This is a genomic window from Actinomadura chokoriensis (genome assembly GCF_039529475.1).
Taxonomy (GTDB): domain Bacteria; phylum Actinomycetota; class Actinomycetes; order Streptosporangiales; family Streptosporangiaceae; genus Spirillospora; species Spirillospora bangladeshensis.
Map to the genome: position 1 here is coordinate 54,738 of NZ_BAAAMW010000013.1, position 114,064 is coordinate 168,801.

105 protein-coding genes (2 of these 105 only partly in view) are annotated in these 114,064 nt (G+C 72.2%); 50 read left to right on the forward strand and 55 right to left on the reverse strand.

The window, feature by feature from the left end; genetic code table 11:
- Positions 1 to 256, reverse strand: the 5' end (the start) of a protein-coding gene (gene dnaG, locus ABFX46_RS25955) for a DNA primase (protein ID WP_346045978.1). The gene continues 1,718 nt to the left of window position 1, outside the view; the window shows 256 of its 1,974 coding nt (coding positions 1-256); it begins with the start codon at positions 254 to 256; the stop codon falls past the left edge of the window.
- Positions 257 to 486: 230 nt separating this feature from the next.
- On the opposite strand from dnaG, the gene ABFX46_RS25960 reads away from it, so the two are divergent.
- Positions 487 to 1,761 carry an ABC transporter ATP-binding protein gene (locus tag ABFX46_RS25960; protein ID WP_346045979.1) on the forward strand — a complete coding sequence of 425 codons (1,275 nt, stop codon included), beginning with the start codon at positions 487 to 489 and terminating at the stop codon, positions 1,759 to 1,761.
- Between the two features lie 48 nt (positions 1,762 to 1,809).
- On the opposite strand, the gene ABFX46_RS25965 is transcribed toward ABFX46_RS25960, so the two are convergent.
- Positions 1,810 to 2,193, reverse strand: a complete 384-nt coding sequence (locus tag ABFX46_RS25965; protein WP_346045980.1) for a MerR family transcriptional regulator — start codon at positions 2,191 to 2,193, stop codon at positions 1,810 to 1,812.
- Positions 2,194 to 2,318: 125 nt separating this feature from the next.
- Here ABFX46_RS25965 and ABFX46_RS25970 point away from each other — a divergent pair, with 125 nt between their 5' ends.
- Entirely contained in the window at positions 2,319 to 3,188 is an 870-nt protein-coding gene (locus ABFX46_RS25970) for an LLM class F420-dependent oxidoreductase (protein ID WP_346045981.1), read from the forward strand.
- Positions 3,189 to 3,195: 7 nt separating this feature from the next.
- On the opposite strand, the gene ABFX46_RS25975 is transcribed toward ABFX46_RS25970, so the two are convergent.
- From ABFX46_RS25975 to ppdK, 5 genes are all read right to left on the reverse strand, one after another.
- Positions 3,196 to 3,657, reverse strand: a complete 462-nt coding sequence (locus ABFX46_RS25975; protein ID WP_163060364.1) for a GtrA family protein — start codon at positions 3,655 to 3,657, stop codon at positions 3,196 to 3,198.
- A 126-nt stretch (positions 3,658 to 3,783) separates the two neighbouring features.
- Entirely contained in the window at positions 3,784 to 5,010 is a 1,227-nt protein-coding gene (locus ABFX46_RS25980; protein ID WP_346045982.1) for an NAD(P)/FAD-dependent oxidoreductase, read from the reverse strand.
- A 121-nt stretch (positions 5,011 to 5,131) separates the two neighbouring features.
- Positions 5,132 to 6,406, reverse strand: coding sequence for a deoxyguanosinetriphosphate triphosphohydrolase (locus ABFX46_RS25985; RefSeq protein WP_346045983.1), 1,275 nt, complete (start codon positions 6,404 to 6,406; stop codon positions 5,132 to 5,134).
- Positions 6,407 to 6,454: 48 nt separating this feature from the next.
- Entirely contained in the window at positions 6,455 to 7,240 is a 786-nt protein-coding gene (locus ABFX46_RS25990; protein ID WP_346045984.1) for a YdcF family protein, read from the reverse strand.
- Between the two features lie 128 nt (positions 7,241 to 7,368).
- Positions 7,369 to 10,068 carry a pyruvate, phosphate dikinase gene (ppdK, locus tag ABFX46_RS25995; protein ID WP_346045985.1) on the reverse strand — a complete coding sequence of 900 codons (2,700 nt, stop codon included), beginning with the start codon at positions 10,066 to 10,068 and terminating at the stop codon, positions 7,369 to 7,371.
- A 318-nt stretch (positions 10,069 to 10,386) separates the two neighbouring features.
- Between ppdK and ABFX46_RS26000 the strand changes: the two genes are divergently transcribed.
- From ABFX46_RS26000 to ABFX46_RS26030, 7 genes are all read left to right on the forward strand, one after another.
- Positions 10,387 to 12,273 (forward strand): glycoside hydrolase family 15 protein, encoded by a 1,887-nt coding sequence (locus tag ABFX46_RS26000; RefSeq protein WP_346045987.1) that lies wholly within the window; start codon positions 10,387 to 10,389, stop codon positions 12,271 to 12,273.
- A gap of 144 nt (positions 12,274 to 12,417) precedes the next feature.
- A complete protein-coding gene (locus tag ABFX46_RS26005; RefSeq protein ID WP_346046193.1) occupies positions 12,418 to 13,545 on the forward strand; it encodes a DUF4190 domain-containing protein in 1,128 nt (375 codons plus the stop codon).
- Complete coding sequence (locus tag ABFX46_RS26010) at positions 13,542 to 14,690, forward strand: DUF4190 domain-containing protein (RefSeq protein ID WP_346045989.1); 1,149 nt, start codon at positions 13,542 to 13,544, stop codon at positions 14,688 to 14,690. Before ABFX46_RS26005 ends, ABFX46_RS26010 begins: the two co-directional genes overlap by 4 nt.
- On the forward strand, positions 14,687 to 15,787 hold the full coding sequence (locus ABFX46_RS26015) for a septum formation family protein (protein WP_346045991.1): 1,101 nt from the start codon (positions 14,687 to 14,689) through the stop codon (positions 15,785 to 15,787). The genes ABFX46_RS26010 and ABFX46_RS26015 overlap by 4 nt, the downstream gene beginning before the upstream one ends.
- 133 nt (positions 15,788 to 15,920) lie before the next feature.
- Positions 15,921 to 16,922 (forward strand): DUF4190 domain-containing protein, encoded by a 1,002-nt coding sequence (locus tag ABFX46_RS26020; RefSeq protein ID WP_346045993.1) that lies wholly within the window; start codon positions 15,921 to 15,923, stop codon positions 16,920 to 16,922.
- Positions 16,923 to 17,055: 133 nt separating this feature from the next.
- Complete coding sequence (locus ABFX46_RS26025; RefSeq protein WP_346045995.1) at positions 17,056 to 17,298, forward strand: DUF4190 domain-containing protein; 243 nt, start codon at positions 17,056 to 17,058, stop codon at positions 17,296 to 17,298.
- The gene (locus tag ABFX46_RS26030; protein WP_346045997.1) at positions 17,295 to 18,050 is read left to right on the forward strand and encodes a septum formation family protein; all 756 of its coding nucleotides are present in this window, start codon (positions 17,295 to 17,297) and stop codon (positions 18,048 to 18,050) included. The genes ABFX46_RS26025 and ABFX46_RS26030 overlap by 4 nt, the downstream gene beginning before the upstream one ends.
- Before the next feature lie 44 nt (positions 18,051 to 18,094).
- On the opposite strand, the gene secD is transcribed toward ABFX46_RS26030, so the two are convergent.
- The gene (gene secD, locus ABFX46_RS26035) at positions 18,095 to 20,365 is read right to left on the reverse strand and encodes a protein translocase subunit SecD (protein ID WP_346045999.1); all 2,271 of its coding nucleotides are present in this window, start codon (positions 20,363 to 20,365) and stop codon (positions 18,095 to 18,097) included.
- A 33-nt stretch (positions 20,366 to 20,398) separates the two neighbouring features.
- Entirely contained in the window at positions 20,399 to 20,941 is a 543-nt protein-coding gene (locus ABFX46_RS26040) for a hypothetical protein (protein ID WP_346046000.1), read from the reverse strand.
- A 290-nt stretch (positions 20,942 to 21,231) separates the two neighbouring features.
- On the opposite strand from ABFX46_RS26040, the gene ABFX46_RS26045 reads away from it, so the two are divergent.
- Positions 21,232 to 21,906: a hypothetical protein gene (locus ABFX46_RS26045; protein WP_346046002.1), complete on the forward strand. Its 675-nt coding sequence runs from the start codon at positions 21,232 to 21,234 to the stop codon at positions 21,904 to 21,906.
- Between the two features lie 103 nt (positions 21,907 to 22,009).
- Here the strand turns inward: ABFX46_RS26045 and ABFX46_RS26050 are convergent, their stop codons facing one another.
- From ABFX46_RS26050 to ABFX46_RS26060, 3 genes are all read right to left on the reverse strand, one after another.
- A complete protein-coding gene (locus ABFX46_RS26050; protein ID WP_346046004.1) occupies positions 22,010 to 23,398 on the reverse strand; it encodes a glycine--tRNA ligase in 1,389 nt (462 codons plus the stop codon).
- A 172-nt stretch (positions 23,399 to 23,570) separates the two neighbouring features.
- On the reverse strand, positions 23,571 to 24,857 hold the full coding sequence (locus ABFX46_RS26055) for a DUF1906 domain-containing protein (RefSeq protein WP_346046005.1): 1,287 nt from the start codon (positions 24,855 to 24,857) through the stop codon (positions 23,571 to 23,573).
- Between the two features lie 201 nt (positions 24,858 to 25,058).
- A complete protein-coding gene (locus ABFX46_RS26060; protein WP_346046007.1) occupies positions 25,059 to 25,343 on the reverse strand; it encodes an antibiotic biosynthesis monooxygenase family protein in 285 nt (94 codons plus the stop codon).
- A 28-nt stretch (positions 25,344 to 25,371) separates the two neighbouring features.
- On the opposite strand from ABFX46_RS26060, the gene ABFX46_RS26065 reads away from it, so the two are divergent.
- The 7 genes from ABFX46_RS26065 to ABFX46_RS26095 all read left to right on the forward strand — a co-directional run bounded on the left by ABFX46_RS26065 (position 25,372) and on the right by ABFX46_RS26095 (position 31,025).
- On the forward strand, positions 25,372 to 25,680 hold the full coding sequence (locus ABFX46_RS26065) for a DUF6703 family protein (RefSeq protein ID WP_346046009.1): 309 nt from the start codon (positions 25,372 to 25,374) through the stop codon (positions 25,678 to 25,680).
- Positions 25,681 to 25,713: 33 nt separating this feature from the next.
- Entirely contained in the window at positions 25,714 to 26,664 is a 951-nt protein-coding gene (locus ABFX46_RS26070) for a metal ABC transporter substrate-binding protein (protein WP_346046011.1), read from the forward strand.
- 65 nt (positions 26,665 to 26,729) lie between these two features.
- Positions 26,730 to 27,416 (forward strand): metal ABC transporter ATP-binding protein, encoded by a 687-nt coding sequence (locus ABFX46_RS26075; protein WP_346046195.1) that lies wholly within the window; start codon positions 26,730 to 26,732, stop codon positions 27,414 to 27,416.
- Entirely contained in the window at positions 27,413 to 28,324 is a 912-nt protein-coding gene (locus tag ABFX46_RS26080) for a metal ABC transporter permease (protein ID WP_346046013.1), read from the forward strand. Before ABFX46_RS26075 ends, ABFX46_RS26080 begins: the two co-directional genes overlap by 4 nt.
- Positions 28,321 to 28,707 carry a Fur family transcriptional regulator gene (locus tag ABFX46_RS26085; RefSeq protein ID WP_131942399.1) on the forward strand — a complete coding sequence of 129 codons (387 nt, stop codon included), beginning with the start codon at positions 28,321 to 28,323 and terminating at the stop codon, positions 28,705 to 28,707. The genes ABFX46_RS26080 and ABFX46_RS26085 overlap by 4 nt, the downstream gene beginning before the upstream one ends.
- Positions 28,708 to 28,886: 179 nt before the next feature.
- On the forward strand, positions 28,887 to 30,500 hold the full coding sequence (locus tag ABFX46_RS26090; protein ID WP_346046015.1) for a M4 family metallopeptidase: 1,614 nt from the start codon (positions 28,887 to 28,889) through the stop codon (positions 30,498 to 30,500).
- Between the two features lie 99 nt (positions 30,501 to 30,599).
- Entirely contained in the window at positions 30,600 to 31,025 is a 426-nt protein-coding gene (locus tag ABFX46_RS26095) for an OsmC family protein (protein ID WP_067631786.1), read from the forward strand.
- Positions 31,026 to 31,175: 150 nt separating this feature from the next.
- Here ABFX46_RS26095 and ABFX46_RS26100 read toward each other — a convergent pair whose 3' ends face one another.
- Positions 31,176 to 31,982 carry an isoprenyl transferase gene (locus tag ABFX46_RS26100; RefSeq protein WP_346046017.1) on the reverse strand — a complete coding sequence of 269 codons (807 nt, stop codon included), beginning with the start codon at positions 31,980 to 31,982 and terminating at the stop codon, positions 31,176 to 31,178.
- On the reverse strand, positions 31,979 to 32,755 hold the full coding sequence (recO, locus tag ABFX46_RS26105) for a DNA repair protein RecO (protein ID WP_346046019.1): 777 nt from the start codon (positions 32,753 to 32,755) through the stop codon (positions 31,979 to 31,981). The genes ABFX46_RS26100 and recO overlap by 4 nt, the downstream gene beginning before the upstream one ends.
- Positions 32,756 to 32,939: 184 nt before the next feature.
- Between recO and ABFX46_RS26110 the strand changes: the two genes are divergently transcribed.
- The gene (locus ABFX46_RS26110) at positions 32,940 to 33,980 is read left to right on the forward strand and encodes a M4 family metallopeptidase (protein ID WP_346046020.1); all 1,041 of its coding nucleotides are present in this window, start codon (positions 32,940 to 32,942) and stop codon (positions 33,978 to 33,980) included.
- A 4-nt stretch (positions 33,981 to 33,984) separates the two neighbouring features.
- Entirely contained in the window at positions 33,985 to 34,239 is a 255-nt protein-coding gene (locus ABFX46_RS26115; protein WP_239066762.1) for a protealysin inhibitor emfourin, read from the forward strand.
- 54 nt (positions 34,240 to 34,293) lie between these two features.
- Here the strand turns inward: ABFX46_RS26115 and ABFX46_RS26120 are convergent, their stop codons facing one another.
- The 4 genes from ABFX46_RS26120 to ABFX46_RS26135 form a co-directional block, all read right to left on the reverse strand.
- Complete coding sequence (locus tag ABFX46_RS26120) at positions 34,294 to 35,487, reverse strand: erythromycin esterase family protein (RefSeq protein ID WP_346046022.1); 1,194 nt, start codon at positions 35,485 to 35,487, stop codon at positions 34,294 to 34,296.
- A gap of 361 nt (positions 35,488 to 35,848) precedes the next feature.
- Positions 35,849 to 37,561, reverse strand: a complete 1,713-nt coding sequence (leuA, locus tag ABFX46_RS26125; RefSeq protein WP_346046023.1) for a 2-isopropylmalate synthase — start codon at positions 37,559 to 37,561, stop codon at positions 35,849 to 35,851.
- Positions 37,562 to 37,804: 243 nt separating this feature from the next.
- Positions 37,805 to 38,566 carry a dimethylargininase gene (gene ddaH / locus ABFX46_RS26130; protein WP_346046024.1) on the reverse strand — a complete coding sequence of 254 codons (762 nt, stop codon included), beginning with the start codon at positions 38,564 to 38,566 and terminating at the stop codon, positions 37,805 to 37,807.
- Position 38,567: 1 nt separating this feature from the next.
- Complete coding sequence (locus ABFX46_RS26135; RefSeq protein ID WP_346046026.1) at positions 38,568 to 39,179, reverse strand: hypothetical protein; 612 nt, start codon at positions 39,177 to 39,179, stop codon at positions 38,568 to 38,570.
- 100 nt (positions 39,180 to 39,279) lie between these two features.
- On the opposite strand from ABFX46_RS26135, the gene ABFX46_RS26140 reads away from it, so the two are divergent.
- Entirely contained in the window at positions 39,280 to 40,104 is an 825-nt protein-coding gene (locus ABFX46_RS26140; RefSeq protein WP_346046027.1) for a hypothetical protein, read from the forward strand.
- Here the strand turns inward: ABFX46_RS26140 and era are convergent.
- From era to ABFX46_RS26155, 3 genes are read right to left on the reverse strand one after another with little or no spacing between them, the layout of a single operon-like run.
- Positions 40,095 to 41,018, reverse strand: coding sequence for a GTPase Era (gene era, locus ABFX46_RS26145; protein ID WP_346046029.1), 924 nt, complete (start codon positions 41,016 to 41,018; stop codon positions 40,095 to 40,097). The two genes, ABFX46_RS26140 and era, sit on opposite strands and share 10 nt — an antisense overlap.
- Before the next feature lie 44 nt (positions 41,019 to 41,062).
- Positions 41,063 to 44,392, reverse strand: a complete 3,330-nt coding sequence (locus tag ABFX46_RS26150) for an ATP-binding protein (protein WP_346046031.1) — start codon at positions 44,390 to 44,392, stop codon at positions 41,063 to 41,065.
- A 51-nt stretch (positions 44,393 to 44,443) separates the two neighbouring features.
- Positions 44,444 to 46,573, reverse strand: a complete 2,130-nt coding sequence (locus tag ABFX46_RS26155) for an MMPL family transporter (RefSeq protein WP_346046032.1) — start codon at positions 46,571 to 46,573, stop codon at positions 44,444 to 44,446.
- A 98-nt stretch (positions 46,574 to 46,671) separates the two neighbouring features.
- Here ABFX46_RS26155 and ABFX46_RS26160 point away from each other — a divergent pair, with 98 nt between their 5' ends.
- Positions 46,672 to 47,007: a cytidine/deoxycytidylate deaminase family protein gene (locus tag ABFX46_RS26160; RefSeq protein ID WP_346046034.1), complete on the forward strand. Its 336-nt coding sequence runs from the start codon at positions 46,672 to 46,674 to the stop codon at positions 47,005 to 47,007.
- Position 47,008: 1 nt separating this feature from the next.
- On the opposite strand, the gene ABFX46_RS26165 is transcribed toward ABFX46_RS26160, so the two are convergent.
- The 4 genes from ABFX46_RS26165 to ABFX46_RS26180 form a co-directional block, all read right to left on the reverse strand.
- The gene (locus tag ABFX46_RS26165; protein WP_346046036.1) at positions 47,009 to 48,340 is read right to left on the reverse strand and encodes a hemolysin family protein; all 1,332 of its coding nucleotides are present in this window, start codon (positions 48,338 to 48,340) and stop codon (positions 47,009 to 47,011) included.
- Complete coding sequence (gene ybeY, locus ABFX46_RS26170) at positions 48,340 to 48,816, reverse strand: rRNA maturation RNase YbeY (protein ID WP_346046037.1); 477 nt, start codon at positions 48,814 to 48,816, stop codon at positions 48,340 to 48,342. Before ybeY ends, ABFX46_RS26165 begins: the two co-directional genes overlap by 1 nt.
- Positions 48,816 to 49,877, reverse strand: a complete 1,062-nt coding sequence (locus ABFX46_RS26175) for a PhoH family protein (RefSeq protein WP_346046038.1) — start codon at positions 49,875 to 49,877, stop codon at positions 48,816 to 48,818. Before ABFX46_RS26175 ends, ybeY begins: the two co-directional genes overlap by 1 nt.
- A 157-nt stretch (positions 49,878 to 50,034) precedes the next feature.
- A complete protein-coding gene (locus ABFX46_RS26180; protein WP_346046040.1) occupies positions 50,035 to 50,379 on the reverse strand; it encodes a histidine triad nucleotide-binding protein in 345 nt (114 codons plus the stop codon).
- Between the two features lie 346 nt (positions 50,380 to 50,725).
- On the opposite strand from ABFX46_RS26180, the gene ABFX46_RS26185 reads away from it, so the two are divergent.
- Both ABFX46_RS26185 and ABFX46_RS26190 read left to right on the forward strand, forming a co-directional pair.
- Positions 50,726 to 51,268 carry a SigE family RNA polymerase sigma factor gene (locus ABFX46_RS26185; protein ID WP_243714652.1) on the forward strand — a complete coding sequence of 181 codons (543 nt, stop codon included), beginning with the start codon at positions 50,726 to 50,728 and terminating at the stop codon, positions 51,266 to 51,268.
- A complete protein-coding gene (locus ABFX46_RS26190; RefSeq protein ID WP_346046041.1) occupies positions 51,265 to 51,954 on the forward strand; it encodes a hypothetical protein in 690 nt (229 codons plus the stop codon). The genes ABFX46_RS26185 and ABFX46_RS26190 overlap by 4 nt, the downstream gene beginning before the upstream one ends.
- 6 nt (positions 51,955 to 51,960) lie before the next feature.
- Here ABFX46_RS26190 and ABFX46_RS26195 read toward each other — a convergent pair whose 3' ends face one another.
- The 3 genes from ABFX46_RS26195 to hrcA all read right to left on the reverse strand — a co-directional run bounded on the left by ABFX46_RS26195 (position 51,961) and on the right by hrcA (position 54,916).
- Entirely contained in the window at positions 51,961 to 52,692 is a 732-nt protein-coding gene (locus tag ABFX46_RS26195; RefSeq protein WP_346046043.1) for a 16S rRNA (uracil(1498)-N(3))-methyltransferase, read from the reverse strand.
- Between the two features lie 71 nt (positions 52,693 to 52,763).
- Complete coding sequence (gene dnaJ, locus ABFX46_RS26200) at positions 52,764 to 53,900, reverse strand: molecular chaperone DnaJ (RefSeq protein ID WP_163057594.1); 1,137 nt, start codon at positions 53,898 to 53,900, stop codon at positions 52,764 to 52,766.
- A 2-nt stretch (positions 53,901 to 53,902) separates the two neighbouring features.
- The gene (gene hrcA / locus ABFX46_RS26205; protein ID WP_163057596.1) at positions 53,903 to 54,916 is read right to left on the reverse strand and encodes a heat-inducible transcriptional repressor HrcA; all 1,014 of its coding nucleotides are present in this window, start codon (positions 54,914 to 54,916) and stop codon (positions 53,903 to 53,905) included.
- Positions 54,917 to 55,121: 205 nt separating this feature from the next.
- On the opposite strand from hrcA, the gene ABFX46_RS26210 reads away from it, so the two are divergent.
- Positions 55,122 to 55,934, forward strand: a complete 813-nt coding sequence (locus ABFX46_RS26210) for a DUF3097 domain-containing protein (protein WP_338071248.1) — start codon at positions 55,122 to 55,124, stop codon at positions 55,932 to 55,934.
- Here ABFX46_RS26210 and hemW read toward each other — a convergent pair.
- Positions 55,931 to 57,139 carry a radical SAM family heme chaperone HemW gene (gene hemW, locus ABFX46_RS26215; protein WP_346046045.1) on the reverse strand — a complete coding sequence of 403 codons (1,209 nt, stop codon included), beginning with the start codon at positions 57,137 to 57,139 and terminating at the stop codon, positions 55,931 to 55,933. The genes ABFX46_RS26210 and hemW overlap by 4 nt on opposite strands.
- Positions 57,140 to 57,199: 60 nt before the next feature.
- Complete coding sequence (locus ABFX46_RS26220; RefSeq protein ID WP_163057567.1) at positions 57,200 to 57,640, reverse strand: antitoxin YezG family protein; 441 nt, start codon at positions 57,638 to 57,640, stop codon at positions 57,200 to 57,202.
- Between the two features lie 161 nt (positions 57,641 to 57,801).
- On the opposite strand from ABFX46_RS26220, the gene ABFX46_RS26225 reads away from it, so the two are divergent.
- From ABFX46_RS26225 to ABFX46_RS26235, 3 genes are all read left to right on the forward strand, one after another.
- Positions 57,802 to 58,698, forward strand: a complete 897-nt coding sequence (locus tag ABFX46_RS26225) for a hypothetical protein (RefSeq protein ID WP_163057598.1) — start codon at positions 57,802 to 57,804, stop codon at positions 58,696 to 58,698.
- Positions 58,699 to 58,773: 75 nt separating this feature from the next.
- Positions 58,774 to 60,171: a hypothetical protein gene (locus ABFX46_RS26230; protein WP_346046047.1), complete on the forward strand. Its 1,398-nt coding sequence runs from the start codon at positions 58,774 to 58,776 to the stop codon at positions 60,169 to 60,171.
- Between the two features lie 152 nt (positions 60,172 to 60,323).
- Positions 60,324 to 60,860, forward strand: coding sequence for a DUF4870 domain-containing protein (locus tag ABFX46_RS26235; protein ID WP_346046049.1), 537 nt, complete (start codon positions 60,324 to 60,326; stop codon positions 60,858 to 60,860).
- A 15-nt stretch (positions 60,861 to 60,875) separates the two neighbouring features.
- Here the strand turns inward: ABFX46_RS26235 and lepA are convergent, their stop codons facing one another.
- Positions 60,876 to 62,753: a translation elongation factor 4 gene (lepA, locus tag ABFX46_RS26240; protein ID WP_346046050.1), complete on the reverse strand. Its 1,878-nt coding sequence runs from the start codon at positions 62,751 to 62,753 to the stop codon at positions 60,876 to 60,878.
- 206 nt (positions 62,754 to 62,959) lie between these two features.
- Here lepA and rpsT point away from each other — a divergent pair, with 206 nt between their 5' ends.
- Together rpsT and ABFX46_RS26250 are read left to right on the forward strand one after the other, a co-directional pair.
- On the forward strand, positions 62,960 to 63,229 hold the full coding sequence (rpsT, locus tag ABFX46_RS26245; RefSeq protein ID WP_163057575.1) for a 30S ribosomal protein S20: 270 nt from the start codon (positions 62,960 to 62,962) through the stop codon (positions 63,227 to 63,229).
- Positions 63,230 to 63,290: 61 nt separating this feature from the next.
- The gene (locus tag ABFX46_RS26250) at positions 63,291 to 63,827 is read left to right on the forward strand and encodes an RNA 2'-phosphotransferase (RefSeq protein WP_346046052.1); all 537 of its coding nucleotides are present in this window, start codon (positions 63,291 to 63,293) and stop codon (positions 63,825 to 63,827) included.
- On the opposite strand, the gene ABFX46_RS26255 is transcribed toward ABFX46_RS26250, so the two are convergent.
- A complete protein-coding gene (locus ABFX46_RS26255) occupies positions 63,769 to 64,296 on the reverse strand; it encodes a hypothetical protein (RefSeq protein WP_346046054.1) in 528 nt (175 codons plus the stop codon). The genes ABFX46_RS26250 and ABFX46_RS26255 overlap by 59 nt on opposite strands.
- Positions 64,297 to 64,365: 69 nt before the next feature.
- Between ABFX46_RS26255 and ABFX46_RS26260 the strand changes: the two genes are divergently transcribed.
- Both ABFX46_RS26260 and ABFX46_RS26265 read left to right on the forward strand, forming a co-directional pair.
- Positions 64,366 to 65,286 carry a LysR family transcriptional regulator gene (locus ABFX46_RS26260; protein WP_346046055.1) on the forward strand — a complete coding sequence of 307 codons (921 nt, stop codon included), beginning with the start codon at positions 64,366 to 64,368 and terminating at the stop codon, positions 65,284 to 65,286.
- Positions 65,226 to 65,639, forward strand: coding sequence for an SRPBCC family protein (locus ABFX46_RS26265; RefSeq protein ID WP_346046057.1), 414 nt, complete (start codon positions 65,226 to 65,228; stop codon positions 65,637 to 65,639). The genes ABFX46_RS26260 and ABFX46_RS26265 overlap by 61 nt, the downstream gene beginning before the upstream one ends.
- Before the next feature lie 130 nt (positions 65,640 to 65,769).
- On the opposite strand, the gene ABFX46_RS26270 is transcribed toward ABFX46_RS26265, so the two are convergent.
- The 8 genes from ABFX46_RS26270 to hflX all read right to left on the reverse strand — a co-directional run bounded on the left by ABFX46_RS26270 (position 65,770) and on the right by hflX (position 78,124).
- Positions 65,770 to 66,738, reverse strand: a complete 969-nt coding sequence (locus ABFX46_RS26270; protein ID WP_346046059.1) for a DUF5954 family protein — start codon at positions 66,736 to 66,738, stop codon at positions 65,770 to 65,772.
- Between the two features lie 121 nt (positions 66,739 to 66,859).
- Positions 66,860 to 67,813 (reverse strand): DNA polymerase III subunit delta, encoded by a 954-nt coding sequence (gene holA, locus ABFX46_RS26275; RefSeq protein WP_346046061.1) that lies wholly within the window; start codon positions 67,811 to 67,813, stop codon positions 66,860 to 66,862.
- Positions 67,814 to 68,155: 342 nt separating this feature from the next.
- Entirely contained in the window at positions 68,156 to 70,201 is a 2,046-nt protein-coding gene (locus tag ABFX46_RS26280; RefSeq protein ID WP_346046063.1) for a ComEC/Rec2 family competence protein, read from the reverse strand.
- 833 nt (positions 70,202 to 71,034) lie between these two features.
- Positions 71,035 to 71,724 (reverse strand): ComEA family DNA-binding protein, encoded by a 690-nt coding sequence (locus ABFX46_RS26285; RefSeq protein WP_346046065.1) that lies wholly within the window; start codon positions 71,722 to 71,724, stop codon positions 71,035 to 71,037.
- A gap of 118 nt (positions 71,725 to 71,842) precedes the next feature.
- Positions 71,843 to 73,888 (reverse strand): hypothetical protein, encoded by a 2,046-nt coding sequence (locus ABFX46_RS26290; protein ID WP_346046066.1) that lies wholly within the window; start codon positions 73,886 to 73,888, stop codon positions 71,843 to 71,845.
- 245 nt (positions 73,889 to 74,133) lie between these two features.
- The gene (locus ABFX46_RS26295; RefSeq protein WP_346046068.1) at positions 74,134 to 74,979 is read right to left on the reverse strand and encodes a DegV family protein; all 846 of its coding nucleotides are present in this window, start codon (positions 74,977 to 74,979) and stop codon (positions 74,134 to 74,136) included.
- A gap of 33 nt (positions 74,980 to 75,012) precedes the next feature.
- On the reverse strand, positions 75,013 to 76,227 hold the full coding sequence (gene hutI / locus ABFX46_RS26300) for an imidazolonepropionase (RefSeq protein WP_131939124.1): 1,215 nt from the start codon (positions 76,225 to 76,227) through the stop codon (positions 75,013 to 75,015).
- A 451-nt stretch (positions 76,228 to 76,678) separates the two neighbouring features.
- Positions 76,679 to 78,124, reverse strand: coding sequence for a GTPase HflX (hflX, locus tag ABFX46_RS26305; protein WP_428831312.1), 1,446 nt, complete (start codon positions 78,122 to 78,124; stop codon positions 76,679 to 76,681).
- A gap of 222 nt (positions 78,125 to 78,346) precedes the next feature.
- Here hflX and aceB point away from each other — a divergent pair, with 222 nt between their 5' ends.
- The 5 genes from aceB to ABFX46_RS26330 all read left to right on the forward strand — a co-directional run bounded on the left by aceB (position 78,347) and on the right by ABFX46_RS26330 (position 84,876).
- Positions 78,347 to 79,954: a malate synthase A gene (gene aceB / locus ABFX46_RS26310; RefSeq protein WP_346046071.1), complete on the forward strand. Its 1,608-nt coding sequence runs from the start codon at positions 78,347 to 78,349 to the stop codon at positions 79,952 to 79,954.
- A gap of 133 nt (positions 79,955 to 80,087) precedes the next feature.
- Positions 80,088 to 81,536: an FAD-linked oxidase C-terminal domain-containing protein gene (locus ABFX46_RS26315; RefSeq protein WP_346046073.1), complete on the forward strand. Its 1,449-nt coding sequence runs from the start codon at positions 80,088 to 80,090 to the stop codon at positions 81,534 to 81,536.
- Complete coding sequence (locus ABFX46_RS26320; protein WP_346046075.1) at positions 81,536 to 82,732, forward strand: FAD-binding oxidoreductase; 1,197 nt, start codon at positions 81,536 to 81,538, stop codon at positions 82,730 to 82,732. The genes ABFX46_RS26315 and ABFX46_RS26320 overlap by 1 nt, the downstream gene beginning before the upstream one ends.
- Positions 82,732 to 84,018 carry a (Fe-S)-binding protein gene (locus ABFX46_RS26325; RefSeq protein ID WP_346046076.1) on the forward strand — a complete coding sequence of 429 codons (1,287 nt, stop codon included), beginning with the start codon at positions 82,732 to 82,734 and terminating at the stop codon, positions 84,016 to 84,018. The genes ABFX46_RS26320 and ABFX46_RS26325 overlap by 1 nt, the downstream gene beginning before the upstream one ends.
- A 138-nt stretch (positions 84,019 to 84,156) precedes the next feature.
- Positions 84,157 to 84,876 carry a hypothetical protein gene (locus ABFX46_RS26330; protein WP_346046078.1) on the forward strand — a complete coding sequence of 240 codons (720 nt, stop codon included), beginning with the start codon at positions 84,157 to 84,159 and terminating at the stop codon, positions 84,874 to 84,876.
- Positions 84,877 to 85,023: 147 nt separating this feature from the next.
- Here the strand turns inward: ABFX46_RS26330 and ABFX46_RS26335 are convergent, their stop codons facing one another.
- The 6 genes from ABFX46_RS26335 to ABFX46_RS26360 form a co-directional block, all read right to left on the reverse strand.
- Positions 85,024 to 86,739, reverse strand: a complete 1,716-nt coding sequence (locus ABFX46_RS26335; protein WP_346046079.1) for an ABC transporter family substrate-binding protein — start codon at positions 86,737 to 86,739, stop codon at positions 85,024 to 85,026.
- Positions 86,736 to 88,463 (reverse strand): dipeptide ABC transporter ATP-binding protein, encoded by a 1,728-nt coding sequence (locus ABFX46_RS26340; protein WP_346046080.1) that lies wholly within the window; start codon positions 88,461 to 88,463, stop codon positions 86,736 to 86,738. Before ABFX46_RS26340 ends, ABFX46_RS26335 begins: the two co-directional genes overlap by 4 nt.
- Entirely contained in the window at positions 88,463 to 89,257 is a 795-nt protein-coding gene (locus ABFX46_RS26345; RefSeq protein ID WP_346046081.1) for an ABC transporter permease, read from the reverse strand. Before ABFX46_RS26345 ends, ABFX46_RS26340 begins: the two co-directional genes overlap by 1 nt.
- On the reverse strand, positions 89,254 to 90,243 hold the full coding sequence (locus ABFX46_RS26350) for an ABC transporter permease (RefSeq protein ID WP_346046082.1): 990 nt from the start codon (positions 90,241 to 90,243) through the stop codon (positions 89,254 to 89,256). The genes ABFX46_RS26345 and ABFX46_RS26350 overlap by 4 nt, the downstream gene beginning before the upstream one ends.
- A gap of 104 nt (positions 90,244 to 90,347) precedes the next feature.
- Positions 90,348 to 90,686 carry a hypothetical protein gene (locus tag ABFX46_RS26355; protein WP_346046083.1) on the reverse strand — a complete coding sequence of 113 codons (339 nt, stop codon included), beginning with the start codon at positions 90,684 to 90,686 and terminating at the stop codon, positions 90,348 to 90,350.
- Positions 90,687 to 90,706: 20 nt separating this feature from the next.
- Positions 90,707 to 91,069 (reverse strand): ATP-binding protein, encoded by a 363-nt coding sequence (locus tag ABFX46_RS26360; RefSeq protein ID WP_346046085.1) that lies wholly within the window; start codon positions 91,067 to 91,069, stop codon positions 90,707 to 90,709.
- A 173-nt stretch (positions 91,070 to 91,242) separates the two neighbouring features.
- On the opposite strand from ABFX46_RS26360, the gene ABFX46_RS26365 reads away from it, so the two are divergent.
- The 4 genes from ABFX46_RS26365 (at position 91,243) to ABFX46_RS26380 (ending at position 92,751) form a co-directional block, all read left to right on the forward strand.
- Complete coding sequence (locus tag ABFX46_RS26365; protein WP_346046086.1) at positions 91,243 to 92,052, forward strand: helix-turn-helix domain-containing protein; 810 nt, start codon at positions 91,243 to 91,245, stop codon at positions 92,050 to 92,052.
- Positions 92,043 to 92,228, forward strand: coding sequence for a DUF397 domain-containing protein (locus tag ABFX46_RS26370; protein WP_346046087.1), 186 nt, complete (start codon positions 92,043 to 92,045; stop codon positions 92,226 to 92,228). The genes ABFX46_RS26365 and ABFX46_RS26370 overlap by 10 nt, the downstream gene beginning before the upstream one ends.
- A 51-nt stretch (positions 92,229 to 92,279) precedes the next feature.
- Positions 92,280 to 92,471: a DUF397 domain-containing protein gene (locus ABFX46_RS26375; protein WP_346046089.1), complete on the forward strand. Its 192-nt coding sequence runs from the start codon at positions 92,280 to 92,282 to the stop codon at positions 92,469 to 92,471.
- Positions 92,472 to 92,565: 94 nt separating this feature from the next.
- Positions 92,566 to 92,751 carry a DUF397 domain-containing protein gene (locus ABFX46_RS26380; RefSeq protein WP_346046090.1) on the forward strand — a complete coding sequence of 62 codons (186 nt, stop codon included), beginning with the start codon at positions 92,566 to 92,568 and terminating at the stop codon, positions 92,749 to 92,751.
- A gap of 97 nt (positions 92,752 to 92,848) precedes the next feature.
- Here ABFX46_RS26380 and ABFX46_RS43575 read toward each other — a convergent pair whose 3' ends face one another.
- Together ABFX46_RS43575 and ABFX46_RS43580 are read right to left on the reverse strand one after the other, a co-directional pair.
- Entirely contained in the window at positions 92,849 to 93,145 is a 297-nt protein-coding gene (locus ABFX46_RS43575; protein WP_428831314.1) for an SbtR family transcriptional regulator, read from the reverse strand.
- Positions 93,121 to 93,345: a TetR/AcrR family transcriptional regulator gene (locus ABFX46_RS43580; RefSeq protein WP_428831313.1), complete on the reverse strand. Its 225-nt coding sequence runs from the start codon at positions 93,343 to 93,345 to the stop codon at positions 93,121 to 93,123. Before ABFX46_RS43580 ends, ABFX46_RS43575 begins: the two co-directional genes overlap by 25 nt.
- On the opposite strand from ABFX46_RS43580, the gene ABFX46_RS26385 reads away from it, so the two are divergent.
- Both ABFX46_RS26385 and ABFX46_RS26390 read left to right on the forward strand, forming a co-directional pair.
- Positions 93,254 to 93,478 (forward strand): hypothetical protein, encoded by a 225-nt coding sequence (locus ABFX46_RS26385; RefSeq protein ID WP_346046092.1) that lies wholly within the window; start codon positions 93,254 to 93,256, stop codon positions 93,476 to 93,478. The genes ABFX46_RS43580 and ABFX46_RS26385 overlap by 92 nt on opposite strands.
- Before the next feature lie 226 nt (positions 93,479 to 93,704).
- On the forward strand, positions 93,705 to 95,672 hold the full coding sequence (locus tag ABFX46_RS26390; protein WP_346046094.1) for a sensor histidine kinase: 1,968 nt from the start codon (positions 93,705 to 93,707) through the stop codon (positions 95,670 to 95,672).
- Positions 95,673 to 95,923: 251 nt separating this feature from the next.
- On the opposite strand, the gene dapF is transcribed toward ABFX46_RS26390, so the two are convergent.
- Both dapF and miaA read right to left on the reverse strand, forming a co-directional pair.
- Positions 95,924 to 96,724, reverse strand: coding sequence for a diaminopimelate epimerase (dapF, locus tag ABFX46_RS26395; RefSeq protein ID WP_346046096.1), 801 nt, complete (start codon positions 96,722 to 96,724; stop codon positions 95,924 to 95,926).
- Between the two features lie 32 nt (positions 96,725 to 96,756).
- Positions 96,757 to 97,668 carry a tRNA (adenosine(37)-N6)-dimethylallyltransferase MiaA gene (gene miaA, locus ABFX46_RS26400; RefSeq protein WP_346046199.1) on the reverse strand — a complete coding sequence of 304 codons (912 nt, stop codon included), beginning with the start codon at positions 97,666 to 97,668 and terminating at the stop codon, positions 96,757 to 96,759.
- 126 nt (positions 97,669 to 97,794) lie between these two features.
- On the opposite strand from miaA, the gene ABFX46_RS26405 reads away from it, so the two are divergent.
- The gene (locus ABFX46_RS26405) at positions 97,795 to 98,073 is read left to right on the forward strand and encodes an antitoxin (protein WP_346046098.1); all 279 of its coding nucleotides are present in this window, start codon (positions 97,795 to 97,797) and stop codon (positions 98,071 to 98,073) included.
- Here ABFX46_RS26405 and ABFX46_RS26410 read toward each other — a convergent pair.
- Together ABFX46_RS26410 and miaB are read right to left on the reverse strand one after the other, a co-directional pair.
- Positions 98,070 to 98,783: a class III extradiol ring-cleavage dioxygenase family protein gene (locus ABFX46_RS26410; RefSeq protein ID WP_346046100.1), complete on the reverse strand. Its 714-nt coding sequence runs from the start codon at positions 98,781 to 98,783 to the stop codon at positions 98,070 to 98,072. The two genes, ABFX46_RS26405 and ABFX46_RS26410, sit on opposite strands and share 4 nt — an antisense overlap.
- Positions 98,784 to 98,823: 40 nt before the next feature.
- Positions 98,824 to 100,344, reverse strand: a complete 1,521-nt coding sequence (gene miaB / locus ABFX46_RS26415; protein WP_346046102.1) for a tRNA (N6-isopentenyl adenosine(37)-C2)-methylthiotransferase MiaB — start codon at positions 100,342 to 100,344, stop codon at positions 98,824 to 98,826.
- A 316-nt stretch (positions 100,345 to 100,660) separates the two neighbouring features.
- Here miaB and ABFX46_RS26420 point away from each other — a divergent pair, with 316 nt between their 5' ends.
- The 5 genes from ABFX46_RS26420 (at position 100,661) to ABFX46_RS26440 (ending at position 106,416) form a co-directional block, all read left to right on the forward strand.
- The gene (locus ABFX46_RS26420) at positions 100,661 to 101,383 is read left to right on the forward strand and encodes an amino acid ABC transporter ATP-binding protein (RefSeq protein ID WP_346046201.1); all 723 of its coding nucleotides are present in this window, start codon (positions 100,661 to 100,663) and stop codon (positions 101,381 to 101,383) included.
- A 39-nt stretch (positions 101,384 to 101,422) separates the two neighbouring features.
- Positions 101,423 to 102,292: a glutamate ABC transporter substrate-binding protein gene (locus tag ABFX46_RS26425; protein ID WP_346046104.1), complete on the forward strand. Its 870-nt coding sequence runs from the start codon at positions 101,423 to 101,425 to the stop codon at positions 102,290 to 102,292.
- Positions 102,293 to 102,455: 163 nt separating this feature from the next.
- Complete coding sequence (locus ABFX46_RS26430) at positions 102,456 to 103,139, forward strand: amino acid ABC transporter permease (protein ID WP_346046106.1); 684 nt, start codon at positions 102,456 to 102,458, stop codon at positions 103,137 to 103,139.
- 73 nt (positions 103,140 to 103,212) lie between these two features.
- A complete protein-coding gene (locus tag ABFX46_RS26435) occupies positions 103,213 to 104,205 on the forward strand; it encodes an amino acid ABC transporter permease (protein WP_346046108.1) in 993 nt (330 codons plus the stop codon).
- A gap of 180 nt (positions 104,206 to 104,385) precedes the next feature.
- Positions 104,386 to 106,416 carry a S9 family peptidase gene (locus ABFX46_RS26440; RefSeq protein ID WP_346046110.1) on the forward strand — a complete coding sequence of 677 codons (2,031 nt, stop codon included), beginning with the start codon at positions 104,386 to 104,388 and terminating at the stop codon, positions 106,414 to 106,416.
- A gap of 2 nt (positions 106,417 to 106,418) precedes the next feature.
- Here ABFX46_RS26440 and ABFX46_RS26445 read toward each other — a convergent pair whose 3' ends face one another.
- The 3 genes from ABFX46_RS26445 to ABFX46_RS26455 form a co-directional block, all read right to left on the reverse strand.
- The gene (locus ABFX46_RS26445; protein ID WP_346046112.1) at positions 106,419 to 107,666 is read right to left on the reverse strand and encodes a glycerophosphodiester phosphodiesterase family protein; all 1,248 of its coding nucleotides are present in this window, start codon (positions 107,664 to 107,666) and stop codon (positions 106,419 to 106,421) included.
- Positions 107,667 to 107,762: 96 nt separating this feature from the next.
- A complete protein-coding gene (gene rny / locus ABFX46_RS26450) occupies positions 107,763 to 109,322 on the reverse strand; it encodes a ribonuclease Y (protein ID WP_428831315.1) in 1,560 nt (519 codons plus the stop codon).
- A gap of 285 nt (positions 109,323 to 109,607) precedes the next feature.
- Entirely contained in the window at positions 109,608 to 112,298 is a 2,691-nt protein-coding gene (locus ABFX46_RS26455) for an AMP-binding protein (protein ID WP_346046115.1), read from the reverse strand.
- 67 nt (positions 112,299 to 112,365) lie between these two features.
- Between ABFX46_RS26455 and ABFX46_RS26460 the strand changes: the two genes are divergently transcribed.
- Positions 112,366 to 113,379 carry an iron ABC transporter substrate-binding protein gene (locus ABFX46_RS26460; protein WP_346046117.1) on the forward strand — a complete coding sequence of 338 codons (1,014 nt, stop codon included), beginning with the start codon at positions 112,366 to 112,368 and terminating at the stop codon, positions 113,377 to 113,379.
- A 4-nt stretch (positions 113,380 to 113,383) separates the two neighbouring features.
- Positions 113,384 to 114,064: the 5' portion of an ABC transporter permease gene (locus tag ABFX46_RS26465; protein WP_346046119.1), read on the forward strand. Its footprint extends 831 nt past the window's final position; only the first 681 of its 1,512 coding nucleotides appear in the window; its start codon is at positions 113,384 to 113,386; its stop codon lies beyond the right edge, outside the window.

Consider the following 114,064-nt stretch of genomic DNA (forward strand, 5'->3'; position numbering starts at 1 on the left):
CCTCGGAGAACGACAGGTGCTCGATCTCCTGGACGAACTTGATGACGTCGCCGCCCGCCTCGCAGCCGAAGCAGAAGTACAGCCCGCGCGAGGGCGTCACGTTGAACGACGGCGACTTCTCGTCGTGGAACGGGCACAGGCCCTTCAGGTTGCCTCCGCCCGCGCTGCGGAGCTGCAGGTACTCGCCGATCACGGCGTCGATGGACGCCCGCTCACGGACGAGCGCGATGTCCTCGTTGCGTATCCTGCCTGCCACGACCAAGGAGTCTACGGCGGGGGCGTGACATCCGGCGCGTCCCCACCCGAACCGGCCCCGGAGACATCCTCCGGTTTGTCGTGATCCTCCTATTCCTGGCCGGAATGCCGTGGTCACTGGCCGGACTCGGCCGGATCCGCCCCCGGTAAGCGCGGTTTTACTCTGGACAACTCGGACTGTCGCGCGATGTGATGACTGACCGAGATTTTGCTCTCACCCAGGCGGACGCGATGACGGATGTTGTGCTCGACGGCGTCGACAAGGTGTATCCGGGCGGGCATGTCGCCGTCCGGAAGGTCCGCCTGCGCATCAACGACGGCGAGCTGTTCGTCCTGCTCGGGCCGTCCGGCTGCGGCAAGTCCACGATCCTGCGCATGATCGCCGGGCTGGAGGAGATCACCTCCGGCGACCTGTGGCTGAACGGGAGCGTGGCCAACGACCTGCCGCCCCGCGACCGGAACGTCGCGATGGTGTTCCAGGAGGGCGCGCTCTACCCGCACCGCACGGTCAAGGGCAACATGATGTTCCCCCTGGAGGTGTCCGGCGACGACCGGGCGGAGGCCAGCGCGAAGGTCGTCGAGCTGGCCCGCGCGCTCGGCCTGAACACGATGATCGACCGGCTGCCGCGCACGCTGTCGGGCGGCCAGCGGCAGCGCGCCGCGATCGGCCGGGCGCTGATCCGGGAGCCGTCGCTGTTCCTGATGGACGAGCCGCTGTCCAGCCTGGACGCGGGGCTGCGCGCCGAGCTGCGGGTCGAGATCGCCGCGCTGGTCCGCTCCACCGGCACCACCACCGTGTACGTCACGCACGACCAGGTCGAGGCCATGACGATGGCCGACCGGATGGCGGTGCTGCGGGACGGCGTCCTGGAGGACGTCGGCACCCCCGAGCAGATCTACGAGGACCCGGGCACCGTGTTCGTGGCCGCGTTCCTCAGCTCGCCGCCGATCAACCTGATGCAGGCCACCCTGTGGGCCATCGAGGGCGAGGGGCTGCTGATCGACTTCGGGCCGCAGCGGCTGCTGGTCCCCTGGGACGACCCCCGGGCGTCGGCGCTGATCAGCCACCACGGCCAGACGGTGATCGTCGGCATCCGGCCGGACACCCTCGTGCCGATCTCGCCGGGCGTCCCGGCGCCGCACGGGTCCGTGCTGTCCGGGCAGGTCCGGGCGCTGGAGTTCCACGGGCACGAGTGGCTCGCCTACGCCGCGGCGGGCATCCCCACGGTCGACGCGGCCGAGGTGGGGCGGCCGCCGCAGGCGCCGTCCCACGAGGCCGAGCGCCCCGGATGGCGCGACCGGGTGCGGGAGATGATGGGCCGGACGCCGCCCGAGGAGGCGGCCCCGGAGGAGCACTCGGGCCACCACCGCCGCTCCGACCTGGTGTTCCGCATCGCGCCCGGCGACCGCCCCAACCGGGGCGACCACGTGGCGCTGACCGTCGACCTCGGCCGCGTGCTGTTCTTCGGCGCCGACGGCCGCCGCGTCACGCCCGTCCAGCGCTAGTCACGGGACGGTCCCGCGCAGCGACCGGGCCTGGGGGCGGGCGCTCGCTCAGGCGGGCGCGGGGGCGGCCTCGCAGGCCGCCTCCCGGTACAGGTCGATCTTCCGCTTGATGTGCCGCTGCTGCGCGCGGAGCGCGGCGATCTGCTCCTCGACCCGGCGGTCGTGCTCCCGCAGCAGGTCGAAGCGCTCCTGGAAGGTCTCGGTGCCGCCGCGGGCCAGCTCGGAGAAGCGCAGCATCTCCGCGATCGGCATCCCGGTGACGCGCAGGCAGCGCAGCATGCCGAGCCACGCCAGGTCGTCGTCGCTGAACACGCGCCGCCCGGACGCGTTGCGCGCGATGCCCGACAGCAGCCCGATCTTCTCGTAGTAACGCAGCGTGTCGATGCTGAACCCGCTTTTCTCGGCGGTCTCGGACGGGGAGTAGGAACTCACGTCCTCCAGGATCGCACCTGGAGCGCGCTCCAGGTCAACGTCCGCGCGGCGGGGCGGCTTGACCTGGAGCGCGCTCCAGATCGCAGAGTGGAGGGGACGGCGAACGACGAGCAACAGGGACTGCCATGCGCATCGGACTCCAGGTTCCGAGCTTCACCTTCCCCGGCGGACCGGAGCAGATCGCCCCGGTGTTCGGCCGGATGGCCCGCGAGGCCGACCAGGGCGGGCTGCACTCGCTCTGGGTGATGGACCACTTCTTCCAGATCCGCGGGGTCGGCCCTTCGGAGGAGCCGATGCTGGAGGGCTACTCGGCGCTCGCCTACGCGGCGGCGCTGACGGAGCGGATCACCCTCGGCACGATGGTCACCGGCGTGACCTACCGGCACCCCGGCATCCTGGTCAAGACCGTGACCACGCTGGACGTCCTGTCGGGCGGGCGCGCGTGGCTCGGCATCGGCGCGGCGTGGAACGAGGAGGAGTCGCGCGGCCTCGGCGTCCGGTTCCCGCCGACCGCCGAGCGGTTCGAGCGGCTGGAGGAGACGCTGCGGATCGCGGACCGGATGTGGAAGGGCGACGAATCGCCGTTCGAGGGCGAGCACTACGCGCTGGAGCGGCCGCTGAACTCGCCGCCCGCGCTGCGCGGCCCGCACCCGCCGATCCTGATCGGCGGCGGCGGGGAGAAGAAGACGCTCCGGTTCGTGGCGAAGTACGCCGACGCCTGCAACCTCTTCGACGGCGACGAGCTGCCGCGCAAGCTGGACGTCCTGCGGGAGCACTGCGAGCGCGAGGGGCGCGACTACGGCGAGATCGAGAAGACGTCCCTGAGCCTCTTCACCGGCACGCCGTCCGTGGACGAGGCCGTCGACAGGGTCGGGCGGCTCGCCGAGCGCGGCATCGACCACGCGATCTTCTCCCAGGGCACCGGGCAGGACCTCGCCGGCATCCTGTCCGAGGCGCTCGCCCAGACCGGGGATCTCGTCCCGGCCGGGCGCTGAGCGCCGCTCACGCCGCGGCCGGGGTGAACACCCACTTCTTGTAGGACCAGTAGCGGAAGGCCGAGCCGAGGCCGACGCCGGCGAGCAGGCCGAGGTTGTAGGCGATCCCGCCGTGCAGGCCGAGGGTGTAGTAGGTGAAGCCGGTGCACAGCACCTGGATGAGCAGCCCGACGCCGTTCAGCGCGAAGAAGATCGCGACTTCCCGGCCGGAGCCGTCGCTGTCGCGGTGCCGGAACGTCCAGTGCCGGTTGAGCAGGTAGGACGTCAGCGTCGACACGATGGTCGGGACGACCACGCTGGTGACCGGGCTGCCGCCGAGCCACGCGCGCATCAGGTTGGCGCCGAAGATCATGATGAGCGTGCCGACGCACCCCACGAAGCCGAAGCTCAGCAGTTCGCGGAGGAATGTCCGGTACGCCGGGGCGGATGAGACCGTTTCGACCGGTCTCGACCGCTGCACAGTACTCACTCGCCCAGACCTTACCTGAGTAGGACATATGCGAAAGTCACTACCCGGCTAAAAGATCAGTGGCGCCGGACGTGCCCATGCCCGATGGAACGTCCGATCGGGACATTCCATTTCCTTCAGGTTCATTCAGGCGAGGTCGGCCAGCGGCACCTTCGGGTCGGCGAGGCGGGCGGCGTCCACGGTGCGGCCGGAGCGGATCAGCGCCTGGACGTCCCCCGTGACGTCCCACACGTTGACGTTCATCCCGGCGACGACCCGGCCGCCCGACAGCCAGAACGCGATGAACTCCCGCGCCTCGCGGTCGCCCCGGTAGACGACCTCGTCGTACTCCCCCGGCGACGCGACGCCCGACATCTCCATGCCGAGGTCGTACTGGTCGCTGAAGAAGTACGGGATCCGGTCGTAGACGACCTCCCGACCGAGCATGGCGCGGGCGGCGGCGGGCCCGCCGTTCAGCGCGTTCGCCCAGTGCTCCACGCGGATCCGGCGTCCGAGCAGCGGGTTGAAGGCGTTGGCGACGTCGCCGGCGGCGAAGATGTCGGGATCGGACGTGCGCAGCGACTGGTCGACGAGCACGCCGTCGGAGACCTCCAGCCCGGCCTCCTCCGCGAGCCGGGTGTTGGGCCGCACCCCGATGCCGACGATCACGACGTCCGCGGGGACCTCGGCGCCGCCGGAGGTGACGACCGCCGACACCTGCCCGGCGCCCCAGAACCCGGCGACGCCGTCGTCCATCCGCAGGATGACGCCGTGCTCGCGGTGCAGGTCGGCGAACACGCCGCCGAGCTCGGGCCCCATGGCGGCGTGCAGCGGCGTCGGCTCCGGGTCGATGAGCGTCACCTCGTTGCCGTGGGAGCGGGCGGCGGCGGCCGTCTCCAGCCCGATCCAGCCCGCGCCCGCGATCACGACGCGCCGCCCGCCGTGCGCGAGCGCCTGCTTCAGCGCCGCCGAGTCGGCCATCGTGCGCAGGTAGTGGATGCCCTGCAGCTTGGAACCGGGCACCTCCAGGCGGCGCGGGGACGCGCCGGTCGCCAGCAGCAGCCTGTCGTAGGAGACCGGCTCCTTCGTGGACAGGCGCACCTCGTGCGCCCGCCGGTCGATCGAGGCCACGGACATGCCGAGCCGCAGCTCCACGTTGTGCCCGTCGTACCAGTCGGGCTCGTGGACGTGCGCCTTCTCGCGGGGCTCCTTGCCCAGGAGGAAGCCCTTGGACAGCGGCGGACGCTCGTACGGCCGCTCGATCTCCTCGCCCACCAGCAGGATCCTGCCCGTGAAACCCTCCTCGCGGAGCGTCTCCGCCGCCTTGGCTCCGGCCAGGCTCGCGCCGGCGATGACGAATGTCTCCTCGGGCATGGCGACCTCCTGTAGTTGACTTGTAGCTATCCCTACAGCCGCCCCTGTGCCGAGACAAGGGCCGTCACCGGGCGCGTCCGCACGTATTCGCGCGCCTCACCCGCCGGGAAACGCGTCCCGATCAGTGCGGACGGCCGCCCAGCATCCGGTGCCGGGCCATCGCGGAGAGGTCGGTGAGCGAGGCGATCTGGTCGACGACGGCGCGCAGCCGGGCCGCGTCGTCGGCGGCGCGGGTGAACGCCTCCCGGAACCCCGGGTCGAGGCTGCCGGGCGCGCCGGCCAGCATCAGCTCGGCCAGCTCGGTGATCAGCGTCCGCTGGCGGGCCCTGATCTCCTCGTGGCTGATCCACACGTAGTGCGCCGTGATGCCCTTGAGCAGCGCGTTCTCCATCCGCGGCACGCGCGGGACGATCAGCTCCGCCGCGTACCGGGTCAGCGGCCGGTCGCCGTAGGCGTCGCGGGTCGCGGCCTCGGCGGCCAGGCAGAACCGCCCGATCAGCGTGCTGGTCAGGTTCTTCAGCGCGGCGAGGCTGCGCGGGGTGCCGTCGTAGCGGTCCGGCCAGCACGGCTCGGCGAGCAGCGCGGCGAAGCGCTCCTCCAGCTCGCCGAGGTCGGCGCCCGGGCAGTACAGCTTCTCCGCGGTGGCGGCGACGAGTCGGCGCTCGGCCGGGTCGGCGAGCCGGGCGAAGTCGACGTGCCCGGCGACCAGCGCGTCCTCCAGGTCGTGGACGGAGTAGGCGACGTCGTCGCTCCAGTCCATCACCTGCGCCTCGAAGCAGGTCCGGCCCGCGGGCGCGTCCTCGCGGACCCAGGCGGCGACGTCCATGTCGTCGTCGTAGACGCCGAACTTCCCGTTGACCGCCTCGGCCTGCGGCCACGGGTACTTCATCGCGGCGTCCAGCGCCGCGCGGGTCAGGTTGAGGCCGACGCTGCGGCCGTGCAGGGGCGGGCCGTCCGGCGCGAACGACTTCGGCTCCAGCCGGGTCAGGACGCGCAGGCTCTGCGCGTTGCCCTCGAAACCGCCGCAGTCGCGGGCGACGATGTCCAGCGCGTACTCGCCGTTGTGGCCGAACGGCGGGTGCCCGATGTCGTGCGACAGGCACGCCGCCTCGACCAGGTCGGGGTCGCAGCCGAGGGACTTGCCCAGCTCCCGGCCGACCTGGGCGCATTCCAGCGAGTGGGTCAGCCGGGTGCGCAGGCTCTGCACGGTGTCGGCCGCCGCGTCCGCGCCGGGCGAGGCGACCTGGGTCTTGGCGGCGAGCCGCCGCAGGGCGGCGCTGTGCAGCACGCGGGCCCGGTCGCGTTCGAACGCCGTCCGGTCGCGGCGCTTGGCCGGTTCGGGCGCCCACCGCCGGCGGTCGCCCGCGGTGTAGCCCTCGATGATGTCGCTCGTCATGGCCCTATCCAGGGTAAGCGGGCGCGCCCGGTCCGGCGGCCCGCCGGTTCAGCGGCTCGGCGGGACGGAGGACGACGGCGCCGGGGTACCGGACGGGTCGATGCGGATGCGCTTGACGGTCTCGTCCGGCACCTGGACGCTCTTGCCCAGCAGCACGTACGACAGGTAGCCGCCGGTCTCCCGGACGATGTAGTTGAACTGGGTGTCGCGGGTCTGCACGCTGGGGCCGCTGCGCGTCGGCGAGGCGGCGGCCTCGATGCCCTGGTCCTCGGCCATCTTCTTGGAGCGGAGCCCGTGCCACGGGTCGGTGACGATCACCGCGGAGTCCCAGTGGTGCCGGTCGAACTCGGCGCCGGCGGCCTTGAGGCTCTCCAGCGTGTCCCGCCCGACGGGCACCGCGAAGACCTTGGACGCGGGCACCCCGCCCTCCTTGATCAGCCAGGCGCGGCCGGCGCCGGCCTCGGTGTAGTCGTCGCCGGGCGCCTTGCCGCCGACGGTGACGATGGCGGGCGCGACCCCGTCCCGGTACAGGTCGAGGGCGTGCTGCAGCCGCCACTTCAGCGTCGGGGACGGCACCCCGTTGTACTGCGCGGCGCCCAGCACGATGATCGCGTCGGAGCGGGGACGCTCGTCCTGCCGGGCCTGGTACCAGATCCGCGCGCCGACGGTCAGCGGGGTCAGCACGACGATCGCCAGCAGGCCGAGGAGGACGCTCATCGGGATCGTGAACCAGGGCGACCGGCGGCGCCCGCGCGGGCGGTCCTCGCGCTCGCCGCGCTCGTCGGCGGCGGGCTCTTCGGGCTGGGTCTCCGGCAATTCCACTTCCAACGTCATCGCTTCGGACACACTAGTGAGATGGTCCGGCTCGCGTCCGAAGTTCACACATACCGCGTGTAACGGAACCCACACGCGCGCCGGCGGCCGGTTCCCCGTGTGCGGGAACCGGCCGCCGGCCGCGGACGTCAGCGGCTGTCGCCGCCTCCCGGCGCGTCCGCCGCCGCGATGGCGGCGCGGCCGGCCTCCAGCCGGGCGACCGGGATGCGGAACGGCGAGCAGGACACGTAGTCCAGGCCGACCTCGTGGCAGAAGTGCACCGAGTCGGGGTCGCCGCCGTGCTCGCCGCAGATGCCGAGCTTGATGCCGGGCCGCGCTTTGCGGCCCTCCTCGGCGGCGATGCGGACGAGCCGCCCGACGCCCTCCCGGTCCAGCGTCTCGAACGGCGACACCCCGAAGATGCCGAGTTCGAGGTAGCGGGAGAAGAACGCCGCCTCGACGTCGTCGCGGGAGAAGCCCCACGTCGTCTGGGTGAGGTCGTTGGTGCCGAAGGAGAAGAACTCGGCGGCCTCGGCGATCTGCCCGGCGGTGAGCGCCGCCCGCGGCAGCTCGATCATGGTGCCGATCAGCGCCGGGACGTCGACGCCGGTGGACTCCCGCACCCCGTCCAGGATGCCGCGCGCCTCGTCGCGGACGGCCTCCAGCTCCTGCACCGCGCCGACGAGCGGGATCATGATCTCCGGCCGCGGATCGCCGCCCGCCCGCTTGCGGGCCGCCGCGGCCTCGGCGATCGCGCGCACCTGCATGGCGAACAGGCCGGGAATCACCAAACCGAGCCGCACGCCGCGCAGTCCGAGCATAGGGTTCTGCTCGTGCAGCCGGTTGACCGCCTCGAGCAGCCTCCGGTCCTTGGCGTCGGCGCCGTCGCCCGCGAGAGCGACCCTGACCGACAGCTCGGTGATGTCGGGAAGGAACTCGTGCAGCGGCGGGTCGATGAGCCGGATCGTGACGGGCAGCCCGTCCATCGCCTCGAAGATGCCCTCGAAGTCGCTCTTCTGCAGCGGCTCCAGGGCGTCCAGCGCGGCCTGCCGCTCGGCGCCGTCCTCGGCGAGGACGAGCTTCTCGATGAGCTGCCGCCGGTCGCCGAGGAACATGTGCTCGGTGCGGCACAGCCCGATCCCGGCGGCGCCGAACCGGCGGGCGCGCGCGGAGTCCTCCGGGTTGTCGGAGTTCGCCCGCACCTTCAGCGCGGCGCGCGCGTCGGCGTGCTTCATGACGCGGTCGACGGCCTTGACGAGGTCGCCGCCCTCCTCCGGCGTCAGCTCGCCCTCGAAGTACCGGACGACGGGCGAGTCCTCGACGGGCACCTCGCCGAGGTAGACGTCGCCGGACGACCCGTCGATCGAGATGACGTCGCCCTCGCCCACGGTCACGCCGCCGGGGGCGGTGAAGTGCCCGTTCTTGACGTCGACGTCCAGTTCCTCGGCGCCGCAGACGCAGGTCTTGCCCATGCCGCGCGCGACGACGGCGGCGTGCGAGGTCTTGCCGCCGCGCGAGGTCAGGACGCCTTTGGCCGCGACCATGCCGGCCAGGTCGTCGGGGTTGGTCTCGCGGCGGACGAGGATGACGTCCTCGCCCCGCTCGGCGAGCTCCACCGCGCGGGCGGAGCTGAACACCGCCTTGCCGACGGCCGCGCCCGGCGAGGCGTTCATGCCCTTGGTGAGCTTGCGGACGCCGTCCACGCGGTTCGCGAAGCGGGGGAACATCAGCTGCGCGAGCTGGCCACCGGTGACGCGGCGGGCGGCCTCGTCCACGTCGATGAGCCCCTGGTCGAGCAGCTGGCAGGCGATGCGGAACGCCGCGGCGGCGGTCCGCTTGCCTACCCGGGTCTGCAGCATCCACAGCTTCCCGCGCTCGATCGTGAACTCGATGTCGCACATGTCGCGGTAGTGGTTCTCCAGCGTCTCCATGATCTCGAGAAGCCGGTCGTAGGACGCCTTGTCGATGCGCTCCAGCTCGGTCAGCGGCACCGTGTTGCGGATGCCGGCGACGACGTCCTCGCCCTGCGCGTTCTGCAGGTAGTCGCCGTAGATGCCCTGCTGGCCGGACGCGGGGTCGCGGGTGAACGCGACGCCCGTCCCGGAGTCCAGGCCCATGTTGCCGAACACCATCGAGCAGATGTTGACGGCGGTACCGAGGTCGACGGGGATGCGCTCCTGCCGCCGGTACAGGATCGCCCGGTCGGCGTTCCACGAGTCGAACACCGCTTTGACGGCGAGGTCCATCTGCTCGCGCGGGTCGGTCGGGAAGTCCGTCCCCGTCCGCTGCCGCACGATCCCCTTGAACCGGTCGACGAGCTCCTTGAAGTCGTCGGCGACCAGGTCGGCGTCCTGGTCGCTGCCGCGGGCGCGCTTGACGTCCTCGACGGCCTCCTCGAACAGGTCGCCGTCGATGTCCAGCACCGTCTTGCCGAACATCTGGATGAGGCGCCGGTAGGAGTCCCACGCGAACCGCTCGTCGCCCGCCTGCGCGGCGAGGCCGTGCACGGACTCGTCGTTCAGGCCGACGTTGAGGACGGTCTCCATCATTCCCGGCATGCTGAACTTGGCGCCGGACCGCACGCTCACCAGCAGCGGGTCGTCGCTCTGGCCGAGCTTCTTGCCCATCGCGGACTCGAGGTCGGCGAGATGCGCGTTCACCTCGTCCGCCAGCCCCTCGGGCAGGTTCCCGTGCTCGAGGTAGTGCCGGCAGGCCTCCGTCGTGATCGTGAACCCGGGGGGCACGGGCAGTCCGAGGTTGGTCATCTCGGCCAGGTTGGCGCCCTTGCCGCCCAGCAGATCCTTGAGGTCCTTGTTTCCCTCAGTGAAGTCGTACACGAACTTCGGCACGGGGAGCTCCTTCTCGCTCCGGTTCCACCCAGTGACAGTTCCGGCCCACCCGCACCGGGGGTGCGCTCCATCGCGTTCCCCCAGGCAGAAGCGGGTCCGCTGCACTGTTTGCCGGGACTGTACCCGCGCCGCGCGCGGTTGCTCGGCGCCCGGTGCGCCGGACGGAGTTTTCCCAGCTCAGACCGCAGATAATGGTCTATTCCACTGGGGAGACCGACACCACACCGCGCTCCGACCCCCGGCCGGGGACGCGGTCGCGCGCCGCTGGCGCGTCCACTGCCGGGAAGAGGGGATGATGGAGATCAAGGAGGTGGCGTTGTGAGGCCGAAGGTCGCCGGCGGCCGCGCGGGGGATCCGTTCGCCCCCATAGCCGATTTCGGGTTCCTGTCCGACTGCGAGACGACCGCGCTGGTCGCGCCGAGCGGCAACATCGAGTGGATGTGCCTGCCGAAGATGGACTCGCCGAGCGTGTTCGGGTCCATCCTGGACCGCGATGCGGGGTACTTCCGGGTCGGCCCGGCGGGCGTCGAGGTGCCCGCCGCGCAGCGCTACATCCCCGGCACCATGGTGATGGAGACCACCTGGTGGGTGCACGGGGGCTGGCTCGTGGTGACGGACGCGCTGCTGATGGGCCCGTGGCACCACGAGACGGAGCGGTCCCACACGCACCGCAGGGCGCCGACGGACTACGACGCCGACCACGTCCTGCTGCGGATGGTGCGGTGCGTGAACGGGCAGGTCCAGGTCCGGCTCGACTGCATGCCGGTGTTCGACTACGGCCAGACGCCGGCGCGCTGGGAGCACACCGGCGCCGGCTACCACGAGGCCGTCGCACGCGGCAACGGCGTCGGGCTGCGGCTCAGCACCGACATGAACGTCGGGTTCGAGGGGTCGCTCGCCACGTCCCGGACGCTGCTGAAGCAGGGCGAGTCCCGCTTCGTGGCGCTGTCGTGGAGCGAGCACGCGGCGCCGTCGTCGTGGGAGGAGGCGCAGGAGCGGCTCGTCTGGACCGTCCACCACTGGCAGCACTGGCTCGACCGGGGCCGCTTCCCCGACCACCCGTGGCGCAGCCACCTGCAGCGCAGCGCGCTGACGCTGAAGGGCCTGACGTTCGCGCCGTCGGGCGCGGTCGCGGCGGCCGCGACGACGTCGCTGCCGGAGACGCCGGGCGGCGACCGCAACTGGGACTACCGCTACACCTGGATACGCGACTCCACGATGGCGCTGTGGGCGTTCTACACCCTCGGCTACGACTGGGAGGCCAACGACTTCTTCTACTTCATCACCGACGTCGCCGAGGCGGCCGAGGGCAAGCTGCAGATCATGTACGGGCTGGACGGGCGGGAGGAGCTGCCCGAGTCGACGCTGGAGCACCTCACCGGCTACGACAACGCCCGTCCGGTGCGCATCGGCAACGAGGCGTACATGCAGGCGCAGCACGACGTGTGGGGCGCGATCATCGGCTCCATCTACCTGTTCGTGCGCAAGCGGGACCGGCTCGACGACCGGCTGTGGAAGATCATCATCAAGCAGGTGGAGGACGCGCTCGCCAACTGGCGCACCCCCGACTGCGGGATGTGGGAGGTGCGCGGCGAGCCGCAGCACTTCACCTCGTCCAAGATCTTCTGCTGGGTGGCGGCGGACCGCGGCGCCCGGCTCGCCCGCATCCGCGGCGACCAGGACCGGGCGCGCCGCTGGCAGGCCGCCGCCGACGAGATCCACGCGGACGTGCTCGCGAACGCGCTGGACGAGCGGGGCGTGTTCACCGCCCACTACGGCGCGACGGCGCTGGACGCCTCGGCGCTGCTGATCCCGCTGCTCGGCTTCCTGCCCGCCGACGACAAGCGGGTGCGCGAGACCGTCCTCGCCATCGCCGACGAGCTGTCGGAGGACGACCTCGTCCTGCGCTACCGGGCCACCGAGACCGACGACGGGTTCGACTCCGACGAGGGCACCTTCACGATCTGCTCGTTCTGGCTGGTCAGCACGCTGGTGATGATCGGCGAGCTGGAGCGGGCGCGGGCGCTGTGCGAAAAGCTGCTGTCGTACGCGAGCCCGCTGCAGCTGTACGCCGAGGAGATCGACCCGCACACCGGCCGGCACCTCGGCAACTTCCCGCAGGCGTTCACCCACCTGGCGCTGATCAACGCGGTGATGCAGGTGATCAACGCGGAGAACGACGAGCCGCACTCACCGCTCGCCTGACCCGCGCGGACGACCGCGCCAACGGCCGTACGGACCGGCCGGGCCACCCGGCCCGGCCGATCCGGAGGCTTGATCACAAGTTGGCCGACATCTGCCGGAATTGACTCTTTTGTCGGACAGTCCGGTTACCGTTCCGCCGTGACCATGCCACCCCCGACTGACGGCGTCCCCGACGATCCCGCCCCCGCCCCCGATCCCGTCCCGCCCGCCGATGCCGCCGCACCCGGCTCCGGCTGGGCCCGGCCGGACGCGCCGCCGTCCTCCGCCGTTCCCGCCGCAGGCCCTCCGCCCCCCGTCCCCGCGCCGCCGCCCGGCCCCGCGCGGACGAACCGGCTCGCGATCGCCGCCCTGGTCACCGGCCTCCTCGGGCTGATCCTGCTCGCGGTCGGCTTCGGCGTCGCCGCCCTCGTCCAGGCGGGGCGCCGGGGCGAGAGGGGCAAGGGCCTCGCGATCGGCGGCCTGGCGGCCTCGGCGGTGTGGGTCGTCGTCGGGGTGGTCGCCGTGACGGTGGCCGTCGGCTCCGTGTTCACCGTCGAGCGGGACGAGGCGGGGCACATTTCCCAGAGTGACCGGGTGATCCCCTCGCTGCTGCGCGTCGGCGACTGCTTCACCGGCTTCAGCGGGGACATCAAGAGCTCGCTCGTGACCGCGCTGCCCTGCACACAGCCGCACGAGGGCGAGGTCGCCGCCAAGCTGCGGCTGCCCGGCGACACCTACCCGGGCGACCGGGAGGTCTTCGACCAGGCGGAGAACGCCTGCTACCGGCGCCTCGTCGACCTGCAGAAGAGCAGGTACGCCGAGCATCTGCAGCTCTACACGATCGCACCGAGCGGGACGACCTGGCGGACCGGGGACCGCGAGGTGCTCTGTTTCATGCATTTCGAGGGCACCGGGAAGATCACCGCACCGCTCGCCCGGACCATGGACCCGAACCTGAAGCTCTGGTACGAACTCGCCCGCGGCGACTGCCTCGGGAAGTGGAACGACGAGGCCATGGCCCAGCGCACCCTCGCCTGCACCGAGAAGCACTGGATGGAGGTCTACGCCGTCCACACGCTGAAGGCCGGCCCGTTCCCGGGCCAGAAGACGGCCGAGCGGCGGGCCGAGGCGGGCTGCGACGAGCGCTACGAGCGGATCTTCCGCGGGCACCGGGCACCGGACCTGATCTCGTCGCTGGCTCCGGAGAGGGACGACTGGACGGCCGGTGTCCGCACCGCCGTCTGCCTGGCCGAGAGCGAGGACCGCCCCCTGAAGAAGTCGATGCTGCCATGACCACTCCCCCGCCCTCCGACGATGCCCCCGGCTGGGCCCCGCCGGACGCTCCCCAGGCCGACGTCCCCCCGCCCGGCGCCGCCGACCCGGCCGCGCCCGCTCCCCCGCCGTACTCCGGCCCGCCCGCGCCGCCGCCGTTCACGGCGGGAGCGCCCTACGGGCCCGTCCGGCGGCCGACCAACCAGTTCGCGGTGTTCGCGGTGGTCACCGGCCTGGTCGGGCTGATCCCACTGGCGATCGGCTTCGCCGTCACCGCCCTCGTCCAGGCGGGCCGCCGAGGCGAGAAGGGCCGCGGCCTCGCGGTCGGCGGCCTGGCCGCGTCCGTCGTCTGGGTGCTCGCCGGCGTGGTCGCGCTCGCCGTCACCTCGGCCCTCCCGCCGGACGAGGACCGCGCCGGCGCGCACCGGGGCGGCGTCGCGCCCATCACCGGCCTGGACGTCGGCGACTGCTTCACCGGCTTCACCGACGACGGCTCCGGCGGCTACCAGGCGAAGGAACTGCCCTGCACGCAGCCGCACAAGGGAGAGGTCGTCGCACGCGCCGAAGCGCCCGCGAGCGTCCAGCTCTCGCGCGACTCGATGACCAGGTGGGCCGAGAACCTGTGCCAGGACAAGACCGAGTACCTGATGCGCAGCCGGTACCGCAACGAGCTCGAACCCTATTACGACTGGTCCGGCGACGAGCCCTTCGACGACGACGGACTGACGCTGACCTGCGTCGTCCGCTACAGCGGCTCCGCGCCCCTCACCACGCCGCTCGTCGCCACCGTGGACACGAAGCTGAAGACGTACAACCAGCTGACCACCGGCGAGTGCATCGATGAGTGGGAGGAGACCGACCCGTTCACCGCCACCGTCTCCTGCACCAAGCCGCACCGGTACCAGGTGTACGCCACCTTCACGCTGGAGACGAGCGACGGTTCCATGGACTTCGGCGGCTACCCGGGCGAGGAGGCGCTCGACGAGAAGGCCGCACGCGGCTGCGACAAGCGCGCGGACAAGGTCTTCCGCAACGCCTCGATCGAACGCGACCTCGAGATCCTGTACGTGATGCCGTCCGAGGCCGACTGGATGTTGAGCATCCACGACATCGTCTGCATGGTCCAGGCCGCCAACGGAAAACTGAAGAAGTCGGTCCTCCCGTGACGGACGCGCCCTCCTGGGTGCCGCCAGACCCGTCCCCGCCCGAACCGGACCCACCGCCCGCCGTCCCCCCGGACACGCCGCCGCCGGTTCCGTCCGCCCCCGTCCCGATCAGGACGAACCGGCTCGCGATCGCCGCGACCGCCTGCGCGGTGCTCGGCCTGGTCCCGCTCGCGCTCGGCTTCGGCATCGCCGCCCTCGTCCGGCTGAAAGACGGGAACGACAAGAAGGGCCGGCAGTACGCCGTCTCCGGAGTCATCGGAGCGGGGATCTGGGTGATCACCTACGTCGTGATCGCGGCCATGGCCGTGAACTCGATGGTCAGCGTGGGCCGCGACGACTCGGGCCGCGTCCGCAAGTCCGGCGTGCTGCTGGTCTCGTCGCTCCGCACGGGCGACTGCTTCTTCGGGCCTCTTCCGGGGAGCCGTCTCACCCCCGTCTCGGTCGCGCCCTGCACGAAGCCGCACAACAGCGAGGTCACCGCCGTGGGCGCGCTTCCGGCGGAGCCGTATCCGGGCGAAAAGGCAGTCGACGCCGAGGCGGACCGGTGGTGCGGCATCCGGAGCCTCCATCTGGGCAGGAGCGTGCACGGCCCATACCTGATCTCCTACTTCCTCACACCTGAGAAGAAGGCTTGGGAGAACGGCGACCGCAAGGTGATCTGCACCGTCCACTACACGGGCCCCGGCACGCTCACCACGCCGATCGCCGAGACCATCGGCACGGCCCCGACCTTCTACGCGGACCTGAAGGTCGGGGACTGCTTCGAGGGCCTCGACCCGAGCGGCGTCTTCACGGTGCCGATCTCCTGCGCCGATGCTCATCGGAACCAGGTGTACGCCACGTACACGCTGCCTTTGGACGGAAGCCGTGTCCCCAGCGATTACCCGCCCTACCCGGGAACGAGCGCCGTCAAGAAGAAGGCGAGCCGCTTCTGCAAGGCGAAGGCCAAGGCGCTCTTCGGTAAGCGTCCGCCACCGGTCCCGGTCCGCAGGCGGTACATCCTCCCGGACGGGGAGCACTGGGACGTCGGCATCCGCACGGTGGTCTGCCTGGCCACGACCAAGAAACCCCTGAAGCGCTCACTCCTCCCGAAGTGACCCCTGCACTCCCCCGGAGCCCCCAATGGCAACACCACCACCCCCTGACGAAGCCCCTGACGACGACGTCCCCGACGGCGGCGTCTCTGCCTGGACCCCACCGGACCAGCCTCCGCCCGACGAGCCCTCTCCCGTGATCGAGCCGCCCGGAGCCAAGCCGTATGGAGCCGAGCCGCCCGCGGCCGTCCGGCGGCGGACGAACCGGTTCGCCATCGTCGCGCTCATCACCGGCCTGGCCGGCATGCTGCTGTTCGCGGTCGGCTTCGCGATCGCCGCATTCGTGCAGATCAACCGCCGGGGCGAGAAGGGCAGGGGCCTCGCCGCCGCCGGGATCGCGGCCTCCGTCGCGTGGGTCGCCGCGATCACCGTCGCGGTCGTCGCGGGCATGGCGGAGAACCCGGCCGACAAGGCTCTCGCCAGTGACTTCGGGCAGCCGCGGGCCTCGACGCTGAAGGCCGGGACCTGCTTCATCGGGTTCGAGGACAAGGGCGCCGGCATCTTCATGAGGGCCGCGCCGTGCAAGGGACCGCACGAGGGCGAGATCGGCGCCCGGGCGACCTTGCGGGAGCGCCCGTACCCGGGGGACCGCGAAGTCCTGGCCGAGGCCGAGAAGCTGTGCCGGGACCGGACGGCCTTCCTGGAGAAGACGGGCCGCGCCGACGATTTCCGGCTCTACATCGACCGTCCCGACAAGGGGACGTGGGGACATGGGGACCGTGCCGTGACGTGCGTCCTCCGCTACATCGGGTCGAGCTACCTCGTCCTCCCGATCAAGGACCTCCTCACGGGTCCGCGAGACTACACGGACCTGGTGCCCGGCGATTGCGTCAAGGCTTGGGACGAGTCGGACGTCGTGACCGTCGTCGGCTGCACGAAACCGCACAAGATGCAGGTCTTCGCCGTCTTCGAGCTGGACGGCGACACGTTCCCGTCCATCGGGGAGATGGACGACAGAGCGGGGCGGGGCTGTGCCGACCGGGCCCTGCGGATCTGGGGTCCGCACGGCTTCCCGAGGAACGTCGAGCCGTCGTACGTCGGGCCGAACAGCGTGGCCTGGGAGCAGGACGAGCGGCAGATCGTCTGCATGGTCGAGGCCGTGAAGGGCTCGCTGAAGCGCTCACTCCTCCCGAAATGACCTCTGCACTCCCCCGGAGCCCCCAATGGCAACACCACCACCCCCTGACGAAGCCCCTGACGACGACGTCCCCGACGGCGGCGTCTCTGCCTGGACACCACCGGACCAGCCTCCGCCCGACGAGCCGTCTCCCGTGATCGAGCCACCCGGAGCCGAGCCGACCGGAGCCGAGCCGCCCGCGGCCGTCCGGCGGCCGACGAACCGGTTCGCGGTCGTCGCGCTCGTCACCGGTCTCGTCGGCATGGTCGTGTTCGCGGTCGGCTTCGCCGTCGCCGCCCTGGTGCAGACCGGCCGCCGGGGCGAGAAGGGCAGGGGCCTCGCCATCGGCGGCATCGCCGCCTCGCTGGTCTGGTCGCCGCGATCGCCGCCGCCGTGACGGTCGGGCCGCTGTCCTCCTCCGGGCCGGGCGTCCGGGCGGACGGCCGGGTCGCGGTCACCGCCATGCGTCCGGGCGACTGCTTCAGCGAGCTCGTGGAGACCCCCGACGGCATGTTCGCGAAGCCGCTGCCGTGCACCACGCCCCACCAGGGCGAGCTCAGCGCCTCGACGGAACTCTCGGATGTGCCGTACCCGGGCGAGCGCCAGGCGCGCGACCGGGCGTGGACGGCCTGCCGCGAGCGGACCGAGTTCCTGGAGCGCAGCCGCTACGGCAAGGACCTCGAACTGCACGTCGCACCGCCGGGCGAGGACGCGTGGAAGAACGGGGACCGCACCGCCAGGTGCCTGATGCGCTACACCGGGTCCGGCCTGCTCCCGGCCGCTCTCGACAAGACCATGGAGACGAGGACGCGGTACACCTCCGAGCTTTCGCCGGGAGACTGCATCAAGGAATGGGGCGAGTACGACGACCAGCCCCTCGTCCCCTGCACCGAGGAGCACGAGTACGAAATGCTCGGGTTCTACACGCTGCACGGTGGCGAGTACCCGGGAGACGAGAAGCTGGAGCAGAAGGCGCGCGACGGCTGCGGCGATCTCGCGCGCGAAGTCTGGGGCGGAGACCCCCCGTCCGGCATCGACATCGAGTTCGCGGGACCGGGCAGGGACGGCTGGGAGCAGCAGATGAGGACCGTCGTCTGCCTGGTCACCGGCCGGGACGGGCCGCTGAGGCGCTCCGTGGTCCCGCACTGAGCGGGTGCCGCCGGCGCCGGTGGGCGCCGGCGGCACGCGCGCGGCTAGACGACGGCGCCGGAGCTGCCCGCGGTCCGTCGGACGGGCTTCTGCTGGCCCTTGCCCTGCGGCGGCGGGGCCTTCGCGAACCGCTCCAGGACGACCGCGATCGGCGTCGCGGTGAAGACGCTGGAGTACGTCCCGACGACGATGCCGATCAGCAGCGCGATCGCGAAGTCGGTCAGCGAGTCGCCGCCGAGGATCGCGAGGGCCGCCAGGATGAACAGCGCGCCCATGCCGGTGTTGATCGTCCGCGGGACGGTCTGCAGCGTGCCCCGGTTGGCGATGTCGGCGAACCGCCCCTTCGGGTTCGCGCCCCACAGTTCCCGGATGCGGTCGAACACGACGACGGAGTCGTTCACCGAGTATCCGATGATCGTGAGCAGCGCGGCGAGGAAGACCCCGTCGATCGGTTTGCCGAGCCAGGCGAAGACGCCGGTGACGATCGTGATGTCGTGGAACATCGCGAGCACGGAGCCGGCCGCGAACGTCCAGCGGAACCGGATCGTCAGGTAGGCCAGCTGCGCGAGCAGGGCGATGCCGAGGGCGATCAGCGCCTTCTTGCGCAGCTCGTCGCCGAGGCTCGGCCCGATCAGCTCGTCGCGCTGCTTGGTCGCGCCGCCGCCCTCCTTCGCGAGGGCCTCCTGGATCCGCTTCTCCTCGTCGTTGGTCAGGTCGGTGGTGCGGACGGAGATGTCGTCCTTCCCGGACGTCTGGACGACCGCGCGCGGGAACCCGGCGTCGGCGACGGCCGCGCGGGCGTCGTTGATGTCGACGTGCTGGCTGGTCGAGTACTCGACGAGGCGCCCGCCGGTGAACTCCACGCCGAAGTTCAGCCCGCGGGTGAAGATCCCCGTCATGGCGAGGATGACCGCGACCACCGAGATCCCGATCCACATCCGGCTGCGCTTCATGATGTCGGGGCCGCTGTTCTCCAGCCAGTTGCGGATCCGCCCGGGGCCGGCGAGCCCGCCGGCCCTGCCCTTGGTGATCTTGGGCATCCGCGCGGCGGCGGCGTCGGTGAGCACGCGGCTGATCAGCATCGCCGAGATGAGGGAGGCGAGCACACCGATGGTCAGCGTGACGCCGAAGCCCCGGACCGGCCCGGAGGCGAGCCAGAACAGCAGGCCGCCGGCCAGCAGGGTGGTGACGGCGGAGTCGGCGATCGCCGACCACGCCTTGTTGAAGCCGATCGCGAGCGCGTTGCGCGCGCTGCGGCCGGGTGCCGCCGCCCGTTCCTCTCTCGCCCGTTCGAAGGCCAGCACGTTGGCGTCGATCGCCATGCCGATGGCCAGGACGAACCCGGCGAGGCCGGGCAAGGTGAGCGTCGCTCCGATCGCGACGAGGGCGGCGTAGGAGATCAGCGCGTAGCAGGCCAGCGCGACCGTGGCGAGGAAGCCGACGATGCGGTAGACGGCCACGATGAACAGGCCGGTGAGGATGATGCCGATGATCGCGGCGCGGGCGCTGGCGTCGATGGCCTCGTCGCCGAGGGTCGGGCCGACCACCCGCTGCTCGATGATCTTCACGGGGACGGGCAGCGAGCCGCCCTGGATGAGGGCCGCGAGGTCCTTGGCCTCGTCGGCGGTGAAGTCGCCGGTGATCTGGGTGGAGCCGCCGGTGATGCCGACGCCGCAGGGCACGCTCTGCGTCACCTGCGGGGAGGAGATGACCTTGCCGTCCAGGACGATCGCGACGCGGCGCTCGTCGCCGACGGCGCAGGCGGCCTTGGCGGTGAGCTGCTCCCAGGTCTTGCCGCCGCTGCCCTTGAAGTCGACGTTGACGGCCCAGCCGCCGAGGTTCTGCGCGTCGTAGGACGCGCTCGCCTTGCCGATGCCCTCACCGGTGAGGGCGGCGGGGCCGATGAGGATCGGCTGCCCGGTCTCGTCCGGGATCAGCTGCTGCCCCTTCTCGGCCTTGCCGGTGTTGGGCAGCACGGGGTGCGCGGTGAGCTGCGCGGTCTTGCCGACCGCCTCGGTGGCGCGGGTCGGGTCCTGGACGTCGGGCAGCTCGACGATCAGCCGCTTGTCGCCGGACCGGGTGATGGACGACTCGGCGACGCCGAGCGCGTCGATGCGCCGGTGCAGGACCTCGCGCGCCCGGTCGGTGGACTCGCGGTTCGCCTTGACGGTCGGCGAGTCCTGGGTCTCGAGGACGATCTGGGTGCCGCCGCGGAGGTCGAGGCCGAGGCGGGCTGGTTTTGACCAGGCGAAGTAGAACGATGTGGCGAGCACGGCGAGCGCCAGTACCGCCCGCACCAGGTTGGCGCGAGACAAGAGGGAACCTCCACGGGGCTTCGGCGCCGCGCCTCAGCGCGCGGCACCGCGGACAGGGGTGACTCGGGTCCGTGCGGTGGAGGGCGGTGCGCGCCCGCGGGGGGCCGCGGGCGACGCGAGGTCGGGAGAGGGCGGCGCGGCGCCGGGCGGGGGGATCCGCCCGGCCGGCGGCGGAGCGTCCGTGCCGGACACCGGGAGCACGGCGTGCACCGGGTGCATGGTGGGCGCGGCGGTCCCGGCGGCGTGCCGCGCGACGGCGTCGATGACCGCCGGGGTGCGCGGGGCCGCCTGGGCGCGCGGGACGGCCCGGGCGTGCGGGGACGTCCCGGTGCGGGGGGCCGAGCGGGTCTTGGCGGCCGACCCGGTGCGGGTGGGCACCTTCGCCGCGGGAACCGTCCGGACGCCGGAGACCGCCCCGGTGGCGGACGTCCCGCCGTGGGCTCCGGCGCCGACCGGGCCGACGACGAAGCCGAGGAGGCCCAGCACGACCAGGAGCAGCCGGGCGGCGGACGGGCCCGCGAGGGCCCGGAGCCCGGCGGGCAGGGCGGGCAGGGCGGCAGGCCGCGAGTCGCGCATGCCACCCCTCCTCGGTCGCCGTCCGCCGGTGCGTCCAGGCCAACCTAGCCCAGGTTCTCCGGGCCGGAGACGCCCTTCGCCACTGGCCTGGCAAAACACGGGAGCAAATCCCCGTCAAGGTGACCTGGCGTCACATTGCCGTTACCGGTGCCGCTTATACCGTCCCACCAGCAGACACCAGTCGGTGTCCCAATCCGGCCAGGCCACGATCGGCCTCTGTCCATTGCCGGACAGGTCAACGCGAATTACTTTCGCGTATGCCCACCCCGAACCGGACAGAGGAGTTTCCGGTGGCACGAATCAGACAGACCGCGATCGTCGGGACCGCCGCACTGGCCGTCCTCGCCGCGGGGGTCGCCCCCGCGTACGCCGCGGGCACGACCATCCGCAAGGGCACGGCCACGGCCGCCGCCTACTCCGGCAACGTCCAGGCGTCCCTGCTCGGCACCGCGACGGTCTCCACGTCGATCGGCAGCGGGTCCTGCAGCGAGTCGACGATGACCGGGTCCATCAACTCCGACGGCAGCGGCCTCGCCATCAGCAGCGCCAGCTTCAGCGGCGACAACGGCGGCCCGTGCGCCGGAAGCACCAGCGCCACGATCCAGACGCAGAACCTGCCCTGGACGGGCGGCAACGTCACCTACGACGCCGGCCACACCAACGGCCGCGACGCCACCGTCACGATCAACAACTTCAGCGTGAAGGCCACCGTCGACATCTTCGGCGGCATCACCTGCGAGTTCGGCGGCACCCTCACCGCCAACGGCTACAACGGCGACAACGCGTCCCGTCCCGACACCAGCAGCGGCGACGCCCAGGTCGGCGTCCAGAACGCCCAGGTCAGCAAGACCGGTGGCAGCTTCTTCTGCCCGAGCACCGCGACCGTCAGCGCCACCTACGCGCTGCGCGGCGAGACCAGCGCCGGATCCGGCACCTACGACCAGCCCCTCTACGTCACGGGCTGATCGGACTTCGCTCCCACGAGGACACGCTCCCACGACGTGCTCCCATGACAAGCGGGCCGCCCCCACCACGCGGGGGGCGGCCCGTAGCGGTCTCCGGACCGGATCAGCAGCCGACGAGCTGCGCGGCGAGGAACGACTCGACCTGGCCGATGGAGATGCGCTCCTGGCTCATCGAGTCGCGCTCCCGGACGGTCACCGCGTCGTCCTCCAGAGTGTCGAAGTCGACGGTGACGCAGAACGGGGTGCCGATCTCGTCCTGGCGGCGGTAGCGGCGGCCGATGGCGCCGGCGTCGTCGAAGTCGACGTTCCAGTTCCTGCGCAGCCGCGCGGCGAGGTCGCGGGCCTTCGGGGACAGGTCGGCGTTGCGCGACAGCGGCAGCACCGCGACCTTGACCGGGGCGAGCCGCCGGTCGAGCCGCATGACGGTGCGCTTCTCCAGCTTGCCCTTGGCGTTGGGCGCCTCGTCCTCGGCGTAGGCGTCCATCATGAACGTGAGCGTGCAGCGGTCGACGCCGGCCGCGGGCTCGATCACGTACGGGGTGAACCGCTCGCCGGACTCCTGGTCGAAGAACGACAGGTCGGCGCCGGACGCCTTGGAGTGCGTCGTCAGGTCGTAGTCGGTGCGGTTGGCGATGCCCTCCAGCTCGCCCCACTCGCTGCCGACGAAGTCGAACTTGTACTCCACGTCGACGGTGCGCTTGGAGTAGTGCGACAGCTTCTCCTGCGGGTGCTCGTAGAGGCGCAGGTTCTCCTTGCGGATGCCGAGGTCGACGTACCACTGCATGCGCTCGTCGATCCAGTACTGGTGCCATTCCTCGTCGCTGCCGGGCTTGACGAAGAACTCCATCTCCATCTGCTCGAACTCGCGCGTCCGGAAGATGAAGTTGCCGGGCGTGATCTCGTTGCGGAACGACTTGCCGATCTGCCCGATCCCGAACGGCACCTTGCGGCGCGCGGACTGCTGGACGTTCAGGTAGTTGATGAAGATGCCCTGCGCGGTCTCGGGCCGCAGGTAGGCGAGGCCGGACTCGTCCTCGACGGGGCCGAGGTAGGTCTTGAGCAGGCCGTTGAACATCTTCGGCTCGGTGAAGGAGCCCTTGACGCCGCAGTTCGGGCAGCTGATGTCGGCGAGGCCGTTCGCCGGCGGGCGGCCGTGCTTCTCCTCGTAGGACTCCTCCAGGTGGTCGGCCCGGAAGCGCTTGTGGCAGGACTGGCACTCGGTGAGCGGGTCGACGAACGCCTGGACGTGGCCGCTGGCCTCCCACACCTCGCGCGCGAGGATGACGCACGAGTCGAGGCCGACGATGTCGTCGCGGCCCTGCACCATGGACTTCCACCACTGGCGCTTGACGTTGTTCTTCAGCTCGACGCCGAGCGGCCCGTAGTCCCAGGACGCGCGGAGCCCGCCGTAGATCTCGCTCGACGGGTAGACCAGGCCCCGCCGCTTGGCGAGGTTGACGATCGTGTCCAGCACATCGGAACGGCGTGCCATCTGATCTTCTCCATCCGGCTGGCGGTCGGCGGGACAGTGAGTGCGCCCCCGGTCCCGCGCGGAACGCGGCGGGCGGCGGCGAGTGTGATCCCCGGTGATGAGCCCCGGCGCGGTCGTCGCCGGCGCCGGAGAGCGTTCCCCAGCTTAGGGCACCCGGGCGGTGGAACAGGCGCTAGTAGACGCGCCCGTCCACGATGTTGCTGTCGATGTTGAGCGTGACGCCGCCGTGCCTCTCCTTGTGGCCGCCGCGGTACTGCTTGATGCGGCGGTGCGGGGACCACCAGCGGTCCGGCAGGTGCTTGTCGTTGTAGACCGAGGCGCGGCCGTTCCAGTTGGCGAACCAGACGCCGTCGGGCTTGCTGATCCCGGTGGCCCAGCCGACGTCGCGGATGCCGGACTTGGCGCTGCTGTACAGGCACGGGACGTAGCCCTCGTCCGTCAGCCGCTCCACCCACCTGTCGACGAACCGCAGGACGGCGGCCTTGCACGCCTTCTTCTTGCTGTTGTACGCCTCCATGTCGAAGTAGATCGGCGCCCCTTCCGGGATGCCGAGCGCCCTGGCCCTGCGCGCGGCGTCCACGGCGGCCTTCGCGCCCTGCTTGGCGGCGTTCTTGCGGGTGAAGCGCTGCGGACGGGTCCCGCACGGCGCCTGGAGGCCGACGTAGGTGGGGGTGATGCGGTACCCCATCCCGCGGACCTGCTCCACCCACGACGCGGTGAGGTTCGGCTGCGCGCAGCCGCGCGCCGCGCCGCCGATGTAGATGTTGGTGACCTTGAAGGACGGCCGCCACGCCTTCATGGTCGCGAGCGACGGCGCCGTGCAGGTGTCGAATCCCTTGCCGCGCACCCAGGGGCGGTCCAGGGCGTCGTCCGGTACCGATCCCTTGCCGGGGCTCTCCCGCCGGACGTCGGGGCTGGACAGCGGGGCGGGTTCGCGCGGGGCCGCCGTCCACGTCCCCGACAGCCGGGAGCCGCGCAGCACCCGCTGGAGCCGTCCCGGGTCCGTCCCGTACACGCCGGTGATCGTGACCCCGGCCTCGGGGAGGGTGAGCCGGGTCTCGTGCTCGGCGTTCGGCGCGATCTTCAGGGTGGCGAGCCTGCCGGCGTGCACGACGGTCCGCGAGCCGCGGCCGTTCTCGGCGGGCTCGATGTGCAGGGCCTCGGTGCGGCCGACGACGCGGGCCGGGCAGTCCGGCTGCGGCCCGGGCCGCCCGAGGTAGACGGCGTGCCGGTCGTAGCGGACGCACCGGGTGGGGTCGGCGTCCAGCCGGTGCACCCGCCAGCCCGCCGGGACGGGGACGCGCAGCCCCCGGTACTCGACGATTCGCGGGCCGCTCTCCGCCGCGAGCGCGGCGGCCGGACGCGGCGCGGGCCGCGCCGGCCCTGCCCCGAGGACGGCGAGGACGGTGGCGGTGGCGGCCGCCCCGGAAAGCACGCTGAACAGGACGGCCTGGCGCATCAACTCTCCCCCGAGGACCACGGCGTGATCGTGCAGGGGCAGAGATGACCATGGAACGCCGCACCCAAACCGCCCGGGAACGTTCTTGCCCCCCGCTTACCCGCTTCGTTGACTTGCGGCGTGTTGTTGTTATGGAGGCGCCCATAACAACAACACGCCGCAGATCAACGTCGGGGGCGGGGGCGGGCGGGGTGGTGGGGGTTAGGCGGAGGTGACTATCTCGTAGGCGCCTGGCTCGTCTATCGCCCATATCGCCTGGGGCATCAACTGCAGGCGCAGGTCGTGGGCGCCCAGGGCCCGGCGGTAGTGGCCGGCGCCGTCCCATTCGGTGACGAGGGCCCACAGGTCGGGGTCGTCGACGGTCCGGGCGAGGCGGCCGGAGCGGAAGCCGGGGCTCGCCGCCAGCGCCGCCAGCACCGCGGTCATCGCCTCGATGAAGCCGCCGGCGTCCTCGCCCGGCACCCGGTACCGGGTTATCGCGATCATCCCCCCATCCTGGCAGTACGTTGGGTGCGTGGAGACGAGAGGTGAGCGCGGCGGCGGCCTGCGCGCGGCCGTCGAGCGGCGGAGCGCGGCCCCGGTGGTGTTCCTGCACCGGCTGCCGCGGTGGGTGCTGCTGGTCGCGGTGTTCGTACTGCTCGTGGTCGGCATGGCCGGGACGGGCTGGGTCGCCGCGGCGGGGCTGCTGGTGCTCGCCGCCGCGCTGGGCTGGTTCGCCTACCTGAACTGGCCCGCGCTGGACGGCTCGGGAAGGATCCTGCGGATCGCCGCGTTGGCGGTCCTGGTGGGCTTCGCCCTGGGGCGCGGTATCGGCCGGTTTTGACAACCATTTTCATCTTCGTCCATAATCGGCGGTGTGCTCCGCCTCCGCGACTCCCTGCGCGCCCTCCCCTCGGCCGCCCTGGCCCTGGCCGGGCTCGCCGCGGGTCTGACGGCCTGCGCCGACGCGGACGCGGGCGTCCCGCCCGGCAAGGCGGCCGTGGTCGCGTCGTTCTACCCGATGGCGTGGCTGGCGGAGAAGGTCGGCGGCGACGACGCCTTCGTGCGGACCCTCACCCGGCCCGGGACCGAGCCGCACGACCTGGAGCTGACCGCCCGGCAGGTCGCGAACATCGAGGACGCCGACTTCGCCGTCTACGTCAGGGGCGTCCAGCCCGCCGTGGACGACGCCGTCGGCAAGCACGCCAAGGGACGGTCGCTGGACGCGGCCTCCGTCGTCAGGACGCTGCCCCCACCGGGCGAGACCGACGACGAGGAGGCGCACGACGGCCTCCGCCACCGCGAGGCGTCCTACGACCCGCACATCTGGCTCGACCCGAGCCGCATGGCGGCCGTCGCGACCGCGCTCGGCGACCGGCTGGCCGCCGCCGACCCCGGCCACGCGGCGGGCTACCGGCGGCGCGCCCTGGCCGCGGCCGATGAGCTGACCCGGCTCGACCGCGCGTTCCAGGACGGACTGAAGACCTGCGCGCGGCGGGACATCATCACCGCGCACGCCGCGTTCGGCTACCTCGCCGACCGCTACGGGCTGCGGCAGATCCCGGTCTCGGGGGTCGACCCGTCCGGCGGGCCGTCCCCGAAGCGGCTCGCCGAGCTGACCCGGCTGGTGTCGGCCACCGGCGCGACGACGGTCTTCACCGAGACGCTGGTCAGCCCGAAGACCGCCGAGGCGCTGGCCCGGGAGGCGGGCGCCCGGACGGCGGTGCTCGACCCGGTCGAGGGGATCGAGGACGGCTCCCCCGACGACTACATGACGATCATGCAACGGAACCTGCGGACCCTGCGTCCCGCGCTGGAGTGCCCATGACCCGCCCGGACGAGCACGGCGCGAGCGCGCCGCCCGTCGAGCCGCCCGCCGCGCCGCCCTTCGCGATGACCGGCGGGACCGTCCGCCGGGACGGCCGCGAGATCCTCTCCGGTGTCGGCCTGCGGGTGGAGGCGGGCGACGTGCTGGCGGTCCTCGGGCCCAACGGCGCGGGCAAGTCCACCCTGGTCAAGGCCCTGCTCGGGCTGGTCCCGCTCGCCGCGGGGCGGACCGAGATCTACGGCGAGCCTCCGGCCCGGTTCCGCGGCTGGCACCGGATCGGGTACGTCCCGCAGCGGCTGCCGATGGGCGGCGGCGTGCCGGCCACCGTCCGGGAGGTGGTGGCGTCCGGGCGGGTGGCCCGGCGGTCCCGCTGGCGGCCCGCCGCGTTCGGCGACCGGGCGGCCGACCGCGCCGCCGTCGACCGCGCCCTGCGGACGGTCGGGCTCACCGACCGCGCCCGCGACTCGGCGCACCTGCTGTCCGGCGGCCAGCAGCAGCGGGTGCTGATCGCCCGCGCGCTCGCCGGCGAGCCCGACGTGTTCGTGATGGACGAGCCGACCGCCGGCGTGGACGCCCGCAGCCAGGCGGCGCTCGCCTCGACCCTGCACGAACTGGCCGCGGCCGGGCGCACCGTGGTGCTCGTCGCGCACGAGCTGGGCCCGCTGGAGTCGCTCATCACGCGCACGGTCGAGCTGGGCCACGGCCGCATCGTCCGCGAGACGGTCCGGGAGACCGCGGGGAGGACCGCGTGAGCGAGATGCTGCAGTACGACTTCATGCGCGTCGCCCTGGTGATGGCGGTGCTGATCGGGCTGGCCGCCCCGGCCGTGGGCACGTTCATCGTGCAGCGCAGGCTGTCGCTGCTCGGCGACGGCATCGGCCACATCGCGCTGACCGGCATCGGGCTGGGGCTGCTCACCAGCACCTCCCCGGTGCTCGGCGCGCTGGTGGTGTCGGTGCTCGGCGCGGTGGCGATCGAGGTGCTGCGGGCCCGCAGCCGCAGCGGCGGGGACGTCGCGCTCGCGCTGCTGTTCTACGGCGGCCTCGCGGGCGGCGTGATCCTCACCAACGCAAGCGGCGGCGGGTCGGCGACGCTCCAGTCCTACCTGTTCGGCTCGATCAGCAGCGTGACGGTGACCGACCTGTACGTGGTCGCGGGGCTCGCCGCCGCCGTCCTCGCGATCATCGGGCTGTTCGGCCGCGAGCTGTTCCTGCTGTGCCAGGACGAGGAGGTCGCGCGGGCGGCCGGGCTGCCCGTCCGGTTCCTCAGCGTGCTGATCGCCGCGACCGCCGCCGTCACCGTGGTGATCTCGATGCGCGCGATCGGGCTGCTGCTGGTCAGCGCGCTGATGATCGTCCCGGTGGCGGCGGCGCAGCAGCTCACCCGGGGCTTCTGGGGGACGATGGCGGCCGCGATGGGGATCGGGGTGCTGTCGGCCGTTTCGGGTCTCGCCGGGTCCTTCGAGTACGATCTGCCCCCAGGCCCCTCGATCGTGCTGCTGGCGCTCGCGGCGTTCACGGCGGCGGTCGCCGGGGGCTCGGTGGTGCGCCGCAGGCGCGCCCGCGCCGGCACGGCGGGAGACGCGGCGGGAGACGCCGTCCCCGCCGGCCCCGGAGTGGAGGCGCGCGTGGACGCCGAGGCGGAGGTGCTTGGGGGATGACGACGGCCCGCCGGGACGCGGTACGGCAGGTGCTGGCCGGCTGCGAGGGGTTCCGCAGCGCGCAGGACATCTACGCCGACCTGCGCGCGGACGGTTCCAAGATCGGCCTCACCACCGTCTACCGGGCGCTGCAGGCGCTCAGCGACGCGGGCGAGGTCGACGTGCTGCGCACCGACGAGGGCGAGGCCGTCTACCGCGCCTGCCGGACCGAGGAGCACCACCACCACCTGGTCTGCCGCGACTGCGGCCGGACGGTGGAGGTCGAGGGCCCGGCCGTGGAGCGCTGGGCCGACGCGATCGCCGCCGAGCACGGCTTCACCGGCATAACGCACACGGTCGAGGTCTTCGGGACCTGCCCGGACTGCACGGCCCGGGCCCGCTGACCGGCGGGTAACAACCCGGACGGATCCGGCAAGGCGCGCACTTCACACGCACAGTCCGCAATTCTTGGCGGATTGTGACATCTACTTGTGAGTAGCCCTATGTCATAAATGTCCCATCGCCACGGCAGGCCCGGCGTCGGGCCCCCGGGGGTGCGTGGCGCCCGCACGAGAGGGCGTTCATGACAAGACGGGCGTTCACCAGCCGAAGGACCGTGCTCCTGGCCTCGGCGACCCTGCTCGCGACCACCGGCACCGCACTGCCGGCGTCCGCGCGGCAGGCGCCGTCCCCGCCGACCCCGCAGAAGGCCGCCGAGCGCGCGCTCCACGCGCTCACCCAGCGCGGCCCGGAGGTCCGCGCCGGGGACGGGCAGGCGTTCAAGGTCGTCCGGGTCTCCCTGGACCGGGACGGCACCGCGCACACCCGGATGACCCGCACCTACGACGGCCTGCCGGTGCTGGGCGGCGACGTCGTCGTCCACCAGTCGGCGTCGGGCACGTGGCGCGGCAGCAGCGGGACGCTCGCCAAGGCTCCCGCCGACTCCACCCCGGAGGTCTCCGCCAAGACCGCCAAGAAGCGCGCCGTGACCAAGCACCGGAAGGCCGAGGGCTCTCCCGCGCTCGTCGTCGAGGCGCGCACCGCCGACCACCAGCCGCGCCTGGCCTGGCGCATCCAGACGGTGGGGACGCAGGCCGACGGGACGCCGAGCCGCGTGTTCACGTCCGTCGACGCCGCGACCGGCAAGGTGCTGCTGCGCGAGGAGACCATCCACACCGAGGCGGGCGACGGCAAGTCCCTGTACACCGGGACGGTCCCGCTGAACACCACCAAGTCCGGCAGCACCTACCAGCTGAAGGACCCGTCGCGCGGCAACACCTACACCGGCGACGCCCAGAACGACACCGACCTCTGCTTCCTGATCTGGTGCTTCCACCGGGCTCCCGCCACGCTGTTCACCGACGCCGACAACCACTGGGGCAGCGGCACGACGTCCGACCGCGCCACCGTCGCCGTCGACGCCCAGTTCGGCACCGACATGACGTGGGACTTCTACAAGAACGTCTTCGGCCGCACCGGCATCGCCGGGGACGGCAAGGGGTCCTACAACCGCGTCCACTACGGCAGCGGCTACGCCAACGCGTTCTGGGACGACTCGTGCTTCTGCATGACCTACGGCGACGGTGACGGCTCCCAGCTCGGCCCGCTCACGTCCCTGGACGTGGCCGCGCACGAGATGAGCCACGGCGTCACCAGCTCGACCGCGAACCTCACCTACTCCGGGGAGTCCGGCGGGCTGAACGAGGCGACGTCCGACATCATGGCCGCCGCCGTCGAGTTCTACGCGAACAACCCCAACGACGTCGGCGACTACCTGGTCGGCGAGGAGGTCGTCCTGCCCGGCTTCGGCAAGGCCGCGCTGCGGTTCATGGACAAGCCGAGCCGCGACGGCAACTCCCCCGACGCCTGGTCGTCCAACACCAAGAACCTCGACGTGCACTACTCCTCGGGCGTCGCCAACCACTTCTACTACCTGCTGTCCGAGGGCAGCGGCGCGAAGACGATCAACGGCGTCTCCTACAACAGCCCCACGTCCAACGGCTCCACGATCACCGGCATCGGCCGGGACGCCGCCACGAAGATCTGGTACCGGGCGCTGACCACGTACATGACGTCCTCGACCGACTACAAGGGCGCGCGCACCGCGACCCTGAACGCGGCCGGCGACCTCTACGGCGCGGGCAGCGTCCAGTACACCACCGTGGCCGCCGCCTGGTCCGCGGTGAACGTGAACTAGAGACCCCTGTTCCGGGGAAGGAGCCCCGCGCCCGGCCGGGCGCGGGGCTTTCCCGGGTTGATGATCCGCACGGCGCCGCCATGGGGAAGAATCGGGGGCATGGCTACTACACGCACCGCAAACGCGCACTGGGAAGGCTCGCTCATCGAGGGCCAGGGGACCGTCTCGCTGGACTCCTCGAAGCTCGGCACGTACGACGTGACCTGGGCATCGCGGTCCGAGGAGCCCGGCGGACGGACGAGCCCCGAGGAGCTCATCGCCGCCGCCCACTCCACCTGCTACTCGATGGCGCTCTCGCACGCCCTCGCCGGGGCCGGCTCGCCGCCGGAGAAGGTGGACACCAAGGCCGAGGTCACGTTCCAGCCGGGCGAGGGCATCACCGGCGTCCACCTGACGGTCCGGGCGAGCGTCCCCGGCCTTTCCGCGGCCGACTTCGAGAAGTTCGCCCAGGACGCCAAGGCCGGCTGCCCCGTCAGCAAGGCCCTCGCCGGCACCACCATCACCCTGGACGCCGCCCTGGCCTGACCACCTGCCGCAACCGTCTGCCCAGCCACGGACCGACCTGAATCGTCGCGATCGCGTCCGAAGGCAGATTCGAGCGAAGCGAAAATCTGATCGCGCAGCGAGCCCCTGGGCGAGCCGGAGCGATGCAGCGATCGCACCAGTTGTCGCGGGTCAGGCGCCCCCAGGCGCCTGACCCGCGACAACTGAGTTAGGCACAGCGCCGCCGTACCGGCGGTCGCGGGAGGCGTAGAGCTCGCACGCGTGCCACAGGTGGCGGCGGTCGAAGTCGGGCCAGAGCGTGTCGAGGAAGACCATCTCCGCGTACGCCGACTGCCACAGCAGGAAGTTGGACGTGCGCTGCTCCCCCGACGAGCGCAGGAACAGGTCGACGTCCGGGATGCCGGGCTCGTCCAGGTAGCGGGCGAAGACCTTCTCGTTGATCTTGTCCGGGTTCAGCTTGCCGTCCCGGACGTCGCGGGCGATCGCCGCCGCCGCGTCCGCGATCTCGGCCCGGCCGCCGTAGTTGACGCAGAACTGCAGGGTGAGGACGTCGTTGTCGCGGGTCATCTCCTCGGCCGTCTCCAGCTCGTTGATGACGCTGCGCCACAGCCGCGGCCGCCGGCCCGCCCACCGGACCCGGACGCCCATCGAGTGGAGCTGGTCGCGGCGGCGGCGGATCACGTCCCGGTTGAAGCCCATGAGGAAGCGGACCTCGTCGGGCGAGCGCTTCCAGTTCTCGGTGGAGAACGCGTACGCCGACAGGTAGGGGACGCCCAGCTCGATCGCCCCCATGATCACGTCGAAGAGCGAGTCCTCACCGCGCTTGTGCCCCTCGGTGCGCGGCAGCCCGCGCTCCTTCGCCCAGCGGCCGTTGCCGTCCATGACGATGGCGACGTGCCGCGGCACGAGGTCCGCGGGGATCGCGGGCGGGGTGGCGCCGTGGCGGTGCGGCTCCGGCGGCGATACGGCCCTTCTCAAACTCGCTCCCTGTCGGTGTCGTCGGTACTCGTTCCGGGACGGGCGTCCCGCTCCACATGGCGGAGGGAGCGGATCCCGTGCTCCAGGTGCCACTGGAGGTAGGCGGCGACCAGCCCGCTCGTCTCGGCCCGGTGGCGCTGCTCGCTGCCGTCGGCGTACTCCCAGTCGCCGCGCAGCAGCGCCAGCATCAGCGCGAACGTCGGCGGCGCCGGGGTCGCGGCGCCCGGCTGCCGGCAGTTGGCGCAGACCGCGCCGCCCGCCGCGATGGCGAACCCGCGCAGCCCGCCGCGGGTGCCGCAGCGGCAGCACTCGTCCAGCGCGGGCGCCCAGCCGGCGACCGACAGCGAGCGCAGCAGGAACGCGTCCAGGACGAGCCGCGGGTCGTGGCCGCGCTCGGCGAGCGTGCGCAGCCCGCCGACCAGCAGCAGGAACTGCCGCAGCGCGGGCTCGCCCTCCTCGCTCGTCAGCTTCTCCGCCGTCTCCAGCATCGCCGTCCCGGCCGTGTAGCGGGGGTAGTCGGCGACGAGGGCCTCCCCGTAGGGGCGGATGGTCTCGGCCTGCGTGACGAGGTCGAGGGACCGCCGCTCGTACAGCTGGAGGTCGACGTGCGTGAACGGCTCCAGCCGCGCGCCGAACCGGGACCTGGTCTTGCGGACCCCCTTCGCCGCGGCGCGGATCCGGCCGGTCCGCCGGGTCAGCACCGTCACGATGCGATCGGCCTCGCCCAGCTTCTGGGTGCGCAGGACGATGCCTTCGTCGCGGTAGAGGGTCACCCGTTCATTCTGGCGCACGCGGCCCGATGCCTCGCGCGGTGCCCGGACATCTCCGCAGTATCTCCATATAGCGGCCGAGTGGTGCCGCTGCGCTGTACAGTCATCACTTACGGTGACCGGATTCGGCCGTGCCGTCCTGACGAAAGTTGTGGCCCGGACCACAGCGAGCTGGCAGCGTTGGGGCATGAGATGCCACATCGTGCCACCGCACATGCTGGAGCGGATCGCCCGCGGCGCCGACGACCCGGCCCTCCGCGCCCGCGCCCGCCGTACGCTGGCGCTCACCTCGGCGCAGTTCGCCGACCGGAGGACGACCGCGGCCGGGGCCCCCGCCCCGTCGGAGGACTTCGCCCCCGTCCGGACGATCGGCGACGCGGGGGGCCGCGAGGAGCTGCCCGGCCGCACGGTCCGCACCGAGGGCGCCCCCGCCTGCGGCGACGCGGCCGCCGACCAGGCCTACGACTGGCTCGGCGCGACGTTCGACTTCTTCGAGGCCGCGTACCGCCGCAACTCGATCGACGGCGCCGGGCTGCCGATGGTGTCGACCGTCCACTACGGCAACCGGTACGACAACGCCTTCTGGAACGGCGAGCAGATGGTGTACGGCGACGGCGACGGCGTCATCTTCACCTCGTTCACCGGCTGCCTCGACGTCACCGGGCACGAGCTGACCCACGGCGTCACCCAGCACACCGCGAACCTGGAGTACTACGGCCAGGCGGGCGCGCTCAACGAGTCCATGTCGGACGTGTTCGGCTCGCTCGTCAAGCAGTGGCATCTCGGGCAGACCGCCGACCGGGCCGACTGGCTGATCGGGCAGGGCCTGCTCGCCCCCGGCGTCGGCGGCGTCGCGCTCCGCTCGATGAAGGAGCCCGGCACCGCCTACGACGACCCCCGGCTCGGCAAGGACCCGCAGCCCGCCCACATGGACCACTACGTCGAGACCTACCGCGACAACGGCGGCGTCCACATCAACTCGGGCATCCCCAACCACGCCTTCTACCTCGCGGCGACCGCCATCGGCGGCAACGCCTGGGAGAAGGCGGGCCGCGTCTGGTACGACACGCTCACCGGCGGCTCCCTGGCCGCCGACGTCGATTTCGCTGGGTTCGCCGCCGCGACCGTCCAGGCCGCGACCCGGCTGTACGGCGCCGGCTCCGTCGAGGAGAAGGCGGTGAGCCGCGGCTGGACGGGGGTAGGGGTCCCCATGGAGGCGAACGGATAGCACAGTGAGAGTGACAGTCGTCCGCAGCGGAGGGTTCGCGGGGATCGAGCGGCGCGCTCAGTCCGACAGCGCCAGCGACCCCATGCTGACGAGGCTCGTCCACCGGGTGGACCTGAAAACGGTGCCGCCGCCGGGCCGAATCCCCGACCAGTTCCTGTACGAGATCGACATCGACGGCGACCGGACCACGGTCGGCGAGGCCCAGCTCCACGGCCCCCTGCGCGAGCTGGTCCACCACGTCCTCGGCCGCGCCCGCTGAGCCCGTCGCATCGCCCCCGGCCCGGCCCCCCGGCCGGGCCGGGGGCGGCGAAGGCTAGGGCGTAGGCGCGTCTCCGATGAAGACGATCCCGTCGATCTCGGCCAGGTGCGCGGGGTCCAGCGGGGCGTAGCCGAACCAGGGCGAGACGCGGTGTGCGGGCCACGCCCCGCCGAGGGCGATGGCCAGCCGCGGGGCGTCGACGACGCAGCGGTCCTCCGGCAGCGCGTACAGGAGCCCTTCGAGGGTGTCCGGCGGCGGCACGTCCACACCCTGGTGGCGGATCGTGCCGATCGCCGTGGCCAGGAAGGCGTAGTCCCGGCCGAGGCGGGCGCCGGCGAGCGCGCCGGCGCTCCACCATTCCAGCCGCTGCCCGCCCATCCGCATCGAGCTCTTGCCGCGCTGGAGGTGGGCGTTGTGCGCGTGCACGAGGGTCGGGCCCTTGGCGGCCGCCGCCAGGAGGTTCTCGGCCATCATCGCGTCCCGGATGCCCACCAGCCGCGTCAGGCGGCCCGGCGACGTGTCGGCCATCCAGGAGTGGTAGCGCAGCAGGCCGGTGGCGGTGCGCGCGCAGAGGCGGGCCCGGTCGTCGTCCGACGAGGCCGGCGCAGGCGGCGGTTGCGCGTCGAGCAGCGCCGCGAGGTCGTCCGCCAGCAGCCGCAGCTCCCCGGCGTCGGCTGACCGCCCCACGGACTGGGACGGATCCATGATCGCCGCCGGGTTCGTCCATCGGGCGTCGTCACCGATGAGGCGGTCCAGCGCCTCGGCGGTGCAGGGCAGCAGGTCCGCGTCCACCCGGGACGCGAGGTGGCCGTGGAGCGCGGTCAGCACCTGCCGGGGGCTCGCGACGTGGGTCATCTCCAGAGGCCCGTCAAATCCGGCGAAGCGGACGTGCTCGGACGCGGGCCGGTCCTCGTTGTACGCGCGCATCCAGCGGACGAGTTCGCGGTTGGCCGCGGACGCGCCGAACCCGTGGCTGAACCCGCGCTCCATGACCTCGTCGAGGGCGCCGGTGCCCGAGGTGACGTAGTCGTCCACGATCAGGCCCATCACGCAGTCGCTCTCGATCGCGATCGTCCGGTAGCCCTCCTGCTCGACGAGCTGCCGGAAGAGGTCGTTGCGCACCTCCAGCAGGATGTCCTCGCCGTGCGTGGGCTCGCCCAGCGCGAGCATCCTGGGCCGGGCGGGGAGGAGGCTCATGACGGCGGCGGCCTCGACGGCGTGCACGGTGTCCTTGATGCCAGTAACCATGGCTTGAACAGTATCTTTGAACAGACGAGTGAAGCTTTTGGCGAATAGGCGCTGAGAAATTAGCTAAAAGCTTCAAACCCGTGGCTAGCCCATGCCGGTTGACCAGGCACGGGAGGCGAGGACCGCGGGCGCCTCCCAACACCCGCGGTCCCCGGTCCCCGGTCCCTGGTCAGTTGCGGTTGATCGTGAACGTGGTGGTGGTGTTCTTGACGTCCTGCTAGTTGTCGTGCAGGCCCAGGCGTGACCGCCTGGCGTGGTCGGCCGGGCCGAGGACGGCCCCGATCCGCTCGTGCCCGCTGGGCGAGGGCTCCGCAGTCGACCTCCGCATGCCGCAACTATGCGACGTGATCGCGCAAGCGGCTCACGCTTCTTGCGTCCGGGACACCCGGTTCACGGCGGACAGGATGGCCTTGAGCGACGCGGTCACGATGTTGCCGTCGATGCCGACGCCCCAGACGGTCGCGCCGTTCACGTCGCACTCCACGTAGGCGGCGGCGCGGGCGTCGCCGCCGGCGCTCATCGCGTGCTCGGCGTAGTCCAGGACGCGGACGCTGATGCCGATCGTGGCGAGCGCGTCCTCGAACGCCGAGACGGGGCCGTTGCCGACGCCCTCGATCTCGCGGATCTCGCCGTCGACGCGGACGTCGCAGCTGAGCGCGTCCTTCTCGTCCACCCGGGACGTGGTGCGGTGCGCCAGCAGCCCGGCGCGCGGCCCGTTGGCGAGGAACTCGGCCTCGAAGATCTCCCACATGCGCTCGGGCGTGACCTCGCCGCCGGCGCTGTCGGTGTGCTCCTGCACCACCCGGGAGAACTCGATCTGCAGCCGGCGCGGCAGCTCCAGCGAGTGCTCGGTCTTCATGATGTAGGCGACGCCGCCCTTACCGGACTGGCTGTTGACCCGGATCACGGCCTCGTACGTCCGGCCGACGTCGTGCGGGTCGATCGGCAGGTACGGGACCTCCCAGCGGTACTCCTCCACCGGGGTCCCGGCGGCCTCGGCGTCGCGCCGCAGGTGGTCGAAGCCCTTGTTGATGGCGTCCTGGTGGGAGCCGGAGAAGGCGGTGTAGACCAGGTCGCCGCCGTAGGGGTGCCGCTCGTGGACGGGCAGCTGGTTGCAGTACTCGACGGTCCGCCGGATCTCGTCGATGTCGGAGAAGTCGATCTGCGGGTCGACGCCCTGGGTGAACAGGTTCAGGCCCAGCGTGACCAGGCAGACGTTGCCGGTGCGCTCGCCGTTGCCGAACAGGCAGCCCTCGATGCGGTCGGCGCCCGCCATGTAGCCCAGCTCGGCGGCGGCGACGGCGGTGCCGCGGTCGTTGTGCGGATGCAGCGACAGGACGACGGAGTCGCGGTAGGCGAGGTTCCGGTTCATCCACTCGATCTGGTCGGCGTACACGTTCGGCGTCGCCATCTCGACCGTCGCCGGCAGGTTGACGATGACCTTGCGGTCCGGGGTCGGCTTCCACACGTCGTTGACGGCGTTGCAGACCTCGACGGCGTACTCCAGCTCGGTGCCGGTGAACGACTCCGGCGAGTACTGGAAGTAGATCTCGGTGTCGCCCATGTCCTCGGCGAGCTTGGCGCACAGCTTGGCGCCCTCGACGGCGATCGCGGTGATGCCGTCCCTGTCCTGGCCGAACACGACGCGGCGCTGCAGCGTGCTGGTCGAGTTGTACAGGTGGACGATCGCCTGCTTGGCGCCGCGCACCGACTCGAAGGTCCGCTCGATCAGTTCCGGGCGGGCCTGGGTCAGCACCTGGATGACGACGTCGTCGGGGATCCGGCCTTCGTCGATGATCTGCCGGACGAAGTCGTAGTCGGTCTGGCTCGCCGCCGGGAACCCGACCTCGATCTCCTTGTAGCCCATCCGTACCAGCAGCTCGAACATCTTCAGCTTGCGGTGGGCGTCCATCGGGTCGATCAGGGCCTGGTTGCCGTCCCGCAGGTCGACCGCGCACCAGCGCGGCGCCTCGGCGATGACCCGGTCGGGCCAGGTGCGGTCGGTCAGCTTGACCGGCGCGAACGGCCGGTAGCGCTGGAAGGGCATGCCCGATGACTGCTGTTGCGGATACATCCGTTGAGATCTCTCTGCTCGAACCTCGCGGCCGACGTCCACGTCAAAGTCCCGCAGCGAGGGAGCCGACCTGTCTTACAGGCCCCCGCTGCGGCCGCTAAGGAGGAGCAGCTCACGCAACACGTCCGCCAACGTAACAGATGGCATCCGGGTTACGGAAACCGGCGTCCGGATAATGAGACGACAGGGGCCTCCTCCGTCTCACCGAACGCTCCGCGGAGCCGCCGGCATTCCCCGCCGGGCTCAGGGGACGAGCACGGAGAGGCAGGTCACGCAGCCGTCGAGCGCCTCGAACTCGCTGATGTCGACGCTCGTGACGCGCAGGCCGTCCGCCGCCAGCTGGGCCGCCGTGCGCGGCGCCGAGGCCGCCATCAGCACGTGGCCGGGACCGAGCACGACCACGTGCGCGCCGGACGGCTCGGGCGCGACGCGCAGGCTCGGCAGCGCGGAGGTGTCCACCATGTCGGGCATGCCGATGAGGTCGCCGTCCGGCAGCGCGGTCAGCGCCGACTTCAGGTGCAGGCAGCCGCGGGTGTCGACCGGGACGACCTTCCGCCCGCCCAGCAGGTGCGCGAGCTGGCAGATGCCCTCCTCGTTCGTGCGGGCGCCGCGCCCCACGTAGACGGTGTCGCCGACGCTCAGCACGTCGCCGCCGTCCAGGGTGCCCGGGTCCTTGATCCGCTCGATCCGCAGGCCGAGGCCGCGCGCCGCCCGCTCCGCGCCCGGCAGCTCCCCGCGGCGGCGCTCCGCCCCCGACCGGCACACGATCGCGAGGTCGCCGGCGACGACCAGCGCGTCCTCGACGAACGCGGCGTCGGGGCAGTCGTCGGCGGGCGGCACCGCCCGGATCCGCCAGCCCGCCGAGCGCAGCGCCCCGACGTAGGCCGCGTGCTGGCGCGCCGCGAGCGCGGCGTCCACGGGCCGGCGCGCGGCGTGCGTGACGATGCCCTCGGCGATCCGCGGGCCGGGCACGCGGACGAGTGCCGTTCCGGCTGCGGCGGTCATGTCAGCGCGACGCCCCCTCGGTGGTCACGATCACGCCCAGCGCGTAGGCGGGGGACATGCCGAGCAGGTCGGCGACGAGGTGCAGGGCCTGCCGCTCGCCGTCGCCGAGGGGCCCGTCCGCCAGCCCGATCCGGACGGCCTGCGCGAGGAACCACTCCTTGGCCTCCACGGCGAGCTGGGCGCCCGCCGCCACGACCTCCTGCTCCAGGAAGATGCGGCGCAGCGCGAGGTCGGCGTCCACGGCGGCCGCGTCGTAGCCGGGCTCGCCGTACCCGGTGACCGTCGCGATCGCGCGGGCGCGGGCCGCCGCGTCGGACGGGTCGCCGGCGCGCAGCACCAGCGCGGCCGCCGCCCGCATGCCCGCCGCGAGGGTCTCGGCCATCTGCTGCGCGGTCGGCGTCCGCAGCGCCGAGGCGGGGAAGCGGGCCCGGCAGGTCCGGCACTCCACGGCGTGGCCGAGCCGCCACAGCGGCACCATCGGGACGAAGAACACCGAGAACCAGCGGCGCCCGGCGCGCCTGCGGTAGGCGCGGTCTCCGCCGCACTGCGGGCAGTGGAACGTCCCCTCGCTGACCGTACGGAACACCGCCGTGAGGCCGAAAACGAGCAACACCGGAGTTCTCCTCCCATAACGGACTTCGTCCAAAGTACCCATCCGGGGGCGCCGACGTGGCCGTCCCGGTCAACGGCGTTCCTGCCTTTACGCTGGGTTCATGACCGGTGACCTGGGTTCCGACGCGGGCCGCGCGCGCTCGCGCCCGTCCTTCCTGCCGCCCGTGGACGGCTATCCGCCGCCGGCCGGCGAACCGGCCGCGGCCGTCCCGCAGCCGCCGGCGGCCGCCCCGGCCGGGCGCGGGATCCCCTGGATCCTCGCCCTGCTCGCCGCCGCCTCCGTGCTGCTGGTGTCGGCGTTCCTGCCGTGGGCGCACGCCGAGGTCGTCGCCGAGCTGTTCGGCCGCACGCTGAGCCGCGACCTCGGCAGCGTCGCCGGCATCGACGCCGACGACATGGTCCTCGCCGTCCCGGTGCTCGCCGTCATCGCGATCGCGCTCGCCTGCTGGGACCTCATCGGCCGGGACGCGCGGATCGGCGGGCTCGCCGCCGTGCCCGGCGCGCTCGCCCTGCTCGTCTGCGGAATCTTCATCCTGCGGCTCGGCGACGTCCGCGACGACCTGCCCGACACCGGACTGGACCTCGGCTACCAGATCACCGTCCGCTACGGCTGGTACCTCGCGGTCGTCGCGTCCCTGTTCGTGATCGGCTTCAGCCTCGCCCGGCCCATCGGCGCGCGCGCGGCGCGCTCCCAGACCGCGGGCCAGTACGAGTACCAGTACCCGCAGGAGCAATACGCGCAGGAGCAGTACCAGCCGCAGTTCGCCCACCCCGACCAGGCGGGCGGGGGCGCCGCGTGGCCCGACGAGGACCAGGCCTGGGGCCGCCGCCGGGAGCCTGCCGCGGAACACCCCGGGCCCGCCCCCGAGCCCACGCCCGAGCCCACGCCGGAGCCCAAGCCCGAGCCGAGACCGGATCAGTCGTAGAAGCCCAGGCGGCGCAGCTGCTTGGGGTCGCGCTGCCAGTCCTTGAGGACGCTGACGCGCAGGTCGAGGAAGACCTTGGTGCCGAGCAGCGCCTCGATCTGCCGGCGCGCCGCGGCGCCGACCTCGCGGAGCCGCGAGCCCTTGTGGCCGATGATGATGCCCTTCTGGCTGGACCGCTCGACGTACAGGTGGGCGTAGACGTCGACGAGGTCGTCGCGGCCCGCGCGCGGGGCCATCTCGTCCACCACCACGGCGATCGAGTGGGGCAGCTCGTCCCGGACGCCCTCCAGCGCCGCCTCCCGGATCAGCTCGCTGATCAGGAGCTGCTCGGGCTCGTCGGTGAGGTCGCCCTCCGGGTAGAGCGGCATCCCCTCGGGCAGGTGGGAGATCAGCAGGTCGCCGACGAGGCCGACCTGGAAGCCGCTCTCGGCCGAGCACGGCACGATGTCGGCGAACTCCCCCAGCCGCCCGACGGCGAGGAGCTGCTCGGCGACCTGCTCGGGCGCGGCCAGGTCCGTCTTGGTGACGATCGCCACCACGGGCGTCTTCTTCACGCCCGCCAGCTCGCGCGCGATGTACTTGTCGCCCGGCCCGACCGGCTGGTCGGCGGGCACGCAGAACCCGATCACGTCGACCTCGGTCAGCGTCGACCGGACGAGGCTGTCGAGCCGCTCGCCGAGCAGCGTCCGGGGCTTGTGCAGGCCGGGCGTGTCGACGACGACCAGCTGCGCGTCCGGCCGGTGCACGATCCCCCGGATGGCCCGCCGGGTCGTCTGCGGGCGGCTGCTGGTGATCGCGACCTTGGTCCCCACCAGGGCGTTCATCAGCGTCGACTTGCCCACGTTGGGCCGCCCGATGAAGCACGCGAACCCCGCGCGGTGGCCCTCGGGCGTCTCGTTCCCCAGACTCGTCACCCCCCAATTGTCGCCCACCCGGGCGTGCGCCTCGGCACGTCCGGTCACGCGGCGGGGGTGCCGAGCCGGGCCGCGGCCTCGTTCGCCCGCTCGGCCCAGCGGGCGGCGCCGAGGCGGTCGGCGACCTCGGCGGCCCGCCGGTAGTGGGCGGCGGCGGTCTCGGCCGGGCGTTCCAGGAAGACGGCCAGGTCGCCGAGGACGTGCGCCACGGGTCCGAGGGTGGCGACGGCCGTGGCGCCGCCGCTGATGTGGCCCTCGTAGGGCAGGAGCACGGCGTAGGTCCGCTCGGCGAGGTCGCGGTCGCCGAGGGCGATCGCGCGCAGCGCCCGGATCGCCAGCGTGAGGTCGTGGAAGTAGTCGAGCCGGACGGGACCGGCGCCGGCGGCGACCCGCCGCGCCTCCGCGGTGCGCCCGGCTGCGGCGAGCGCGAGGGCGTACACGTCGGCGGTGGCCTCGACGTGGCCCCACTGCCGGTGCAGCCACGCGGCGCCGTCCACCAGCTCCGCCGCGCGGCCCTGGGCGAGCCGCACGCAGAACAGCCCGACGAACACCATGCCGCGCTCGCTGAACCAGATGCCGGTGCGGCCGATGGCGCCGCCGACCTCCTCGTAGGCGCGTTCGGCCTCCTCGAAGCGGGCGGCGAAGGCGTGCGTCAGCCCGGCGTGCCAGCCGGCGATCCGGGCGAGCAGCGGCAGGCCGTACTGCTCGGCGAGCCGGCGTCCCTCGGCCAGGTGGCGGCGCGCGGCCCGCGGGTCGAGCGCGGCGACGGCGACCTGCTGGAGCTGCAGGTGCGCGAGGACGCGGTAGGTGCCGAGGTCGTGCGCGGCGGCGAGGTCCAGCAGCTCGGCGGCGAGCCGGTGCCGGCGGTGCAGGCCGTCCGCGCCGCGGTAGCCGTTGACGTAGCCGCCGTTCAGCGCGGCGGCGAGCAGCTCGGGGGCGTCCAGCCCGCGGGCCGCGGCGATGGCCTCGTCGGACGCGGTGAGGCCGCGGTCGTGCTGCTCGCCCTCCAGCTCCATCGCGAGCGTGGTCAGCATCCGGACGCGCAGCTCCGCCTCGCCGTCCGGGAGCCGCGCGAGGGCCTCGTCGGTGGCCTCGACGACGGCGCGGTCGACGGTGCCGTACTCGCGGCTCGTCCACAGCGTGGGCACGTCGAAACTCGCGATGACGCGGGCCAGCGGCCGGACGTCGCCGAACGCGCGCGCGTCGGCGATGGCGGCGAGCCGCCGGTCCCGCGCGGCGACGACGTGCCCGGCGAGCGCGCCGGCGCGGATCGCGGCGATCTCCGCCTCCAGCCGGTCGCGGGTCGCGCCGGGCCCCCGCGCGCGGAGCGCCTCAACGGCGCGGGCCCACAGGTCGGCGGCGGCGCCGTGCGCGAAGCGGGCCTCGGCGGCCGCGGCGGCCAGCCGCGCGTAGCGGACGGCCTTGTCCGGCTCGGCGCCCGATTCCAGGTAGTGGTGCGCGATCGCGGCGACCTCGCCGGGCGTGTGCCGTTCCAGGGCGGCGGCGACGCGGCCGTGCAGCCGGGTGCGGCGGGCCCGGGACAGGCCCGCGTAGAGGGTGTCGCGGACGAGGGCGTGCGCGAACCGCATCCGGCCGGGCGCGGGCTCGGTGACCAGGCCGCTGGCCAGCCCCGCCTCGACGGCGTCGATCACCGTCTCCTCGTCCCCGGCCAGTTCGGCCAGCACGCGCAGGTCGGCGTCCCGGCCGAGGACGGCGGCGTCCCGCAGCACGGCCCGGGCGGGCTCGGGCAGCCGCGCGATCCGGCGGCGCAGCACGTCGCCGACGCCGGCGGGCACCCGGCGGGTGGCGGCGGGCAGGCCCTCGGCGTCCAGGAGGCGGGCCGTCTCGCGGGTGAAGAACGGGTTGCCGCCGGTCCGCTCGGCGATGGCGGACAGCTCCGCGTCGTCCAGGTCCGCGGCGCAGGTGGCGCGGACCAGGACGGCGACCTCGTCCGGCGACAGCCCGCCGAGGTCGATCCGCGCGGGCTCGTGCCGGGCGAGGGCGGCCAGCGCCGCGGCGAGGTCGTCGGCGACCTCGGTCTGCCGGAACGTGGCCAGCAGCAGGACGGGACGGTCCCGCAGCCGCCCGGCGAGCCGGACGAGCAGGGCGAGCGTCTCTTCGTCCGCCCAGTGCAGGTCGTCGAGGACGAGCAGGAGCGGCGCCGTGCCGGCGAGCCCGGCGAGGTAGTCGCCGACCGCGAGGTGGAGCCGGAACCGGCCCGTGCCGACGTCGGCGTCGCCGTGCCCGGTGGCGGCGTCGTCCAGCAGCGGGGCGAGGCGGCCGGCGAGGTCGGCGGCGGGCGGCGCGGCGGCGGCCAGCTCGCGCACGATCTCGGCCCAGGGCCAGGCCGCGGGCGCGCCGCCGGTCTCGGACGCCCGGCCCCACACCGGCGTCCAGCCCTGCTCGGCGAGGCCGGCGGCGAACCGCTCGGCGAGCGCGGTCTTGCCCATGCCGGCGTCGCCGCCGACGAGGACGAGGCCGCCGCGTCCGGCCGCGGCGGCGCGGGCCGCCTCCGCCAGCCGGGCGAGTTCGCGGGCGCGCCCGACGAAGCCGGGATGCTCGACGGGGACGGGCGCGACGCGCAGGACGGGCCGCAGGGGCTCCGGCTCCCCGAGCGCGGGCGCCTGGGCCAGGATGTCGGCCTCCAGGCGGCGCAGGCCGGGGCCGGGGTCCACGCCGAGCTCCTCGGTGAGGGCCGCGCGGGCGCGGCGCAGCGCGGCGAGGGCGTCGCCCTGGCGCCCGGCGCGGTAGAGGGCGAGGGCGAGCAGCCGCCACGCCTCCTCGCGCAGCGGGTTGGCGGTGGCGTGCGCCTCCAGGTCCGGGACGGCCTCGGCGGCCGCCCCGAGCCGCAGCGCGGCCTCGGCGCCGCGCTCCACGGCGAGGCGGCGGCGCTCGTCCAGCCGGGCGGCCTCGGCGGCGGCCCACGGCAGGTCGGCGAACTCGGCGTAGGCGGGCCCGCGCCATTCGGCGAGGGCGGCGCCCGCGCTGCGCCGCGCCCGCGCCGGGTCGGTCTCCAGCAGCGCGCCGGCCGCGTCGATCAGCGCGTCGAACCGCCACGCGTCCACGGCGCCGTCCGGCAGCCGGAGCGCGTAGCCGGGCGGCTCGGTGACGAGGATCCGCGCGGGCGTGCGGGGCGGGCGGTCCGGTTCGAGGGCGCGGCGCAGGTGCGACACGAACGACTGGAGCCCGGCGGCGGCGCGCGGCGGTGCCGCCTCGGCCCACAGGTCCGCGACGAGCCGGTCGGCGGGCACCATCCGGCCCCGCGCCGCGGCGAGCCGGGCCAGCACCGAGCGCTGCCGGGGCCCGCCGAGGTCGGCGGGCTCCCCCGCGACCTCGGCGCCGAACGAGCCGAGCACGCGTACGACGGGCGACATGTCCCGGTCAGCCTAACCGGGACATGTCCGGCCATCGTGATCACTCCCGCCCTAGGCGCGGCTGGGTTCGGGCTCCCGCTCGGCCGCCGGGGCGGGCCCGGCGCCGCCGTGCAGGTCGATCTCAGGCAGGACGCGGGCGAGCGGCCGCGGCAGCCACCAGTTGGCCCGCCCGAGCAGCGCCATCGCGGCGGGCACCAGCACCAGCCGGACGACGGTCGCGTCCAGCGCCACCGCGACCGCGAGCCCCACCCCCATCTGCTTGATCACCAGGCCCGGGTCGGCGGCGAAGCCGAGGAACACCGCGACCATGATCAGCGCGGCGCTGGAGATGACCCGGCCGGTCGCGGCGAGGCCGGAGGTGACCGAGCCCCGCGCGTCGCCGTGCAGCAGCCACTCCTCCCTGACCCGCGACAGCAGGAACACCTCGTAGTCCATCGACACGCCGAACAGGACCGCGAACAGGAGCAGCAGGATGAACGACGACACCGGGACGCTGTGCGGGAGGCCGAGCGGCTCCGCGCCCCAGCCCCACTGGAACACGGCCGTGAGCACCCCGTACGCGGCGCCAATCGACAGCAGGTTCATCGCGGCGGCCTTGAGCGGCGCGAGCAGCGACCGGAAGACGATCATCAGCATGACGAACGAGGTGGCGACGACCGCGCCGATCACCGGCCAGAGCCGGTCGGACAGCATCCGGGAGAGGTCCACATAGGTGGCGGTCAGCCCGGTGATCTCCGCGCCGGGCGGGAGCGCGTCCGCGCGGATCCGGTCGACGAGGCCGGTGACCCGCTCGTCCTGCGGCCCGAACTCCGGGGTGACCATGATCACCGCGGCGTCGCGGTGCGGGGACACCACCGGCGGCGCGACGGCGGCGACGCCGTCCGTCCCGGCGAGCCGCTCCCCGAGCCCCGGCAGGACGCCCCGGTCCGCCTTCTCCAGGTCGACGGCGACGACCAGCGGCCCGTTGGCGCCGGGCCCGTAGGCGTCCGCGACCAGGTCGTACGCCTGCCTGACCGTGTTGGACGCCGGCTCGCTGCTGGCGTCGCTCGGCCAGGTCCGCATGCCGAGCGCGGGCGCGGCCAGCGCGAGCATCAGCACGGACGCGGCGAGCAGCCACGGCCACGGGTGCCGCCCGACGTGCGCGGCCCACCGCCGCACCCGCGGCGACTCGACCGTGATCGCCGCGCCGGCGTCGCGGTCGCGGCGGCGCAGCACCCGCCGCCCGGCGAGCCCCAGCACCGCCGGCAGCAGCGTGAGCGCGCTCAGCACGGTCGCCGCGACGACGAGGCCGGTCGTGAACCCCATGGTCATGAAGACCGGGATGCGGGACAGCACCAGCCCGGACAGCGCCAGCAGGACGGTGAACCCGGCGAACAGCACCGACAGGCCGGCCGTGGCGATGGCGCGGCCCGCCGCCTCGGGCACGTCCAGTCCCGCCGCGAGCCCCTCCCGGTGCCGGGTCAGGATGAACAGCGCGTAGTCGATGCCGACGCCGAGGCCGACCATGGTCGCCAGCGTCGGCGCGGTCGTGGCCACGTCGGTGACCGCGGCCGCCAGCGTGATGCCCGACACGCCCACGCCGAGCCCGGCCAGCGCCACCGCCAGCGGCAGCCCCGCCGCCACCACCGACCCGAACGCCAGGAACAGGATCACCAGCGCGGCCACGATCCCGATGGCCTCGGCGACGCCGCCGGGCGCCGTGACGTTCTCGGGCACCTGCCCGCCGAACTCCACCTGGTACCCGGCCAGTCCCTCCGTCGCCGACCGCAGCCGGTCGAGCGTCTCGCCGGGCGCGAGGTCGGTGACGGGCACCGAGTACCGGACGGTCATCAGCGCGGTCGCGCCGTCCGGGCTCGGCTGCGCCGGGCCCACCTCGCTCACGTGCGGCAGCCTCCGCAGGTCCGCCGCCGCCGCGGCGAGCTTCGCCGGGTCGACCTGGCCGGACTTCGCGTGGACGACCACCCGCGCGTCCGCGCCCGCCAGCGCCGGGAACCGCTCCCGCAGCAGGTCGGTGGCCTGCTGCGACCCCGTCCCGGCCAGCGTGTAGTCGTCGTGCAGGGAGCCCCCGGCCATCCCCGCGAACCCGGCGGCCGCCGCGACGATCGCCAGCCACACCACGACGAACCGCCAGGGCCGCGACGCCGCGGCCCTCCCCAGGCGGTACAGCAGACGGGACATCATCTCTCCCCCGGATCGGAACTCTGACCGTCCGAGGATCGCCCGGGCCTCTTGCCGCCCACTTGCCGGTGACTTGCGGGCCACCCCGTACGCTGGGCGGCGTGAGCGAGCTGAACGCCGAGGACGCGAAGATCATCACCCTGGCCAGGTCGGCGCGGGCCCGCACGGGCGCCGCCGAGGGCGCCGCCGTGCGCGACGAGACCGGCCGCACCTACAGCGCCACGAGCGTGGACCTGCCGTCCCTCAAGCTCTCGGCGCTCAAGGCCGCCGTCGCCATGGCCGTCTCCAGCGGCGCCGAAGACCTGGAGGCCGCCGCCGTCGTCACGGCCGCCGACGCCCCGGACCCGTCCGACGTCCAGGCCGTCCGCGACCTGGGCCCCAAGGCCCCCGTCCTGGTGGCCGCCCCGAACGGCACCCTCCGCACCACCCTCACCTGACCTAGCGGGTCCGGTCGGGCTCCCCCGTGCGCGGTGCGCCCGCCGCGGTGGCCCCGAGCCGCGTCACGAGCACCGTTCCGATTCTGTTGCGGCGGCCGGCGATGGTCTCGGCCTTCAAGGTGAGGACGGGGCCGTCCTCGCCGGAGCCGACCTCGGCCGTGGAGCCCTCGATCGGGACGCGGCCGAGCGCGTGCGCGAGCAGGCCGCCGACCGTCTCGACGTCCTCGGCGTCGAGTTCGACGTCGAACAGCTCGGCGAGGTCCTCCACGGGGAGGCGGGCGGTGACGCGGGCGGCGCCGTCCGGGAGCCAGGTGACCGGCGGGATCTCGCGGTCGTACTCGTCGGTGATCTCACCGACGATCTCCTCCAGGATGTCCTCGATGGTGACGAGGCCGGCGGTGCCGCCGTACTCGTCGATGACGATCGCGACGTGGATCTGCCGGGCCTGCATCTCACGCAGCAGCTCGTCGATCGGCTTGCTGTCGGGCACGTAGGTGGCCGGCCGCATGACCGAGTCGACGGTCTCGACCGACTCGCCCTCCCGGTGCTCCTGGGAGCGGCGGACGACGTCCTTCAGGTAGGCGATGCCGACGACGTCGTCCTCGTTCTCGCCGACGACCGGGATGCGGGAGAAGCCGCTGCGCAGCGCGAGCGACATCGCCTGCCGCAGCGTCTTGGTGCGCTCGACGAACACGATGTCGGTGCGCGGCACCATCACCTCGCGGACGAGGGTGTCGCCCAGCTCGAACACCGAGTGGATCATCTCCCGCTCGACCGGCTCGATCAGCTCCCGCTGCTCGGCGAGGTCGACCAGGTCGCGCAGCTCCGCCTCGGAGGCGAACGGGCCCTCCCGGAACCCCTTGCCGGGGGTCAGCGCGTTGCCGAGCGCGATCAGCAGCGCGGGCAGCGGCCCGAGCACCCGGGTCACCGGGTGGATCACCGCGGCGCCGGCCAGCGCGATCCGGTCGGCGTGCTGGATGCCGAGCGTGCGGGGGCCGACGCCGATCACCACGTAGCTGACCACGATCATGATCGCGGCGGCGGTGACGTAGGCGCGCCACGTCTCGTCCAGCCAGGAGATGCACAGGTCCGCCACGATCACGGTCGCGACCAGCTCGCAGCCGATCCGCAGCAGCAGCACCATGTTGACGTAGCGGGCCGGGTCGGCGACGACCTCCGCGAGCCGCTTCGCGCCGCGCCGCCCCTCCCGGACGACCTCGTCGACGGTCACCCGCGAGACCCGGGCGAGCGCCGTCTCGGTGCCGGCCAGCAGGCCCGCCAACAAGACCAGGCCCACCGCCAGGGCCGACAGCCACGCCTGCGCGGTGCTCATCAGCCGCCGCGTTTCTCCCGCCAGGAGCCGAGGAGCTCGGCCTGCAGGCCGAACATCTCCTTGTGCTCCTCCGGCTCGGCGTGGTCGTAGCCGAGGAGGTGGAGGATGCCGTGCGCGCACAGCAGTTCCAGCTCGTCCTCGGTGCTGTGCCCGGCCGCCCGCGCCTGCCGCTCCGCCACCGACGGGCACAGCACGACGTCGCCGAGCAGCCCCGGGTCGGTCTCGCCGTCCTCGTCGGCGCCGCCGGACATGTGGCCGGGGCGCAGCTCGTCCATGGGGAACGACAGCACGTCGGTCGGGCCGGGCTCGTCCATCCACTTCTCGTGCAGCTCGGTCATCGCGGCCTCGTCGACCAGCAGGATCGACAGCTCCGCGAGCGGGTGCACGCGCATCCCGTCGAGGACGTGCCGCGACAGCCGCGCGATGGCCTGCTCGTCGACCGGGACGCCCGACTCGTTCAGCACCTCGATGCTCACTACCGCCCCCGCTTGCGGGACCCGCCGCGCGCGCCCTGCTTGAACTCGGGCACGCGCGCCTCGTCCCAGCGGTTGTAGGCGTCGACGATGTCGGTGACGAGCTTGTGCCGGACGACGTCGCGGCTGTCCAGCCGGCAGAAGTCGATGTCCTCGACGCCCTCCAGGATGTCCTGGACGACGCGGAGCCCGCTGGTCTGCCCGCTCGGCAGGTCGACCTGGGTGACGTCGCCGGTCACGACGACCTTCGACCCGAACCCGAGCCGGGTGAGGAACATCTTCATCTGCTCGGGCGAGGTGTTCTGCGCCTCGTCCAGGATGATGAACGAGTCGTTCAGCGTCCGCCCGCGCATGTACGCGAGGGGGGCGACCTCGATGGTGCCGGCGGCCATCAGCCGCGGGATCGAGTCGGGGTCGACCATGTCGTGCAGCGCGTCGTACAGCGGCCGCAGGTACGGGTCGATCTTCTCGTAGAGCGTTCCGGGCAGGAACCCGAGCCGCTCCCCCGCCTCGACCGCGGGACGCGTCAGGATGATGCGGTTGACCTGCTTGTCCTGCAGCGCGCGGACGGCCTTGGCCATCGCCAGGTACGTCTTGCCGGTGCCGGCGGGCCCGATCCCGAACACGATCGTGTGCTTGTCGATCGCGTCGACGTAGCGCCGCTGGTTCAGCGTCTTCGGGCGGATCGTGCGGCCCCGGCTGGACAGCACGTCCAGGGTCAGGACCTCCGCCGGGCGCGGGCCGCCCTCGCCGCGCAGCATCGCGAGGCTGCGCTCGACCGCGTCGGGGGTGAGCTGGGTGCCGCCCTTCAGCAGCTCCAGCATCTCGGTGAAGAGCCGGGACGCGAGATCGGTGTCGGCCTGCGGGCCGGTCACGGTGATCTCGTTGCCGCGGACGTGGAAGTCGATGTCGCTGCCGAACGCCTGCTCGATCGCGTGGAGCAGCTCATCCCGGGAGCCGAGCAGGCTCACCATCGAATGGTCGTCCGGCACCACGATCTTGATCTGCGAGCGCGAGCCGTCGCGCCCGGTGCGCGTTGCCCTCGTGTGAGTTGATTCGACCATCAGCCGGGCCTTGCGGCCTCTCGGACCTGCCTTCTGTGTGCTCCGGGTGTCCAGGTATGCCGGTTCCATGGTACCGACCGACCCCCGCCGAGCGGCGAAGGGTTTTTCGCGGGGTCCCTCGCGTGGCGCGGCGCACGGAACCGGCCCGGCGGGCGGTTCAGCCGGGCGGCCAGTTGAGGCCGCGTCCGCCCAGCACGTGCGCGTGCACGTGGAAGACGGTCTGGCCCGCCTGCGCGCCGGTGTTGAACACGACCCGGTAGCCGGCCTCGGCGATGCCCTCGTCGACGGCGACCTGGTGGGCCTCGCGGACGACCTCGGCGAGCAGCCCGGCGTCGGCCGCGGCCAGTTCGGCGGCCGTCGGGTGGTGGTCGCGCGGGACGACCAGCACGTGCGTGGGCGCCTGCGGGTTGATGTCGCGGAACGCCACCGTCCCCGCCGACTCGCGGACGATCGTGGCGGGCACGTCCCCGGAAACGATCTTGCAGAACAGGCAGTCGGTCATCTGTCTCCCCTCGCAGCGGCCGGTGACCGCCCCGGAATGCTATCGGGACCCGGACGGCCGCGGCCCGCGGCGCCCCGTGCCGACTAGGGTTTCGGCGTGATCAACCTTCGGTTGCCGTCACCATCGCGGGCGGTCACTGGTTATGGTTGTCAGCTCAAGGCGACCCCCCGGTCCGCACGGCGCTGCGGCGTGCCACCGGCCGGGCGGGAGCGCCGAACTCATGCCGCTCCGAGGGCGCCCGTCCGAATGGACGGCCGGGGCCGGCAAAGGCGGCGGACAGGTGACCGAGGCAGACCAGGACATGCCCCTTCGTAAACCGGGCGACGAGGGCGCGCGTCGAACTGACGTGACCGAGACCCTCGTGGCCAGGGGCGCGGCGGGGGCGGTGGCCGTCGCCTGGGACGCCGACCAGGCGGTGACGGCGCTCTACAGCGCCAACTACCGCTCGCTCGTACGCCTCGCGGCCATGCTCGTGCGGGACGCCGGGACGGCCGAAGAGGTCGTCCAGGACGCCTTCGTCGCGATGCACGGCGGATGGCGCCGCCTGCGCGACCCCGACAAGGCCCTGTCGTACCTGCGCCAGTCCGTGGTGAACCGGTCGCGATCGGTGCTCCGGCACCGCGCCGTCGTCGAGAAGTACGCCCCGAAGGGCCTGCCGGACGCGCCGAGCGCGGAGGCCGGGGCCATCGGGGAGCTGGAGCGCTCGGCCGTCATCGACGCGCTGTCCCGGCTTCCCGCCCGCCAGCGGGAGGCACTCGTCCTGCGCTACTACGCCGATCTCTCCGAAGCGGAGATCGCCGGCGCGATGGGCATCTCCCGCGGTGCCGTGAAGAGCCATACGGCGCGCGGAATGACCGCGCTACGCAACGTCCTGGAGCAGTTCTCATGACCACCGACCCCCACGACGAGCACGGCGAGATCCTCCGCCGCGCCCTGCACGCGGAGGCGGACTCGGTCAACCCCGCGGGCGACGGCCTGGAGCGCATCCGGGCCCGGATAGCCGACGGCCAGAGCCGCCGGTTCGGTCTCGGACGGTTCTTCGGCCCCGCCCGGTTCGGGTTGGACCGGTTCACCGTCGGCTGGGCGCGGCCCGTCCTCGCCGTGGCCGCCGCCGTGCTGATCGCCGCGCTCGGCGTGACGGCGCCGCAGACCATGAGCCTCATCCAGCAGACCGTCGGGAGCAACGGCCCGTCCGACGCCGGGCAGAACAACACCGACGGCGACCGCGCCCACGCGCAGGGCAACCCGGAGTTCCCCGACCCGTCGTCGCCGGGCGCCAGCGCGTCCGGGTCGCCGTCGCCGTCCTCGACCGCGAGCCCCAGTTCCTCGCCCGGCCTGTCGTCCTGCAGCATCCCGCAGCCGGGCGCCGCCTCGGCCTCGCCCGGCACCACCGCGACCCCGACCCCGGCGACCACGCCGTGCCCGAGCCAGACGCCGACCTCGGCGCCGACCTCCGCGCCGCCCGCGACGCCGACCAGCCCGCCGACGTCGGCGAAGCCCTCCGACACGCCCTCGCAGACGCCGACGAGCGAGTCGGTGAACACGGCCGAGCAGGGCGCCGGAACCGCGCCCTGACGGGCGTTACCAGCGGCCGGTGGCGGCCAGCAGCACGCCGGCCGCCGCCACCCCGGCCGTCGACGTCCGCAGGACGGTCGGGCCGAGCCGGGTCGGACGCCCGCCGGCCGCGGCGAACCGGGCCAGCTCCGCGTCGGTGATCCCGCCCTCGGGGCCGACGACGAGCACGATGTCGCCGTCCGCGGGCGGCTCCACGGCGCTCAGCGGCGCCTCCGCCTCCTCGTGCAGGACCAGTGCGAGGGACGCGGCGCCGAGCCGTGCCGCGACGTCGCCGGTGGACGCCAGGTCGGGCACCTCGGGCAGCCTGCTCCGGCGCGCCTGCTTGGCGGCCTCCCGGGCGGTCGTCCGCCAGCGTCCGAGGGCCTTGTCGCGGCGCTCCGGGCGCCAGCGGGTGACGCAGCGGTCCGCGGCCCACGGGACGATCACGTCCACGCCGACCTCGGTCATGGTCTCGACGGCGAGCTCGCCCCGGTCGCCCTTCGGCAGCGCCTGGACGACCACGAGGCGCGGCGCCGGCGGCGGCTCCCGGTGCCGGGCCCCGACCTCCAGCGTGAGGGACGCGCGGTCGGCGGCCGTGACGACGCACTCGGCCAGCAGCCCCGCGCCGTCGGTCAGGTCGACGCGCTCACCGGGCCGCAGCCGCCGCACCGCCGCCGCGTGCCGGCCCTCGGGCCCGTCCAGGACGACGACGTCGCGCTCCAGCACGTCCGCCTCGGCGAGGAACACCGGCGGGCTCATGGGCGGCCTCCAAGATCCCCATGCTCGTCGTCGCCGCGGCGGCCTTCGCGGTAGGCCGCCGCCACGGCGCTTCAGTGCTGGTTGAAGACGTCCTTGATGCGGGAGAACATGCCGTTGCGCTGCCCGGGGGCGAACTTGCCGGGCGGGCGCTCCTCGCCGCGCAGGGCCGCGAGGCGGCGCAGCAGCTCCTCCTGCTCCTCGTCCAGCCGGTGCGGCGTCTCCACGTTCACGTGGATCATCAGGTCGCCGCGGCCGCTCTCGTTGAGGTGCCGGACGCCCCGGTTGTAGAGCGTGATGACCTGCCCGGACTGCGTGCCCGGCTTGATGTCGACGCTCTCGGCCGCGTCCAGCGTCTCGATCGTGACGCTGGTGCCGAGCGCCGCCGCGGTCATCGGGATCTCGACCGTGCAGTGCAGGTCGTCGCCCTCCCGCTCGAAGATCGGGTGCGGCTTCTCCACGATCTCCAGGAACAGGTCGCCGGGCGGGCCGCCGCCCGGGCCGACCTCGCCCTCGCCGGCGAGCTGGATGTGGATGCCGTTCTCCACCCCGGCCGGGATCTTGACCTTGACGGTCCGCCGGGTGCGGACCCGGCCGTCGCCGGAGCACTCGGTGCACGGGTTGCGGATCACCGACCCGAACCCGCCGCACGCCGGGCACGCGCGCGCCGTCATGACCTGGCCGAGGAACGAGCGCTGCACCTGCTGCACCTCGCCCCGCCCGTGGCACGTCTCGCACGTCTCCGGGTGGGTGCCGGGCGCGCAGCCCGACCCCTCGCAGGCGGCGCAGGCGACCGCGGTGTCGATCGACAGCTCGCGGGTCGTGCCGAACGCGGTCTCGCCGAGGTCGAGCTCGACCCGCAGCGTCGCGTTCCGGCCGCGCCGCGCCCGCGACCGCGGGCCGCGCGAGGTCGCCGTCCCGAAGAAGGCGTCCATGATGTCGCTGAACGGGAACCCGGCGCCGCCGAACCCGCCGGCGCCCGCGCCGCCCCCGGACGCGAACGGGTCCGCGCCGAGGTCGTACATCTCCCGCTTCTTGGGGTCGGAGAGCACCTCGTACGCCTGGGTGATCTCCTTGAACTTCTCCTGGGTCTCCGGATCCGGGTTGACGTCCGGGTGGAGCTCGCGCGCGAGCCGGCGGTAGGCCTTCTTCACCTCGTCGGCGCTGGCGTCGCGCCGGACGCCCAGGGTCGCGTAGTAGTCGTTCGCCACTTTCACGACCCCGCCAGGATCTGTCCCACGTAGCGTGCCACTGCCCGTACCGCTCCCATCGTGCTGGGGTAATCCATGCGTGTAGGCCCGAGCACTCCAAGCCGGGCCAAGGTGAGGTCGCCCACCCCGTAGTCCGCGGCGACGACCGAGGTCGACCTGAGGCCCAGGTCGGGGTTCTCGGTGCCGATCCGCACCGTAACTGTAGAGGAGTCCCCGGTCTCGCCGAGCAGCCGCATGAGGACGACCTGTTCCTCAAGGGCCACCAGCACCTCCCGCAGGCTCTGCGAGAAGTCGACCGCGGCCAGGTTGGCCGCGCCGGCGAAGACGATCTTCTCCTCGTGGTTCTCGACGAGCGTCTCCAGCAGGACCGACAGCACCGACGCCGCGACCGGCCGGTCGTCCGGCCCCACCTTGTCCGGCAGGTCCGCGACGGCGGTCGGGACCTCGCCGAGGCCGAGCCCGTCCAAGCACGTGTTGAGCAACGCCCGCAGGTGCCCGATCGATTCCTCGGAGATGGCGCCGGGCGTCTCGATGACCCGCTGCTCCACCCGGCCCGTGTTGGTGATCAGCACGAGCAGCAGCCGCCCCTCGGCGACCGGGACGAGTTCGACGTGCCGCACCGACGAGCGCGTCAGCGACGGGTACTGCACGACCGCGACCTGCCGGGTGAGCTGCGCGAGCAGCCGCACCGTGCGGCCGACGACGTCGTCGAGGTCGTAGGCGCCGGACAGGAACGTCTCGATCGCGCGCCGCTCGGCGACCGACAGCGGCTTGATCGTCGACAGCCGGTCGACGAACAGCCGGTAGCCCTTGTCGGTCGGGACGCGCCCGGCGCTGGTGTGCGGCTGGGCGATGTAGCCCTGCTCCTCCAGCACCGCCATGTCGTTGCGGATGGTCGCCGGCGACACCCCGAGGTTGTGCCGGTCCGCCAGGGCCTTCGACCCCACCGGCTCGTTGGTGGAGACGAAGTCCTCGACGATGGCGCGCAGGACCGCGAGTTTCCGGTCGTCCAGCACGGCGTCACCTCCCTCGTCCGGCCGGCCTCCCGCCGCTGGCACTCCTTACTCCTGAGTGCCAAGTGTACGGCCCCGGGAGGCTGATCGGCGTGTCCGCGCACTCCCCGTACGGCTGCGTGATCCTATCCATATCCGGCGCGGGCGCCACGCCGGGGGACGAGGGGCGACGCCGTCCGGCCGCCCCGCCGGGTTAATGTGCGGACCCGTGCGCAGTAAGAACTACGGAAACGACGTGCTCGCCGGCGACTGGCGCAGGCCCCGCAAGGGCCAGATCCCCGAGGTCCCGGCCGAACCCGGGCTGGTCGCGGAGGACCCCGACAGCGGCTTCTGCGGCGCCGTGGTCGGCTGCGACAAGTTCGGCGTCACCCTGGAGGACCGGTTCGGCAAGCGCCGCGTCTTCCCGCTCACCAAGGCCGGCTTCCTGATCGACGGCAAGCCGGTCACGCTGGTCAGGCCGGCCGCCGAGCCGGCGGGGCCGGCGCGGTCGGCGTCTGGCTCCATCGCCGTCCGGGGCCTGCGCGCCCAGGTGGCCAAGGAGAGCCGCATCTACGTGGAGGGCCTCCACGACGCCGAGCTGGTCGAGAAGATCTGGGGCCACGACCTGCGCGTGGAGGGCGTCGTCGTGGAGTACCTCGAAGGCGTCGACGACCTGCCCGCCATCGTCGAGGAGTTCGGTCCGGACCCGGACCGCCGCCTCGGCGTCCTCGTCGACCACCTGGTGGAGGGCTCCAAGGAGTCCCGGATCGCCGCCCAGGTGTCGTCGCCGCACGTCCTGGTCACCGGGCACCCGTTCATCGACATCTGGGAGGCGGTCAAACCCGCCGCCGTCGGCATCCGCGCCTGGCCCCGCATCCCGCGCGGCGTCCCCTGGAAGGAGGGCGTCATCGCCGAACTCGGCTGGGGCGACAACACCGGCGCCGCCTGGAAACGGATCCTGAACTCGGTGAACACCTACACCGACCTGGAACCCGCCCTCCTGGGCCGCGTGGAGGAGCTCATCGACTTCGTCACGGCCTAGGTCAGGTCTCGGATCAAGGCGTCGGCCAGGAGACGGCCCTTGAGGGTCAGGACGGCTCGGCCCTCGTCGTAGGGGGCCGGCTCTAGCAGGCCCTCGTCTATGGCTCTGCGGACGGGCTTGTCGTCCAGGAGATCTGTGGGGCAGCCCTGGGAGAGGCGCAGTTCGAGCATGATGCGCTCGATGTGGCGATCTTCGTCGGTCAGGATCTCCCTGGCGTGGGCGGGCGTGGTGCCCTCGGCCAGGCGGGAGGCGTAGGCGGCGGGGTGCTTGACGTTCCACCAGCGGGTCCCGCCGACGTGGCTGTGCGCCCCGGGGCCGACGCCCCACCAGTCGGCGCCCGTCCAGTAGAGCATGTTGTGGCGGCAGGCGGCGGACGGGTCGGCGGCCCAGTTGGAGATCTCGTACCAGCGCAGGCCGCGGGCGCCGAGCATCTCGTCGGCGATGAGGTAGCGGTCGGCCATGGCGTCGTCGTCGGGGGCCGTGAGTTCGCCGCGCCGCACCTGCGCGGCCAGGCGGGTGCCCTCCTCGACGATGAGCGCGTAGGCCGAGACGTGGTCGGGCTCGCAGGCCAGGGCGGCCTCCAGGGAGGCCCTCCAGTCGTCGTCGGATTCGCCTGGCGTGCCGTAGATCAGGTCGAGGTTGATGTGCTCGAAGCCCGCCTTGCGCGTCCAGTCGACGACTTGCGGGACGCGTCCGGGAGTGTGCGTGCGCTCCAGGACGGCCAGGACGTGCTCGCGTGCGCTCTGCATGCCGTACGAGATCCGGGTGAATCCGGCTTCGCGGAGCCTGGCCACGTAGGACTCGTCCACCGACTCGGGGTTCGCCTCAGTAGTGACCTCCGCGCCCTTGGCGAGCCCGAACTCGGTGTCGATGGCGGCCAGGACGCGGCCCAGATCGTCCGGCGGGAGGAGGGTCGGGGTGCCGCCGCCCACGAAGACCGTGTCCACCGCGAGGTCGATGTCCCCCAGGACGCGCCGCGCCATGCGGACCTCGCTGATCGCGGTGTCGGCGTAGGTGTCGCGGCTCGCGCCGGGGCCCAGTTCCGTCGCCGTGTAGGTGTTGAAGTCGCAGTAGCCGCACCGCGTCACGCAGAAGGGCACGTGGACGTAGAAGGCGAAGGGGCGGTCTCCCAGACCGGTCAGCGCGCTGCCGGGGAGCGCGCCGTCGGCCGGTACGGGGTCTCCGTCGGGAAGAGTCGAGGGCACCGTTCCAGTCTGCCCCGCCCGGCCCCCTGCTCGGGACCGCCGCGGCCTCCCGCCGGCGGTTCAGGCCTCGTCGAGCTTCGCGCGGAGCCAGTCGGGGATGTGGGCGTCCGTGCGGGGGAAGCGGTCGAGGTCGAGGGCGTAGGCGGACGGGGTGAGGGGCGGGGTGAAGTCCGGCTCCCCGTCGTAGTCGAACTCGGCGCTGAACCGGCCCGAGCGCTCGATCTGGAGGCGCGCGGTGAACCAGGCGCCCTTGCCGGCGCGGTACATGACGCGGCGCAGCTCGTCCATCCGGCCGATGGCCTGCCCCGGCGGGATGGCGGTGCGGCGGCCGCCATCGGCGTCCTCGACCTCGAACGAGGCGCTGTCGATGCCGACGGTCGCGCGGAACTCGAAGTCCAGCCGCTCCCAGCCGTCGGGGGCGGCGGAGCGCAGCGCGCGGACGGCGCCGTTCACCGTCTCCCGCTCCTTCGCGGAACGCAGAACCTGCTCGGGGTGGGTCACGCTACCTCCGGGAGGTCGGGTCGGGACCGTCTGGCCGCTGCCTCCGACCGTACCGACCTGAGCGCCGAGGTCGAGCAACCCCCGCCGTGTCGTCCGGAAACCGGCCGCCGGACGGCCGGAATGGAGCGTGCCGACCCTCTTGGGCGGATAGTGTCGTCGTGATGGTGGACGAGGGCGGGACGGAGCGGGGACGCGCACCGGCGCGGGTGCTGCTGCTGGGCGAGCCGGACGGCTGGCACTGCGTGGTGGTCGACGGCGCGGGCGGCGAGAAGCGTGCGGACTTTCCCGGCGCGGGGACCCGCTGGTCGACGGGCGGGCGCGCCGACCCCGAGCCGCCGTGGTGGCACCGCAGGCTGGCCGAGACGGCCGAGGGGCTGCGGGAGGCGGTCGCCGAGCGGCTGACCGACGCCACGTTCCGGACCCTCGGCGTCGAGGCCGTGATCACCTGGTTCGCGGTGGACGAGCCGGTCGCCTGGGAGGGCCTCGTCACGCTGCGGGAGGCCGACCCCGCGCGGTTCCCCGGGCGCGTCGCGCCGTTCGTGATCACGCTGGAGCCGGGCCGCGGGGCGCTGCTGCCGGACGCGAGCCTGCTGTTCTCCACGCAGGCCCCCGACGCCTGGACGACGCTCGCCGCGGTCGCCGAGCGCTGCGGCACCCGCCCGCCGAAGGCGTCGCTGCTGTGCGGCTGGGCCGACCACCGCAGCGTGCGGGTGGGGCGCGGGTCGCTGGCCCTGTCCACCGACCGGGGCGAGGACGGCGTGGAGCGGCTCGCCGAGATCTGCGGGACGCGCTCGCCGGGCTGGAGCGGCAACCCGGAGATGCGGTTCCGCCTCGACGGCGTCGACCTGCTCGACGAGCCCGCCGGCGACGTGGTCGCGCTGCTGCGGGAACTGGGGCACGAGGTGGTGCGGCGGGGCCGCACGGTCCGGCTGGCGGACTCGGGCCTCACCCTCTACGGGCCCGACCGGCCGGGCGACGCGGAGCGGTTCACGGCCGTGTCGCTGCAGCCGCCGGCCGCGCTCGCCGCGCTCCGCACCCTGCACCGCAGCCGCGCCTGACGCTCACGAAGCCGACGCCCACGGGCTATCGCACCGTCACCCGAACGCGATCCGGCGGCCGTAGGTTCCCCGATCATGAGAAGCCGTGCGCGCCATGCCGTGCTCGCCGTGACCGGCGCCGCCCTCGCGGGCGCTCCCCTCGCCCTCACCGCGGTCCCCGCCCACGCCGCCGCTGACCCGATCACCGTCGAGCGCGGCGGTCCCACCAGGTCGTTCCCGTTCACCGCCGGGCGCGGCGGGGAGGCCGTGATCTCCTTCTCCGCGTCCGCGCCCGGCGTCTCGTGGGTGCGCAGGGGCGCCGAGTCCGCGGTCGTGGCGATCGCGGTGGACGGACGCCATGTGACCGACCTCGTCGTCCCCTCGTCCGACCCGATCCCCCGGACCCTCGGTCTCGGACATGTCGGGAAAGGGCGCCACAAGGTGACGCTGCGCTTCGCGAAGGGCAGCGCGGCGGCGGCCCGCAGCGTCACGCTCCGGGACGCCGGAGTCCGGGTGACGGACGCGGTCGCGCTGCGGCACGCACCGATCGTCGTCGGGCGGACGGGCTGGCCCTTCGGCGACCCTTACCAGAACGCCACCACCGACACCCCGCTGGTGGCCTGGCATGAGACGCGGGCGGCCGCCACCCCGGGGCACCGTGTCATCGAGTACTCGCTCGTGTGGAGCAACGAGGACGGCGGCACCGACACGCCCGCGCTCATGGCCCGCTGGGGCCGCACCACCGACATCGAGTGGGTCTACCGCGTCGAGGTGGACGCGTCCGGGAACCGGGTGGCCGGAACCGCCGTCTACCAGGCGCCCCTGCACCTCACGCTCAAGTTCACCGGGCGGTACGAGGGCGACCACCCGGTGCTGCAGACCTGCACGTCCAACAACAACATGTGCGACGTGATCTCCCCGGAGCCGCCGCTGCGCTTCCTCCTGGACGCCTCCGCGACCCGGCCGGACGGGCGCGCCCGCGAGATCGTCATGGACCGCGAGCCGTGGACGTACCGCGTCGCGGCCCAGGAGATGGTCCGGGAGGGGAAGATCGAGAAGCCGTCCTATCCGGCGACGCGGGAGGTCGGCGACCAGCGCTCCTACCTGTTCGTGGAGTTCGCCAAGACCACGGGTGCGGCGACGGCCGGCTGGGGCTCGGTGCCGGGCGTGGCGCTGGGGGTCAGGTTGAAGGCCGACCCGTCCACGCTGTACTGGTCCGACCACGGCGAGCCGACCTGGTCGATCGACCGTGACGGCGCCGTCGCCACCACCGTCGAACTGCCGCAGGGAACGAAGGTCTCCGACATCGCGGGCATCGAGGCGCTGCGCCGTCCGACGGGGTTCGGCGACAATGGCGCGCCGGCCACGGTCACGTCCATCAACCGGGGGTTCTTCCTGGACGAGTCGTACCTGCCGCAGCCGTCGTCCATCGCCTGGACGGGCTCGGTCACGCTCACGCAGGCGAGTCCGTCCGCCATCATCTGGCGGCCGTGACCCCGCTTGTGGCGGCCCGTGGCGCGAAACGGCCACGGGCCTGGCGGATCGACGGAACCCGTCCGAACTTCTCGCGCGTCGAAGGAGTCGTACACTTCGCGCAATAGCTCGCACGGCGAACGCGCAGCGAACTAGAGGAGAGGACGTCCGACATGGCCTACGGGCCTCCCCCGTCGCCCGGCCAAGGGCAGCAGCCTGGATGGCAGGCGCAGCCGCAGCAGCAGTCCCCGTGGCAGCAGCCCGGGAACATGTGGCAGCAACCCCAGCAGCCCCAGCAGCAGCCCGGGGCGGCCTGGCAGCAGCCTCAGCAGCCTCAGCAGCAGGGCGGGGGCACCTCCCAGATGCCCGGCCACTACGGGCCCGTCAGCGACGACGACCGGACGTGGTCGCTGATGGCGTACGTGGGGCAGTTCCTCGTCGGCGCGGTCGCACCGGCCATCGTCTACTTCGGCAAGGCGGGGTCGCCGTTCGTCCGCCGGCACGCCGCGCAGGGCCTCAACATGGGCATCGCGGCGATCGCCGTGTGGTTCGTGTTCGGCCTGCTGTCGCTGGCCCTCGAGGTCCTCGTCTGGGTGCCGCTGCTGTTCACGGCCGCCGTGATGTTCTTCCTCGTCTACGCGGGACGGGCCGCCAACCGCGGCGAGTTCCGTCGCGTCCCCGCCGTGGTGGCGTGGCCCATCCTGAAGTAGCGGTCCCTCAGGGGACTACTTCTTGCCCTTGTCGGCGTCGCCGCCGCCACCGGTGGAGAGGGCGGCGACGAAGGCCTCCTGCGGGACGTCCACCCGCCCGATGGTCTTCATCCGCTTCTTGCCCTCCTTCTGCTTCTCCAGCAGCTTGCGCTTGCGGGAGATGTCGCCGCCGTAGCACTTGGCGAGGACGTCCTTGCGGATGGCGCGGATGTTCTCCCGGGCGATGATGCGGGCGCCGATCGCGGCCTGGATGGGCACCTCGTACTGCTGCCTCGGGATGAGCTCCTTCAGCTTGGACGTCATCATCAGCCCGTACTCGCGGGACTTGTCCTTGTGCACGATCTGGCTGAACGCGTCCACCGACTCGCCCTGCAGCAGGATGTCGACCTTCACGAGGTCGGACTCCTGCTCGCCGCTGGGCTCGTAGTCGAGCGAGGCGTACCCGCGGGTCCGCGACTTCAGCTGGTCGAAGAAGTCGAAGATGATCTCGGCGAGCGGCAGCGTGTAGCGGATCTCGACGCGGTCCTCCGAGAGGTAGTCCATGCCGAGCAGCACGCCGCGGCGGCCCTGGCACAGCTCCATGATCGCGCCGATGTGCTCGGACGGCGACAGCAGCGTCGCCTTCACCACCGGCTCGTACACGGTGCCGATCTTGCCCTCGGGGAACTCGCTGGGGTTGGTGACGATGTGCTCCGTCCCGTCCTCCATGACGACCCGGTACACGACGTTCGGGGCGGTGGAGATCAGCGACAGGTTGAACTCGCGCTCCAGCCGCTCGCGGACGATCTCCATGTGCAGCAGGCCGAGGAACCCGCAGCGGAAGCCGAACCCGAGCGCCGCCGACGTCTCCGGCTCGTAGACCAGCGCGGCGTCGTTCAGCCGCAGCTTGTCGAGCGCGTCCCGCAGCTCGGGGTACTGGTCGCCGTCCACCGGGTACAGGCCGGAGAACACCATCGGCTTCGGGTCGCGGTAGCCGCCGAGCGCCTCGCCGGCCGGCCGGGACGCGCCGGTCACGGTGTCGCCGACCCGCGCCTGCCGGACGTCCTTCACCCCGGTGATCAGGTAGCCGACCTCGCCGACGCCGAGGCCCTGCACGGGCTTCGGCTCCGGGGCGATCACGCCGACCTCCAGGGTCTCGTGCGCGGCCCCGGTCGACATCATCAGGCTCTTCTCGCGGCGGGACAGCCGGCCGTCGATGATCCGGACATAGGTGACGACGCCCCGGTAGGTGTCGTACACCGAGTCGAAGATCAGCGCGCGGGCCGGGCCGTCCGGGTCGCCGACCGGCGCCGGCACCTCGGCGACGATCTTGTCGAGCAGCTCGCGGACGCCCTCGCCGGTCTTGCCCGACACGCGCAGCACGTCCGACGGGTCGCAGCCGATGATCCCGGCCAGCTCCTCGGCGTACTTGTCCGGCTGCGCCGCCGGCAGGTCGATCTTGTTCAGCACCGGGATGAGGTGCAGGTCGGCCTCGAGCGCCAGGTACAGGTTCGCCAGCGTCTGCGCCTCGATGCCCTGCGCCGCGTCCACCAGCAGGACCGCGCCCTCGCACGCCGCGAGCGACCGCGACACCTCGTAGGAGAAGTCGACGTGCCCGGGGGTGTCGATCAGGTTGAGGACGTGGTCGGTGCCGCCGGACGTCCAGGGCAGCCGGACGGCCTGGCTCTTGATCGTGATGCCGCGCTCACGCTCGATGTCCATGCGGTCGAGGTACTGGGCGCGCATCTGGCGCTCCTCGACCACACCCGTCAGCTGCAGCATCCGGTCCGCGAGGGTCGACTTGCCATGGTCGATGTGCGCGATGATGCAGAAGTTGCGGATGATCGCGGGATCGGTCTTGTCGGGCTGAGGCGCTGGCACCGGGGTCCGTTCGCAAAACTCACTGGTGGGCATGGATATGTGTGCTTCCATAGTCCCATGCCGTGCGCGGTGCTCCGTGCACGGCCCGGTTTGGGGCGGGCCCCGCTGATTGGTAGGCTGTGCGACTGCGTGTGGCGTAGCGTCGTGCCCCGGGGGCACCGTCCCGCCCCCGTTCAGACATTCCGTTGGAGCCTGCCGGTGAGCAGGCGTGGATCGCTACCAAGCTGAGGCACTACGACGTGGCTAACATCAAGTCCCAGATCAAGCGCAACAAGCAGAACGAGAAGGCCCGCCTGCGCAACAAGGCCGTCAAGTCGGAGCTGAAGACGGCGATCCGCAAGTTCCGTGAGGCCGCCGAGGCCGGCAACGTGGACGACGCGGTCGCCGCGCAGCGCACCGCCGCCCGCAAGCTGGACAAGGCCGTCAGCAAGGGCGTCATCCACAAGAACCAGGCCGCCAACCGCAAGTCGGCGATCGCCAAGCAGGCCGCCGCCCTGCAGGCCAAGTAAGCGCCGCACGCCCGGGGCCGGCCTCGCGCGCCGGCCCCGACGCATGTCCGGAGCCCCGCCCATGGACGAACGCCGCGTGGTGAAGATCTCGAAGTATCTCGCCAAGCACCTGCGGCACCGCCCCGAGCGGATCGGCCTCACCCTCTCGCCGGAGGGCTGGGCGGACGTCACCGACCTGCTCGCCGCCGCGTCGCGGCACGGCTTCGCGTTGACCCGCTCCGAACTGGAGCACGTGGTCGACGTCAACGACAAGAAGCGCTACGAAATGGACGGGGACCGGATACGGGCCGTCCAGGGCCATTCGGTCCCGGTCGAGCTCGACCTACCGCCGGTGGACCCGCCGGAGTTCCTGTACCACGGCACCGTCCGGCATTCCGTGGACGCCATCCTGCGCGAGGGGCTGCTGCCGATGGGGCGACACGACGTCCACCTCTCCCCCGACCGCGAGACGGCCCGGCGCGTCGGCGCCCGCCGCGGCCGGCCGGTCGTCCTCACGGTCGAATCCGGGCGGATGGCCGCCGGCGGGCACGACTTCCGGGTCAGCGCGAACGGGGTGTGGCTGGCCGCCCGCGTCCCGCCGGAATATCTGCGCGAATGATCTCCGCGGCCCGCCAGTCGGGCACGTGCCGCACCCATTCGGGTCCTTTCTCCGGCCCGAACAGATACCGGTAGGGGACGATCTCCCGGATGGCCCGATGCACGTCCAGCCGGTCATCGATCATGTGCGTGATGCCGAGTTCCGCGCAGTGCGCCGCCTTTTCCGCCCGCTTCCGGCAGAACCGGACGTTCTCTTCGGGCAGCCCCGTCCTGGCGTAGAAGTCGTGATGGCCGAGCCACGCCAGTGTCCTTTTCCGTATGCGGTCGCCGCATTTGGAAATGATCCAGGCCCGCCCTTCGAAGGCTTCGACAAGCCCGGGCAGCACGTCGTAGACGCCTTCGGTAGCGGGCGACGCGAGGGCCTCCTCGAAGCTCCCGTCCAGGAACACGGTGTCGTCGTCGCCAGGCGCCAGAAGGCCGCCGTGGATGACCCGGCCGAAGTCAACGCCGAGCCGAGGTTCAATGTCCATGCCTCAACTCTCGGACGTCCATGACTAAAGCAGAACTATCAACAACAGGCTTCGCTATAGTTTCTGCCTATGGACCTGAGCCGCCTGTCCACGGACGCGCTCGCCTCGTTCGCCGTCTTCGCCGACCACCTGAACTTCACCCGCGCCGCCGCCGAACTGCACATCTCGCAGCCCGCCCTCCACGTGAAGGTGCGGAAGCTCTCCGAAACCATCGGCCGCCCCCTCTACACCAGGCAGGGCCGCCGCCTGGCCCTCACCCCCGCCGGCGAGCGGGTCGCCAGGTTCGCCCGCGACCTCGACGCCCGCATGACGACGTTCCTCGCGGATGTCGGAGGCGCCGCCGCGTCCCGCGTCCCCGTCCTCGCGGCCGGGGAGGGCGCCTACCTGTACCTGCTCGGCGGGGCCGTCCACCCCGGCGTCCGGCTGATCAACGGCGACCGCGCCCGCACCCTCACCGCCGTCCGCACCGGCCGCGCCGACGTCGGCGTCGCCGTCCTGGACGTCCTGCCGACCGACGTACAGACCGAGCTCCTCGCCTCCTACCCGCAGACCCTCGTCATGCCGGACGACCACCCCCTGGCCGCGAAACCGCGCCTCACGCTCACCGACCTCGCGGACACCGCCCTGATCGTCCCGCCCCCGACCGGCCCGCACCGCATCACCCTCGAACGCGCGCTGCGCGCCGCCGAGGTGCCCTGGTCGCTCGCGGTCGAGGCCGAGGGGTGGCCGCTGATGCTGCACTTCGCGTCCCTGCGCATCGGCCTCGCCGTCGTGAACGGCTGCGTGCCTCCTCCACCCGGCATGACCGCCCGCGAGATCATCGATCTTCCGGCCGTTCCCTACTACACTCTGCACTTGCCGGGCCGTAGCGACGACCCCCCGGTCACCGATCTGCTGACCGCCGTCCGCACCGCCGTGAGGAGCACGCCGTGCACTTCGAGATCTCCGTCGACATCGACGCCTCCCCCGAAACCGTCTGGAGCCTCCTGACGGACGTCGAAAGCTGGCCCGACATGACGGACTCGATCGACCGCGTCGAACTCCTCGACAAGCCGTTCGCTCTGTCCAGCCGGTCACGCGTCCACCAGCCGAAGATCCCCGCCGCCATCTGGACGGTCACCGACCTCAAGGAGAACGAGTCCTTCACCTGGGAATCCCGCTCCCCCGGCGTGACCACCACCGCGACCCACGCGATGACCTCCACCGAGAACGGCGTCACCGTCCACCTGACCCTCGACCAAAAGGGCCCCCTGGCCGGCCTGTTCTCCCTCCTCACAGGCCGCCTGACCCGCCGCTACGTGACAATGGAGGCCAACGGCCTGAAGGCCAAAGCCGAAGCGTGACCCGGCCGGCCTCGGCACAACCAGACGCCCTTGTCTCCGCCGGGCGGTCTCATCGACACCTCTCCTGGACGCAACCAAGGCGGCGGCCCGGCGCCGGACGGGCGGACGGCCCAACCGACAGGGGCGACGGTCAGCCCTCTCGGACGGCGGGCATTCCGTAGCGTTCCTGGTCGGACGGCCGCGGGCCCTCGGGGCCGTCCCGGCCGAGGCGCATCATCCGCGAGATCCGCACCGTGCGGAACCTGCGCCCGAGCGCGGCGAACTCGTACCCGTCCGTGGCCGTGATCTCCTCCGCGGCCCGCTCCCACTCGGCGAGTTCCGCCTCCGAGGCGGGACTCCCCTGGTGGAGGCGGAGCAGCGGCATCAGCCGGGTGAAGTGCGCCGCCAGGTTGCCGCGCGCCTCGACGGGCCCGTCGCCCCCGGTGAGCGGCTGCCAGGCCCCGTCCTCCTTGATCTCCACGACGGTGAAGGTCGGCGGCAGCAGGATCACTCCCGGATGCGACCGGATCGCATGGGCGGCCTCGGCCTGGACGATGTCCGGGACGGTGCCGGGCAGGGGCCGGAACTCCACCAGGTTCAGCCTCAACTGCGTCTCCCAGTGCCCGGCGGGCGCCAGCGGCTCGATGGGGTGGTCGCGCAGCAGTACCGGCCCGCCCGGATCGGTGTCGGTGGACCTCGGCGGCTCCATCGCACCGCCGCCGATCAGCGTGAACCGCTCGATCCGGATCACCCGGTAGCGCCGCTCGCCGATCTCCCACTCGTCCTTCGCGAGCTGGTCGCCCTCCTCGGGATCCAGCCGCCCGGCGGCGTCCGCCATCGCGCGCGCCAGCTCCGGGGCGGGCCTCTCCTCATCCGCGCTCCGGCGCAGATGCGCGGCCAGGCTCCGCCGCGCGCCCTCGGGATCGGACGCGCCGACGCTCCCGATGCGCCACCTCGTCCCGCTCTGCACCGCGAACCCGAAATCGGGGGACCCGGCGGGGAAGAGCTTGGGATACTCCCGGATCCGCTCGCCGAGTTCCCTGTCCCGCACCGCCGCGACCGGATCGATATCGGCGACCAGGTCGATGCGGTCGTACCCGTGCATCAGGGGGAAGTTCACACCCCATCATCGTCACAGAAGCGATCCGTCCGCACACGTTTCGTGAAACTCACCTCGGCATCCCCCGCGAACGTCGACGGCCAGGCAGCCGTGCCGACGAAGTTCTGCGGCGCGGCCGGTGTCAGCCCCGGGCGGCGACGATGGTGGCGACCGTCTTCTCCAGCGCGTAGGCGGGATCGGCGGCGCCGCCCTTGACCGCCTCGTCCGCCTCGGCGACGGCGGTGAGCGCTCGCGCGACTCCGTCCCCGGACCAGCCCCGCAGCTGCTTCTGCACCCGCTCGATCTTCCACGGCGGCATGCCCAGCTCCTTCGCCAGCGCCGCGCCCCGAGCGCCCCTCGGCGCCCCGCCGACCTTCGCCAGCCCTCGCACGCCCTGCGCGAGCGCGCTGACGATCAGCACCGGCGCGACCCCCGTGGCGAGCGCCCACCGCAGCTGCTCCAGCGCCTCGGCGAGCTGCCCCTCGATGGCCTTGTCCGCCACCGTGAACCCGCTGACCTCCGCGCGCCCGCGGTAGTACCGGGCGATGGCGGCGTCGTCGACCTTCCCCCCAGTGTCCGCGACCAGCTGGCTGCACGCCGCCGCCAGCTCCCGCAGGTCGTTCCCCACCGCGTCGATCAGCCCCCGCGCGCCATCGGCCGAGATCTTCCCGCCAGCCCGGCGGATCTCGGTCCGCACGAAGTCGACCCGCTCCCCCACCTTGGTGACCTTGGGGCACGAGATCTTGCGCGCCTTGAGCTTGGTGAGCCCGTCCACCAGCGCCTTGCCCTTGGCCCCACCCGGGTGGACGGCCACGAGCACCACTTCGTCCGCCGGATTCTTGGCGTACCTGAGCACCTCGGCGGTCAGGTCCTTCCCCAGATCCTGCGCCGACCGGATCACGAGCACCTTCCCGCCACCGAACAGCGACGGCGACGTCAGCTCGGAGATCCGCCCGGGCTCCAGTCCGCCGGGCGCAAGATCAATGACCTCCGCCTCCGGATCCCCCGCCCGCACGGACGCGACGACCTCCCCGATCGCCCGCTCCGCGAGCAACTCCTCGTCCCCGACGACCAGCACAATGGGCTCAACCGACACCCCAGCAGCATGCCACGCCCCACCCCGTCCCCGAACCCGCCCGACACAACCACGCCCCTCCCAAAGCTCCCGCAGCAAAGCAGAAGAGACCATCCCAACCAAGCCGCCACCACGATGAGGCGACCGATCCGCGGAGGCCGTCACCGACCTGACGACCAATCCGCGGAGGCGCCGGCACGGATTTGCCCACCTCGCGCGACCGGTAGCCAGCGCACCCCTCTGATCTGGGCAAACCCTGGAGGCCACCCACCATGCCCTGACTGGCCTATGGGGGCGGGACGACGGGTATCGGGGCGTGCGATGGGGTTCGAGGCCGCCTGTTCGGGCCGCGTCCCTTCGTGGTCAGTGGCGGGGGACGGCTGCGATGCCGGTGGCGGTGCGGACTATGGCTATGTCTCCTTCCTTGTCGGTGCGGTGGACTTGGGTGTGGAGGCGGCGGAGGAGGGTGACGGTCGCGGGCGACGGGTGGCCGTAGTCGTTGTCTTCGCCCACGGAGATCAAGGAGATGGACGCGTGGGCGGCGGCGAGGAAGCGAGGGTCCTGGCTGGGAGAGCCGTGATGCGGGACCTTGAGGACTTGGACGTGCGGGACGGTCGCCTCCAGGGCACGTTGGGCCTCCGTTTCGATGTCTCCTGCGAGGAGTGCGCTGAAGCCCGGTTTTCGGGCGACGAGGACGACGCTGGCGTTGTTGATCGTGGTGCCGTCATCGCTTGGTGAGAGGGCGGGCGCGGCACTGAGGGGGGCGAGGATGGTGAGAGTCAGGTCGCCCACGGTCCATTTCTGGCCCGGTTCGGCGCGAAGGGACTGGAGCCCTGATGTGTAGCGTGCCTCGCGCCCCGAAGTGAGGGGTGTCGTGAGCACCTCGTGGACCGTGCGGTGGTGGCGGACGCCGGACGTGCCGTTGATGTGGTCGGCGTGCGGGTGGGTCAGGATCAGGAGCGGGACGTCCGTCACGTGGAGGCGCCGCAGGCAGCGGTCGACAGGGCCTGGCTCCGGGCCCGTGTCGACCACGACGGCCTGGCCCGGACCGGCGGCCAGCACCAGAGCGTCGCCCTGGCCCACGTCGCAGGCGACCATCTGCCATCCGGGCGGCGGCCAGCCGGGGGCCATCACGCGTAGGGCGATCACGGCGATCAGCACGCCGGTCATGGCCGCGGCGGCGATCAGGCGGAGGCGGCGGCTGCGCAGGATCAGGACCGCGACCGCGGCTGCCGCCAGGAGCGTCGCGGCGCCGAAGGTTCCGCCGGTCCAAGGGAGGGTCGCGTAGGGTAGCGCCGCGGCCGTGCGGGCCACCCGGATGATCCAGCCGACGGCCAGGCCGGCGGGCCACACGACCAGCCGGGCGAGAGGCAGCGAGACGAGGGCGGTCACGGCGCCGAGGGCTCCGAGGAGGGTCGCGGGTGCGACGGCGGGCGCGGCCAGCAGGTTCGCGAAGACGGAGACGACGCCCACCTCGCCGGAGAGCATCACCAGGACGGGCGCCACGGCGACCTCGGCGGCCGCCGTGACGGCGAGGGCATCGGCGATGGGGCCCGGCAGCCGGCGCCCGAGGCGTTCCCGCCACGGCGGGGCCAGGACCAGCAACCCGGCCGTAGCGAGTACCGAGAGCGCGAAGCCGTAGGAGCGCGCCAACTCGGGGTCGATCAGGACGAGGAGGAGGACGGCCGCGGCCAGCGCAGGGAGCCCTTGGCGCTCCCTGCCGGTGAGCAGCGCCAGCAGGCCGATCATGCCCATGACCGCCGCCCGCAGGACGCTCGGTTCCGGCCGTGCGACGACGACGAAGGCCAGTACCGCGAGGACGGCCACGGGCGGGGCGCGGCGGCGGCCGAGGCCCGCGAGGCGGCACAGCCCGAGGACCGCGCCGACGACGATCGCCAGGTTCGCGCCGGACACGACGAGGAGATGGGTGAGCCCGGCGGTGCGGAAGTCCTCTGCGAGAGCGGGGTCGAGGCGGGAGGTGTCGCCGACGACCATGCCGGGCAGGACGCCGCGCCGGTCGGGCGGCAGCCCGTCCACCGCCGCCCGCAGCCTGGCCCGCACGTGCTCGGCGGCGCGCTGCGGCGCGGACGGCGGACCGAGGACGGCGGGCGGCCCCCGGACGATCACCACCGCGGACAGCAGACCGCCGCCCCTGGGCGGGACGAACCGGCCGCGCAACCGCACCCGCTGGCTGGGAACGAGGCGCAGCCAGCGAGGGTCGCCCGCGATGAGCAGCACCGGGACGCGCACCTTCACCCGCCGCACCGCCTCCGCCCGCGCCCGGACGGTGATCACCCGCCGGGCATGACCCGGCTTCGCCTGCGGGTCACCGGTCACCACCGCCTCGGCCGTCGCGAACCGCCCGCCGCGCGCCAGCTCGTGCACGGGCCCGCCGCCCACGGCCGTCACGCGAAGCGCCACGCCGCACGCCGACGCCGCCGCACACGCCAACACGACCCCGACGACAACCCGCCGCCCTGCCGCTGCGTACCCGCCGCAGCCGCGACGGCGTCGCCCGCCGGAGTCCCCACACTGTCCACACGAACTCGCTATCCCCGACCGTCCAAGCCACGCGAGGACCACAAGCAACGCCGCTCCCCCACGTCCCGCCCGCCATCCGGCAGCGGGGCCGCCATGGCGGCGCGCACCGGAGTCTGCGCCCGCGCCACGCGCGCTCGACCCACCAAGCCACCAGAGAACCGGACGTGCTCCCCCGCGTCCTGTCCGCTGGCCTTTGTGATCGTGCGGCGGGCCCTCGGGCGCTTTGCGGTCGTGATGCTGCGCTGTCGTCCAACTGGGGGGCGGTGCGGTGGCGCTCCTTCCATCGGGACCATCACGTACAGGAGCCGTGCCGTGTTGCGAGGCGGCGTCGCTCGGCTCTTCGGGCCGGGCGCGCGGGGCCGGCGGCACCTGGGACGCCGGGGAGCCGTCCATTTCGTTAGAGCCGCCACGTGCGGAAGGCTCGGTGCGGGGACCCGCGGTGCCGCGCACGTCGCGGGAGCAGCGCGGCGGGAACGGCGTGTCGGACGGCGGGGTGCTACCTGGCTCGTTGTGGCGCGCGGTGTGGGGTTGGGCGGTGTCGTTCGGGTCGTGTAGTGGGTGACGACGCGGGGTTAGTAGGTAGAGGGACGTCAGGGCTGCTGTGGCGGCTAACGCGTAGGTGACTTGCGGGGGAAGGGACAGGGTTGTGGCGGCCGTTAGCCAGGTCGCTAGGGCCGGGGCCAGTAGGCGGATGTCGTGGGTCATACGCGTACCAGGGGTTTCAGGTCGGCGAAGCGGTGGGCGCCTATGCCGCTGACCTCCTGGAGTTGGTCGACCGAGCGGAAGCCGCCGTGCTGGGTGCGGTAGGCGACGATGCGCTGGGCGAGGACGGGGCCCACGCCGGGGAGGTCGTCGAGCTGGTCGGCGGTGGCGGTGTTCAGGTCGAGGGGCGTGCCGGGCGCGCCGGGGGCAGATGCGGCGGGGGCCGGCGCCTGGGTGGGGCGCGGGATGCCCACCGGGATCTGCTCGCCGTCGACGAGCTTGCGGGCGAGGTTGAGCGTGCCGGTCTCGGCGCCCCGGCGGACGCCGCCGGCGGCCTTGATCGCCTCCTCGACCCGGGAGCCGGACGGCAGCGTGACCACGCCCGGGTGCTTCACCTTCCCGAGCACGTGGACGACCACCGGGGAGGAGGCCGCCGCCGGGGTCGCGGAGGCGGTGGGGCCGGGGTCGGTGAGCGTCGCGCTCGCCATCGGGGCCGCGGACGCCTGCGGGCGCGGGCGTGCGAGCCACAGGTAGCCGGCCGCGACCAGGGCGGCGACCACGCCGATGAGGACGAGCGTCCGGACGTGGGAGCGTTCGGGCGTCGCGCGTAAGCGGGCCGCCGGCGGCGCGTCGGGCGGCTTCAGCCTCCCCATGAGGGCGTGCAGGCGGTCCTGCGTGTCGGGTCTCATGCCGTCCGACGCTAGGGAGGCCCGCACGGTGCGCGCCGCAGGTCCGGGAACTGTGGATAACTCCGCTCAGCGGCGGCGTGCCGACGGACGCGATCGTGTGCGGCGGTGCTCCACGGCGTCAGAATTCGAGTTCAGAATGGTGCAGCTCCAGCGGGTTCAGCGGACGGTTGGACACGAAGTCGGTCCAGAGCACGTGCGCCCGTCCGTCCCCGTCCACCGCCAGGTCCAGGGGGGCGGGAAGTCCGGCGAAGGAACCGATCGTCGTCCGGTCCCGGGACGTGCACGCCGCGTCCTTGCACCTGATGAGCACAACGGTCGCGTGTTCGGCGTCGTACGTCGCGATCAGTGCCCGGCCGTCCGAGTCGAGGGCGATCGCCGGGGCCGCCTGCCGAACACCGGTCGGGCTCAGGCCGACGCTGTCGGTGGCCGCGCAGGCGGGGGTCCGGCAGCGCAGCAGACGGGCGCTGCCGGTCTGCCGGTCCCGGTAGGTGATGAGCGGGCGGTCGTCGGGCGGGACGGCCACGTCCACGGCGTCCGGCCACCAGGGCGAAACCAGCGAGTCCCCAGGGGTATGGCCCACCAGTTGTGTCTTGCGGCAGGACGTACCGTCGCAGGTGACGATGCTGATCGTGCCGTCGGGCCGACCGAAGACGGCCACCGGCCGCCCGTTCCGGCCGGTGGTGACCGCGACGGCTTTCAGGAACGGCCCCGTCCGCGTTGGCACCTTGTCGGTGAAGAGTGTGTCGGGACGCGTGCAGGGAAGCCGCGTGCAGCGCAGGAGCCGCATCTCACCGACCTCTTCCTGCGGCCGCTCGGCGACGGTGGCGAGCAGCGCCCCGGTCCCCGTCGCGGCCACGTCGACCCCGGCGATCAGGCTCGCGCCGGAGACGGCGATCGCCGGTCCCGTATCGGCGGGGCAGCCCCGGACGGTACAGGTGAGCAGGTGGAGCCCCAGGGGCAGCACGGTCCGGTCGGGGAACCGCCTCGCGTAGCGGAACAGCTCCTTCGCATCATCGGACCGCCAGACGGCGACGAGAAGCGAGCCGCCCGGCGCGGCCGCCGCTCCCATCCGCTGCTCGGCGTAGTCGGGCTCGGACTCCGACTCGCCAATCGTCCGGCATGGCCGGTCGGCGCAAGCCCGCAGGAAGAAGCCCTCATGGCGCCCGGGACTGAGGACGACGGGCACGCCGTCGACCACCTGCACGATGGAGCGTCCCAGCCCGACCTTGCCGTCGACCACCTGGTCCGAGACGGCGGGTGGGCCGTATGAACCCGCGAAGAGGTACCCGCCGTACAGGACGACCGGGATGACCAGGGCGAGCGCGCCGAGCGCCACCGAGCGCGGACGGTTCGCAGAAACGGGCCGTCCGGCGGGCAGACCCGCGGCGGCCTCCGCCAGATCGATGGGCCGGCCGTGCCTCAGCCAGGCGGTGGGGTACCACTGGTTCAACGCGACGATGGCGAGCACCGCGGCTTGGAGGAGGATGGCCAGTGCCGCTACGACGGCCACGAGGACGGGGAACAGGACCACGCGCGCGCCCGAGGACACCGCCCACAGGGCGGCGCCGACCCCTGCGGGCACGGCGAGGGACACGAGGATGTTCCACGAGCTGTATCCGCGCCGGTGGCGGGTAAGGGTCCATGTCCGGGCGAGCGTTCGGAGGGGACCGCCGCGTTCGAGCACCGACAGCGGCCATGCCACCAGCGCCCAGCAGGTCGGCATCGCCGCGACCACGCCGCCGAGCACGCCCGCCCACAGTCTCCCCGTGGCATCGGCCACCAGTACGCCGCCGGCCGCGATGGCCGCCGGCACCAGAAGGGCGAGCACCGCGACGACCGCCGCGCCCGGACGCACCGCCCGCCTCATCGCCGCCCCCGCCGAAACGGGTTTGCCGAGCAGCAGGCCGGCGGCGACCGGCGCCAGGGCCGTGACCGCCAGCGCGTGGACGACCAGCAGCGCGCACAAGGCGATCCGCGCACCGATCAGCGTGCCGCCGTCGGCGTCGCCATAGCCGCGGAAGTCGCCGTTGACGACGTAGCCGCTCGCGTCCGACGTCCGCACCGCGACGACCGCGCACAGCAGATCCGCCGGGACGGCGACGGCGAGCACCGGTGCGGCGGCCTTCAGCAGCCCGCCGCGCAGCAACGCCAGCGACCGCTTCATGACGGGTAATGCCCAGGGGACCGTGACATCCGGGTCTATTTCAGAGCTCGCTGCCGTCTCGGACATACTGCCCTCACCTCCAGCACGGCAGAATGCTGGAGAAGATTCGCGGATGTCCATGGCGAGCGGGCCCAAAAGATCTTTTTCGGAGAGCCGCATCCCCTTCGGTCGTCGGCACCGCACAGAAGATCCGGCGACGGGCTCGGCGCCCACAACACCCCGGGCGACCGGCCACGGCCCGAGTGTCAGAGGTGCGGGGCCACCACCACGCCCAGCATGCCGGGACCCACATGGGCGCCTATGACCGGTCCCACCTCGCCGACGTAGACGTCCTCCACATGGGGGACGCGTTCACGGAGGCGGGCCGCAAGGGTTTCGGCGCGGGACGACGCGAACAGGTGCTGGACGCCCAGGTCGACCCGGCGCTCACCCGCCTCCGCGACGGCGAGTTCCTCCAGCCGGGCAAGCGCGCGCGAGGACGTGCGCACCTTCTCCAGTGGCGCTATCCGTCCATCGGCGATGTCCAGGAGAGGCTTCACCATGAGTGCCGAGCCGAGGAGCGTGGCGGCGGCGCCGATCCGCCCACCTCTCCGCAGATGCTCAAGGGTGTCGACATAGATGAGGGACCGAGTCAGCTCAGCCCGCCGAACCGCAGCCGACGCGGCCGCTTCGGCGGTGCCGCCCGACATGACGGCGGCCGCCGCGGAAAGGGCGGCGAAGCCGAGCCCCATCCCGATGGTGCCGCTGTCGACGACCGTCACGGGCACCGGCGCGTCGCGGGCCGCGAGACGTGCGGCCTCGACCGTCCCGGACAGGGCCGCGGAGAGGTGCACGGAGACGATGTGGCCCGCGCCCGACGAGGCGGCGGCCTTGTAGACCTGCGCGAAGCGCTCCGGTGCCGGACGCGACGTGGTGATGGGCCGCCATTCCTTCAGCGCCTGCGCGGCCTCGGCGGCGCTGATGTCCCCTTCGTCGCGGGTGGCGCCGCCCACGGCGATCTGCAGCGGGACGACGGTCAGCCCGTGCCGTTCGGCGAGCCCGGCCGGGAGGTAGGCGGTGGAATCCGTGACGACCGCGACCGCACTGCCCATGGTGGCGACCCTACCGGCCGCCGGGGCGGGACGTCAGGGCTGGACGGGCACGCCGCCGCGCCAGATGCGCAGCGCCCGCAGCCCGAACGCCCACGCGAACGCGCCCTCGTGGTCGGCGTCCCACAGGACGATGTCGGCGAGCATGCCGGGCGCGAGCGAGCCGCGGTCGCCGACGCGCAGGGCGGCGGCCCCGCCGAGCGTGGCGGCGCGCAGGGCCTCGGTCACGCTGAGCCCGAACATGGCGACCGACAGGCCGATGACGAGCGGCATCGAGGTGATGCCGCACTGCCCGGGGTTGTGGTCGGTGCCGAGCGCGACGGTGACGCCGCGGTCGAGCATCTGCCGGACGGGCGCCGGTGCGCGGCTGCTGTTCAGCGAGCTGCCGGGGCAGACGGTGGCAGTGACGCCGGCGTGCGCGAGGGCCTTGATGTCGTCGTCGTTGGCCTGGGTGAGCAGGTCGGCGGAGGCGCAGCCGACCTCGGCGGCGACCTGCGCGGCGCCGACGCGCTCGTTGGCGCAGGCGTGCATGCGGGCCTTCAGCCCGGCGCGCTTGCCGGTGAGCAGCAGGGCGCGGGCCTCCTCGGCGGTGAAGTGGCCCTCGTCGCAGTAGACGTCGATGGAGTCGGCGCCGGCCACGGCGGCGTCGCCGGCCCACAGCCGGACGGCCTCGATGTAGTCGCGGCGGCGGCCGAAGAACTCGGGCGGCAGGATGTGCGCGGCGAGGAACGTCGCGTGGATGCGCGGCATGGACGGCTCGCCCTCCAGCGACCGTAGCATCCGGATGTCGGCGAGCTCGCCGTCGCGGGTGAGGTGGTAGCCGGTCTTGGCCTCGACGGTGGTGGTGCCGGCGAGGATCCACTGGCGGAGCCGCTCGCGGACGCCGTTGCAGAGCGTCCAGGGGTCGGTCCCCCGGGTGACGGTCACGGTGGAGTTGACGCCGCCGCCCGCCGCGGCGATGGCCGAATGGGACGACCCGCTGGTGCGCATGGCGAGCTCGGCCCACCGGTTGCCCGCGTAGACGGGGTGGGAGTGCGCGTCGATGAGCCCGGGCGTGACGAGGCCGCCGCCGAGGTTCTCGACGTGGTCGACGTCCACGATGTCGTCGATGATGCCGGGGACGCTCTGCGGGAGGTCGGACGCGGGCCCGGCCCAGACGATCCGGTCGTCGTGGATGAGCACCGCGGCGTTGCTGCAGACGTCGGTGCCCGTCCAGAGCCTGCCGATGTTCGTCAACAGCCGTACCGTCATAGGGTCACCGACCTGCGTGGAGGCGTGCGCGCTGCCGCGCGGAATGGCGCTGGGGCGAGCCGTCCGCCCTCGTTCCAGTGTTCGGACCTGCCATGGCCACCTGCTCTCGATCCGAAACACCGACTGGGTGCCGGCGACTCTCCGTGGGAGGGTCGGATGGCCGGACGGCCATCGGCGGCAACGAGACCGGAGATATCGGTTTCGTCACGGTAGTGCACCGAAGGCCCGTCCGACAACCTCTCGTCATTGCGCATCGACCACCATCACCCCGCCCCTAGCCCTTAGACCGTACGGATTTCAACCGGTCCGTCAAGCGGATTGGACAAGCTGTCACCGTTCGGCGACCCCGACGGCCGTCCGGCCGGTTTCGGGCCGTCCACGAACGCGATTTAGGCCACCACAAAACGGCCGACCTCCGGGTTTCCCCGGAGGCCGGTCGAATCGGAGCGGTTCAGGCCGTGGGCGAGGCGGTCTCGTACTGCGCGAGTTCACCGGCGAGCCCGGCCGGCACGCGGGCGTGCAGGACGGTGCCCTCGGCGATGTGCTCCTGCTTGAGCACCTCGCCGCGCTCGTGCATCTGCGCGACCAGGTCGCCGCGCTCGTACGGGACGAGGACGTGGAGTTCGCTCTCCAGGCCCGGCAGGTCGGCCTCGATGGCGGCGCGCAGCTCCTCGATGCCGAACCCGGTGCGGGCGGACACGACGACGCTGTGCGGCTCGCGCCGCTGCAGCCGCGCGATCGCGAGGTCGTCCGCCGCGTCGGCCTTGTTGATGACGATCAGCTCGGGGATCTTGTCGGCGTCGATCTCGCGCAGCACCTCGCGGACGGCGTCGATCTGCGCCTCGGGGTCGGGGTCGGAGCCGTCCACGACGTGCAGGATCAGCCCGGCGTCCGTGACCTCCTCCAGCGTCGACCGGAACGCCTCGACGAGCTGGTGCGGCAGGTGCCGGACGAACCCGACCGTGTCGGCCAGCGTGTAGACGCGGCCGCCGGGCGTCTCGGCGCGCCGGACGGTCGGGTCCAGGGTGGCGAACAGCGCGTTCTCCACCAGGACCCCGGCGCCGGTGAGCCGGTTGAGCAGGGACGACTTGCCGGCGTTGGTGTAGCCGGCGATGGCGACGGCGGGCACGGCGTTGCGGCGCCGCTCGCCGCGCTTGGTGTCGCGCGCCTTGGACATCTCGGCGATCTGCCGGCGCAGCTTGGCCATCCGGGTGCGGATCCGCCGCCGGTCCAGCTCGATCTTGGTCTCGCCGGGGCCGCGGCCGCCGATGCCGACGCCGCCCGCGGCGCGCCCGCCGACCTGCCGGGACAGGTTGCCGCCCCAGCCGCGCAGCCGCGGCAGCAGGTAGTTGAGCTGCGCCAGCTCGACCTGCGCCTTGCCCTCGCGGCTCTTGGCGTGCTGGGCGAAGATGTCGAGGATCAGCGCGGTCCGGTCGATGACCTTGACCTGGACGGTCTCCTCCAGGTGCCGCAGCTGGCTCGGGGCCAGCTCGCCGTCGCAGATGACGGTGTCGGCGCCGGTGGAGATCACGACGTCGCGCAGCTCCGCGGCCTTGCCGGAGCCGATGTAGGTGGCCGGGTCGGGCCGGGACCGGCGCTGGACGAGCCCTTCGAGCACCTCCGAGCCCGCGGTCTCGGCGAGCAGCGCCAGCTCGCGCAGGGAGTTGTCGGCCTCCTCGGCCGTGCCCTCCGTCCAGACGCCCACGAGGACGACCCGCTCCAGCCGCAGGGCGCGGTACTCGACCTCGGTGACGTCGGTCAGCTCGGTGGACAGGCCGGCGACGCGGCGGAGCGCCCGGCGGTCCTCCAGGTCGAGTTCGCCCGTCATGGGCTCGTACTCGAACTCGTCCTGGGCGGTCTCGAACTCGGTCTGGTCTGAAGAGAAAGGTTGAGTCATATGTCCTCGGTAGAACGCCGCCTCGCGGCCGTATCTTCCCGGCGATCGTCTCACGCACCGTCCCCACTGGTCACCCGGTTATCACCATGGTTTCCGCCCTGGGTTGACCTAAGCGCGCGCGGGGAGGTCCTTCGGTGCACCCGCTTTGACCGCGCCTCGTACCGCCGAGTACCGTTCTCCACATAACAGAAGTCGAATTTCACCAGACGAAAGGGCAGGCAGATGGCTGGACTGGAAGGCATCGAGGTCACCGGACCCCTCGGCGATCGGTACGAGGAGATCCTGACCCCCGAGGCGCTCGGCCTGCTCGCCGCCCTCCAGCGCGAGCTGGGCGCCCGCCGCAAGGAGCTGCTGGAGGCCCGCGCCGAGCGCCAGCGCCGGCTCTCGGCGGGCGGGACGCTGGACTTCCTGCCGGAGACCGCGAACGTCCGGGGCGACGACTCCTGGCGCGTCGCCGACCCCGCGCCCGGCCTGGTGGACCGCCGTGTCGAGATCACCGGCCCCACCGACCGGAAGATGACGATCAACGCGCTGAACTCGGGCGCGAAGGTGTGGCTGGCCGACTTCGAGGACGCCAACACCCCGCTGTGGACCAACATGATCGAGGGCCAGCTCAACCTGCGGGACGCCCTCGACCGCACCATCGACTTCACCGACGAGAAGAGCGGCAAGACCTACGCGCTCAAGGCCGACGAGGAGCTCGCGACCATCGTCGTCCGGCCGCGCGGCTGGCACATGGAGGAGAAGCACCTCCTGATCGACGGCGAGCCCATGTCGGGGTCGCTGTTCGACTTCGGCCTGTACTTCTTCCACTCGGCGCGCCGCCAGCTCGCCAAGGGCAAGGGGCCGTACTACTACCTGCCGAAGATGGAGAGCCACCTCGAGGCGCGGCTCTGGAACGACGCGTTCAACCTCGCCCAGGACCACCTGGAGATCCCGCGCGGCACGATCCGCGCGACCGTGCTGATCGAGACGATCCCGGCCGCGTTCGAGATGGAGGAGATCCTCTACGAGCTGCGCGACCACTCGGCGGGCCTGAACGCCGGCCGCTGGGACTACCTCTTCTCCGTCATCAAGAAGTTCCGCGACCGGGGCGCCGAGTTCATCCTCCCCGAGCGCAACGCCATCACGATGACCGCGCCGTTCATGCGCGCCTACACCGAGCTGCTCGTCCGGACGTGCCACAAGCGCGGCGCGCACGCGATCGGCGGCATGGCGGCGTTCATCCCGTCCCGCCGGGACGAGGAGGTCAACAAGGTCGCGCTGGAGAAGGTCCGCGCCGACAAGACCCGCGAGTCCGGCGACGGCTTCGACGGCTCCTGGGTCGCGCACCCCGACCTCGTCCCCGTCTGCCGCGAGGTGTTCGACGGCGTGCTCGGCGACAAGCCGAACCAGCGCGACCGGCTCCGCGAGGACGTGAACGTCTCCGCCGCCGACCTGCTGAACATCAAGGACACCCCCGGCGAGATCACCGAGGCCGGCGTCCGCAACAACATCGACGTGGCGCTGCGCTACCTCGCCACCTGGCTGGACGGCGCCGGCGCGGTCGCGATCCACAACCTGATGGAGGACGCGGCCACCGCCGAGATCTCCCGCTCCCAGGTGTGGCAGTGGATCTACAACGGCGTCTCCACCGCCGAGGGCAAGAAGATCACCAAGGAGTGGGTCGAGCAGCTCCTGGACGAGGAGCTCGGCAAGATCCGCGCCGAGCTGGGCGAGGCCTACAACGAGCCCCGCTACAACCAGGCCGTGACCCTCTTCAAGGAGGTCACCCTGGCCGACGAGTACTCCGAGTTCCTGACCACCCCGGCCTACCAGCAGTTCCCGTAAGCACCCGCGAGCGGCGTCCCGGGCGGCCGGCGCGGCGAGCGCCGGCCGCCCGGGGCGCCCTGTGCCGGGAAACGTTTTCTCGGCTTCCGGCGGGATCTTGCGGCCGGTTCGCGGGCGGGGGATCGTGGAGAGGATGGAGACGATGCTCACGGCGCTCGAGGCCCGGCTCACGGCGATGCTCGGGCCGGACCGGGTGATCACCGATCCGGTGCGGCTGCGCACCTACGAGTGCGACGGCCTCACCAACCACCGGTCGACGCCCGGGATCGTCGTGCTGCCCGACACCGCCGAGCAGGTCGCGGCGATCGTGCGCGAGTGCGCGGCGGCGGGCGTCCCGTACGTGGCGCGCGGGTCGGGGACGGGCCTGTCCGGCGGGGCGCTCCCCCGCGCGGACGGCGTGCTGATCGTCACGTCCCGGATGCGCCGGATCCTGGAGATCGACATCCCCGGCCAGCGGGCCGTGGTGGAGCCCGGCGTGATCAACCTGGACGTGACGCGGGCCGTCCGGCCGTACGGGTACTACTTCGCGCCCGACCCGTCCAGCCAGCAGATCTGCTCGGTCGGCGGGAACGTCGCGGAGAACTCGGGCGGCGCGCACTGCCTGAAGTACGGGTTCACCGCGCACCACGTCCTGGCCTGCGAGGTCGTCACGCCGGACGGCGAGCTGGTCGAGCTGGCGGCGGACGCGCCCGGCTACGACCTGCTCGGCGTGTTCGTGGGGGCCGAGGGCACGCTCGGCATCACCACCAAGATCACGGTGCGGCTGACGCGGGTCCCCGAGACCGTGCAGACGCTGCTGGCGGCGTTCGACTCGGTCGAGGCGGGCGGCACGGCGGTGTCGGCGATCATCGGGGCGGGCGTCGTCCCGGCGGCGATCGAGATGATGGACGCCCTCGCCATCGAGGCGGCCGAGGCGGCGGTGCGCTGCGAGTACCCGGCGGGCGCCGCGGCGGTGCTGATCGTGGAGCTGGACGGCCCGGACGCCGAGGTCGCGGCCCAGTTCGCCGAGGTGGAGCGGCTGTGCCGGGGCGCGGGCGCGTTCGAGATCCGGATCGCCGCCGACGACGCGGAGCGGGCGCTGATCTGGAAGGGCCGCAAGTCGGCGTTCGCGGCGGTGGGGCGGATCAGCCCCGCCTACCTCGTCCAGGACGGCGTGATCCCGAGGACGGTGCTGCCGCAGGTCCTGGCGAGCATCGACGCGCTGTCGGCCGAGTCGGGCGTGCGGGTGGCGAACGTGTTCCACGCGGGCGACGGGAACCTGCATCCGCTGGTGCTGTTCGACGACGCGGAGGAGGGCGCCGAGGAGCGCGCGGAGACGGTGTCGGGCGCGATCCTCGACCTGTGCATCCAGCACGGCGGCTCGATCACCGGTGAGCACGGCGTGGGCGTCGACAAGGCCCGGTACATGCCGCGCATGTTCACCGACACCGACCTGGACACGATGCAGATGGTCCGCTGCGGGTTCGACCCGGCGGGGCTGTGCAACCCGGGGAAGGTCTTCCCCACGCCGCGGCTGTGCGGCGAGGTGCCCGGCAAGCGCAAGGGCCCCCACCCGTACGAAGGAAAGGCGGACATCTTCTGATGCGGCCCCTGGACGCCCTCGCGAAGGTCTGCGCCGACGTACGCCCCGGTGAGCCGGCGGAAGGCGTGCTCGGCGTCGAACCCGCGCTCGTCGCCGCCCCGAAGGACCTCGCCGAGGCCGCCGACGTCATGCGCGTCGCCGCCGAGAAGGGTCTCGCCGTCGTCCCGCGCGGGGCCGAGACCCGCCTGGACTGGGGGACGCCCCCGGAGCGCTGCGATCTGCTGGTCGACACCCACCGGCTGGACGGGCTCATCGAGCACACGGCCGGCGACCTCGTCGCGAAGGCGGAGGCGGGGCTGCCCATGGAGGTGCTGGCCGAGCGGCTCGCCGAGCACCGGCAGCGGCTCGCGCTGGACGTCCCGCTGCCCGGCTCAACGGTCGGCGGGACGATCGCGAGCGGCGCCGCCGGCCCGCTCCGCACGCTGTACGGGACGCCGCGGAGCCTGGTCATCGGGCTCACGGTCGTCCGGGCGGACGGCCAGGTCGCGCGGTCCGGCGGCAAGGTCGTCAAGAACGTCGCCGGATACGACCTGGGGCGGCTCTTCTCCGGCTCGTTCGGCACCTTGGGCCTGATCGTGGAGGCGACGTTCCGCCTGCATCCCGTGCCCGCCGCGTCCGCGTACGTTACGTGCGCCGTGAGCGGCCCGGAGGATGCGCACGACGCCGTCCAGAGCGTCCTGCACTCCCCTGTGGCGCCCAGCGCGGTCGAGTACATCGGCCCGGGTACGGTCTCGGTGCTTCTCGAAGGCGTACCGGAGGGTGTCGCCGCGCGCGCTCGGCAGACGGCGGAGTTGCTCGGCGAGAACGCCGAAATCACCGAATCCGCTCCAGACGGCTGGGGACGCTACCCCGACGGCACCACGCTCATAGACATAGGCGCCCCGCCGCCGTCCCTTCGCGAGTTGCTCACCCTGCTCGGGCCGGACGTCGCCCTCACCTGGAGCGGCAGCGGCCACGGGCACGTGGGTCTCGCTGCTGAGACGCCGCCAGACGAAGTGGCGGACGTCCTAGGGCGACTACGTGACGTGCTGGGGCGGCATAAGGGCCACGCCATCGTCCGCTACGCCCCCGAAGAGGTGCGCGGCGAGATCGACCTGTGGGGCCCGGTGCCGGCGCTCACGCTGATGCGCCGCGTGAAAGACCAGTTCGACCCGGATCACAGGCTGTCCCCCGGCCGGTTTGTGGGAGGTATTTGATGAGTGGCCACGACGACCTCCCGAATCTCCTCAACGACTGCGTCCACTGCGGTTTCTGTCTGCCCACCTGCCCGACGTACGTGCTGTGGGGCGAGGAGATGGACTCCCCCAGGGGCCGCATCCACCTCATGCAGCAGCACGCGGAGGGCGAACCGCTCAGCGGGCCGATGGCCGAGCATTTCGACCGCTGCCTCGGGTGCATGGCGTGCGTGACGGCCTGCCCGTCCGGCGTCCAATACGACCGCCTCATCGAGATCACCCGTGAGGACGTCGAGAACGAGCACCCGCGTTCGCTGAAGGAGCGGGCCGTCAGGGAGATGGTCTTCCAACTGTTCCCGTACAAGCGGAGGCTGCGCGCTCTGCGCGGCCCCCTGCGCGCGTACCAGAAGTCGGGTCTGGAGCGTCTCGTCCGGCGCAGCGGGATCCTGGAGCGCCTGTCGCCGTCGATCGCGGCGATGGAGCGGCTCGCCCCGCCCCTCGGCAAGGCGCCGCGGCTCCCCGAGCGGGTCGCCGCGCGCGGCGGGCGCCGCGCCACGGTCGGGATGCTGACCGGCTGCGTGCAGAGCGAGTTCTTCCCCGGCGTCAACGCCGCCACGGCCCGCGTCCTCGCCCTGGAGGGCTGCGACGTCGTCATCCCGCGGGGCCAGGGGTGCTGCGGGGCGCTGTCCATGCACTCCGGGCGCGCGGACGAGGCCCGCGCCTTCGCCCGCCGGACGGTCGAGACGTTCGAGTCCGTCGACGTCATCGTGGTGAACTCGGCGGGCTGCGGCTCGGCGATGAAGGAGTACGAGGCGCTGCTCGCGGACGACCCCGCGTGGGCGGAGCGCGCGAAGGCGCTCTCGGCGAAGACCCGGGACCTCGCCGAGTACCTCGTGGAACTCGGGCCCCGCGCGGAACGGCGGCCACTTCCGGTCACCGTCGCCTACCACGACGCGTGCCACCTCGCCCACGCCCAGGGCGTGCGCAGCCAGCCGCGCGCGCTGCTGGCCGCGATCCCCGAGCTCACCGTCCGGGAGATCGCCGAACCGGACATCTGCTGCGGATCCGCCGGAACCTATAACCTGTTCCAGCCGGAGGCCGCCGGTGAACTCGGCGACCGCAAGGCGGTGAACGTGGACGCCACCGGAGCCGAACTACTGGTCGCCGCCAACCCCGGCTGCTCGATGCAGATCGCCACCGCGCTGCGCCGGCGCGGCGCCGGCATCGCGGTCGCGCACACCGCGCAGGTGCTGGACGCCTCCCTGCGGGGGCTCGGCCGCGACGCCCTCGTCGCGCGCCCTTCGTAACCCGCAGGGCCGGATCACCGCCGATCCGGCCGTCCCGCCGACCCGGGCGTCCGGTATCGTGTGCCAGCCGTCGCCGACCACAGCACGACAGGACGCGCTTACTGAGCCTGGAGCAGGCCCGAGGGAGCACGCACCACCATGTCCAACAGCTATCAGCCGTACCGATCGCACCGCCGAAGAAAGAAGACCAGCGCGGGCAGGCTCGGCCTCGCCGGGGCCGTCACCGGGGCCGTGGGGATCGCCGCGATCGCCGCCGGGATCGTCATCCTGCGCCCCGGAGGGGGCGGCGCCGAGGAGGCCGCGCAGCCGACGCTGGCGAGCCAGGGCGACAGCGCCCAGCCGGGCTCCGCCGTCCCCGCGCCGAAGGCCGGCCCGCCGATCAACTTCACGACGCCGGAGGGCTACGGCTACAGCCTGGCCGCCGTCCGCGCGGGGACCGACCGGCAGCCGCTCGGCGCCACGAAGGCGCCGCCGTCCGGGACGACGTACGCCTACGCCGACTACATCCTCACGAACACCCAGCGGCGGGCCGTCCTGCTGGACTACCCGGCCGACCTGTTCATGCCGAAGTCGAAGGTGCCCAAGGCGGCGCAGGAGCGGTGCATGCCGCAGGCGGGCATCCCCGACGACATGTGCACGCTCCCCAACCACAGCAAGATCACCGCCCGGATCGACGGGGCGAAGGCACCGGTCGAGGACAGCGGCAGCACGATGATCCCGGCGGGCGCGTCGTACGTGGTCCGGATCGCCTCCGATCTCCCGGTCGACGACGGCCTCTCCGCCGACGACCTGCGGCTGTACGTGTGGAACGCGCGCTACACGAGCGACCGCAAGGGCATCCGGCTCGCCTTCCCCTGACCACCGACCCGCCGCCCACCGAGCCCCGACCGCCGTACTCCGGCCGCCCGCGGCCGCTCCAACGCGCCTGCGGCGGACTCCGCTCCCGTCAGCGCCGAGAGCGCCGCGGCGACGCTCCGGCCCTCGACCGCTCGGAGCACGACCGGCTCAGGGCCGGGACCGGGGCTCTGACGGCGCGGGCTCGTGTCCACGGGGCGCTCGGCGGCTCGTGAAGCCGATGTCCTGGTAGGCGGGCTCCAGGAAGCCGCATGCTCCAAGGTTGGCCAGGTCTGAGCGCGCGGCGACCAGTTGCGGACGCTGGTACAGCGGCAGCACCGATGCCTGCCGCCAGATGAGCCGGTCGGCTCTGTTCACGAGCGCGTGAATCCGGGACGGGTCGGTCTCGGCTATGGCCTGATCCATGGCCGTGTCTATGGCGGCCGTTCCGGTGCGGGAGTAGTTCTGCTGGACGCGGCCCTTGCGCGGGCTTGCGAACACGGCTCGCATAGGCGAGACGGGGAACGATGTGCCGAGCCATGAGAACGGGACGATGTCGAAGTTCCCTTGCGTGACGTAGGTATCGAGCGCGTCGTCGGCGGGGATGGGCCGGATGTCCACCCGGACGCCAATGCGTTCGAGCAGCGCGCGTGTCAGTTCGCCTTCGCGCTTGCTCACGGGCACTCCGGACGGAATCACGAAACGGAGCGCTAACGTGCGTCCGGACTTGGAGCGGTACTTGCCGTGGGGGTGCCAGCCTGCTTCGTCCAGGAGTTGCTTGGCGCGCGTGGGGTCGTACCCGCCGAGTGCTGATGAGTTGTCCTGGTAGCCAGTCTGTGTGTTGACGTAGAAGTGATTTCCGAGCGTTTGGACAGGGACGCCGAGGCCGGACAGATCGGACCGTGCGATGACTCGGCGGTCGATGCCGAGCATCACTGCTCGTCGTACGCGCACATCGGACAGGACGGGGGCGGAGGCGTTGAACGTGAAGTGCCGCCAGTCAGGGCCGCCTGCGCGGCGGACATCACTGTTGGGGACGTTCTGGACGCGCTGCATTGCGGCTGCGTCGAGGCCGATGTCCATCAGGTCGATCTCGTGGTTGGCGAAGGCGCCGGGCATCGCGCTGGTGTCCATGGCGCGGTAGACGATGCGGTCGAGCTTGGCGGGTGGGCCCCACCAGGACCGGTCGCGAACCAACGTGAGGGTCTTGTCCGTGCGGTCTATCCGCTGGACTCTGAACGGGCCTGCGGTGATGGGCAGTCGGTTCATCCAGGCGGTGTTGAACGCGCGTGGGGTGGAGTAGGCGGCGGCTGGATAGAGCGGGCTGAACAGACTCCGCCAGTCGGCGTACGTCCGGGCGAACGTCACCATCACTTCGTTCGGGCGGGCGCCTTGTTCGATGTGCTTGATCAGGCGGTATCCGGAGACGGTGGAGACCTCGTAGCGGGGGTCTCGTCCGGAGAGCGCGTGGGCTTGGGCCACGAAATCGGCGTATCCGAGGGGACGTCCGTCGGACCATTTGGCTCGTGGGTTGAGCTTGTAGGTGACGGTCTGGCCGTGCTCGGTGCGTTTCAGCGCGGCCGATTCCAGGTACTCGGGGACGGGGTGTGGGACGGATTTCTCGTCGGCGCGCATCAGATACGGCAGGACGCCCTGGATGACATGCTCCACGGCGCCCTTGGTTCCGTTGACGTGGTTGAAGTTCCACTGGGAGGGAAACTCCGGCAGCGGCCAGCGGAGCGTCCCGCCGTTCACGATGCGGTCGCGCGGAGTGGGGTTGACGTCAGAAGCCGGCAGTTGACCGAACGCGCTGTTCTTCTCGCTCAGGTCACCGCATCCGGTCATCAGGACGAGGGTCAGAAGGGCTGCGCCGAGGATCCGTTTCACTGCGTGGCCTTGGCTCCGATGAGGGGATGGTGGCAGGCGACCGATCGACCTAGGTCTTTCAACGGCTCTGGATCCTGTTCGTCGCACAAGCGGGCGTCCTCTTCGGCGAGCGTGACGTAGCGGGGGCACCGGGAACGGAAGCGGCATCCGGCGAGCGGCGACAACGGGTCTGGCGGTTCTCCCTGGAGAGGGACGCGATGGAGCAGTGCGCGGGTGTAAGGGTGGGCCGGCGCCTGATACACGTCGTGAGTCGGGCCCAGTTCGATGACGCGGCCCATGTACATGACAGCGATCCGGTCGGCGATGCGGTGAACGACGGCCATGTCATGGGCGACGAGCAAATACGCCAGGCCGAGACGGTCTTGGAGGCTCTCCAGCAGGGTGATGATGGTGGCCTGTGTGGATGCGTCCAGGGCCGACACGGGTTCGTCCAAGAGGAGCAGACGCGGTTCCAGGGCGATGGCTCTTGCTATGGCCACGCGCTGCCTCTGTCCACCTGAGAGCGCGTGCAGGTATCGCCGTGCGTGGTCACTTTCCAAGCCGACCAACTCCAGCAACTCTCTGACGCGGCTTCCGGTCAGCGAGGACGGGAACCCGTGCGCGGTCAGAGGCTCGGCGATGATGTCGGCGACGCGCATTCGAGGGTTGAGTGATGCGACCGGGTCCTGAAAAACGACCTGGACGTCGCGCCGCAGAGCTTTTCGCCGACTCGCACTCAGAGACGCCGTGTCCTGACCTAGTACGACCACTCGCCCCTTCTGCGGCTGCGACAAGCGCAGGACCTCCATGAGGGTCGTGGTCTTGCCACATCCCGACTCGCCGACGATTGCGAGGGTCTCACCTTCTCGGACGTCGAATCCGATGCCGTCCACAGCGCACACGCTTCCCACTCGGCGACGCACCAGCGTCCCCTGGAAGACGGGGTAATGCCGGATAAGGCCGTCCACCCGCAACACGACAGGACGCTCGGGCCGAGGATTGGACGCGTCATCCCTGCCCAGGCGAGACGCGGACCCCAGCCCCCGGTAGACCCGCCCTAATGGGCCCTTCTCGACGACCTGTCCCTCATGCAGCACCATCACTCGATCGGCGAAGCCGTCGAGCATCCGCAGGTCGTGCGTGATCAGGACGATCGCGGCACCAGTAGCGTCCTTCGCGGTTCGGAGGACGTCCAAGACCTGCGCTTGGACGGTCACGTCCAGCCCGGCCGTCGGCTCGTCCGCCAGGATCAGGCCCGGACGGTTGGCGATGGCCATGGCGATCATCACGCGCTGCCGCATCCCGCCGGAGAATTCGTGCGGGTACGCGCGCGCCCGCCCGCGCGGGATGCCGACCAGGTCGAGCAGCTCCGCCGCCCGCGCACGCGCCGCCGCTCGCGTGACTTTGGAGTGGACACGGACGGCCTCACCGATCTGGTCGCCCACGGTGTGAACGGGCGTGAGCGCCGACTCCTGGAACACCATCGCCAAGTCCCTGCCGCGCACGCGGGAGAGTTCGGCATCAGAGCACCCGATCAGTTCCTCCCCGCGCAAGCGCACCGATCCCGCCACGTCGGCACCGTCCGGCAGGAGTCCCATCACCGCGAGTGCGAGCGCGGTCTTCCCTGCTCCCGATTCACCGACGACCCCGAGGACCTCGCCCGCCCCGACCTCGAAGCCCACCCCTCGCAGGGCGCTCACACCACCCGGGTATCCGACTGTCAGGTCGGTGACCTCCAGCACCATCAGCGCCCGTCTCTGAGGGGGTCGAGAACGTCCCGCAGCCCGTCACCGAGCAGGTTCACAGCGAGGACGATCAGGACGAGCAGCCCCGCGGCGGACATGAACGGCCATGTGGCCACCGAGCCCCGACCGTCCGCGATGATCGTGCCGAGTGAGACATCCGGCGGCCGGACGCCGAGGCCGAGGAACGACAGCCCGCCCTCGGCGATGATGGCGACGCCGGCGGTCAGGCTCGCGTCCACGATCAGCAGCGACGCGACCTGCGGCAGGACGTGCCGGACGATCGCGCGTGAAGCGCTCACTCCCGCGAACCGGGCGGCGAGCACGTACTCGCGTTCCCGCGCCGACAGCGTCATTGCCCGCACCACCCTGGCGGTGAGCATCCACATGAACGCGGCGAGCACCGGCGCGAGCATCGCCCATCCCCCGCCCGGCGCCAGAACGGCGACGACGAGCAGCGGCGGCAACACCAGCAGGAGATCGACGCCCCACATAAGAGCTCGGTCGAGCAGCCCGCCCACGAACCCGGCGACCGTGCCGACGACAGCGGCGACCCCGGTCGACAACAAGGCGGCAAGAAGACCGATCACCAGCGACTTCTGCGCCCCTCGCAGCGTGAGCGCGAAGACGTCCCGCCCACTCTGCGTCGTCCCGAGCCAATGCCGCGCGGACGGCCCGCGACCGAACGCCGTGAAGTCGATCTCGTACCAACGCCACGGCGATATGAACGGCCCCGCGAACGCCAACGCGAACACCGCCACCAGCAGCACAAGCCCGACGACACCCCGCCGGGTCACGGCATGCCCCCGAGCCGGACGCGCGGGTCGAGCAAGCCGTTCAGGACGTCCGACAGCAACCCCGCTACCACCACCGCGCAGGCTGCAACGCAGTCGATCGCCGCGACCGCGTTGACATCACCTCGCGCGATCGAGTCGACCAGCCATTCGCCCATGCCGTGCCGTCCGAACGCCTTCTCAACGAACACCGTGCCGAGGACGAGAAGCCCCGAGGCATAAGCGAAGTACGTCGTCATCGGGACGAGCGCAGTCCGCAGCCCATGTCGCACCAGGGCGCTCCGCCGCCGGAGCCCTTTCGCCCGCGCGGTCCGGACGAAGTCGGCGTGCAGGACGTCCAGGACGAGGGCACGCTGGTAGCGGCTATAGAGGGCGACCTGCGCCAGCGCGATCACAGAGGCCGGAAGCAACAGATGCCGAACCTGGTCAAGAACCCCGCCGAGCACGCCCGGCTCCCCCGCCGTGGAGTCACCCACCCACACGAACACCCGCGCACCCACCGCACCGTTCACCATGACGGCGATCGTCTGTAACAGCACCGCCAGGACGAACACAGGAATGGCCAACAGAAGATAGGAACCGCTCGTGACGAGCCGGTCGGCGCCCCGTCCACGCCTGGCCGCCGCGTAAGTGCCAAGGAGAATTCCCAGGACGCCTCCGAGGACGCCGCCAGGAACGAGCAGCCGCAGGCTGACGGCAAGACGGCGCCGTAACTCCGCGTTGACGGGCTCGCCCTCCTGCGTTCGGCCGAAGTCACCGTTCAGGACGCTCCAGGCCCACACGCGGTAGCGGTCGACCAGGGGCGTCCGGTCGTTGAGGTTGAGCGCGCTGAGCCGAGCGTCGATCACGGCTTCCGCCGGACGCGGCGTGCGCCCCTCGAACGAGGCCCGTGGATCGAGCGTGGTAGCAGCGAGCAGGTAGGCGAGGCTTCCGGCGAGAACGACCAGCAGGCCACGGCTCACCAGCCGCCGCAGCAGAAACCCCGCCAACGCCCTACCTCCCGGACCACCCAGCACAGAGCACGGAATGCTACCGATCGATCACACACCGCGTAGGAAAATCACAGGAGTCGACAGAACGACGCACCTTCCGGTCACCAGGCGTTCCCCGGGTACATCTTGTGCTTGAGGAGCTTGTCGGCCTGCTCGGCCGCTGCCAGCACGTCCCCGCAGGGGAAGAGGTAGCCGTACCGCCCGCCCTGAGCCTCGTGGTACGCCCACGCCCCGCCGGCGACGACCCGGGCGCTCACGACGAGACCCACGTGGCCGTCAGGGCCGACCGCGCAGACCCAGAGCAGCGGCAGCGAGATGGGGAACTCATCCGGCCGATAGAGCCAGACGAAGCGGTACCCCTTCGGCTTGAGCGCCACGGCGAGAAGATCGAGATACCGCACCGCCGTGGACCGACCGAGGCGGGTACGCACCCGCAACATGTGCCGCTCCGCCCGTACGGTCAGCGGACGAACTTCGCCCATACGATTTTTCCTCCCTCGTTGGTCGGCCGCGTGCCCCAGTCGTGTACGAGTTGAGCCATCAGCAACAGACCACGTCCGTCGAGCGCGTCACAGTCCTCGTCCTTGACGACCGGTATTCCGTCGCCTTCATCCCAGACCTCGACGACCACCAGACCGTCGCGCTCGTCCTCGAAGATCCGGACGACGATCTGCCCGGTTCCGACGTGCTTATAAGCATTGGTCACCAATTCGGTGACCACCAGCCGGCCGACATAGTCGTCGGCGATTCCAAGATCGCGGAAGCAGTCCGCGAGGAAGCGCCGGGCGAGACCCGGGGCATGCTCCGTGGGGTCGAGGACCAATATCGGCACCTCTGGTGCAAGTGCAGTTGTTTGCATCGCTACGACCTTTGCAACGACCTCTCTGACTCTCCACATCAACGCACAGGAAGGCGTACGTTAATAGGAGACCCGAGAAGTACCAGCATCTGTCTAGCAATCGTTCAACACGCCCTCAACGCGCAAGGAAGATCGACATGGCCCCCAGCAGGGAGAACAGGATGCAGATCGACCCTGAGCTGGTCGGATTCGCTCAGGAGATCAAACGCAGGCGCGAAGCAGCCGGCATCAACCAGGCCGAACTAGCCCGGCAGGTCAACGTCGCACGCTCCTACGTCAGCCATGTAGAGCGCGGACGCACCAAGTGCCGCCGAGACTTCGCCATGCGGGTGGACAAGGCACTCAACGCAAACGGCGAGATCGTCCGCTCCTGGGATGAACTGGTCGAAAGACTCAAGTCCATCAAGTATCCGGCATTCTTCGTGGATTTCCCCAAAGCCGAAGCGACATGCGTGATGCTGCGCGGCTACGAGGCATCAACGGTCTACGGCCTCTTCCAGACAGAGGCGTATGCTCGCTTCCTGCTCCCGGACGAAGAGGTCTACAAGAGCAGGATGCGGAGACAGGAGAAAATCCTCCATAGAGATCCCCCGCCAATCATCTCCGTGGTAATGCACGAAAATGTCCTGTTCACCGAAGTGGACTGCAAGAAGACCATGCGAGAGCAGCTCGAATACCTCATCGAACTGTCATACCACGAACGGATCAATATCCAGATTGCACCAACGGCCTACTACCGAGGGGTCTGGACACCGTTCACCATTGCCACAATGCCAGATCGGCGCGAGGTGGTATATACACAGAAAGCCTATGGAGGCGAGACGTCTACGAAGCCCCACGAGGTGGGGATAGCGGCAGAAGCCTTCGTTACACTGCAAGCGGAGGCACTCAACGTGAGGGACTCGCGAACGCTGATCAGAAAGGTGATAGACGAGAGATGGACCTGATCACCTCGGCATGGCGCAAGGCTTCCAGGAGCAGCGACGCAGGCGACAACTGCGTTGAGGTCACGGGCACCTCGAACGCAGTCGCACTGCGCGACAGCAAGGATCCGGACAGTGGCCACATCCTCCTGAGCCGTAAGGACTTCCGTCACTTCGCAGAAGCCCTCAAGAGCCTCTAGTCATCGCTGGCCCTCCGAGTGTCGATCGTCGGACGAGATCCACAGGAAGGCATGGTCGTGGAAGCAGACAAGATCGTCTGGCGAAAGGCCACCCGCTCGACTTCGACCGGAGGTGAGTGCGTAGAGCTTGCCGCGATGCCGGAAGGTGTAGGTGTCCGCGACAGCAAGGACCCCTACGGACCCAAGATCCTCGTGAGTCGCGAGGACTTCCGGTGCTTCGCCGACGCTCTCAAGAACCTCTAACCCGCCCAGGGTTGCAGCAGAACTACATCGAGCAGGCCGAGCACCCAGCGCGAAGAGTGAGCGAGCGTTGCTAGGAAGGGTGGATTGGCGAGAGATGGACCTGAGCACCGCCAAGTGGCGCAAGTCCTCACGCAGCGGCGACAACGGTGGCCACTGCATTGAGGTCGCCAGCACCTCGAGCGCTGTCGCACTGCGTGACAGCAAGAATCCGAATGGTGGCTACATCCTCGTGAACCGCGAGGACTTCCGGCGCTTCACCGCGGCCCTCAAGCAGTTCTAGTTCTGCTAGAAGCCCCCGGGGCCGAGGCAGAGATGCCGTGGGCCGCCGGGGGTGTTTTGTGTTCGGCCAGGGGCGCCGCGTCTGGGGCGCGGGATGGTTAGGGCCAGATGCCGTTTAGGGCCAGGTGTAGTAGGCGGCGGGCTGTTGGGGGGGCGCCTTCGGCTATCTGGGAGATGGCGCTGGTCAGGGTCAGTAGGTCTTCTGGGGTGACTTCGGGGCGGACGGCGTTCGTTGCGCGGGCGCGGTCCATCAGGGTTGTCGTCGCCTCGCGCATGACGGCGTGGCAGGTTTCGCCGGGCGGGAAGCCGTCGTCCGCTGACCCGGCGGCGAGCGAGGCGGACAGGCCACGGGTGTTCGCGGCGGCGATCGTCAGTTCTTCCAGCCAGCTGACCAGGGTCTTCTGGGGTCATCACCGGCGGCCGCTCGGCGGCGGAGGCGTTCGACGGTGTCCTGGAACACCTCTTCGAGCAGGACGCGCCGGGACGGGAAGTGCCGGTGCAAGGTGGCCGAGCCCACGCCGGCCTCGCGGGCGATCTCCTTTAAGGAGACCTGGGCCCCGTCGCGGGCGACGAGAGCCGACGCCGTGCTGGTCACCGGAGCGACCGGCGAGCAGGGCGGCGGCGCGCTCGTGCGCGGCGACCTCGGCGACGTCGCGTCGCTCAAGGCCGCCCTCGACGGCGCCCGCGCGCAAGGTGTACCGGGGAGTAGAGGTCACGGGTTGAGGTGAATCGGGCACGGAGCGTACGAGAATGTTACGAAAGGTGCGGTGACCTGGGACTTCTGTTCTCCTCAGCGGGATCGGCGGTTACCATCGCCGCACGCCGGGTGCACCGTGCCCGTCGGTCGCGGAAGGCGCACCGGGCCGGTGTGTCCTGAGGCGGACGCCGCCGGTACTGCGAGACAGGGAGCTGGACGCTTTAACATTCCATTACTTTCGGGCGGGGAGTTGGTCGATGGAGACGGCAGGACACGGCCGCGCGGCGGGACGGATCGGCGTCCTGCTGGCGCTCACTGCGGTCGGGTTCGTCGCCGCGTCGCTCGCCATCGGCGCCGAGCTGCCGTCCGGCGTGCGGATGGTGTGGTGGCATCCGGAGATCCTCGTCGCGCTGGCGTGGACGCCCGCCGGCGCCGTCCTGCTGCGGTACCGGCCGGGGCTGAAGGTCGCCTGGCTCATGGTCGGCGCCGGCGTCAGCGCGGCGACGTACGTGCTGTCGCTGAACCTCGCGCCGTGGGCGGAACGGCAGGGATGGGGCGCGGCCGGGTTCGTCGACTGGGTCAGCACCTGGCTGTGGGCCGTCGACACCTACGCGCTGACGCTGGTCCTGCCGCTGATCTTCCCGGACGGGCGCCTCGTCTCGCGGTGGTTCCGGCCCGTGCTGGTGCTGGCCTGCCTCGTGCCGGTCATCGTGTGCGTCCACCTGACGCTCGACCCGAGCGTGCGGCGGTGGCACAACGGGGTGTCGGTGTACCCGTTCGACGAGATCCCGCTGCCGATCAGCGTCGTCATCATCGGCACCCTGGCCACGGGGCTGCTGTCGGTGCTCGTCCGGTTCGTGCGGGCGACGCCGGACGTGCGGCGGCAGATCGGGTGGGTCGTCTATCCCGGCATCCTCGCCGAGGCGGTCATCTACATAGGGGAGAACAGCCCGATCGGCGACCCGCTGCGCAACATCACGATCGTCGCGGTCCCGATCTGCGTCGCGATCGCCATCACCCGGTACCGGCTCTACGACATCGACCTTGTGGTCAGCCGGACGCTCGTCTACGCCGGGCTCGTCGCCGTCATCACCGGCGTGTACTTCGCGCTGGTGGGCGCCGCGAGCGTCCTCGCCCACGGCCGGGGCACCCTCGCCGGGCTCGCCGGGGCGATCGTCGCGGGCGCGGTGTTCGAGCCCGTCCGGCGGCGCCTCCAGCGGACCGTGGACGGGTTCATCCACGGCGAGCGCGACCCGTACCGGATCGCCGACCGCCTCAACCGGCGGCTCCAGACGGCCGCCGACCCGGCCGCCGCGCTCGCCGTCGCCGCGGAGGTGGCGCGCTCGGCGCTGCACGCCACCGGTGTGGTGATCGAGGTCCTGGACCGCGACGGCCGGACGGTCTCCGCCGAGGACGGCGTCCTCGGCGCGAAACCGCAGCTCATCCCGCTGGTGTGGCACGGCGAGCCGGTGGGCCGGCTGCTGTTCGGCGTCACCCGCACCCCGGACGCGCGGCTGTCGGGCGTCCTCGCCCGCAACCTCGCCGAGTTGGCGAACGCGGCCCGGCTCGCCGCGGACGTCCAGCGCTCCCGCGCGCACATCCTGCGCACCCGCGAGGAGGAGCGGCGGCGGCTCCGCCGCGACCTGCACGACGGGCTCGGCCCCACCCTGGCCAGCCTCGCCATGACGGTGGACGCGGCCCGCATCACGCTGAAGACCGACCCGGAGGCGGTCGACGCCCTCCTGGAGGACCTGCGCGCCACCATGGGACGCACCATCGGCGACATCCGCGACCTCGTGTACGGGCTGCGCCCGCCCGCGCTGGACGACCTCGGGCTGGAGGGCGCGATCCAGGCGCTCGGCGGTGTCGTCGCCACCGGGGACGGCCCGAAGGTCGACGTGCGCGTCGAGGGAGACCTGACGGGCCTGCCGGCCGCCGCCGAAGTCGCCGCGTACCGGATCGTCCAGGAGGCGCTGACGAACGTGCACCGGCACGCCGGTGCCGGCTGCGCCGAGGTGACGCTGTGCCTGAACGGCGATCTGCACGTCACGGTCGGCGATGACGGCGTCGGGCTGCCCGAGCACCTGCGCTCCGGCGTCGGCATGTCGTCCATGCGCGAGCGCGCGGCCGAACTCGGCGGATCCTGCACGGTGGGGCCCGGGCCCAAGGGCGGGACGCTCGTCCGGGCGAGGCTACCGGTCACGGTCAACGGCGCCCATCCCTGACGCGTTCTCCGGGTGATCCTCGGCCTCACCCTGGTGGGAGGGCCGGTGACCGCCCCCCGCCAAGAAGGTCGCCACCGGCCCTCAGGCTCCGTACGGCTCCGGGGCTCCCATCCCGGTCCGTACGGGCCATTCACCAGAGGGTGTGCAAGTAAGAAGTTATGCGGCACACGGTCCCGTTGGAGAGGGACACCGGTCCCGTTCATGCCGGGACGGCCCTGGAACCGCCACAATACCTGGTGGGACGGGATGTTTCAGATCCAGCCCGGCCGGGTCTCGCCCTCCGCGACCAGGACTGCCGGGCCCCGCAGAAACGCGGTCTCCCCGTCGAGGGTGACGGTCACCCGCCCGCCCGGGACGTCCACGGTCCACTCGGACCCGCCGGTGGTCCCGAGGGCGGCGGCGGCCGCCACCGCGACCGTCCCGGTGCCGCAGGAGCGGGTCTCGCCGGACCCGCGCTCGAACACCCGCATCTCCACGTGCCGCTCCCCGACCGCGCGGAAGAACTCGACGTTCACCCCGTCCGGGAACACGGCCGGGTCGAAGCCGGGGGCGCGCGACAGGTCCAGGGCGGCGACCGGCTCGTCCACGCGGCACGCCAGGTGCGGGTTCCCCACCGACACCCGCCGGCCCTGGAACGTCGTCCCCGCCAGGGACGCCTCGCCGTAGCCGAGCAGCTCGGGCAGGCCCATGTCGACGCTCACGTCGCCGGACGCGCCGAGCTTCACGCGGCGCAGGCCCGCGCGGGTCGCCACGTTCCACTCGCCGGGCGACGCCAGGCCGGCGTCGACGAGGTAGCGGGCGAACACGCGCATCCCGTTGCCGCACATCTCGGCGATACTGCCGTCGGCGTTGCGGTAGTCCATGAACCACTCGGCGTCCGCCTCATGGTCGGTCGCCTTGGTCCGGACGACGCGCAGGACGCCGTCCGCGCCGATTCCGGCGCGCCGGTCGCACAGCCGCGCGACGGCCTCCGGCGTCAGGTCGAGGACGCCGTCCGGGTCGGGCAGGATCACGAAGTCGTTCTCGGTGCCGTGGCCTTTGACAAACCGCATCCTTCGATCGTATTGCCCGCTCGCGATTCCCGTCAGGCGCCCCGCTCCGCCTCCTCCGCGATCAGGGCGAGCGCGCGTTCGACCAGGTCGGGGGCGTCGTAGGGCAGCCATCGGACGCGGGGGTCGCGGCGGAACCACGACTCCTGGCGGCGGGCGAACCGGCGGGTCGTCCGGACGGTGTCCTCCTTGGCCTGCTCCTGCGTCCACTCCCCGGCGAGGAACCGCAGCACCTGCGCGTAGCCGAGGGCGCGGCCGGCGGTCAGGCCGTCCCGCAGGCCCCGCTTCTCCAGCTCGCGGACCTCGTCGACCAGGCCCGCGTCCCACATCCGCTCCACGCGCAGCGCGATGCGCTCGTCCAGGGCCCCGCGCGGGACGGCCACCCCGATCTGCAGGGCCGAGTCGTAGCGGTACCGGTGCTCGGGCAGCGTCGCCGTGAAGGGGCGGCCGGTGATCTCGATGACCTCCAGGGCGCGGACGATCCGGCGCCCGTTGCTCGGCAGGATCGCCTCCGCGGCGGCCGGGTCCAGCCCGCGGAGCCGCTCGTGCAGCACGCCGGGCCCGACCCGCGCCAGCTCCTCCTCCAGACGCGCCCGGACGGCCGGGTCCGTCCCCGGGAACTCCAGGTGGTCCAGCGCCGCCCGCACGTACAGGCCCGACCCGCCGACCAGCACCGGCAGCCTCCCCCGGCCCCGGACGTCCGCGATCACGTCGGCGCTGAGCCGCTGGTACTCGGCGACGCTCGCCGTCCTCGTCACGTCCCAGACGTCCAGCAGGTGGTGCGGGACCCCGCGCATCTCGGCCGCGGAGAGTTTCGCCGTGCCGATGTCCATGCCGCGGTAGAGCTGCATCGAGTCGGCGTTGACCGCCTCGCCGTCCAGCCGCAGCGCGAGGTCCACCGCCAGGTCGGACTTCCCGGCGGCCGTCGCGCCGACGATCGCGATCACGTGGGGAGCATCAGGTGAGGTCACGGGATTGATTGTGGCAACAGAACGGGTATGGGCGTGGTTGTACGGGTGCCGCGCGGGCCTCGCGCCGCACCGATCGGGACGACGGATCCGGGGGGATCGGCAATGTCCATCGTCGACAAGGTCAAGCAGATGCTCGGGCAGAACGCCGACAAGGCGAAGCACGGCGTCGAGAAGGCCGGGGACATGTTCGACCAGCGGACCGGCGGCAAGCACGCCGACAAGGTCGACAAGATCCAGGAGAAGGCCGGCGACTACATCGAGCGCGAGGGCGGCCAGAGCGGCCAGGGCGGCCAGAGCGGCCAGGGCGGGCAGACCGGCCAGGCCGGGCAGCACGGCGACCCCGGCACGGGCGGCCGCCCCGGCGGCGGCCAGACGCCCTAGCCTCGGCGGCCGCCGCTCCGCGACCAGGCGGCGACGAAGTAGCCGACACCGTACGGCGCCTCGTCGGCGAGCAGCTCGCCGGTGAGGCCGGCCGTGCCACCGGCCGCGCCCGCCAGTACCTGCCACGCCGCACGCCCGGCCGCCTGGACCTCCTGGGAGACAACGGGGTCCAGGGCGGCCAAGGCGGCGGTGTCCGCGTAACCGAGCGCGCGCGCCACGCCATCGTCGTACGGGCGCGCGCGCACATCGAGGTAGCCCGGTGCCTTCTCCGAACGGCATGCCGACCCGTCGCCCATCACGAGCAGTGCGACATCGCCGCCCGCCTTCGCCAGCTCTTGTCCGAGCTTCAGGCACGCGTCCGGATCGGCGTCGGACGCGACGGCCTGATAGCGCGCACCGGCGGCGAGCCCCCGGCGCTCCAGCAGCCAGCGCCCGATCGTCAGGGACAGTGGTAGCTCCTCGGCACCGTCCTCCGGTTCGGCGGGGCTCGTCCAGTCGAACCCGTAGGGCCTGAGGGACGCGTACGCGCCCGGCCCGTACAGCCGCGTCTCCATCCCGCCCCCGACGACGAACAGCGCGCCAGCGCCCGCGAGGCGCTCGACGGCGCGGTCGCAGGCGGCGCGCACCCCGTCCAGCTCGGGCGCCGCCTCCCCCGCCATCTCCGGGACCAGGATCGGCGGATGCGGGCACACCGCCGCCGCTACGAGCACACTGCCTCCTCGGAAACCGGACCCGCCGGGACGAACCGTCTCAGGAGCAGCCCCGCACCGGGGACGCCGGCTGCGCCGGACGCCCGATCGACGGCATGCCCAGCGAGACGCCGGCCGCACCGCCGCCCCCGCCCTGGCGGGCCTCCCACGCGTCGCCCGCCCGCGTCCGGCGGACGTCCAGGACGGGCTTGTCGGCGACCAGGTGGTGCGGCGCGGCGTAGGTGACCTCGACGGTGACCATGTCGCCGGGCCGGACGGCCTCCGCCGGTGCGGTGAAGTGCACGAGGCGGTTGTCGCGCGCCCGCCCCGACAGGCGGCGGGTCGCCTCGTCCTTGCGGCCCTCGCCCTCGGCGACCAGGACCTCCAGCGTGCGGCCGAGCTGCTTCTTGTTCTCCGCCCAGGAGATCTCCTCCTGGAGGGCGACGAGCCGCTCGTACCGCTCCTGGACGACCTCCTTCGGCAGCTGGCCGTCCATGGTCGCGGCCGGGGTGCCCGGACGCTTGGAGTACTGGAACGTGAACGCCGACGAGAACCGGGCCTCCCGCACCACGTGCAGGGTCTCCTCGAAGTCGGCCTCGGTCTCGCCGGGGAACCCGACGATGATGTCGGTGGTGATCGCCGCGTCCGGGATCGCGGCCCGGACCTTCTCGATGATCCCGAGGTAGCGCTCCTGCCGGTAGGACCGGCGCATCGCGCGCAGCACCGCGTCCGACCCGGACTGCAGCGGCATGTGCAGCGACGGCATCACGTTCGGCGTCTCGGCCATCGCCGCGATGACGTCGTCGGTGAAGTCCTTGGGGTGCGGCGAGGTGAACCGGACCCGCTCCAGGCCCTCCACGCCCCCGCACGCGCGCAGCAGCCCCGCGAACGCGGACTGGCCGCCCTCGGTCATGGCGCGCACCTCGTCCGGCGCCGCCGACAGCGCGCCGAAGCCCGAACCGTAGGCGTTGACGTTCTGCCCCAGGAGCGTGACCTCCAGGACGCCCTCGGCGACGAGCGCCTCGACCTCGGCGAGGACCTCCCCCGGCCGGCGGTCCTTCTCCTTGCCGCGCAGGGACGGGACGATGCAGAACGTGCACGTGTTGTTGCAGCCCACGGAGATCGACACCCACGCGGCGTACGGGGACTCGCGGCGCGTCGGCAGCGTCGAGGGGAAGGTCACCAGCGACTCTTCGATCTCGACCTGGGCCTCGCTCTGCACGCGGGCCCGCTCCAGCAGCGCCGGCAGCGACCCGATGTTGTGGGTGCCGAACACGACGTCCACCCAGGGGGCCCGTTTGACGATGGTGTCGCGGTCCTTCTGCGCGAGGCAGCCGCCGACGGCGATCTGCATGCCCGGATGGCCGTCCTTGACCGGCCTGAGATGGCCTAGGTTCCCGTAAAGCCGATTGTCGGCGTTCTCACGCACCGCGCAGGTGTTGAACACCACCACGTCGGGCTCGGCACCCTCCGCGCGGACGTACCCGGCCGACTCCAGCAGCCCGGACAGCCGCTCGGAGTCGTGGACGTTCATCTGGCACCCGTAGGTACGGATCTCGTACGTACGGGGGGCCGTCTCCATTGGCGCACTCATGACGGTAACCAAGGGTACGGGCCCGCCGCGCCCCTGCGGAACGCATCGACGCGCAGCGCAGCACCGTGGCGGGACCCGGCGCCCGTCCTCCCGGCCCGTCCGGATGATCACTCTCTGCCACGACGTACCCCGTCCGACATGGGGATTCGTGATCGTATCGGTACCGCCCGGCGACTTTCACGGGTCAGAGCATGACGTAAAGTCCGACCGCATGACGGACAGCGAAGGCGGGCTCGACCTGAGCAAGGGCGAGCCGGAGGACTCCGTTCCGGAGCCGGCCCCAGCGGAGGCCCGGCCCCTCGTCGTGGTGGAGAACGTCAACAAGCACTTCGGCGAGCTGCACGTCCTCAAGGACATCAATCTCACGGTGAACTCCGGCGAGGTCGTCGTCGTCATCGGCCCGTCCGGGGGCGGCAAGTCGACCCTGTGCCGGTCGATCAACCGGCTGGAGCCCATCGACGGCGGCACGATCCTCGTGGACGGCAAGGAGCTGCCCAAGGAGGGCAAGGAGCTCGCCAAGCTCCGCGCCGACGTCGGCATGGTGTTCCAGTCGTTCAACCTGTTCGCCCACAAGACGATCCTCGAGAACGTCATGCTCGGGCCGGTGAAGGTCCGCAAGCTGGGCAAGCAGGAGTCGCACGAGCACGCGATGCAGCTGCTCGACCGGGTCGGCATCGCCAACCAGGCCGGCAAGTACCCCGCGCAGCTGTCCGGCGGGCAGCAGCAGCGGGCCGCGATCGCGCGCTCCCTCGCCATGCGGCCCAAGGTGATGCTCTTCGACGAGCCGACCTCCGCGCTCGACCCGGAGATGGTCAACGAGGTGCTGGACGTCATGACGGGCCTCGCGCGGGAGGGCATGACGATGATCGTCGTCACCCACGAGATGGGGTTCGCGCGGCGGGCCGCTCAGAAGGTCGTGTTCATGGCGGACGGCCAGATCGTCGAGGAGAACACCCCCGACGAGTTCTTCACCAACGCGCGCACCGACCGCGCGAAGGACTTCCTTTCAAAGATCCTCACGCACTGAGCCGCGGGGCTCCGGCAGAGAGCAGAGGTAGGACGAGCAATGCGAGTACGTCGTTTCGGCGCCCTCATCGGGGCGGGGATGGCGCTGTCCCTGGCGCTCAGCGCGTGTGGCAGCGACACCGAGAAGACCGAGGCCAAGACCGTCGTCCAGAAGGCCAAGGACGACAAGAAGCTGACCATCGGCATCAAGTTCGACCAGCCGGCGCTGGGCCTGAAGAAGCCCGACGGCACCTACGACGGCTTCGACGTCGACGTCGCCAAGTACATCGCCAAGAAGCTGGGCGTCCCCGAGAGCGGCATCACGTTCAAGGAGACGACCTCCGCGAACCGCGAGTCGTTCATCGGCGGCGGGCAGGTCGACCTCGTCGTCGCCACCTACTCCATCACCGAGGCGCGCAAGAAGCAGGTGACCTTCGGCGGTCCCTACTACGTCGCGCACCAGGACACGATGGTCAACGCCGACAACAACGACATCAAGAAGGCCGCCGACCTCAAGGGCCACAAGCTCTGCAAGGCCGCCGGGTCCAACTCCTTCCGCCGCATCACCGAGGGCCCGCCGGACGGCAAGCTCAACATCAAGGGCGTCACGCTGGTGGACGCCAGCAGCTACTCCGAGTGCGTGAGCAAGCTGAAGTCCGGCGCGCTGGACGCGGTCAGCACCGACGACCTGATCCTCGCCGGGTTCGCCAACCAGCAGAAGGGCTCCTTCAAGGTCATCAACGACCCCTTCACCGACGAGAAGTACGGCGTCGGCATCAAGAAGGGCGACACCGAGACCTGCGAGGCCGTCAACAAGGCCATCACCGACATGTACTCCGACGGCACCGCCAAGACGCTGCTGGAGAAGCACTTCGCCGGCACCGGCCTGAAGCTCGTCACGACCGCCCCGCAGATGGAGGGCTGCTCCTGATCCGGGGCCGTGCCTGAGCCCCGCCGCGCCGGTGCGTCCCACGGGAGCGCTTTCCCGGGACGCACCGGCGCGGCCGGACGGCACCGGCCCGCTCGGGCGGCCCCACCCGTGCCGGCCCCGCCGCCGGCCCGACACCGCTGGAACGCCATGAAACAGCTGAGCAATGTTTGATTTCAGCCCGTTCTTCGACAGCTTCGACGAGATCCTGCAGGGGTTCTGGGCGACGATCCGCCTGGCGGCCGCGGCCGCGGTGCTCTCCCTCGTCATCGGCACGGTGCTGGCGAGCTTCCGCGTCGCCCCCGTCCCGGTGCTGCGCGGCTTCGGCACGGGCTACGTCAGCATCGTCCGCAACACGCCGCTGACGCTGGTGCTGCTGATGTGCAGCCTCGGGCTCAACGACATCCTCGCGCTGAAGTTCTCGTCGAACTCGTCGGTCACCTACTACTGGTGGGCCGTCCTCGGCCTGTCCGCCTACACCGGCGCCTTCGTCTGCGAGACGCTCCGGTCGGGGATCAACACCGTCCCGCTGGGGCAGGCGGAGGCGGCGCGGTCGGTCGGCCTGACCTTCACCCAGTCGCTGCGCATGATCATCCTGCCGCAGGCGTTCCGCGCGATCATCGCGCCGCTGGGCAGCGTCTTCATCGCGATGATCAAGAACACCACGGTCGCGTCCGCGGCGAGCTACGCCGAGGTGGCGCTGGTCACCAAGACGATCGTCGACAAGCCCACGTTCGCCAACGGCGTCATCCCGCTGTTCCTCGGCGTGGCCGTCGGCTTCCTGATCCTCACCCTCCCGACCGGCTACTTCTTCGGCTGGCTGGCCAAGCGGATGGCGGTGGCGCGATGACCGCAGCGAAGCGAGGATCGTCGGGCCACCGACTTCGGGGGCCTGGGGGCCGCCCCCCGGAAAGGCAGGGCCGGTGAGCAAGGAAGCGACCGTCCTCTTCGACATCCCCGGGCCGCGGGCCCGGAGGCGGAACATGGTGCTCACCACCGTCGTGACGGTGGTGCTCGCCGCGGTCTTCGCCGCGCTCATCTGGCGGCTGGCCGACAAGGGCCAGTTCGCGGAGAAGCTCTGGACGCCGTTCACCAAGTGGACGGTCTGGCGGCACCTGATCATCCCGGGCCTGCTGAACACGCTGAAGGCCGCCGCCGTCGCGACCGTGCTGGCGCTGCTGTTCGGCGTCGTGTTCGGCCTGGCGCGGCTGTCCGACCACTGGTGGATCCGGCTCCCGGCCGGCGCGGTCGTGGAGTTCTTCCGCGGCATCCCGCTGCTGATCCTGATCTTCCTGGCGTTCTTCGTCCCGAACAAGATCAGCCCGGAGATCGCCGAGTCGCAGTTCGGCCAGCTGCAGCGCATCTCGGTCGACTACTTCTTCTCGGTCTTCGGCGTGGAGAGCAACGCCGGCGTCGTCACCGTGCCCGCGTTCGCCGCGGTCGTGTTCGGCCTCACCATGTACAACGGCTCGGTGCTCGCCGAGGTCGTCCGCGCGGGCGTCCTGTCGATCCCGAAGGGCCAGTCGGAGGCCGCCTACTCGATCGGCCTGCGCAAGAACGGCGTCATGCGGCTCGTCCTGCTGCCGCAGGCCATCACCGTGATGATGCCGGCGATCGTCAGCCAGATCGTCGTCCTGCTCAAGGACACCGCGCTCGGGTTCATCATCGCCTACCCCGAGCTGCTGCAGGCGGGCTTCAAGCAGGTGCCCGCCAACTACAGCAACAACGTCCTGCAGGCGGGGATCGTGGTCGCGGTCATCTACATCGCGATCAACATGTCGGTGAGCCGGCTGGCGACGTGGCTGGAGGCGCGCAGCCGCCGCAGCCGCAAGACGCAGGCGAAGACCATGGGGACGGGCGGGGCGCCGCCGGTCGCCGGGGTCGGGGTCGCACAGCAGTCGGTCCCGTCGACCTGACGCCTCCCGCACGCCCGCTTCGGGGGCGCCGCCGGTCTCCGGCGGCGCCCCCGTCGCCGTCTCCAGCGCCGTCCGGGCGGCTCCCACCGGTGAGTCTCCTGGTGGCCGCCTTGTATCTTTCCGAAGTCAAACGGGCCGTCATGGCCCCAACCGATCCCCGTATGCGGGACGATTCCTGTTATGACCGCTCGTGCGACCCTCCCCTACGGCTCCTGGCCCTCCCCCATCTCCGCGGCCGATGTCGCCCGCGCCCGGCTGCGCCTCAGTTTCCCCACCGTCGCGGGCGATGACGTCTGGTGGCAGGAGACCCGGCCCGAGGAGGACGGGCGGACCACGGTCATCCATCTCAAGGGCGGGCATCGCACGGAGCTGCTGCAGGCGCCGTGGGACGCGCGCACCCGCGTCCACGAGTACGGCGGCCGGTCCTACCTGCCGATCCGCACCGCCGAGGGCTGGTCGGTCGTGTTCTCCAACTACGACGACCAGCGGCTCCACCGGCTGGACGAGGGCGACCCGAAGCCCTACCCGCTGACGCCCGCGCCGGCCGTCCCGGCGGGGCTGCGGTACGCCGACTACGTCCTGTCCCCGGACGGGACGGAGATCTGGTGCGTGTGCGAGGGCCACATCGCCGCGCCGCCGGAGCCCGCGCCCGCCGAGGGCGAGGAGGCGCCGGCGCCCGCCGAGGAGCCCGCCGTGACGGGCATCCGGCGCGCCATCGTCGCCGTCCCGCTGGACGGCCGCGCCGCCGAGGACGCCGGCGCCATCCGCGAGCTGGTCACCGGCGCGCAGTTCTACGCGAGCCCCGCCCCCTCGCCGGGCGGCGGGCACCTGGCGTGGGTGCAGTGGAACCACCCGCGCATGCCGTGGGACGGCACCGAGGTGCGCGTCGCCGCGCTCGAGGACGGCCGCACGGTCGCGCCCCGGACCGTCAAGGGCGGGCTGAAGGAGTCGGCCCTCGCGCCGCTGTGGCGCGACGACGAGTCCCTGTACGTCATCTCCGACTGGCCCGGCTGGTGGAACATCTACCAGGTCGGCCTGCACGGCGAGTCCCCGCAGGCGCTCTACCCGGCCGAGGAGGAGTTCGCCGGCCCGCTGTGGCAGCTCGGCGGCATGCCGTACGCGCTGCTCGGCGACGGGCGCCTCGCCGTCCTGCACGGGGAGGGCGACATGCGGCTCGGCGTCTACGACCCGGAGACGCTCGACCTCGTCGACCTGGAGGTCCCCTACGAGCACTGGGCGACGCAGCTGTCCGCGGACGGGACGACGATCGTCGGCATCGGCGGCGGCCCCGACCTGCCGGCCTCCGTCGTCCGGGTCGACACCACGACCGGGCGGGTCGAGGGGCTGCGCCGCGAGCTGGCCGAGCTGCCGAACGTCGCGTACCTGTCCAAGCCGCGCGCCGAACGCCTGGAGGGGCCGTTCGGGCGCCCCGTCCACGCCTACGTGTTCCCGCCCACGAACCCGGAGGCGGCCGCGCCCGAGGGCGAGCTGCCGCCGTACGTCGTGTTCGTGCACGGCGGGCCGACCGGCCGGGTCTCCACGGTGCTCGACCTGGAGCGGGTCTACTTCACCAGCCGCGGCATCGGCGTCATCGACGTCAACTACGGCGGATCGACCGGCTACGGCCGCGCCTACCGCGAACGGCTGCGCCGCCAGTGGGGCGTGGTCGACGTGGAGGACGCGATAGCCGCCGCCCAGGCGCTCGTGGACGGCGGTATAGCCGACCCGGCGCGGCTGGCCATCCGGGGCGGTTCCGCGGGCGGCTGGACGACGCTGGCCGCGATCACGCAGACCGACGTGTTCAAGGCCGCGACGTCCTACTTCGGCATCAGCGACCTGCAGAGCTTCGCCGAGGCCACCCACGACTTCGAGTCGCACTACCTGTTCGGCCTCATCGGCCCCCTGCCCGGCTTCGAGCGCGCCTACGAGGAGCGCTCACCGCTCGGCCACGCCGACAAGACGGCGTGTCCCGTCCTGCTGCTGCAGGGGCTGAACGACCCGGTGGTGCCGCCGGACCAGTCCGAGCGGTTCGCGCTGGCGCTGGCCGACAAGAAGATGCCGTACGCCTACCTCACGTTCGAGGGCGAGTCGCACGGGTTCCGGAAGGCGGGCACGGTCATCCGCTCCCTGGAGTCCGAACTCGCCTTCTACGGCCAGACCCTCGGTTTCGAGCCGCGCGGCGTGGAACCCATCAACCTGACGGTGGGCTGACCTCAGGGAACGATGTAGGACTGGACGTCGAGCAGGGAGTGGTCGGCCCCGAAGAGCGACACCGTGTCGCCCGAGGTGTTGTTCAGGAACCCGACCGTCAGGCCGTTGTAGTAGGCGTCGGGACGGTTCGTGCCGGGGCCGACGTGGACGCGCAGCAGGCTCCCCGGCGGGACCGCGTACCCGTCGCCGATCCTCATGAGGTTGCCCGCCTGGTCGCGCAGGTAGGCGCCGCCCACGTCGACCGGACGCGACGTCGTGTTGCGCAGGACGACGTGCTCGCTGTCGTCCGGCTGGACGTCGTCGCCGCTCGGGTTGGGGAAGACGCTGTCGACGACCACGCCCCGCGCGGAGGGGAACGGCGTCCTGCCGTCGAGGACCCGGCGTGCCGTCCCGGCGAAGTTCGACGTGACCCAGTCGTACCCCTGGTTCGCGGCCATCGCGACCTCCGCGGGGCTGTCGACGGGGTCGCTGATGACCTTCAGGCCCTTGGCGTGCGCGCGCTCGACGTCGGCGGCGCTGGTCACGCGGGGATGCGCGTACACGCCGGCCGTCCAGCCGCCCAGCGACGCGAGCTCGCCGTCGGGGAGCATGCGCCCGCCGGTCAGGTAGGAGAGCTGCACCTTCGGCGCGGACGCGTGGAACTCCTTGAGCGCGGCCTGGTCACGCGAGTGCACCTGCACGCGGTACGCGCCCGACCGCAGCGTCGCCCCGTCGGTGAGCCGCGCGGCATTCAGCTCCTTCGCCAGGAGGGTGGCCACTCCAGGGCTGTTGGCGGGCGCCTTCAGCTCCAGGCTGAGGCCGGTGTCACGGCCCGCGACCTTCAGCAGCTCTTTGAGGGTCGGCACCCGCTGCCCCGCGTAGCGCTTGTCGAACCAGGACCCGGCGTCCAGTCCCTTGATCTCGGCGAGCGTGAACTGGCCGACCCTCCACGGCGCCCTGTCGGGGTAGACCTCCTCCACGTCGGTGGTCCTGGCGAGCGTGTCGTCGTGCACCAGGACGATCTGCTTGTCGGACGTGAGCTGCACGTCGCCTTCCAGGACGTCCGCCCTCTCCCGCATGGCGTTGCGGTAAGAGGCGAGCGTCTCCTCAGGCGCCTGCCCCGGCGAGCCGCGGTGACCGACGATCACCGCGTGCGTCCGCTTACCGGCCGCCCGGCCGGGCGTGGCCTGCGCGATGCCCGCCACGGTGAGCGACGCGGTGAGCGCGGCGCCCGCGACGGCCGCGCACCCGAGCATGGAAACCTTGTTCACGAAGATCCTTCCGCCGTGCGATGACCTGATCATCACGGCGGAGGATGTCGCGGGCCGGACGGGACGCTGAACTCCCGCCGAACGCCCGCGCGGCGCTCAGCGCGCGAACTCGATGGCGCGGGACTCCCGCACGACGGTGACGCGGATCTGGCCCGGGTAGGTCAGCTCGTCCTCGACCTGCTTGGCGATGTCGCGGGCGATGACCTGCGCCTGGATGTCGTCGACCGTGTCCGGCTTCACCATCACGCGGATCTCGCGTCCGGCCTGCATGGCGAAGACCTTCTCGACGCCCTCGTGCTTCTCGCGGGCGATCTGCTCCAGCCGTTCGAGGCGCTTGACGTAGGCCTCCAGCGACTCCCTGCGCGCCCCCGGGCGGCTGCCGCTCACGGCGTCCGCCGCCTGCGTGAGCACCGCCTCGACCGTCCGGACCTCGACCTCGTTGTGGTGCGCCTCGATCGCGTGGACGACGTCCTCGTGCTCCCCGTACCGGCGGGCGATCTCGGCGCCGATCAGCGCGTGGCTGCCCTCCACCTCGTGCGTGAGCGCCTTGCCGATGTCGTGCAGCAGCGTGCAGCGCTTGGCGACCTCGACGGGCAGCCGCAACTCGCTCGCCATGACGCCCGCGATGTGCGCGGACTCGATCAGGTGCTTGAGCACGTTCTGCCCGTAGGACGTCCGGTACCGCAGCTGCCCGAGCAGCGCGATCAGCTCCGGGTGCATGTCGGCGATGCCGACCTCGACCAGGGCGTCCTCACCGGCCCGGACGCACAGCTGCTCCACGTCGCTCCGGCTGCGCTCGTAGATCTCCTCGATGCGCTGCGGGTGGATGCGGCCGTCCAGGACGAGCTTCTCCAGCGTCAGCCGCCCGACCTCCCGGCGCACCGGGTCGAAGCAGCTCAGCAGCACCGCCTCGGGCGTGTCGTCGATGATCAGGTTCACCCCGGTCGTCGTCTCGAACGCCCGGATGTTGCGGCCTTCCCGCCCGATGATGCGGCCCTTCATCTCGTCGCTCGGCAGGTGCAGCACCGACACGACCGACTCGGCCGTCTGCTCGCTGGCGACCCGCTGGATCGCCAGCGTCACGATCTTGCGGGCGCGCTTCTCGCCCTCCGCCCGCGCCGTGTTCTCGATCTCCCGCACGATGGGGATCGACTCGCGCTTCGCCTGGTTCTCGATCGCCGCGACCAGCTCGCCCTTGGCCTGCTCGGCGGTCAGCCCGGCCGCCCGCTCCAGCACCTTGCGGCGCTCCTCGGCGACGCCGGCCAGCTCCTCCTTGCGGGCGTCGAGGGCCTGCCTGGCCTCGGTGAGCCGCCCCTGCCACTCCTCGAGCCGCCGCATCTCGCCGTCCAGCCGCTGCTCGCGCTCGGCGAGCCGGGCCTCCCGGCGCTCCAGATCCTCCCGGACGGTCCGCAGGTCGTCGCGCAGCCCGCGGCCCTCCTCCTCGACCTCGGCGCGGGCCGCGGCCACCATCCGCTGCGTCTCCCGCTCGGCCTTCTCCACGACGTCCTCGGCGTCCCGCTTCGCCTTCGACCGGATCTCGTCGGCCTCGCTCTGCGCACGCGCGATCTCCGCCGCGGCTCTGCCGGGCATGCCGGGGCGCCACAGGATCACGATGACGAGAGCGACCAGGGTCACCAGCAGCGCTGCACCCAGCAGGACGCTCTCCATGAGGCAGATCCTTCCTCGCCGCGGGCCCGTCCTGACTTCGGGGCCCTGCCTAGCGAGGATTTACTCGCGCGCGGATGCACGACAGCGCGGGACCGCGCGCGGCGCGCCCCCGGCGACCCGGCCGAATCCGGTCGACGAACGTGTCCTGTATGCCTCTCAGCTGCTGGAACGTGCTCCGTCGTATGGCAATCCGCGAGACGCGGAGTAACTCCTCACTGCCGTAACGGTAAGCGGCCTAGAGGTAATGAGCAAGCAAACGAGGGGCATTCCGGGCTAACCGTACGTCCGCGTGACTCCTCCCTTACCACCCTTCTTGACCGCCCGCACCCGCCCGGACCTGGCCGATCCCCGCCGCCGGATCCCGCCGGGACGCGGCGCGCCGCCCCCGCGGCACGGGCCGGTGCGACACGCCGACGGGACGGGCCGCCGCGGCGCGCCGGCCGGGGCGGGACGGGCGCCCCACCCGGCCGCACGGCGGACGAGCCGGGCCGCGACGGCGCCGTAGAGGACGCCGCCCGCGAGGGAGGCGAGCAGGGCCAGCGGCTCCGAGCGGTCCTCCAGCAGCGGGTAGATCTGCCAGTGGACCAGGTAGATGTAGAGCGATCCGGTGGCCAGCAGGCCGGCGAGGCGGTTGAGCCACGCCGTGCTCGGCAGCGTCGGGACCCAGATCAGCAGGAGGACGCCGGCGATGACCACGGCCGTCCGCAGGGACGCCGCGGGCCCGAAGTAGCCGGGGACGGTGATCAGCACCGCCGCGGTCACCGGCAGCCGCCGCACCGCCCCCCGCGCCCATGCCGTCCCATGCTCCCGTCCTGCCGCATGTGCCCGCGCCGCGGCCCAGCCGAGCGGGAACAGCCAGATGGCGGTGATCGCGTCCGGCAGGTCCGTCAGGCCGCCGAAGTCGTACCGCAGGAGCAGCGCGGCCGCCAGGAGGCCGAGCGGGAACCCGAGGGGGGCACGCCGCTCCGCCCTGTCCAGGGCCGGGACGCTCAGCCACGCCGCCATGGCGGCCAGGATGTAGACGATCACCTCGATGAACCAGTAGTTGCTGTCGTGCCCGGTCGCGCTCTTCAGCAGCAGCGCGTCGACCAGGTGGTAGTCGGCGGTGACGAGCGCGGCGAGGCCGATCCAGACGACGCTCGGCACGGCGATGCGGGCCAGCGCGGCCAGCAGGTTCGCGCGGCGCCGCGCGGCCCCGGCGGAGGTGAGGTGGAACCGGGCGAAGTTGAAGCCCGCCACCGCCAGCAGCACGTGCGCCCCGCCCCGCACCGCGAACAGGCCGATGTGCGACCCGACGATGAGGACGATCGCGGCGGCGCGCAGCGCGATGCCCGTCTCCAGCGTCCGCAGCGGGGCGCGCCGCGCCGGGCGCCGCAGGTCGCGGATGCGCCGCGTATGCCAGTCGGAGGGCAGTGCGCCGAGGGCCTCCTCCAGCTTCAGCGACATCTCCACATAGGACAGCGAGTCGCCGCCGAGACCGACGAAGCTGTCGTCCTCGGTGACGCCGCGGCGGTCCAGGATCTGCTCGTACAGGCGGCACAGGTCCGCGCCGGCGGCCGGCTCGGCGCGGGCGAGCCGGAGCACGGCCCCGTAGTCGGGCTTGCCCGTGGCCAGCCGCGGGATCTCGGCCAAGACGTGCACGCTGACCGCCCTGGCGGGCAACCCGCACGCGGCCGCCACCACCCGCCGCACCTCCCGAACGCCTGTCGTGGGCAGGGGCGTGGTCTTGGAGGCTGCCACGGCCACGACGAGGCCGGTGTCGTCGCCTGCGCAGCAGGCGGTGAGGCCGCGGCCGGCGAGCAGCGCCTCGACGCGCTGCAGGTCGACGCGCAGGCCGTAGGGCTTCACGAACCGGCTGCGGCGCCCCACGATCTCGTACAGTCCGCCGGGGAGCCGACGCGCGACATCGCCGGTGCGCAACTCCTCGACGGTGCGGCCGAGGGCCAGGTCGGCGGGGTCTTCGGCGTAGCCGAGCATGACGTTCGGGCCCGTGTACACCAGTTCGCCGGTACCGGGCGCGGAACCGTCCGGCAGCGGCTCCAGCCGGATGGACCCGCCGGGGATCGGGACGCCGATCGCCTGCGGGTGGGCGGCGGCGAGTTCGGGGGGCAGGTAGGCCATGCGGGCGGTCGCCTCGGTCTGCCCGTACATGACGACCAGGTCCCAGCCGCGCCGCCGGCCGAGCGCCGCGTAGCGCGCCACCCGCTCGGGGGCCAGCCGCCCGCCCGCCTGGGTGACGTACCGCAGCGACGGCAGCCGCATGTCGGCGAAGCCCGACCGGTCCAGCAGGTCGAAGGTGTAGGGGACGCCCGCCAGCGCGGTCCCCCGCGCGTCGCGGAACAGCGCCCAGAAGCGGTCGTCGGCCACCGACAGGTCGGTGAGGATCAGCCCCGCGCCGCGCAGCAGATGGCTGTTGATGACGGACAGGCCGTAGCAGTAGTGCATCGGCAGCGTCGTGGCGGCGCGGTCGCCGGGACGGATGTCCAGGTACTCGGCGATGGACGCCGCGTTCGACCGCAGGTTCTCGTGCGACAGCCGGACGAGCTTCGGCGACCCCGTCGAGCCGGACGTGCTGAGCAGCAGCGCGAGATCGGGATGCAGGGTGTGCGCGGAGCCCTCCCGCCGCTCGTCGAGCGTCCCGTCCGGGTGGGCCACGACGTCCGGGTCGTAGGCGGCGGTCAGGGACCGCACGGTGTCGGGCCGGTCGTGCGGCGCCAGCAGCACGGGATGCCCGGACGCGAGCGCCGCCAGGTAGACGACGAGGGCGTCGACCGTGTTGGCGCCCGCGAGCAGGACGAGCCGCCGCCCGGAGCCGAGGCGGCGGGCCGCGGCCGCGACCCGGTCCGCGAGGTCGCGGTAGGTGAGGACGCCGCCGGAGGTGATGAGCGCCGTCCGCTCCGCGTGGGCCGCGAGTCCGCCGGCGAACGGGACGTCCGCGGGCGGCGCCGCGTGGGGGTTGCTCACGCGGCGCATCTTAGGTAAGGCTAAGCTTTCTGCCAAGTCGCTCGCCATGCCGCATCCCGAGGAATCCATGCGAAACCCCCTGCGCCGTCTCACCTCCGTCCTTGCGCTGACGGCCCTCGTCGTTCCACTCGCCGCATGCGGCCTCGGGAGTGAGGCCGGCCTGGTCGTCTACTCCGGCCGCAACGAGGGTCTCGTCAAGCCGCTGCTGGAGAAGCTGGAGAAGGCCGTCGGCGTCGACGTCGAGGTCCGCTACGGCTCCAGCGCCGAACTGTCCGCCCAGCTCCTGGAGGAGGGCGACAAGACCAAGGCCGACCTGTTCCTGTCCCAGGACGCGGGCGCGCTCGGCGCCCTGGCCAAGGCCGGCCGCCTGGACAAGCTGCCCGAGTCCTCCCTCGGCAAGGTCGCCGAGCAGTTCCGCGGCGGCGCCGGCGACTGGGTCGGCGTCTCCGGCCGCGTCCGCGTGCTGGCCTACCACCCCGGGCAGGTCGCCAAGGCCCCCGACACCGTCCGCGACCTCGTCAAGCCCGAATGGAACGGCAAGATCGGCTACGCGCCGACCAACGCGTCCTTCCAGGCGTTCGTCACCGGCATGCGCGTCCTGGACGGCGACGAGGCCACGCTCGCCTGGCTGAAGGGCCTGAAGGCCAACGGCGCCAAGGCCTACGACAACAACATCGCCGTGCTGGACGCGGTGGACTCCGGGCAGGTCTCCCTCGGCCTCATCAACCACTACTACTGGTACGAGAAGGTCGCCGAGAAGGGTGCGGGCGGCGTCACCGCCAAGCTGCACTACCTGCCCGGCGGCGACCCCGGCGCGCTGATCAACGTCGCGGGGGTCGGCGTCCTCAAGGGCGCCGCGCACCGGCCGGCGGCGCTCAAGGCCGTCGACTACCTTCTGTCGCCCGAGGCGCAGACCTACTTCAGCGACGAGACCAAGGAGTACCCGCTGGCCGCCGGCGTCACCGGCAACGTCCCCGACCTGCCGCCCCTGGACTCGCTGAAGGCCCCCCGGATCGACCTCGGCGAACTCGACTCCCTGCAGCGGACGCTGGCGATGCTGCGCGAAGCGGGGATGGTCTGACCGCATGACCGCGGCTCGCGCCCCCCGGGCGCTGCTCGCTCCGGCATGCCTGGCCGGGGCCCTCGCCCTGCTGCCCCTCGGCTACCTGGCCGTGCGGGCGCTGGAGCGGGGCCCCGGCTTCGCCTGGTCGGTGATCACCACCGAGGGCACCGCGCTGCTCCTCGCCCGCAGCCTGGCACTGGCCTGCACCGTGGTGGCGGCGTGCCTCGTCCTCGGGATCTCGCTGGCCTGGCTCACCGTCCGCACCACACTGCCCGGCGCCCGCGCCTGGGCGGTGCTCGCCACGCTGCCGCTGGCCGTCCCCAGCTACGTGGCGGCCTTCGCCTGGCTGTCGGCGGTACCGGGCATGTCCGGATTCGCCGGGGCGGCGGTGTCGCTGACCCTGGTCAGCTACCCCTACGTCCTCCTCCCGGTCGCCGCGGCGCTGCGCGGCATCGACCCCGCGCAGGAGGAGACGTCCCGGTCGCTCGGCGCGGGCCCGGCGCGGACGTTCCGCCGCGTCACCCTCCCCCAGCTCCGCCCGGCCGCGGCCGGCGGCGGGCTGCTCGTCGCGCTGTACGTCCTGTCCGACTTCGGCGCGGTGTCGCTGATGCGGTACGACACGTTCACCCGCGGCATCTACACCTCCTACCAGGCCAGCTTCGACCGCACCCCGGCCGCCGCGCTGAGCGCGGTCCTGGTCGTG

Bases quoted from the DNA above. Each gene is read 5' to 3' on its own strand.
- ABFX46_RS25960 (WP_346045979.1), top strand. From the start codon at position 487: ATGACGGATGTTGTGCTCGACGGCGTCGACAAGGTGTATCCGGGCGGG.
- ABFX46_RS25970 (WP_346045981.1), top strand. From the start codon at position 2,319: ATGCGCATCGGACTCCAGGTTCCGAGCTTCACCTTCCCCGGCGGACCG.
- ABFX46_RS25980 (WP_346045982.1), bottom strand. From the start codon at position 5,010: ATGCCCGAGGAGACATTCGTCATCGCCGGCGCGAGCCTGGCCGGAGCC.
- ABFX46_RS25985 (WP_346045983.1), bottom strand. From the start codon at position 6,406: ATGACGAGCGACATCATCGAGGGCTACACCGCGGGCGACCGCCGGCGG.
- ABFX46_RS25990 (WP_346045984.1), bottom strand. From the start codon at position 7,240: ATGACGTTGGAAGTGGAATTGCCGGAGACCCAGCCCGAAGAGCCCGCC.
- ABFX46_RS26005 (WP_346046193.1), top strand. From the start codon at position 12,418: ATGCCACCCCCGACTGACGGCGTCCCCGACGATCCCGCCCCCGCCCCC.
- ABFX46_RS26010 (WP_346045989.1), top strand. From the start codon at position 13,542: ATGACCACTCCCCCGCCCTCCGACGATGCCCCCGGCTGGGCCCCGCCG.
- ABFX46_RS26040 (WP_346046000.1), bottom strand. From the start codon at position 20,941: ATGCGCGACTCGCGGCCTGCCGCCCTGCCCGCCCTGCCCGCCGGGCTC.
- ABFX46_RS26050 (WP_346046004.1), bottom strand. From the start codon at position 23,398: ATGGCACGCCGTTCCGATGTGCTGGACACGATCGTCAACCTCGCCAAG.
- ABFX46_RS26055 (WP_346046005.1), bottom strand. From the start codon at position 24,857: ATGCGCCAGGCCGTCCTGTTCAGCGTGCTTTCCGGGGCGGCCGCCACC.
- ABFX46_RS26060 (WP_346046007.1), bottom strand. From the start codon at position 25,343: ATGATCGCGATAACCCGGTACCGGGTGCCGGGCGAGGACGCCGGCGGC.
- ABFX46_RS26075 (WP_346046195.1), top strand. From the start codon at position 26,730: ATGACCGGCGGGACCGTCCGCCGGGACGGCCGCGAGATCCTCTCCGGT.
- ABFX46_RS26085 (WP_131942399.1), top strand. From the start codon at position 28,321: ATGACGACGGCCCGCCGGGACGCGGTACGGCAGGTGCTGGCCGGCTGC.
- ABFX46_RS26090 (WP_346046015.1), top strand. From the start codon at position 28,887: ATGACAAGACGGGCGTTCACCAGCCGAAGGACCGTGCTCCTGGCCTCG.
- ABFX46_RS26095 (WP_067631786.1), top strand. From the start codon at position 30,600: ATGGCTACTACACGCACCGCAAACGCGCACTGGGAAGGCTCGCTCATC.
- ABFX46_RS26110 (WP_346046020.1), top strand. From the start codon at position 32,940: ATGAGATGCCACATCGTGCCACCGCACATGCTGGAGCGGATCGCCCGC.
- ABFX46_RS26120 (WP_346046022.1), bottom strand. From the start codon at position 35,487: ATGGTTACTGGCATCAAGGACACCGTGCACGCCGTCGAGGCCGCCGCC.
- leuA (WP_346046023.1), bottom strand. From the start codon at position 37,561: ATGTATCCGCAACAGCAGTCATCGGGCATGCCCTTCCAGCGCTACCGG.
- ddaH (WP_346046024.1), bottom strand. From the start codon at position 38,566: ATGACCGCCGCAGCCGGAACGGCACTCGTCCGCGTGCCCGGCCCGCGG.
- ABFX46_RS26140 (WP_346046027.1), top strand. From the start codon at position 39,280: ATGACCGGTGACCTGGGTTCCGACGCGGGCCGCGCGCGCTCGCGCCCG.
- ABFX46_RS26150 (WP_346046031.1), bottom strand. From the start codon at position 44,392: ATGTCGCCCGTCGTACGCGTGCTCGGCTCGTTCGGCGCCGAGGTCGCG.
- ABFX46_RS26155 (WP_346046032.1), bottom strand. From the start codon at position 46,573: ATGATGTCCCGTCTGCTGTACCGCCTGGGGAGGGCCGCGGCGTCGCGG.
- ABFX46_RS26165 (WP_346046036.1), bottom strand. From the start codon at position 48,340: ATGAGCACCGCGCAGGCGTGGCTGTCGGCCCTGGCGGTGGGCCTGGTC.
- ABFX46_RS26175 (WP_346046038.1), bottom strand. From the start codon at position 49,877: ATGGTCGAATCAACTCACACGAGGGCAACGCGCACCGGGCGCGACGGC.
- ABFX46_RS26180 (WP_346046040.1), bottom strand. From the start codon at position 50,379: ATGACCGACTGCCTGTTCTGCAAGATCGTTTCCGGGGACGTGCCCGCC.
- ABFX46_RS26190 (WP_346046041.1), top strand. From the start codon at position 51,265: ATGACCACCGACCCCCACGACGAGCACGGCGAGATCCTCCGCCGCGCC.
- ABFX46_RS26195 (WP_346046043.1), bottom strand. From the start codon at position 52,692: ATGAGCCCGCCGGTGTTCCTCGCCGAGGCGGACGTGCTGGAGCGCGAC.
- ABFX46_RS26225 (WP_163057598.1), top strand. From the start codon at position 57,802: ATGGTGGACGAGGGCGGGACGGAGCGGGGACGCGCACCGGCGCGGGTG.
- ABFX46_RS26230 (WP_346046047.1), top strand. From the start codon at position 58,774: ATGAGAAGCCGTGCGCGCCATGCCGTGCTCGCCGTGACCGGCGCCGCC.
- ABFX46_RS26235 (WP_346046049.1), top strand. From the start codon at position 60,324: ATGGCCTACGGGCCTCCCCCGTCGCCCGGCCAAGGGCAGCAGCCTGGA.
- lepA (WP_346046050.1), bottom strand. From the start codon at position 62,753: ATGCCCACCAGTGAGTTTTGCGAACGGACCCCGGTGCCAGCGCCTCAG.
- ABFX46_RS26250 (WP_346046052.1), top strand. From the start codon at position 63,291: ATGGACGAACGCCGCGTGGTGAAGATCTCGAAGTATCTCGCCAAGCAC.
- ABFX46_RS26255 (WP_346046054.1), bottom strand. From the start codon at position 64,296: ATGGACATTGAACCTCGGCTCGGCGTTGACTTCGGCCGGGTCATCCAC.
- ABFX46_RS26260 (WP_346046055.1), top strand. From the start codon at position 64,366: ATGGACCTGAGCCGCCTGTCCACGGACGCGCTCGCCTCGTTCGCCGTC.
- ABFX46_RS26285 (WP_346046065.1), bottom strand. From the start codon at position 71,724: ATGAGACCCGACACGCAGGACCGCCTGCACGCCCTCATGGGGAGGCTG.
- ABFX46_RS26290 (WP_346046066.1), bottom strand. From the start codon at position 73,888: ATGAAGCGGTCGCTGGCGTTGCTGCGCGGCGGGCTGCTGAAGGCCGCC.
- ABFX46_RS26295 (WP_346046068.1), bottom strand. From the start codon at position 74,979: ATGGGCAGTGCGGTCGCGGTCGTCACGGATTCCACCGCCTACCTCCCG.
- hutI (WP_131939124.1), bottom strand. From the start codon at position 76,227: ATGACGGTACGGCTGTTGACGAACATCGGCAGGCTCTGGACGGGCACC.
- hflX (WP_428831312.1), bottom strand. From the start codon at position 78,124: ATGACTCAACCTTTCTCTTCAGACCAGACCGAGTTCGAGACCGCCCAG.
- aceB (WP_346046071.1), top strand. From the start codon at position 78,347: ATGGCTGGACTGGAAGGCATCGAGGTCACCGGACCCCTCGGCGATCGG.
- ABFX46_RS26315 (WP_346046073.1), top strand. From the start codon at position 80,088: ATGGAGACGATGCTCACGGCGCTCGAGGCCCGGCTCACGGCGATGCTC.
- ABFX46_RS26320 (WP_346046075.1), top strand. From the start codon at position 81,536: ATGCGGCCCCTGGACGCCCTCGCGAAGGTCTGCGCCGACGTACGCCCC.
- ABFX46_RS26325 (WP_346046076.1), top strand. From the start codon at position 82,732: ATGAGTGGCCACGACGACCTCCCGAATCTCCTCAACGACTGCGTCCAC.
- ABFX46_RS26330 (WP_346046078.1), top strand. From the start codon at position 84,157: ATGTCCAACAGCTATCAGCCGTACCGATCGCACCGCCGAAGAAAGAAG.
- ABFX46_RS26340 (WP_346046080.1), bottom strand. From the start codon at position 88,463: ATGGTGCTGGAGGTCACCGACCTGACAGTCGGATACCCGGGTGGTGTG.
- ABFX46_RS26355 (WP_346046083.1), bottom strand. From the start codon at position 90,686: ATGTTGCGGGTGCGTACCCGCCTCGGTCGGTCCACGGCGGTGCGGTAT.
- ABFX46_RS26365 (WP_346046086.1), top strand. From the start codon at position 91,243: ATGGCCCCCAGCAGGGAGAACAGGATGCAGATCGACCCTGAGCTGGTC.
- ABFX46_RS26370 (WP_346046087.1), top strand. From the start codon at position 92,043: ATGGACCTGATCACCTCGGCATGGCGCAAGGCTTCCAGGAGCAGCGAC.
- ABFX46_RS26375 (WP_346046089.1), top strand. From the start codon at position 92,280: ATGGTCGTGGAAGCAGACAAGATCGTCTGGCGAAAGGCCACCCGCTCG.
- ABFX46_RS26380 (WP_346046090.1), top strand. From the start codon at position 92,566: ATGGACCTGAGCACCGCCAAGTGGCGCAAGTCCTCACGCAGCGGCGAC.
- ABFX46_RS26390 (WP_346046094.1), top strand. From the start codon at position 93,705: ATGGAGACGGCAGGACACGGCCGCGCGGCGGGACGGATCGGCGTCCTG.
- dapF (WP_346046096.1), bottom strand. From the start codon at position 96,724: ATGCGGTTTGTCAAAGGCCACGGCACCGAGAACGACTTCGTGATCCTG.
- ABFX46_RS26405 (WP_346046098.1), top strand. From the start codon at position 97,795: ATGTCCATCGTCGACAAGGTCAAGCAGATGCTCGGGCAGAACGCCGAC.
- miaB (WP_346046102.1), bottom strand. From the start codon at position 100,344: ATGGAGACGGCCCCCCGTACGTACGAGATCCGTACCTACGGGTGCCAG.
- ABFX46_RS26425 (WP_346046104.1), top strand. From the start codon at position 101,423: ATGCGAGTACGTCGTTTCGGCGCCCTCATCGGGGCGGGGATGGCGCTG.
- ABFX46_RS26430 (WP_346046106.1), top strand. From the start codon at position 102,456: ATGTTTGATTTCAGCCCGTTCTTCGACAGCTTCGACGAGATCCTGCAG.
- ABFX46_RS26440 (WP_346046110.1), top strand. From the start codon at position 104,386: ATGACCGCTCGTGCGACCCTCCCCTACGGCTCCTGGCCCTCCCCCATC.
- ABFX46_RS26460 (WP_346046117.1), top strand. From the start codon at position 112,366: ATGCGAAACCCCCTGCGCCGTCTCACCTCCGTCCTTGCGCTGACGGCC.